The sequence below is a fragment of the Pseudomonas sp. 3296 genome (assembly GCF_031456615.1).
Lineage (GTDB): Bacteria > Pseudomonadota > Gammaproteobacteria > Pseudomonadales > Pseudomonadaceae > Aquipseudomonas > Aquipseudomonas mucoides.
Genome location: NZ_JAVDUY010000008.1, coordinates 57,672 through 170,134 on the forward strand (window position 1 = coordinate 57,672; position 112,463 = coordinate 170,134).

Sequence of the window (112,463 nt, forward strand, 5' to 3'; positions counted from 1 at the left end):
TCATGTCGTGGGTACGACGACGGTCATCACCGGTGTTCTTGCGCAGCTCGATGAACTCTTCGATGTCCATGTGCCAGGTTTCCAGGTAGGCACATACAGCGCCTTTGCGCTTGCCACCCTGGTTAACGGCAACGGCGGTGTCGTTCACTACTTTGAGGAACGGCACAACGCCCTGGGATTTGCCGTTGGTGCCCTTGATGTACGAACCGAGCGCGCGAACCGGCGTCCAGTCGTTGCCCAGGCCACCGGCGAATTTCGACAGCATGGCGTTGTCGTGGATCGCGTGGTAGATGCCCGACAGGTCATCAGGCACGGTGGTCAGGTAGCAGCTCGACAGCTGTGGACGCAGGGTGCCGGCGTTGAACAGCGTCGGAGTCGAGGACATGTAGTCGAAGGACGACAACAGGTTGTAGAACTCGATGGCGCGGTCTTCTTTCTGCTTCTCTTCGATCGCCAGGCCCATGGCCACGCGCATGAAGAAGATTTGCGGCAGTTCGAAGCGGATACCGTCCTTGTGGATGAAGTAACGGTCGTACAGGGTTTGCAGGCCCAGGTACGTGAACTGCTGATCGCGCTCGTGGTTGATCGCCTTGCCGAGTTTTTCCAGGTCAAAAGTGGCCAGGACCGGGTTCAGCAATTCGAATTCGATACCCTTGGCGATGTATGCAGGCAGCGCCTTGGCGTACAGGTCGACCATCTCGTGGTGGGTCGCGCTTTCGGCAACATTGAGGAAGCTCAGGCCTTCGGCACGCAGGGTGTCCATCAGCAGGCGAGCGGTCACGAACGAGTAGTTCGGCTCACGTTCAACCAGGGTACGGGCAGTCATCACCAAGGCAGTGTTGACGTCGGTCAGGGCCACGCCGTCGTACAGGTTTTTCAGGGTTTCGCGCTGGATCAGGTCGCCGTCGACTTCTTCCAGGCCTTCGCACGCTTCGGTGACGATGGTGTTCAGGCGACCCATGTCCAGAGGGGCGAAGCTGCCATCGGCGCGGGTGATGCGGATCGACGGGTGAGCGTTGACCGCTTCTTCGGCCGGGGCGTGGGCGGCGCGTTGTTTCGAGCGGCCGTCACGGTAGATCACGTAGTCGCGAGCGACTTTCTGCTCGCCGGCACGCATCAGGGCCAGTTCGACCTGGTCCTGGATTTCTTCGATGTGGATGGTGCCGCCCGAAGGCATGCGACGCTTGAAGGTCGCGGTGACTTGTTCGGTCAAGCGGGCCACGGTGTCATGGATTCGCGACGAGGCGGCAGCGGTGCCGCCCTCAACTGCGAGAAACGCTTTGGTGATGGCGACGGTAATTTTGTCATCGGTGTAAGGAACGACAGTGCCGTTACGCTTGATCACGCGAAGCTGACCAGGCGCGGTGGCGGACAGATCCGAAGTCGAATCAGCGGCCTGCGGCAAGGTGCCCTGCGGGTTCTCGCGAGTTGTGTCGGTTTGCATGGGGGGGTGTCTCCACATTCTCTATGTTTGTTTGGGCACCATAAAGGTGCCCACCGTTCTGTCCAAAAGCACTACAACCGACGGAGGTCGGGCATAACAACTTCGGGACAGTAGGAAAAAGGCTAATGATGCCGCTTCCTTGCCGAAGTCTTTGGCCGCGAGCCTGGGCTCGAAGCCGGATTCCTTTCAGGGGTGCCAGTTATGACTGCAACACCCGTACCGTTTCGGCTGTTCTGGCCTGAAAAAACGGTGCCATCCGCACGTGCGGTTTGGGCTTGTAAAATCGTGCTTGGTTCAACCATAAACAGGCAATAAAGCGCTTGAGTTTCTGGTCTGAAATGTGGTTGGGCTTTTAAGCTAAAACCCTACATGTAGGGTTTTTTTGGCGCCGAGGTACAAGATAATGCGTTTTGGAGGGTGTTGCAACGTACTACCTGTGGATAAACCTGTGCGTAAATTGTGCGTGAAAGGTGGAACGGGCGTGTAGGCCGCGACCTAGCTGGAGCGCACCGTTTTTCATCGAATTTCAACGACTGAAAACGGCCATTTGGATTTTTAAGGGCGCGAACCCTATCACAAAAATCCGGGTTGTCCGAACGCATTTACCGGCTTGTGTTCTCGACGGGCGGCGTTTATACAATCGCCCCATGGTTACGCATTCTTATCCTCCCCAATCATTACAAAAAGACGGGCGGATCTTCCTTATAAGTGTTGTTGGCAAGCAGAGGTCACCGTGGAGCAAGAAGCCTGGCAGGTATTGATTGTGGAGGACGACCAGCGTCTGGCCGAACTGACCCGCGACTACCTGGAAGCCAATGGCCTGCGCGTTTCGATCGAAGGCAACGGTGCGCTGGCGGCGGCACGCATCATTAAGGAGAAACCGGACCTGGTGATCCTCGACCTGATGCTGCCGGGCGAAGACGGCCTGAGCATCTGCCGCAAGGTCCGCGACAAGTATGACGGCCCGATCCTGATGCTCACCGCCCGCACCGACGACACCGACCAGATCCTCGGCCTCGACCTCGGAGCTGACGACTACGTGTGCAAACCCGTTCGCCCACGCCTGTTGCTGGCGCGCATCCAGGCCCTGTTGCGCCGTAGCGAAGCCCCCGAGGCCACCCCGGAAAAACAGCGGCGTCTGCAGTTCGGCCCATTGGTGGTGGACAACGCGTTGCGTGAAGCCTGGCTGCATGACAACGGCATCGAGCTGACCAGCGCCGAGTTCGACCTGCTCTGGCTGCTGGTGGCCAACGCCGGGCGCATCCTGTCCCGGGAAGAGATTTTCACTGCGTTGCGCGGCATCGGTTACGACGGCCAGGACCGTTCCATCGATGTCCGCATCTCGCGCATCCGTCCGAAAATCGGCGATGACCCGGAGCACCCGCGACTGATCAAGACCATCCGCAGCAAGGGCTATCTGTTTGTTCCCGAAGCTTGCGTAGACCCGTCACTGTGAATTCGATCTTCCTGCGTATTTATGGCGGCATGTGTGCGGCGTTGATTTTGGTCGCGGTGCTGGGCGTGCTGGCGTTGCATCTGCTCAACGAGGTGCGCAGCGAGCAATACCGGGAGCGTCTGGCCCACGGTACGTTTTCGTTGATGGCCGACAACCTCAAGCCGATGAACGAAACCGAGCGACATCGCGCGTTGCTGGTCTGGGAACGATTGCTGGGGATCCCATTGGCGCTGACCACGTTTGCCCAGACTGACCTCGACCTCACCCAGCGCACCCGTGTGCTGCGCGGGCAGGCGCTGGTGGAACAGACCGGCCCGCATGCGGCCAAGGTTTATCGACTGGTCAGCGACAAGGAACAGCTTGTGCTGACGGGGGAGGTGCAGCAGATCAGCGAGCAACTGGCACGCGCCACTATTTATCTGCTGGTCGATGAACTGGTGCGCTACCCGGTGGCGGAGCAGCCCGAGCGGCTGGCGTTGTTGAAAGAAGACAAGGGGTTTGGATTCGACTTGCGCCTGGTCAAGGTCGAGCAGGCGGACATGGACGAAGACCAGAGCCGCCGGGTGTCCGAGGGCGATACGGTGATGGCGCTGGGCAAGGGCGGTGACTCGATCCGGGTGTTCGCCGGCATGGTCGGGACGCCGTGGGTGCTGGAGATCGGCCCGCTGTACCAGATGAATCCTTATCCACCGCAATGGCTGGTGTTGATCGCAGCCCTCGGATTGAGCCTGATCGGTTTGATCGTCTACCTGCTGGTGCGGCAACTGGAGCGGCGTTTGCGCGGTCTGGAAGCGGCCGCCACGCGTATCGCCAAGGGCAGCCTGGAAACCCGAGTACCGGCGCGAGGTGCCGACTCGGTGGGGCGACTGGCCGCGGCGTTCAACGGCATGGCCGAGCACTTGCAACAGTTACTGGCGATCCAGCGTGAACTGGTGCGCGCGGTGTCCCACGAGCTGCGCACACCGGTGGCACGCCTGCGTTTTGGCCTGGAGATGATCGGCTCGGCCACCACGCCGCAACAGCTGGAAAAATACCGCGAAGGCATGGACCACGACATCGAAGACCTGGACAAACTGGTCGATGAGATGCTGACCTACGCGCGACTGGAACAGGGCTCGCCTGCGCTGAATTTCCAGCGGATCGACCTTGATGCATTGGTCAATCAAGTGATCGAAGAACTGGCGCCGTTACGCGCCGACGTTACGGTGCAGCGCGGGTTATGCCTGTCGGCGGCAGATTGCGATGACGCCTGGGTCGAGGCTGAACCACGTTACTTGCATCGGGCCATCCAGAACCTCGTCAGCAATGCCATGCGCCACGCCTCGTCGCGGGTGACCGTGAGTTATCAGGTGGGGCAGCAACGCTGCCGGGTGGACGTCGAGGATGACGGGCCGGGTGTGCCGGAGTTGGCCTGGGAGCGGATTTTCACGCCGTTCCTGCGCCTGGACGACAGCCGTACCCGGGCGTCGGGCGGGCATGGGTTGGGGTTGTCCATTGTGCGGCGGATCATCCATTGGCATGACGGGCGGGCGTTGATCAGCAAGAGCAAGAGTCTGGGCGGGGCCTGTTTCAGTCTGAGTTGGCCGCGCAATCAGGAAAAGCGCTGAGATTGTTTGCGCCTGTTCCAGCCCCATCGCGAGCAGGCCCGATTTGGCTCCTCACATCCTCAGGCCTTGATACTGACCAGGCTCAACACCTGCCCATCCATCACCCCAAACTGCGCCTCCAGCTCCGTGCCATTGCGCCACTCGCCAGACAAATCCGTCAGCAACCGCAACCGCACCTCACCGGCCTCGGTCCATTCCAGCACCTCGGCATGTTCAAAATAAAAGCGCTGCTGAACGATCGGGTACAGCGCCTTGAACAGACTTTCCTTCACCGAAAACGTCAGCGTCACCAGCAGCGCCAGATCATCGCGACGACCGGCCGTCATGCGTTGCAACTCCGGCGGCGTGAGGATTTCCCCGGCCAGGCGCTCGGCCCGTTCCGGGTTGAGCAGGTTTTCCAGGTCCATCCCCAACCCGCGCCAATCGGTTTTCCTCGCGACAATGGCCGCTGCCCGGCCGGTGCTGTGGGTGATTGAGCCGGCGATGTGCGCGGGCCACATTGGCGCCCGGTCTTCGCCGATGGCCGGGATAAAACTCAGGCCTTCCAATTGTTGCAGCGCGGCCCTGGCGCACACCCGTCCGGCGAGAAATTCGGCCTGGCGCTTGGCGACCGAGCGCTGAATGCTCGCCGGCGGCTCGATGGCGCTGCGCCGGAAATCATCGCTGGCCAGTTGCGAACTGTCGAAGTGGGTACTCAGCAACACCGTATCGGGCAGCACAAACGGCAGCGGCCAATGGACGTCGAGTGGGGTGCAGCAGACGGGAAGGGCGGGGGCGGGATTCATGGCGGGCATTTTGCCGGGTTGCTCGCGGGCTGGGTAGTGCAAAGGTCTGGATGGCCGCACCGCGGTCCTCCTGACTAACCAAATATCCTTTTGAAAAACGCCTGCATATCCGCCCACGAACGCTCATCCGCCGCCTTGTTGTACCCGATATCCGGCCCACCATGATCGCCATGGCTCAACCGGTCCGCATCCGGATTGCTGAACCCGTGCTTGGCGCCCTCCAGGCTGACGAATGTATAGTCGGCGCCGGCCTTGTCCATTTCAGCCTTGAACGCCGCCACGGCATCCGGCGTGACCATACTGTCCAGCGCTCCATGTTCCACCAGGATTTTCGCCTTCACACTGCCAGGGGGGGCTGGCGTATTGGTTGCCAGCGCGCCGTGGAAACTCACCACTCCCAGCAGCGGGGCACCCTGGCGCGCCGCGTTCAGCACCACACCGCCGCCGAAGCAGTAACCGATCGCAGCGACTTTATTCGCGTCGGTTTGTGGCTGTTGCTTCAACAGCTCAAGCCCGGCCTGAAAGCGCACGGCGGCCGCCGAACTGTCCTTGAGCACTGCCTGCATGAACGCCATCGCGTCCTTTGGATGCTCAGTGTTCTTGCCGCCGCCATACATGTCGATGGCCAGCGCGCTATAGCCCAGGCCGGCGAGGTCACGGGCGCGGCGCTTGGCGTAATCATTCAGGCCCCAGAATTCATGTACCACCACCACGCCGGGGCGCGGCCCCTTGATGGCGTCGTCGTAGGCGTAATAGCCGATCATTTTTGTGCTGTCGGCACTTTGATAGGGAATTTCCTGAGTCTTGATGGCGGCTTGAGTCAGCCCGCTCAACACCAGCAAACAGAGGGCGAGGAATACGCGCATGGTCGGATCTCCTGCAATTGAGTCATCAGAATAGCCGGGTCAATCTGGTTCAGCTCAGGTTCAGTCTGCGTTCAGGGCCAGTTCAGGGGCAGGTCAGTAAGGTAGCTTCGTACCCAAAGCACCTGCGCATGAGGACATTCCCTAATGACTGGCTTTAAAAACCTGATTCTGGCTTTCACCGTTCTGAGCGCCAGCACCGCCGCGCTTGCCTCCGATGACATCATTGCCAGCCTTGCTCTTGGGAAGACCAACGAGAGGGTCAAAAGATCCCTCACACTGAACAGCTTCAGCACGGTCAGCACCGTGGGTCAGGAAAGTGCCTGGAGCACGCATTTGGGCCAACCCGCAACCCCGGCCGATTACCGCGCCGGTTACGCCAATGTGTCGGTCTCGCACAATGGCATTAAACTCAATCAGCAAGACCTGATGGGCCGCTATGATCTGTCCTGACCGTTGTGCCATTGGAGATGTCGTTTTGCCCGGGAGAGCGTTATGAAACTGCTGGTCGTCGAAGATGAAGCGCTGTTGCGCCATCACCTGCAAACTCGCCTGACCGAAAGCGGCCATGTGGTCGAATCCGTGGCCAACGCCGAAGAAGCGCTGTACCAGACCGGACAGTTCAACTTTGACCTGGCGGTGATCGACCTCGGCCTGCCGGGCATGGGCGGGCTCGACCTGATCCGTCAACTGCGCGCGCAGGGCAAGACCTTTCCGATCCTGATCCTCACGGCGCGCGGCAACTGGCAGGACAAGGTCGAAGGCCTGGCCGCCGGCGCCGACGATTACGTGGTCAAGCCGTTCCAGTTCGAAGAACTCGATGCGCGCCTGAATGCCTTGCTGCGCCGTTCCAGCGGTTTCACCCAGTCGACTATCGTCGCCGGGCCGCTGCTGCTGGACCTCAATCGCAAGCAAGCTTCCCTTGATGACCAGCCACTCGCGCTGACCGCCTATGAGTACCGGATTCTCGAATACCTCATGCGTCATCATCAGCAAGTGGTGGCCAAGGACCGCTTGATGGAACAGCTCTATCCCGATGACGACGAGCGGGATCCGAACGTCATCGAAGTGCTGGTCGGTCGTCTGCGCCGCAAACTCGAAGGCCCGGCCGGGTTTAAACCGATCGACACCGTGCGCGGCCTCGGCTATCTGTTCAATGAGCGCTGCACTTGATTCGTTCCCTTCGCGTTCGCTTGATGCTCGCCGCCACGCTGTTGGCGGTGTTGTTCATGTTGGCGTTGCTGCCGGCGATGCAGGGCGCGTTCAGCCTGGCATTGCAGGACTCGATCGAGCAACGCCTGGCCTCGGACGTCACCACGCTGATTTCCGCCGCACGGGTTGAAAACAACTCCCTGCAAATGCCGGCTCAATTGCCCGATGAGCGCTTCAACCTGACCGACAGCCGTTTGCTCGGCTACATCTTCGACCGCGAAGGTCATCTGGTCTGGCGGTCGAAGGCCACCGGGCAAGAGCCGATCAACTACAAGCCGCGTTACGACGGCCGCGGCAATGAGTTCGCGCGGATTCGCGAGGCCAATGGGCAGGAATTTTTCGTCTATGACGTCGAAGTCAAACTGCTCGGGGGCAAAAGCGCGGCGTTCAGCATCGTCACGCTGCAACCGGTGCGCGAGTACGAAAACACCCTTGAAGGCCTGCGCGAAAACCTTTACCTCGGTTTCGGCGCGGCCTTACTGGTGCTGCTGTCGCTGCTGTGGATCGGCCTGACCTGGGGCTTGCAGGCGTTGCGCCGGCTTAGCCAGGAACTCGACGAAATCGAAAGCGGCACCCTCGAAAGCCTCAGCGAACAGCACCCGCGCGAACTGCTACGCCTGACCGGCTCTCTCAACCGCTTGCTGCACAGCGAACGTGAACAGCGCAGCCGTTATCGCGACTCCCTCGACGACCTCGCCCACAGCCTCAAAACCCCGCTGACCGTGTTGCAAGGCGTCAGCGAAGACATGGCCCAGCGCCCGGAGAACCGCGAGCAGGCCTGGGTGTTGCAAACCCAGATCGAACGCATGAGCCAACAAATCAGCTATCAACTGCAACGCGCCAGCCTGCGCAAAAGCGGTCTGGTACGCCACCAGGTGCGGCTGCAACCGGTGTTGCAAAGCCTGTGCGACACGCTGGACAAGGTCTACCGCGACAAACGCGTGCGTGTGGCCTTCGATCTGCCGCAGCCGTGTTATGTGCCGATCGAGCAGGGTGCGTTGCTGGAAATGATGGGTAACCTGCTGGAAAACGCCTATCGATTGTGCCTTGGCGAAGTACGTATCAGCGTGCGTGAAACGTTGAGCGGGATTGAATTGTGTGTCGAGGATGATGGGCCGGGTGTGCCGGCAGATCAGCGCGCGCGGATCCTGCAACGGGGCGAGCGGCTGGATCGCCAGCACCCGGGACAGGGGATCGGGTTGGCTGTGGTGAAGGACATTATCGAGAGCTACGGCGCCAAGCTGACGCTGGGGGATTCGCCGATGGGCGGGGCGGCGTTCCGGATTCATTTTCCGGTGGTTTAGGGGGTGGCCTTGCTCGCGATGAGGCCCGCACACAAAATATCTGACAGTCCCCCTTAGCAGTTATTGAGTCAGGTAGACCGTGTCATCGTTCCTCGCGAGCCTGCTCGCGAAGAGGCCAGTCAATTCAACGCAAAAAATCAGTTCTCTTGCGCGCGATAAGCCCCAGGCGTCAACCCGGTCCACTTCTTGAATGCCCGATGAAACGCCGAAGGCTCGGAAAACCCTAGTTGCTCGGCAATCTGCTGTAACGACAGATCCGCCCGGCTCAGGTGATAAATCGCAATGTCCCGCCGCAGCTGATCCTTCAACTCCTGAAAACTCGAGCCTTCCTCACGCAAATGCCGACGCAAGGTCTGCGGGCTGATGTGCATATGTGCGGCTACGGCTTCAAGGTCCGGCCAGCGTGCACTGTCGCGGCTGAGCAAACGGCGCAGCTGGCTGCTCAGGCTGTCGCCGTCATCCGGGCGCGACAGCAGGTCGGCGGGGGAGTGTTCGAGGAAGTGTTTGAGGGTGCGTTCGTCCTGCAACAGCGGCATGTTCAGGTAACGGCTGTGAAACAGCAGGCTGCTCTGCTCGGCGCAAAACACCATCGGGCAGGGGAACAGCAAGTCGTATTCGGCGCCGTGTTCGGGTCTTGGATAACTGAACGTTGCCTGCTCCAGGCGCATGCGCTGGCCGATCAGCCAGCTGCCGAGGCGGTGCCACACCATCAATTGGCTTTCAGTGAGGAAATGGTCCGGGTCCTGGAACTTCGAATCATCGAGGCTCAGGCGGATCATTTCGCCTTCGTGGGCCAGGGTCAGGCGCGGACCATCGGGGAATAAGCTATAAAACAATAAGCCGCGATGCAGTGCCTTTTCCAGATTGCGGCAGTGGATCACGGCGTGGCACATCATGGCGAAGCTCCCGGTTTTACTCGGGACCGGCCCGAAGCCGAGGTATTCGTCGTCCAGTGCCAGCCACAGACCCTGGATCAAACGGGTGAACTGCTCCGGCGCGATACGCGCCCGCGGCTCGTCCAGCAGCTCGGGGCTGATGCCCAGTTGCTGCAACAGGTCTGAATAGTCATAACCCAGCCGGCGCGCGCCACCAAGGGCGGCACGGGCGAAATGACTGGCGATGGTGCGTTCGCGCATAGAAGGCAGGTCCGTCCATTGAACGACGGATGGTAGCCGCGCGGACTGTTAACGAACAAGGCGGATATCCGCCAATTTGCAGGACGAGGTTGGGTGGATGGGCGGAAATCCGCCACATCCGTGTCGCCGGTCGGTGACGAAGAAAAACCTGCAGCCCTTTATGTCAAAAGGCTTGCCGGGATTTCGGCGAAGGTGGCACGCGCCTTGCGATACAACGAGCAGATGCCTGCCGTCGCGCAGCTCGAAAAACAAATCCCTCCAGAAGCAGGAGGGTTCGCAATTCAGGTGTCATGGAACAACAGGTGGATGTTGTCACCAGGCACTCTTGAGGAACTTTGCAATGACGACTCGTCAGCCACTGTATAAATCCCTGTATTTCCAGGTGATCGTTGCCATCATCATCGGCATTTTGATCGGTCACTTCTATCCGCAGGCCGGCGTGGCCCTCAAGCCGCTGGGTGACGGGTTCATCAAACTGATCAAAATGATCATCGCCCCGATCATCTTCTGCACCGTGGTCAGCGGTATCGCCGGCATGCAGGACATGAAATCGGTCGGCAAGACCGGCGGTTACGCGCTGCTGTACTTTGAAATCGTGTCGACCATCGCTTTGCTGGTCGGTCTGGTGGTGGTCAACATCGTCCAGCCGGGCAACGGCATGCACATCGACGTGACCACACTGGACGCTTCCAAAGTGGCTCAGTATGTGGCCGCTGGCGCTGATCAAAGCGTGGTTGGCTTCCTGCTGAACGTAATCCCGAACACCATCTTCGGTGCGTTCGCCACCGGCGATATCCTGCAAGTGCTGATGTTCTCGGTGATCTTCGGTTTCGCTCTGCATCGCCTGGGCTCCTACGGCCGCCCGCTGCTGGACTTCATCGATCGTTTCGCTCACGTGATGTTCAACATCATCAACATGATCATGAAGCTCGCGCCACTGGGTGCCTTCGGCGCCATGGCGTTCACCATCGGCGCCTACGGTGTCGGCTCGCTGGTGCAGCTGGGGCAGTTGATGGCGTGCTTCTACATCACGTGCCTCGTGTTCGTACTGGTCGTGCTGGGCGGTATTGCTCGCGCTCATGGCTTCAGCATTCTCAAAGTCATTCGCTACATCCGTGAAGAACTGCTGATCGTGCTGGGTACTTCTTCTTCGGAATCGGTACTGCCACGCATGCTGATCAAAATGGAACGCCTGGGCGCGCAGAAATCCGTTGTGGGTCTGGTGATCCCGACCGGTTACTCGTTCAACCTCGATGGCACCGCGATCTACCTGACCATGGCGGCTGTGTTCATCGCTCAGGCGACCGACACCCACATGGACATCACTCACCAGATCACTCTGTTGGTGGTGTTGCTGCTGTCCTCCAAAGGCGCTGCTGGCGTGACCGGTAGTGGTTTCATCGTGTTGGCCGCTACCTTGTCCGCCGTCGGGCACTTGCCGGTTGCCGGCCTGGCGCTGATCCTCGGTATCGACCGCTTCATGTCCGAAGCCCGCGCCCTGACCAACCTGGTGGGTAACGCCGTTGCCACCCTGGTCGTGGCCAAGTGGGTCAAGGAACTGGACGTTGACGTGATGCACGCTGAATTGGCTTCGGGCGGTCGCGGTATCTCCGACGAGCGCGTAGAAGACGACTTGGGCGTGGCTGAAGGCCCGACCCCAAGCAACGTCAAGTAACACGCGTTGCAATGAAAAACCCGCTTCGGCGGGTTTTTTCTTGCCCGGGATTTGAGCGTAACGGTCACCTTTGCTGACACTTCGGGTGATTGCTGCAATGCGATCGGCTGCCTAGGCTGGAGACATCGTTCACGGAGATCGCTCATGCTCGGGCCATTGGCATCACTCAAGGTTCTGGATTTTTCGACACTGTTGCCGGGGCCGTTTGCCTCGTTGTTGCTGGCGGACATGGGCGCCGAGGTGTTGCGCATCGAATCGCCGACCCGCATGGATCTGCTGCGGGTGCTACCGCCGCATGATCAGGGTGTTTCCGCGAGTCACGCCTACCTCAATCGGAACAAGCGCAGCCTCGCGTTGGACCTCAAACAACCCGAGGCGCTGGAGGTGATCAAGCAGTTGCTGGCCGACTACGACATCGTGCTGGAGCAGTTCCGTCCCGGCGTTATGGAGCGGTTGGGACTGGGTTATGAAGCCTTGAAGGCGATCAATCCAAAGCTGATCTATGTATCGATCACCGGTTATGGCCAGACCGGCCCTTACAAAGACCGCGCCGGTCACGACATCAACTATTTGGCGTTGGCGGGGCTGGCGAGCTACACCGGTCGCGCCGACAGCGGGCCGCTGCCCTTGGGCATGCAGGTGGCGGATGTCGCCGGAGGCTCGCTGCATGGGGTCATCGGACTGCTCGCGGCGGTCATCGCCCGCCAGCAGACCGGGCAGGGCCAGCACCTGGACGTGAGCATGACTGACTGCGCGTTCAGCCTGAACGCCATGGCCGGCGCCGGGTATCTGGCCTGCGGCGTTGAGCCGGGCAGGGAAGACCAGATGCTCAATGGCGGCAGCTTCTATGACTATTACCGTTCACGGGATGGGCGCTGGTTATCGGTGGGCAGCCTGGAGCCAGCGTTCATGAAGCAACTGTGTACGGCGCTGGGGCTGGAGGAGTTGTCGCCCTTGGGCTTGTCGCCAAAGCCTGCGGACCAGAAAAAGCTCAAGGACGCGTTGAAGACTGAGTTCGAGAAACATGACTTTGATGAGTTGTGTGGGCTGTTTGCTGGACTGGATGCGTGTGTCGAGCCGGTGTTGAGTCTGGGCGAGGCGATTGCGCATCCACAGCTGAAGGCGAGGGAAGTGGTGACTGAGGTTCCGCGAGGGGATGGTTCTACGCAGGCGCAGATGGCGTGTCCGTTGAAGTTTTCGGATGGCTTGCCTGAGCCACGGCATATCGGCGCGGCGCTGGGGCAGCATACGGATCAGGTGTTGGGGGAGTTGGGGTTTAGTGCGCAGCGGATCGAAGATTTGCGGCGTGCCAAGGTGGTTATCTAGCGGCTGACAGGGCCTCAAAGGTTACTCGACCCGCATCTCCCCGCTGAACACCAACGTGCTCCGGCAACGCCGGCACAAATATCGCCGTCCCTGTCTTACCAAACCATGGCGCTGCGCCGAAAACGGAAAATCGCTGTCCGCACATGGGCATTTGTAGATATAGCGCGTCACACTGCGGCGTTTGACGTCATAGGTATGGCAGCGATTAGGTGGCAGTTCGTACACGCCGCGCATGATCAGTTGCCACTCTTCGCCATGCGGCTGGATGCGGTCGCCAAACAGTTGATGAGCGATCAAGTGCGCGACCTCGTGGGCCACGGTCTGCTTGAGGAAGTCTTCGGTGTTTTCCCGGTACAGCTGCGGGTTGAAGCGCAGCAGGTTCTCGTGCAAATGCGCGACACCGGCTTTTTGACCGCGCAGCTTGAGGCTCACCACGGGGCGTTTGAAAGTTCGTTTGAAAAAGGATTCGGCCAGTTGGTAACAGTCTTCGACGCGGGTATTGAGTTGCTCGGGCATGCTTGATGGATCTCCAGAGACGTCGAGTATGCCGCAACCCTGGAGTCTTGCGAATCGCCGAGGCGCCGAATGGTCGTCGCCCCCGACATTAGAAGGCCGCCTTGCGGCGGCCTGTATTGGCAGATCTTGTTTTTGGGTGGAAAGAACCATTAATTCGTATAGACCGGCCCCACGCCGAGTCCCCAGACAATGACTGTGAACGCCATGATGGCCACCAGCACCACCAGGCCTACCGCAAGCACCGAACTTGAAAACAGGAACCCCTCGTCTGATGGAATGTTCATGAAAGTGGGTAGCCCCACGTACAGCAGGTACACCGTGTAGCAGATGGCCGCCGTCCCGACGATCATCCCCAGCCACATGTGTGGGTACAGCGCCGCCAGACCCCCGATGAACAGCGGGGTTGCGGTGTAGGTCGCAAACGCAACGCAACGGGCCAGGCTCGGGTTGGCGTCATAAGTGCGAGCCATCCAGTGGATGAACGCCCCCATGACTGCAACACCGCAGAGCATCGCCACGTAAGACATGATCGTCATCCATAGCGCACTTTCATGCGTCAGCATCACGGGGGCGCGGCTGCCGATTACCCAGCCGACCTGCGTGGTGCCGATAAACGCGGACACGGCGGGGATCGCCGCCAGAATCAGCGTGTGAGTCAGGTACATGTGGCTGATGCTTTCCTCTTGGTCGCCACGGATTTCTTTCCATTCCTGGTCGGGGTGGGTGAAAAGCCCCACTACGTGATGGATCATGCCAGTCACTCCTCTTGTTTTTACCGTCGCCCCCCGGTGGAGCGCCTACAGGCCAAAGTGGCCACGTAAGTAAAGGTCTGGATTTAAATGCGACCTTATGTCGCAGTATAGAAAGGACTTACCCGTACAGGTGATAGGGGCTTAGAGCAAATCGCGCTGTAAAGATCACTGTTAATCGCCGACGGGTCTGTCGACATAAGTCCCTGTGGGGCGCTCGCCACAAGAGCGAAGTTTTTGCGTAAAATGCCGGCCTTTCGTCACACCTCACGGATTCGCGTCATGGGCACTCTCACGGTTAACCAGAACAAACTGCAAAAGCGCCTTCGCCGTCAGGCTGGTGAGGCTGTTGCCGATTTCAACATGATTGAAGACGGCGACAAGGTCATGGTCTGCCTGTCCGGTGGCAAGGACAGCTACACCATGCTCGACGTGCTGATGCACTTGCAGAAGGTCGCCCCGATCAAGTTCGAGATCGTGGCCGTGAACATGGACCAGAAGCAGCCAGGCTTCCCGGAGCACGTGCTGCCGGCCTACCTCAAGGAACTGGGCATCGAGTACCACATCGTCGAGAAAGACACCTACTCGGTGGTCAAGGAACTGATCCCGGAGGGCAAGACCACCTGCTCGCTGTGCTCGCGGCTGCGTCGCGGCACGCTGTACACCTTTGCCGACGAAATCGGCGCGACCAAAATGGCCCTCGGTCATCACCGTGACGACATCGTCGAGACGTTCTTCCTCAACATGTTCTTCAACGGTTCGCTCAAGGCCATGCCGCCTAAGTTGCGCGCCGACGACGGGCGCAACGTGGTGATCCGTCCGCTGGCCTACTGCAACGAAAAAGACATCCAGGCCTATTCGGACTTCAAGCAATTCCCGATCATCCCGTGCAACCTCTGTGGTTCTCAGGAAAACCTGCAGCGTCAGGTGGTCAAGGACATGCTGCAAGACTGGGAACGCAAGACCCCGGGCCGTACCGAAAGCATTTTCCGCAGCCTGCAAAATGTGCAGCCGTCTCAACTGGCGGATCGCAACCTGTTTGATTTCACCAGCCTCAAGATCGACGAAACCGCCGCTTCGCGGTTCGTCAATGTGGTCAACCTCTAATCAGAAACTGTAGGAGCGAGCCTGCTCGCGATAGCGTCGTGTCAGTCGATATCAACGTTGAATGACACACCGCTATCGCGAGCAGGCTCACTCCTGCAATTGTCTTTTGCTTCAACCTCCAGGAGAGGGCATGCGCGATTACAAGTGGCTGCACGAATACTGTCTGAACCGCTTCGGTTCAGCAGCTGAACTGGAAGCCCATCTGCCCGTTCCGAAAACCCCGGCACAATTGCGCAAGATCAGCGACGACCGCTACCTCTCGATCATGGCGCTTCGGGTCTTCCGCGCCGGCCTCAAGCACAGCCTGGTGGACGCCAAGTGGCCGGCCTTCGAAGAAGTGTTCTTCAAGTTCGACCCGGAAAAAGTGGTGCTGATGAGTGCCGAGCACCTCGAACGCTTGATGCAGGATGCGCGAATCATCCGCCACTTGGGCAAGCTCAAGAGCGTGCCGCGCAATGCGCAGTTCATTCTTGACGTCGCGCACGAGAAGGGCAGCTTCGGTGCATTGATTGCCGATTGGCCGGTGACGGATATTGTCGGGCTGTGGACCTACCTGAAAAAGCGCGGCCATCAATTGGGCGGGTTGTCGGCGCCGCGTTTCTTGCGCATGGTCGGCAAGGACACGTTTGTGCCGAGCTACGACGTGGTCGCGGCGTTGAATGCGCAGAAGATCGTCGACAAGGTGCCGACCAGTTTGCGCGATCTGGCCTTGGTGCAGGATGTGTTCAACCAGTGGCATGAACAGAGTGGCGGGCGGGCGATGAGCCAGATTTCGATGATGCTGGCTTACACCGTCAATCATTAAGACCGAGTCGCGGCATTCGCGAGCAGGCTCGCTCCCACAGGGTTCCCGCGGTCCTGGTGGGAGCGAGCCTGCTCGCGACGGCGTCAGATCAGGCGACGGAAATTTCACCTTCACCGGCAAGCTTGCGATTGAGCTGAAACCGCCACCGCACATACAACAATGCCGAGCAAAAGACTGCAAGGCTCGCCCCCATCTCCAGCAACCCAAACAGCTGCCGGTTCGGGTCATACGCCGCCAACGCGCCCTTGATGAAATACAGGTTCACCACAAAACACATCCACGAATGCCCGCGGGCACTGCCGATGATCATCCCTGGCGCCAGCAACAGCAGCGGCACCAGCTCAATCAGCAGAATCACCCATGGCCGCGCGCCATGCAGGTCGGCGAACACCAGGTAGTAGGCGCACAACAGCCCCACCAGACCGAAAAAGCACAGCAGGCTGATGACGCGCATCGCTTGGACCCGCGGTTCGAGCCATTCAATGGACGGCAGAATCTTCGGCTTCTTGGCCACGTCAGTTCCCCAGCTTTTGCGCAGTCTTCGCCAACCGCAGGCCCAAGGCCCGGCACAGCGCCACTTCATGTTCATTCAAACCGCTTTTGCCATCGGCCCCGGCGTGATGACTGGCGCCGTATGGCGTGCCGCCGCCACGGGTTTCCAGCAGCGCCGACTCGCTGTAAGGCAAGCCGGTGATCAGCATGCCGTGGTGCAGCAGCGGCAACATCATCGACAGCAATGTGGTTTCCTGGCCGCCGTGCAGACTCGCCGTGGAGGTGAACACGCCAGCCGGCTTGCCCACCAGCGCGCCGGTCAGCCACAGGTTGCTGGTGCCATCGAGGAAATACTTGAGTGGCGCGGCCATGTTGCCGAAACGGGTCGGGCTGCCCAGGGCCAGGCCCGCGCAGTTCTTCAGGTCGTCGAGGCTGGCGTAAAGCGCGCCTTCGTCCGGAATGTCCGGCGACACCGCTTCGCATTCAGTGGAGATCGCCGGCACGGTGCGCAGGCGCGCTTCCATCCCGGACTGCTCGACGCCACGGGCAATTTGCCGGGCCATTTCATTGGTCGAGCCGCTGCGGCTGTAATACAGAACCAGAATGTACGGCGCGCTCACGGCAGCAACTCCAGGATTTGCTCTGGCGGGCGGCCGATGACGGCTTTGTCGCCGACTTCAAGAATCGGCCGTTCCATGAGTTTCGGGTGCGCCGCGATGGCGGCGATCAATTGCGCTTCGCTCAGGCTGCTGTCCGCCAGGTTGAGGGTTTTGTACTCGTCCTCACCGGTGCGCAGCAGTTGCCGGGCGCTGAGACCGAGCTTGGCCAGCAGGCCCTGGATTTGCGCGGCGTCCAGCGGGGTTTCCAGGTAGCGGACCACGGTCGGGGTCAGGCCACGGGCTTCGAGCAGTTCAAGCGCACCGCGGGATTTCGAGCAGCGCGGGTTGTGATAAAGCGTCAGATCGGTCATGTGCGGGTCGCTTCTTGCGTAAAGTGGCGGCTATTCTAACTGTGCAGCGCGCAATCCAGAACCTCGCGAGGCGATGGGTCGCAGGCGCATTCAATTTTGAACAAGGATCACGACATGACAAGGCGACTGGCAGCGGCATTGGCGATTATCGGGACGTTGATGCTGGGGGGCTGCGGCAATGACTATGGCGTCGATCAGAACGGCCAGAAAGTTGCCTCCGAACGTCTGGATAAACAATGGGTGGTGCTTAATTACTGGGCTGAATGGTGTGGCCCCTGCCGGACCGAGATTACGCAGTTGAACGCGTTGGCCGATCAATTGAAGGACAAGAAGATCGGCGTGTTCGGTGTCAACTTCGACAACGTGCAGGGTGAAGAGCTGAAGAGCGCCAGCGAGAAACTGGGGATCAAGTTCACGGTCCTGGCTTCGGATCCGGCCGATCTTTTTGAATTGCCACGCAGCGAGGCGTTGCCGGTGACGTACATCATCGATAACAAGGGCAAGGTTCGCGAACAACTGATGGGCGAGCAGACGGCGGCGGGGGTGATGGCAAAGCTTGAGGCGTTGCAGGCGGTCAAGTGAGATGACCGCTAAGCCGTAACACGGCTTGTAGCAGCCGGACGCAGGCTGCGCCAGCTGCTACATAGGTTGCTGTGCGTCGATCAACCCTCTTCAAGCCACCAACGCAACGGCTTGCCTTCGGCCGGCCAGAAGCGCATCTGCTCGAGCGGGGAAATGTCCCAGCGCTGCACGCCTTCCAGCGCCTGCAAGAAGCGTTTTTCCTGCTCCATGACCGCTGGCGCGCACAGCTTTCGGGTGCTGCCGATCTGGCCGAAGCTCAGCTTGTCGCCTTCCAGGGTGTATGGCGCGAACCAATGGTTGCAGCCGCCGTTGCCGTAGGCACGGCCGTCGTCACCGAGGGTGATGGTCAGGTGGCTGTAGTCCATCAACGGACGTTCACCGATCCATTCCAGAATGTAGCTACGGTTTTGTTGCAGTTGCACCGGCTCGGCGGCGCAGCCCAGCAGGCTGGCACCGACCAGGGAGGTCAGGGCGAGGCGTTTCATCACGCAGACTCCTGGCATGTCGGGCACAGGTGTTTTTCGCCCACGGTGGTCCAGCCCAATTCGGCAATCCGCGCGTTAGCAGCCGGTTTTTCGGCCTTGTTGCCCAGTTTGGCGTCGACCGCGAATTCAAAGCTCAAGGCTTTGGCGCAGCTGTTGCAATTGACTTCCCAGGTGTGGATCCTCAACTCGCCGAACACCGGGCCACTGCTCACCGCGACCCATTGGCCGGGCGGGTTGATCAAGTGGCGAACCGTTTCAACGGTCAGGCGCATGGACAAGTCCTTGCTGCCTTTGAGGGTCACTACCAGCACGTCGCCAATCCGGATCGAGCCGCCGTTGCCGGTGACTTGATAACGCCCCGGCACGAGGGCCCGGCATTCGGTAAGGGTGTGTTGCGGGCTCATCAGGGTGTAGCGGAAATCGTGTTCGACCATGGGTCCTCCAAATATGCGCGGTATGCTATCACGGGCCTGCACGCAGCATGGGGCGGGGAGATGACCTTCGATCAGGTTCAAAAAAACTGTCGACTCATGGCACACTGCCGCTTTTACACCTTTAGGGAACGGACATGGCGTTAATCGAATGTTATGAGTGCAAGCAAAGCATCAGTTCTACGGCGCCTGCTTGTATTCATTGCGGTGCACCGGCGGCAACGGTGCAAGCGGCCACTTCGACAGTAGCGCCCGTGCAGGCACCGATTTCTTTCGGGCGTTTGCCGGAGGATGAGAAAGTGGCCCGGGTGACTCCAGCCGCGTTCGGACGCAAACGAAAAACCCAGGTGGAAGCCGACGTTTCAGCACCGGCTCCGACACCCACGCTGAACGGGACGCGACCGGTAGAACTCTGGCTGAAGCTGATGATTTTCTTCCTCCCGCCGTTTTTTGTCTGGTTCCTGCTGCGTCGCGGGCATTCAATGGGGCAGCGCTTGCTCGGTTTCGGCTGGCTGGGCCTGATGATCCTCTTGTCCAAAGCCTGAGAAAAATCAGCCCTCGACCCGGTTCTGCGGCGTTCCGGCGCCCCAGGCGACGATGTTCTGCAAGGTCGTCGCGGCAATCGCGCCCAGGGCTTCGCGGGTCAGGAAGGCCTGGTGCGCGGTGATGATCACATTCGGAAAGGTCAGCAGCCGCGCCAGCACATCGTCCTGTAGCGGCAGGTCCGAGCGGTCCTCGAAAAACAGCTGAGCCTCTTCTTCATACACATCCAGCCCCAGATAACCCAATTGGCCGTCCTTCAAGGCGTCGATCAGCGCCGGTGTGTCCACCAGACCGCCACGCCCGGTGTTGATCAGCATCGCGCCCGGTTGCATGTGCGCCAGTGATTCGCGGTTGATCAGGTGTTTGCTCTGCTCGTTGAGCGGGCAATGCAGGCTGATGATCTGCGACTGCGCCAGCAGTTCCGGCAAACTCAGGTAGCGGGCGCCAAGGGCTTCGACTTGCGGATTGGGGAACGGATCGTAGGCGAGCAACTGGCAGCCGAAACCGTTCATGATCTTGGCGAACGTTGCGCCGATCTGCCCTGTGCCGACCACGCCGACGGTCTTGCCCACCAGGTCGAAGCCGGTCAGCCCGTGCAGGCTGAAATCGCCTTCGCGGGTGCGGTTGTAGGCCCGGTGCAAGCGGCGGTTGAGCGCCAGGATCAACGCAACCGCGTGTTCAGCCACAGCGTGCGGGGAATAAGCCGGGACGCGCACGATTGCAAGGCCCAGACGTTTCGCCGCCGCCAGGTCGACATGGTTGTAACCGGCCGAGCGCAGGGCAATCAAGCGTGTACCGCCCGCGGCAAGACGTTCCAGCACCGGGGCGCTGAGGTCGTCATTGATGAAGGCGCAGACCACATCGTGTTGTTCTGCCAGCGCCACGGTATCGAGGCTCAGCCGCGCCGATTGAAAGTGCAGTTCGATGCCGGCGGGCAGCTCGGCGCCCAGGAAACTGTCACGGTCGTAGGTCTGGCTGCTGAAAAGAATCGTGCGCATGAGTCCTCCTGGATAACTCGGTCAACGCTTTATGTAGCAACCTTCGGCAACTGCTACCTAAGGCAGCTTAGCGTTGATGGTGATCATCGCCGTTGCGCTGCATCAAGCGTTGATGCGGGCATGCGCGGCCAGGCGATTGATCGCTCGGTCGAGGTCTTCCAGCGCACCGGGGGCTTTCGGGTCCTGTTGCTTGAGCAGGGTTTCACTGCGTTGACAGGCCGCACGCAGTTGCGGGACACCGCAATAACGGGTCGCCCCGTGCAAGCGGTGGACGCGTTCGATCAACGCATTCTGGTCGTTGCTTTCCCGGGCGATGCGAATGGCTTCGCGGTCGGCTTCAAGCGAGGCCAGCAACATCGCCAGCATGTCTGCCGCCAGATCCGCCTTCCCCGCGGCCAGGCGTAAACCTTCTTCGGGGTCGAGCACCAGCAAATCATGCCCGCCACCGTGGCTTTCGTTGGCACGGTCCGGCCCATGGTTGCGCAACGCCAGACCTGTCCACTTCAGCACCACCTGCGCCAGTTGCCGCTCGCTGATGGGTTTGGTCAGGTAATCGTCCATGCCGCTTTGTAGCAGTGCGCGTTTTTCATTGGCCATGGCGTGAGCGGTGAGGGCGACGATCGGCAGCGGAGTGCAATGCCGCTCGCTTTCCCACTGGCGAATCGCTTCGGTGCTTTGACGCCCGTCCATGCCGGGCATTTGCACGTCCATCAATACCAGGTCGAAGGTTTCGTTCTGCACCGCTTTGACCGCCGCGTAACCGCTTTCAACTGCAAGCACCTTGGCACCCATGTCTTCGAGCAGGGTTTGCACCAGCAACAGGTTGGCAGGGTTGTCGTCGACGCACAGTACTTTCGGCGCACGACTCGAGACCGGTTCGCCGGGTTCGCTGCGCTGCTGGCGCGGGTTGACCAGGTCGGACAAGGCCCGACGCAGTTTTCGGGTGCAGGCCGGTTTGGCCTGAAGCTGACTGTGCGGGTTCGGCACCGAGAGATGGAACAGCGTCTGTTCGGTGGTCGGGCACAGCACCAGGACTTTGCAGCCCAGGTGTTCGAGGTCCCAGATGTGCTGGTTGAGCCGCTCCGGCGGCATGTCGTTGCTGGTGATGCCGAGCACCGCCAGGTCGATGGCCTGATCGGTCTGATGCGCGCCGGTCACGCCATTGGCCAGGCTTTCCAGGGTATTGAACGGCGTGACGCTCAGGCCGCAATCTTCCAGTTGATGCTGCAATGCCTGCCGCGCCAGTTCATGGTTTTCCAGCACCGCCACGCGGCGCCCGAGCAGGGGAGCGCCGGGCAGGTCTTCGGCGTCGTCGCGGGTCTTGGGCAGGCTCAGGCTGATCCAGAACTCCGAACCTTCGCCCGGCGTACTGTCGACGCCAATCTCGCCCCCCATCTGTTCAATCAGTCGCTTGGAAATCACCAGCCCCAGCCCCGTGCCGCCGGGTTGCCGAGACAACGAATTGTCGGCCTGGCTGAAAGCCTGGAACAGCGCGCGTACGTCCTGACTCGACAGGCCGATGCCGGTGTCCTGGATGCTGATGCGCAGTTGCACGCTGTCTTCGTGTTCTTCTTCGAGCATGGCGCGGGCGACGATGGTGCCTTCGCGGGTGAACTTGATCGCGTTGCTGACCAGATTGGTGAGGATCTGCTTGAGTCGCAGCGGATCGCCCACCAACGACAACGGCGTGTCGCGATAGACCAGACTCACCAGTTCCAGCTGTTTTGCGTGGGCGGCGGGGGCGAGGATGGTCAGGGTGTCCTGCAGCAAGTCGCGCAGGTTGAACGGAATGTTGTCGAGCACCAGTTTGCCGGCCTCTATCTTCGAGAAATCGAGGATCTCGTTGATGATCCCCAGCAAGCTGTCGGCAGACTTTTCGATGGTGCCCAGGTAGTCGAGCTGACGCGGCGTCAGTTCGCTTTTTTGCAGCAGGTGGGTGAAGCCGAGAATGCCGTTGAGCGGCGTGCGGATTTCATGGCTCATGTTGGCCAGGAACTCGGATTTGATCCGGCTCGCTTCCAGGGCTTCCTTGCGCGCCAGGTCCAGCTCGATGTTCTGGATCTCGATGGTTTCCAGATTCTGACGCACGTCTTCAGTGGCCTGATCGACACTGTGCTGCAATTCTTCCTGGGCGTTTTGCAGGGTGCCGGCCATGCGGTTGATGCCGGATGCCAGTTCATCCAGTTCCTGGCTGCCGAGCGGCGGCAGGCGGGTTTCCAGATGACCGTCCTTGAGTTGCGCCACCGCCAGTTTGATCTGGCTGATCGGCCGATTGATGGTCCGGCCCATGCGCAGGGCCAGTAGCGCCGCACCGGCCAGACCGGCAGCAATCATCATCAGGCTGGCAAACAGGCTGCGGTAACCGCGCAGCAACATGCCGCTGTGCGACAGCTCGAGTTCGACCCAGCCCAGCAGACGGTCGGCTTCATCGGGAATCAAGTCGCCGGCCAGGTTGCGGTGTTTGCCGAACACCGGCAGCAGGTAACGCGTCGCATCGTTGCCGCTGCGGCGCAACATCTTCGAACCGTCGCCCAGCGGCGGCGCCTGATTGAGCATGGTCGGGCCGGCGTGGGCTACCGGTGTGCGGTCGGGGGCGAGGAAGGTCACTGCGCGCACGTCGGCTGTTTCCAGCGACTGGGTGGCGATGCGCTCCAGCAGCTCATTGTCCTTGTGCGCCATGGCCGGGGCCACCAGCGGTGCCAGCTGCTCGGCGATCATCTCGCCGCGCTGCATCAGTTGGGATTGCAGGTCGGATTGCTGCATCCAGGTGAAATAGCCGCCCAGGACCAGGGCCATCAGAGTGGTCGGCAACAGGGTCAGCAACAGCACGCGGCCTTTAATTCCCAGTTTCTTGAGCACGCATCTCTCCTGCATCCAGCGATTGATTGACCTGCGGGTACATCCGGTACGCGCCATCAGGGCAGTGTAGCGATTTGCAGGCAGGCAATCTTCGTAAAATTAATGTCGTCATTCGTCGGTCTGCGAGCTGCTTTTGTGTCTTGGGCAAACCTTGGGTTGCCCATCGGCAGGCAATCTTGAATAATCGCTCAACTGAGAATTATTTGCAGATACTGATGACTCCCATCCCGATTGGCCATCCCCGAATCCTTTCCATCGAAGACGACCTTGTGCTCGGTGCCTATGTGCACGAGCATTTGGGTCGTTGCGGTTTTCAGGTGACCTGGTGCCAGAACGGTCAGGAAGGCCTGGCCATCGCGCGCCAGCAAGCGTTCGATGTGGTGTTGATGGATATCCTGCTGCCGGGCCTGGACGGGCTCAATGTGTTGACGCAGTTACGTCAGAGCCATGCCACGCCCGTGGTGCTGATGTCGGCATTGGGTGCCGAGGAGGATCGCATCAGCGGCTTTCGTCTGGGCGCCGATGACTACCTGCCAAAACCCTTCAGCATGGCCGAGTTGCGCGTGCGCATCGAAGCGATCCTGCGTCGGGTGGCGCTCGACCGTCGACCGGCGCCGCAGCCGTTGGCCTGCGAGGCGCACAGCCTGCGTTTTGACGATGAGTTGTGTGAGGTTTTCCATGGCGAGCACGCCGCCGGCCTGACTCGCAGCGAATATCGGTTGCTGGAAACGCTCAACCGCAATGGCGATGAAGTGTTGAGCAAAGCCTTCCTGTATCAGCATGTGCTGCAACGGGGTTACGCCGCCCATGACCGCAGCCTCGACATGCACATCAGTCAGATCCGCCGCAAGCTCAAGGGCATCGGCTACACCGAACGAGAAGTGCGTACGGTCTGGGGCAAGGGTTACGTCCTGAGTGCTGCCGATGAAATGGTCTGACCTGCCGGGACGTCACTCGCTGTTCTGGAAACTTGCCTGTTTGTTGGTAGCGTTTTGTCTGCTGATGATCTGGCTGAGCTGGTCGTGGGGGCGGTACATGGAACAGAAAAACCTGTTCTTGTCCGAAGAGGCCCGGATCACGCTGACCCGCTACGCCGCCGAAGCCGAGCAAGCCTGGAATCAGCACCAGAGTGCAGGCGTCGATGTCTGGCTGCAGGGTATCGGCAAGCGCGAGAGATCCTGGGTCGGTGTCATCGGCGCTGACTTGCAGTCGTTGAGCAGCTATCCGCTGACGGATAAAGAAATTCAGCGCCTGACTTTTTTGCGTGGGCTGGATTGGCCAACGAGTCGCCACACCAGGGGCTTGCCATGGTTGAGAATCCCTTTTCCCAACGACCCGGCGGCCGGCAGCCTGGTGATCGAGTTGCCCCAACGTTTTGTACCGGGGCAATACCGGTTGATCTGGCGCGTGATCACCAACGGCATCATTCCGGGAATGTTCACACTGTTGTTGTGTGTCGGTCTGTATCGACTGCTGGTCGTGCCCTTGAACAGTCTTCGTGAACAGGCCAACGCCTGGCGCGCGGACCAATTGAACGTGCGCCTGTCGAGCAGCACCACCAATCGTTCGGATGAACTCGGCGAGCTGGGCAGGGCCTTCGATCACATGTCCGAGCGCCTGCAAAGCACCGTGGCCTTGCAGCAACAATTGCTGCGCGACCTGTCCCACGAACTGCGCACACCGTTGAGCCGCTTGCGGGTGGCCAGCGAAAGCGAGCAGGGGTTGACGGCGTTGCGCGAGCGTATCGGGCGGGAGGTCGATGGCATGCAGCGTCTGGTTGAGGACACGCTGCAGTTGGCCTGGCTCGATACCGAGCGTGCGCCGTTGCCTGACGAAGCGATTCAGGTCCAGGCCTTGTGGGAAATGCTCACGGAAAATGCCTGCTATGAAAGCGGCTGGCCGGGCAGTCAATTGCGCTGCACGGTGGACTCGTCGTGCTGGGTGCGCGGCAACCTCAACACCCTGGCGCAGGCGCTGGAAAACATCCTGCGCAACGCCATTCGTCATTCGCCTGAGGGTGGTGTGGTGAGTCTGGGCGGGCAACGTGATGGCGATTTCTGGCATGTGTGGCTGGAAGATAAAGGTGGCGGGGTGGCAGAGGCTGATCTTGAGCGGATCTTCTGCCCCTTCATTCGGCTCGACGGTTCGCGACCGGGGGATGGCGGGTTCGGGTTGGGGTTGAGCATTGCGAGGAATGCGGTGCGGCGTCAGGGTGGACAGTTGTGGGCTGAGAACACTGGGGTTGGGTTGCGGCTGAATATGCGGTTGGTGGCTGAAGTTGAGGGTGTGAGTGATGACGCCATCGCGGGCAAGCCCGCTCCCACACTGGATGTGTGTCACCCGCATAAGGCGTGATCGTCCTCTAACCCTGTGGGAGCGGGCTTGCCCGCGATGAGGCCATCCCAGCCACCCGTCACAAATTAACCAGTCGGCATAAAGGAGTGACCAGAATTTCACTGCTTATTCCCATAAGCCATAAGCACCGCACTTTGCGTGATATGGCCTGCGAACGTTTGCCGGTATGATAGGCGCCCCCGCAGTCTGGATTGCGAATACGCCATGACCTTGCAGTACCCAACCATCGCCGATTGCGTCGGCAACACTCCGCTGGTCCGTTTGCAGCGCCTGCCCGGTGCCACCAGCAACACCCTTTTGCTCAAGCTCGAAGGGAATAACCCGGCGGGTTCGGTCAAGGACCGACCGGCGCTGTCGATGATCACTCGCGCCGAGTTGCGCGGGCAGATCCACGTCGGCGATACGTTGATCGAAGCGACCTCGGGTAACACCGGTATTGCGTTGGCGATGGCCGCCGCGATCAAGGGTTACAAGATGATCCTGATCATGCCGGACAACTCCAGCGCCGAACGTAAAGCCGCGATGACGGCTTATGGTGCCGAGCTGATCCTGGTCACCCAGGAAGAAGGTATGGAAGGCGCCCGCGACCTCGCTCAGCGGATGGAAGCCGAAGGCCGTGGCAAGGTGCTGGACCAGTTCGCCAACGGGGATAACCCGCAAGCGCACTACACCACCACCGGCCCGGAAATCTGGCGTCAGACCGAGGGCTCCATCACCCATTTCGTCAGTTCGATGGGCACCACCGGTACCATCATGGGGGTCTCTCGCTATTTGAAAGAACAGAACGAAGGCGTGCAGATCATCGGCCTGCAACCGATGGAAGGCTCGGCGATTCCGGGCATCCGTCGCTGGCCGCAGGAATACCTGCCGAAGATTTATCAGGCGGATCGTGTCGACCGTATTGTCGACATGGCGCAAAGTGAAGCCGAGGACGTGACCCGTCGTCTGGCCCGCGAAGAAGGCATCTTCTGTGGCGTGTCTTCGGGCGGCGCCGTGGCGGCGATGCTGCGCCTGTCCAAAGAAGTTGAAAACGCGGTGATCGTCGCGATCATTTGCGACCGTGGCGACCGTTATTTGTCGACCGGCATTTTCGACGCGCCTAACTGATGGCCAAGCACGAGAGAGGCCTGCGCTTCCAACCCACGGGCGGCAGCAAGGCCCCACAAATCCCGACCGGCAAAAAGCAGCGCTTGAGCATCGAGCGCCTGGCCAATGACGGTCGCGGTATCGCTTTTTTCGAAGGTCGCACCTGGTTCGTCATCGGCGCCTTGGCCGGTGAAGACGTCGAGGCACGAGTATTGGGCGCCCACGGCAAAGTGGTCGAGGCGCGCACCGAGCGCGTATTCCAGGCCAGCGAACTGCGTCGCCCGGCACCGTGCCCGCATGCCGGTCGCTGTGGCGGCTGCAGCGTGCAACATTTGCCTCATTCTGAACAACTCGCCCTGAAACAACGCATGCTTGCCGAGCAACTGTCCAAGGTCGCCGGTGTCGAACCGCAAGAGTGGGCAGCGCCGTTGAGCGGTCCGGAATTCGGTTACCGTCGTCGCGCCCGTGTGGCGGTGCGTTGGGACATGAAAGCGAAAAAACTCGAGGTCGGTTTCCGCGCAGCGGGCAGTCAGGACATCGTCGCGATCAACGAATGCACGGTGCTGGTACAGCCCTTGCAACCGATCATGACCGGCTTGCCGGAGATGCTCCGTCGCTTGAGCAAACCTCAAGCGCTGGGGCATGTGGAATTGTTCAGCGGTTCGTCATTGGCCGTGTTGCTGCGGCACATGGCGCCGTTGTCTGACGCCGACATGGCCATCCTCAAGGATTTCTGCGCCGTCCATGAAGCCCAATTGTGGCTGCATGGGGACGGTGAACCGCAACCGGTCGAGGCCGATGCGTCGCTGGGTTATCGCCTGGAGCAGTGGGACCTGGAATTGGCCTACCGGCCGGGGGATTTCATTCAGGTCAATGCCGGGGTCAACGAAGCGATGATTGCCCAGGCGCTGGACTGGCTGAAACCGCAAGCGGATGAGCGGGTTCTGGATTTGTTTTGTGGCTTGGGTAACTTTGCCTTGCCGCTGGCCAAGGCCGTTCGCGAAGTGGTCGCGGTGGAAGGTGTACAGGCCATGGTCGAGCGCGCCGCTGCGAACGCGGCTAGTAATAATCTGCATAACGCGAAGTTTTTTCAGGCCGATTTATCCCAGCCTTTGACCGACGCCGAATGGGCGCGCGAAGGCTTTTGTGCGGTACTCTTGGACCCACCGCGTGATGGTGCTTTCGAGGCCGTGCGCAAGCTGGCGTCCTTGGGCGCCAAGCGGTTGGTGTACGTGTCGTGCAACCCGGCAACGCTGGCGCGCGACACGGTTGAATTGATCAAGCAGGGCTACCGGTTAAAACGTGCCGGGATTCTCGATATGTTTCCTCAAACGGCACATGTCGAGGCCATGGCGTTATTTGAAGCGAGCTAGGACGGCTCGTCTGGTCCGACTGTCCCGCCCGTGCAGCGCTCGCATGAGCCCCGCGAGCGCAAGCGGGCAACGAAGGTCAGCGATTTGACGCATTGAATCTGCGTCGTAGGGAAGGTAAGCAAGATGGTACAGGTGAGAGCACACCAGCCGATCAATACAGACGGCAGTATCAATCTCGAGGCTTGGCTCGATCATGCGGTCAGTGTCGATCCGGCACTGGATCGCGAAGCCTTGAAGGAAGCGTGCGAGTTCGCTCGTACGTCTGAACAGCAGGCCAATGCGGCGAAGAATCTCTGGTCCGAAGGGACGTCGAGTTTCCGCACGGGCCTTGAGATCGCCGAGATTCTCGCCGACCTCAAACTCGATCAGGATTCACTGGTCGCCGCGATCTTGTACCGTGGCGTGCGCGAAGGGCAGATCCTGTTGCCTGCGATCAGCCAGCGCTTCGGCCCGGTGGTGGCCAAGCTTATCGACGGCGTGCAGCGCATGGCGGCGATCAGCGACAGCCTGAGCCCGCGTAAATCCCTGGTGCTGGGCACTCAGGGCCAGGTCGAAAACCTGCGCAAAATGCTGGTCGCCATGGTCGACGACGTTCGCGTCGCGCTGATCAAACTGGCTGAACGCACCTGCGCGATTCGAGCGGTGAAAACCGCTGACGACGAAAAACGCAATCGCGTCGCCCGTGAAGTCTTCGACATCTATGCGCCTCTCGCGCACCGTCTCGGTATCGGTCACATCAAGTGGGAACTGGAGGATTTGTCCTTCCGTTACCTTGAGCCTGACCAGTACAAACAGATCGCCAAGTTGCTGCATGAACGGCGTCTGGATCGCGAACGTTTCATCGCTGACGTGATGAGCCAGCTGAAGAATGAATTGCAGGCCACCGGCGTCGATGCCGACATCAGTGGCCGGGCCAAACACATCTATTCGATCTGGCGCAAAATGCAGCGCAAGGGTCTGGAATTCAGCCAGATCTACGACGTTCGCGCCGTTCGCGTGCTGGTGCCGGAAATGCGCGATTGCTACACCGCGCTCGGCATTGTCCACACCCTGTGGCGGCACATTCCCAAAGAATTCGACGACTACATCGCCAACCCGAAAGAGAACGGCTACCGCTCGCTGCACACCGCGGTGATCGGCCCCGAGGGCAAGGTGCTGGAAGTGCAGATCCGCACCCACGCCATGCACGAGGAAGCCGAGCTGGGCGTTTGCGCGCACTGGCGCTACAAGGGCACCGACGTCAAATCCGGCTCCAACCACTACGAAGAGAAAATTTCCTGGCTGCGTCAGGTCCTCGAGTGGCACGAAGAACTGGGTGATATCGGCGGCCTGGCGGAACAGTTGCGGGTCGATATCGAGCCGGACCGGGTCTACATCTTCACCCCGGACGGTCACGCCATCGACCTGCCCAAAGGCGCGACGCCGCTGGACTTTGCGTACCGCGTGCACACCGAAATCGGCCATAACTGCCGTGGCGCGAAGATCAACGGCCGGATCGTGCCGCTCAACTACAGCCTGCAAACCGGTGAACAGGTCGAGATCATCACCAGCAAGCACGGCACCCCGAGCCGCGACTGGCTGAACCCGAACCTGGGTTACATCACCACCTCGCGGGCACGGGCGAAGATTGTCCACTGGTTCAAGTTGCAGGCGCGTGACCAGAACGTCGCGGCCGGTAAAACCCTGCTTGAGCGCGAACTCAATCGTCTGGGCCTGCCGGCGGTGGACTTCGACAAGCTGGCCGACAAGGCCAACATGAAGACCGCCGAGGACATGTTCGCCGCCCTGGGCGCCGGAGATCTGCGCCTGGCGCAACTGGTGAACCTGGCGCAGCAACTGGTCGAGCCGGAGCGCGGCAACGAGCAGCTGGAGCTGATCCCGCGCAAAGCCACCGGCTACAAACCGGGCAAGCGTGGCGACATTCAGATCCAGGGCGTCGGCAACCTGATGACGCAAATGGCCGGCTGCTGCCAGCCGTTGCCGGGGGATGCCATCGTCGGTTACATCACCCAGGGCCGCGGCGTGAGCATTCACCGCCAGGACTGCGCCTCGGTGCTGCAACTGGGCGGGCGCGAGCCAGAGCGGATCATCCAGGTCAGCTGGGGGCCGGTGCCGGTGCTCACTTATCCGGTGGACATCGTCATCCGCGCCTACGACCGCTCCGGCTTGCTGCGTGACGTGTCGCAGGTGCTGCTCAACGAGCGGATCAACGTGCTGGCGGTCAACACCCGCTCGAACAAAGAGGACAACACCGCGTTGATGTCCCTGACCATCGAGATTCCGGGGCTGGATGCGTTGGGGCGGTTGTTGGGGCGGATTTCCCAGTTGCCGAACATCATCGAAACCCGCCGTAACCGGACGCCTTGAGATGATCAATGCAGGAGAGAACCTGATCGCGATAGCGGTGTATCTGTCACGATTAATGTCGACTGACACGCCCCCATCGCGAGCAGGCTCACTCCTGCAAGGGTTTGTGTAGAGACTGATTGATGTATTCACTCGAAGATTTATTGCACTTGATGAACCGACTGCGCGACCCGCAGTTCGGTTGCCCGTGGGACATCAAGCAAACCTACGCCACCATCGTCCCGCACACCCTTGAGGAAGCCTACGAAGTCGCTGACGCCATCGAACGCGGCGACTTCGATCACTTGCAGGGTGAGTTGGGGGATTTGCTGTTCCAGGTGGTTTATTACAGCCAGCTGGCCCGGGAAGAAGGGCGCTTCGAGTTTTCCGGTGTGATCGACAGCATCACCCGCAAGCTGATCCGTCGCCATCCTCACGTGTTCCCCACCGGTGATCTGTACGCGCCCATGGACATCCCGCGCCTGAGCGAAGAACAGGTCAAGCAGCGCTGGGAAGAGATCAAGGCCGAGGAGCGCGCCGAGAAATCTGCCGCGCCGCAACAACTGTCCTTGCTTGACGATGTGCCTGCTGCGCTGCCGGCGTTGTCTCGTTCGGCCAAGTTGCAGAAGCGCGCCGGGCAGGTCGGTTTCGACTGGCCGGACGCCTTGCCGGTGCTGGACAAGGTTCGTGAAGAGCTTGATGAAGTGCTCGAAGCGATGGCCGACAATGACTCGGCAGCGATTGCCGATGAAGTCGGTGACCTGCTGTTTTCCGTGGTCAATCTGGCGCGTCATCTCAAGGTTGATCCGGAAACCGCGCTGCGTGGCGCCAACAGCAAATTCGAAAGACGCTTCCGTTTTATCGAACAGGCATTGCGCGACACCCACCGTCCCATAGAAGATTGCACCCTCGAAGAGTTGGACGCCTTGTGGGGCGAAGCCAAACGTCAGGAAAAGAATTTGACCAGCTGCGGTTGAGCAGTTGCCTAAGTGAGAAACAAGCACCATGAGCATTTCCCTTCGCGACCAGTTGCTCAAAGCAGGGCTGGTCAACCAGAAGCAGGCCAAACAGGTCGGCAAAGAGAAGCAGAAACAACAGCGCCTGGCCCACAAAGGCCATATCGAGCTGGATGACTCGCAGCAGCGTGCGGCGCAGGAAGCGAAGGCCGAGAAGGTCAAGCGCGACCAGGAGCTGAACCGTCAGCAGCAGGAAAAAGTCGAGGCCAAGGCCCGCGCCGCGCAGATCAAGCAATTGATCGAAGTCTCGCGTCTGCCGAAGCTGACCACCGAGGACTACTACAACTTCGTTGATGACAAAAAGGTCAAGCGCCTCTGCGTCAACACGCTGATGCGTAATCAGCTCAGCAATGGCTTCCTGGCCATCGTGCACCACGCCGGCGGTTATGAAGTGATCCCGCGTGAAGCGGCGCTGAAGATCCAGGAGCGTGATCCACAACGCATCGTGCAGATGAACGTGAAGACTGAAGAAGTGGCCGCCGAGGACGATCCGTACGCCGCCTACCAGATTCCGGATGATCTGATGTGGTAAGCCGTTAGAGGTTGCAACAACGACAAACCCCGCTCATGGCGGGGTTTGTCGTTTTCAATGCTGTAGTTGTTCAAGCGGAGCGCAACGCCCTTTGTTGCTCCAGTGTTTCCAGTTCGGTTTTGTAGTTGTGCGCGTCAGTCTCGGAGTGAAACATCCCCACCAGCAGGTCCTGTTGGTGGACATCCCAAATGCGGATACCAGCGGCTACACCCTCATGGGATTTATGTGAATCGTCGCGTTCAGTTACTTTTACAGTCATCTGCTAGCTCCAATCTCAATTATCTGCACCAAGGCGTGTGCAGGTCTTTGTTATACGTTTTGTTAGCTTGCTAAGTAAACGCTCGGGATTGGTAACGGACAATTGCCGATTCTGCAAAAGTCCTGCAGCCCGCGTAACGCGCGACATTCGGTCGCAGGGCGTTGAGTTTTATGACAAAAGCTTCATGTTCATGAATAACCAAGCTGCTACAGGAACTGCGGTGCATTCACTTTATTAGGGCACAAAAAAAAACGCCCCGAACCAGTCGGGGCGTTTTTGTGTGCAGCGAAACGGCGAGGTATTACTTACCTGCCCAACGCTTCAGTACCAGCGTGGCGTTGGTGCCGCCGAAACCGAAGCTGTTGCTCATCACGGTGTTGATGGTGGCATTTTCGCGCGTCTTGGTCAGGATTGGCATGTCTGCCACTTCCGGGTCCAGTTCTTCGATGTTGGCGGAACCGGCCATGAAGTTGCCTTCCATCATCAGCATGCAGTAGATCGCTTCGTGAACGCCGGCGGCGCCCAGGGAGTGACCCGACAGGCTCTTGGTGGAGCTGATGGCCGGAGCCTTGTCGCCGAACACTTCACGCACACCTTTCATTTCCGCGACGTCGCCGACCGGAGTCGAGGTGCCGTGGGTGTTCAGGTAGTCGATCGGAGCGTCAACGGTGGACATGGCCATCTGCATGCAGCGGATGGCGCCTTCGCCGCTTGGGGCGACCATGTCGTAGCCGTCGGAAGTCGCGCCGTAGCCAACGATTTCCGCGTAGATCTTCGCGCCGCGGGCCAGAGCGTGTTCCAGCTCTTCGACCACGACCATGCCGCCACCGCCGGCGATGACGAAACCGTCACGCTTGGCGTCGTAGGCACGGGAAGCTTTTTCCGGGGTTTCGTTGTACTGGCTGGACAGTGCGCCCATGGCGTCGAACAGGAACGACTGGCTCCAATGCTCTTCTTCACCGCCGCCAGCGAACACGACGTCCTGCTTGCCCATCTGGATCTGTTCCATGGCGTTGCCGATGCAGTGAGCACTGGTGGCGCAGGCAGAAGCGATGGAGTAGTTCAAGCCCTTGATCTTGAACGGGGTGGCCAGGCAAGCGGAAACGGTGCTGCTCATGGTCCGCGTTACACGGTATGGGCCAACGCGCTTCACGCCTTTCTCGCGCAGGATGTCCAGCGCTTCCATCTGGTTCAGCGTGGAGGCGCCACCGGAGCCGGCGATCAGGCCAGTACGCGGGTTGGACACTTGCTCTTCGGTCAGGCCGGAGTCAGCAATGGCGTCTTTCATGGCCAGGTAGGCGTAAGCCGCCGCGTGGCCGACGAAGCGATAGATCTTGCGATCGATCAGTTCTTCGAGGGGAAGGTCGATGGAGCCGGAAACCTGGCTACGCAGACCCATTTCGGCATATTCCGGGTTGAACCGGATGCCAGGGCGACTTGCACGCAGGTTAGCGGAGACGGTCTCTTTGTCATTGCCCAGGCACGAAACGATGCCCAGACCAGTGATAACGACGCGGCGCATGCGGATAACCCTTAGAAGTTGTCAGTGGAGGTGAAAACGCCGACCCGAAGGCCTTCGGCGGTGTAGATCTCGCGGCCGTCGACGCTGACCGAACCGTCGGCAATGGCCAGGTTCAGTTTGCCTTTCAACACGCGCTTGATCTGAATGTTATAGGTGACTTTCTTGGCGGTCGGCAGGACCTGGCCGAAGAATTTCACTTCGCCCGAACCCAGCGCACGGCCACGGCCCGGCAGGCCTTGCCAGCCGAGGAAGAAGCCGACCAGTTGCCACATGGCGTCAAGGCCCAGGCAGCCCGGCATCACCGGATCACCTTCGAAGTGGCAGGCGAAAAACCACAGGTCCGGAGTGATATCCAGCTCGGCGACCAATTCACCTTTGCCGTACTTGCCACCCTCGGCACTGATATGGGTGATGCGATCCACCATCAGCATGTTCGGGGCGGGCAGTTGTGCGTTACCTGGGCCGAACAGCTCACCGCGACTGCAGCGCAGCAGGTCTTCCCGAGTAAAGGCGTTTTGTTGGGTCATGCGAGCTCCTCAATAGTCCCATGCGGCAGGGTGGGGCAAATCTCCCGGCCGATCGAGGCGTTCATGCCTCGAGTCAGCAGCCTACTCATAGACTATTGCGTTGTGGTGAAAGTCACAGCACCAAGGACATGAATGTACACTTGTGCACTGAAATTATTATTCAAGCCCCTTTTCGGGCCTGTTCGGGTGCCTAAGACTGCCGCACTTTCGCCTTTCACGCCAGTCGCAGATGGTCGAAAGGCCTGTACTACTGCACCCAGCGCTGCAGAATTTGCTGCAAATCCGTTCGTTTGAACGGCTTGGCCAAGTAATCGTTCATGCCCGCCGACAGACAGGCTTCCCGATCGCCCTGCAACGCATTGGCGGTCAAGGCGATGATCGGCAAGTGCGCACAGCCGGGCAATTGGCGAATCTGTCGGGTCGCTTCATAGCCGTCGATGATCGGCAGTCGGCAGTCCATCAGGATCGCTTCAAAAATCAGGCTTTCGGCGCTGCGCACGGCCTGCGCGCCGTCGGTGGCGACGCTGACAGTAAAGCCCAGGCTGCGCAACATTGCTTCAATCACGGTCTGATTGACCGGGTTGTCTTCGACCAGTAACACGTTATGCCCGGCGCCATCCTCATTGCCGGTCTGCGCCCTCGGGGTCAGTATCGGCAGCGTCTGTTTATAGAGTGCCAGCGGGATTTCCAGGGTAAACACCGAGCCCAGGCCTTCTTCGCTCTGCGCCCGCAAGGTGCCGCCCATGCGTTCAGCCAACGTGCGGGCAATCGGCAGCCCCAGGCCGGTGCCTCCGTAGCGTCGTGAAATGGAACTGTCGGCCTGCTGGAAGGCATTGAACATCAGTTCCAGGCTTTCAGAGGAAATGCCGATGCCGCTGTCGCGCACGGTGCAGGTGAACCACAGCAGTTCGTGGTCCAGCGATTGCCACTGCGGTTCGATGCTGACGCGGCCATGCTCGGTGAACTTCAAGGCATTGCCGACCAGGTTGACCAGAATCTGCCGGATGCGTGTCGGATCGCCTTGAACCTGGAGGGCGCGCATGTCTTCGGGAATCAGTAACTGCAGATCGAGGCCGCGTTGCGCCGCGCTGTGCTGGAACGATTGAGCGCAGCTGACGATCAGGTCCGCGAGATTGAACGGGATGTGCTCGAGCTCCAGTTCCGAACGCTCGATGCGCGAGAAGTCGAGAATGTCGTTGATGACCTTGAGCAGGTGTTCGGTGGACTCCGAGGCCAGTGCCGCGTATTCGACCTGCTCTTCAGTCATGTCGGTGGTTTCCAGCAATTGCAGCATGCCGAGTACGCCATTCATCGGCGTACGCAGTTCATGGCTCATCATCGCCAGGAAATCAGACTTGGCATTGTTGGCCTTTTCCGCTTCCTCACGTGTCTGGATCAACTGCGCCATCGCCTGATGCTGTTCGCGACTGGCTTGTTCGAGGCCGCTGGCGAGGTTGTTGATGTGTTGCGACAGCGCGCCCAGCTCGGTGTCGTCGACAATCGGCAAGGGGCGCGTGTAATCGCCTTCCTGGATGGCCTTCACCGCGTTGCCAATGTCGCGAATCGGTTGCGACAGGCTGCCCGCCAGGCGCCGTGCCACCAGAAAGGTAAACAGCAGGGCGAACAGGGCGAGGATCGCGGCTTTCAACAGGATTTCCTGCTGACGCTGGTTGAAGGCGTCATTCGACAGGCCGACGATCACCCGACCCAGGTAGTCCTCGGAGGGGCCGATGCTCGCGGCTTTGGAAACCTGGAAAAAATCATTGTTGAGCGCGATCCGCTGCAACCGCACCGGTGCCTGGAACACCTCAACCTGTTGCGAGCGTCGGTGGGTTTCCGAGGGTTGCTCGACGTACACCAGAATCCGGTTGGCGTTGTCCTGGACCTCCAGGAAGCGCACGTTCGGCGTGGCGAGTGTCGCCTTGAGCAAGCTTTCGAGCACCTCGTTGTTACCCGAAATCACCCCGTATTCGGTGGCGGGAGCCAATTGGTTGGCGATCAACTGCCCGGTGTGGTTGAGCTCCTGACGCAGGTCCTGAATCCGTACGAACGTAAAAAAACTGATCAGCACCAGTGTCAGCAACAGGGCCGGGCCAAGGCTGATCATTTGGGTGCGGGTATTGATGTCCCAAGGGCGTCGGAAGGTCATGGGCGGCTTTCTCCTTCAGCCAGCTGGAGGGCGGCAGATGCGTCATCAATCTGCTCAATACCTAATGAACGAGCCACTTGCGGGTTACTTGAGACTTTGAAGTGTTGCGGGTAAAGCGCGCGCGGCCAGCTCGCCGGTGGCAGGTCGAGCAATTCGTCGAGCACCTGCAGCCAGTCGCTCTGATCGCTGTAAGTGCTGGCAAGGCTGCCGGCCTTGACGAACGCGGCATTCGGGCCGACCAAGGCCAGTTGCCGGGAATAGCTGCTCAACAGCAGGTTTTTTGCGGTTTTCGGGTTGTACAAGTCGGGATCGTCGAGGCCCAGTAGCACGTCGCAGTTTTTCAGCAAATCCTGCAAGGGGCGACTGTCATTGGTGTTATCCCAGCGCTCGGCGACCACATCAAGCGTTTCCCCCAAGGCGGCCAGACGCATTTCTTTCAACAGGAATTCGCTGTGACTGTCGTACAGCACGCCGACGCGCCGCGCCTGGGGCAGGATCAGTCGGGTCAGGCGCAATTGCCGATCCAGTGGCGGATCACTCCAGAGCAGGCTGAGGTGCGGTGGAAAATTCACGCCGAAACGTTGTTGGGCTTGCAGGCGGCTGATGCGCAGTACGAGCGTCGCCGGGCCCTGGGCCTCTTGCTGGCGCCAGTCGAGGCTCGACAGATCCAGCAGGATCAGGCGCGTGGCGGCGGGCAGTTTGCCTGGCAAGGGGAGACTCGCCAGTGGTTGGAAACGCACGCTGTCGGCCGGACGCATTTCGCTCAGCGCGCGGACGAAGGATTGCACGCCAGGACTGTCTTCGGTGCCAGTCAACAGAATGTCCGCAGCCTGTATCGGCTGGGCGCCGAGCAGGCAGCCAATCGCCAGGCACAACCCGGCCAGCAAGCGGCCCAGTGGCGGCGATTTCCATGACAGGCAACGGCGCATTTAAAACGTCAGCTCCGCGCTGAAATAAACCACTCGGCGTTCGTCGTAGTTGTTGTCGACGAAGGTGGTGGGTTGGTTGTCCAGGCGTTGTTGAAGGATGCCCGCCAGTTCCAGATTGGCCTTGCCCAAACCGATGCGTTTGGCGATGCGTGTGTCGACCCGCTCGAAGCGATAGCCGTTGAGCGCATCGTCGCCATAGTAGAAGAGGGCGCTGTTCCAGCCCTGTCCCCAGTTGCGCAGCCAACCGGCGGAGCCGCTGTTGCGCGCGGTCTGTTGCTCATCCAGCGGATTACTGGCGTCGGTGTCCACGTAGGCATAGGTCAGGCGCAGACGGTCAGCGCTGCCGAGGCGCCAGTCCACTTGCGTTTCCGCCCCGGTGAAGCGTGAGCTGTTGGAGTTGCTGGCGATGTACTGATTGTTGCGCAGCGGTTCGCTGATCATGCCGCTGATTTCGTCGTAGAACAGCTTCACATCGACGCTCAGCCCCAGTTCGACGAAGTAGCCGTTGTAGCCCAGCTCTCGCGAGCGCATGCGTTCCTTGTCGAGATCGCCGGGACCACGGGTCTTGACGAAATAGCGGGCACTGGTCTGACCGTAAGCGGTGGGCCGCAGATTGGTCACCTGGTAACTCCAGTTGACGTTGTTCTCGAACATGTCCGGTGAGCGAATCGCTTCCGAATACACGGCACGCAAGCCATGACGCGGGTTGATCAGGTAATTGACCGCCACACGCGGGGTCAACGAGCTGCCGGTCAATTGCGTGTCTTCGAACATTGCCCCGCCCTGCAACAACCAATGCTCGGTGGCACGCCATTCCAGTTGGCCGAATGTGCGCCAGGTGGTGTCGTCGAGCGTGCCATTGAAGTAGGTCTCGGAATCGGCCCGGTCGTAACGATAGTTCATGCCGCTGACCAGTCGCAGGCTGTCGGACAGGCTGAGGGTGTCCTGCACTTCGAGGTCGTAGCGCGATTCCCGGGCGCTCTGGTCGATGTCGCCACAGAGCGTTTGCCGGGCGCCGCTTTTCCATTGCCCCAGCACCTGATTGGCCAGCGCTTGTTCCATTGGCGTGCCCGGAGGTGCGCCAGGACCGGTGAAGCGATCCATGTTGCGCGCCAGGCGTTCGGTGTAATTCGGGTTGAGCTGCCAGAGTTGGGTCAGCTGCGGGCTGAACGACGCTTCGGCATCACAGGCGCGCCAGGTTTGCTGGCGATCCCAGTGTTGGGCCGAGCCCTGGACATACAGGCTGTGATCGGGATTGAGGTCCAGGTTCCAGCGCAGCGAGCCGGCGTAATCTTTGGCGGCGACGTCGGAATTGTCCCCGGCGGCGGTAATCCCCGGGAACACCGGGCGGTAGGTATACGGTCGCTGGTTGGTGCCTTCCTTTGCATTCAATTGCCAGTCGATGCTTTGGTTTTCCGCGAGCGTCTGGCTGACCGCAAGGTTGAAGCGATTCAGGCGACGGCGGTCCCGATAATCGGCACCGTTGCGGTCCGAATCGAAGCCGTCGTCTTGCTGCCCCGACAGTGACAGACGCAAGTCGCCGCCGTCCCAGCCGGTGCCCTGGCTGGCGTAATAGTCGTTGATGCCGCGTTGACCACGGGTGATTTTCACGCGGGTGCCATGGCTGTTGGCCGGGTTGCGCGTGATGATGTTGACCACGGCCATCAGCGCGTTGGCGCCGTAGCTGACGGTGTTCGGGCCGCGAAAGACTTCGATGCGCTCGATGTCTTCCATGGCCACCGGAATGTCACTCCAGTCCACCGTGGCCAGGCCGGCGCGGTACACCGAGCGACCGTCGATCAACACTTGCATGCGTCGGGCCGCGGTGGCGTTGGTGCCGTGGTAGTTCACGGCGGCCTGGTTGCCGCTGATGTTACCGACCATCATGCCCGGCACCAGTCGCAGCAATTCGCTGATGTCCCGAGCGCCGCTGGCGTTGATCAATTCGCTGTCAATCACCGTCATGCTGCCCGGAACTGCGGCCGGCGATTGCTTCAGGCGTGTCGCCGTGAGCACTTGCGGGAGCGGTTCGTTGTCGAGGAACAAGTCGTCGGCCAGCAAGGACGGGCTGAACATCAGCGCCAGGACCAGCGGCGAGCGGGGTGATGGAGAACCAAGCGACACGTCATACCCTTGATCGTGAGGAGTTGGCGCGCATGTTAACCGAGCGCGTTGAGTTTTCCATTCACGATGCCGGCATTTTCCTAGTATTTATTGGTCTTCTTCCTACAAGTGTTGGTAATTCATGCTGGGGCTGGCCGCCACGGGGGCGCTCCGTATAATGCCGACATCGCCACTGGTATGGATTAACGGATTGCATATGACTGAACAGCGCCCAATTGCGGTCCTGGGAGGCGGAAGTTTTGGTACCGCCGTGGCTAATCTGCTGGCCGAAAACGGGCATCAGGTCCGGCAGTGGATGCGTGACCCCGAACAGGCCGAGGCCATCCGGGTCAATCGCGAGAACCCGCGTTACCTCAAAGGCATCAAGATTCTCCCGGCGGTAGAACCGGTGACTGACCTGCGAGCCACGCTGGACGCCTGCGACCTGTGTTTCGTCGCGTTGCCTTCCAGTGCGCTGCGCTCGGTATTGGTCCCGCACGCCGCACAGCTGAGCGGCAAGCTGCTGGTCAGCCTGACCAAAGGCATCGAAGCCCACACTTTCAAGCTGATGAGCGAAATCCTCGAGGAAATCGCCCCGCAAGCGCGCATCGGCGTGCTGTCCGGACCGAACCTGGCCCGTGAAATTGCCGAACACGCGCTGACCGCGACGGTGGTCGCCAGTGAAGACGAAGAGCTGTGCCAACGGGTTCAGGAAGCACTGCATGGCCGGACCTTTCGCGTGTACGCCAGCGCCGACCGCTTTGGCGTCGAGTTGGGAGGGGCGCTGAAAAACGTCTACGCGATCATTGCCGGCATGGCCGTGGCGCTGGGCATGGGCGAAAACACCAAGAGCATGCTGATCACTCGAGCACTGGCGGAAATGACCCGTTTTGCAGTGAATCAGGGCGCCAACCCGATGACCTTCCTCGGCCTTGCCGGGGTGGGCGATTTGATCGTCACTTGCTCGTCGCCGAAAAGCCGTAACTACCAGGTCGGGTTTGCCCTCGGCCAGGGCCTGAGCCTGGAGGACGCAGTGACGCGTCTGGGGGAAGTCGCCGAAGGCGTGAACACGCTCAAAGTGCTCAAGGCCAAGGCTCAGGAGGTGGGCGTCTATATGCCGCTGGTCGCCGGGCTGCACGCGATCCTGTTCGAAGGGCGCACGCTCAATCAAGTGATTGAACTGTTGATGCGCGGCGAACCGAAAACCGACGTCGACTTCATCTCAACCAGCGGTTTCAACTAAGCACGCTTTGTAAATAAGCAGGGGAGCACGACATGAACGATCCGAAAATGGAAACCAGGTACGAGTCCATCCTGCTGCGGGTGCTGTGGATGATCGTCTTCGTGCTGGTCTGGCAAGTGGCGCAGTTCATCCTGGGCGCGGTGGTGCTGGTGCAACTGATCTATCGTTTGTTCTATGGCGCCCCGAGCGCCAGCCTGATGAACTTCGGCGACAGCCTGAGCCAGTTCCTGGCGCAGATCGGTCGTTTCGGCAGCTTCCACAGCGACCAGAAACCCTGGCCGTTCGCTGACTGGCCGACGCCGCGTACACCGGAAGGTGAAGCGCCGCATGTTGTGGCGCCCGCGCCGCATCCGGCCCGAGATGAGGAACCCAAACTATGAAACTCTGGGTATTGCGTCATGGTGAAGCTGAACCGTATGGCTCGCGTCCTGATTCCGAGCGAGCGCTGACTCTTCATGGTCGCGAAGAAGTGCTGCGCAGTGCGGCGGAGTTGATCGGTCAGACGATTACCGCGATCTACGCCAGCCCTTACCTGCGTGCGCAGGAGACGGCGCAACTGGTGCGTGAAGCTCTGGGTTTCGAGCCGGAGATCCGCACTGTCGAGTGGCTGACGCCCGACACCGATCCGGACAAGGTGGCCGAACAACTTGTGTCAGTGAGTGATGTCCTGTTGGTCAGTCACAACCCGCTGGTGGGACACTTGCTGAGCTACCTGCAGCATGGCGCCGGGCATCCGCCGGAAAAAGTCTCCACCGCCGGGCTGGCTGAGCTCAAAGGTGATGAGTTGCGGATCGGGTCGATGAAACTCAAGAGCATCAAACACCCTTAGCAATGTCGTCACCGGGCTTTATGTGGGAGCGAGGCTTGCCCGCGATTGCATCGACGCTGTCTGATCCATAAGCCGCAGCGCCTGCATCGCGGGAAAGCCCGGCTCCTGCAGGGGCTGCGGTGTTGCTGATCTTTGTAATGAAATAGTCAACCAAGCAACCGCTTGGTTGACTACGCTTGCTCCAGACCAAAAATACAGGAGCGAGTCGCATGTCTGCTGCTTTTCGTTTGCCGCTGGATGTTTTCTACGAGCGTGAGGCCCGTCATCCACGCCAGCGTTTTCTGGTCCAGCCCACGGGGGGTGGGCAAGTTGAAACACTGACCTGGGCCGACGTCGGCCATCAGGCTCGCTGCGCCGCGCACTGGCTGCGCGCTCGCGAATTGCCGCAAGGCAGCCACATCGCACTGATCTCGAAAAACTGTGCCCACTGGATCATCGCCGACCTGGCGATCTGGATGGCCGGGCATGTCTCGGTGCCGTTGTACCCCAACCTGACCGCTGAATCGGTGGCTCAGGTACTCGATCATTCCGAAGCAGCGCTGGTGTTTATCGGCAAGCTCGATGACTGGCCGAGCATGTCACTCGGCGTCAGACCTGAGCTGCCGACGATCAGTCTGCCGTTGCACCCACCGGGCACCTTCGATTTCAGCTGGGCCGACCTGCAACGCAGCTCACCCATCCAGGATAACCCCACGCCGCCAGCCGATCAGTTGGCCACTATCATTTACACCTCTGGCACCACCGGCCTGCCCAAAGGCGTGATGCACAGTTTCGGCAATCTGGGGTTTGCCACCACCCGCGGCACGCAGCTGTTTGGCCTCAACGAGTCGGACCGATTGCTGTCCTACTTGCCGCTGTGCCACGTGGCCGAGCGGATGTTCGTCGAACTGGCCTCGATTTACACCGGGCAGACGGTGTTTTTTGCCGAGAGCCTCGACACCTTCCTGACGGATTTAAAGCGCGCCCGGCCTACTGCCTTGTTCGGTGTACCGCGGATCTGGACCAAATTCCAGATGGGCGTGTACAGCAAGATCCCGGCAAAACGCCTGGACTTTCTTCTCGGGCTGCCCTTCATCGGCAAGCGGGTCGGGCATAAAGTCCTCGCCGGGCTGGGGCTGGACGCGTTGCGCGTTGCCTTGTCCGGCGCTGCGCCCGTGCCACAAACCTTGCTGCTGTGGTACCGCAAACTGGGGCTGGACGTGCTGGAGGTCTACGGCATGACCGAGAGCTGCGGTTATTCGCACATTTGCCGGCCCGGCGAGAACAAGCCCGGCTGGATCGGCAAGCCGTGCCCTGAGGTAGAAGTGCGGATTGACGAATCGGGCGAGGTCATGGTGCGCAGCGGCGCGACCATGCTCGGCTATTTCAAGGAACCACAGAAAACCGCTGAAACCATCACCGGGGACGGCTTCCTGCGCACCGGCGACAAGGGGGAGGAAGACGCCGAAGGCAACCTGCGCCTGACCGGACGCCTGAAAGAAATCTTCAAGACCAGCAAGGGCAAGTACGTCGCGCCGGCACCGATTGAAAATCGCCTGGCGGTGCATTCGCGGATTGAACAAGTGTGCGTGGTCGGTGACGGTTTGAGTGCACCGCTGGGACTGTGCGTGCTATCGGCGGTCGGGCAGCAGGACGCCAGCGGCACGGCGAGGGCGGGGTTGCACTCAAGCCTGGAAAAGCTCCTGGATGAGGTCAATGGCGTCCTCGACAAACACGAGCGTTTGCGGCGTCTGGTGGTGGTCAAGGATAGCTGGGCCGTGGAAAACGGCTTCCTGACGCCAACGCTGAAGATCAAGCGCAACGTGATCGAAGCGGCTTATGGCGACCGTTTCGAAGAATGGAGCGAGCGCAGCGAGGCGGTGCTGTGGCAGGATTGAGCCACGAACAAAACCAACAAAGGAAAGCAGCGATGAGTCTGTGGCGTACCACTCCCAACATCGAGCAGTTGAACGCGATCCAGAAAAACACCATCGGCGAAGTGCTGGATATCCGCTTCGAAGCGTTTGACGAAGGCTCCCTGACCGCGAGCATGGTCATTGACCACCGCACTCACCAGCCTTACGGCCTGCTGCATGGCGGCGCGTCGGTGGTGCTGGCCGAAACGGTCGGCTCAATGGCCAGCTACCTGTGCATCGACGCCGGCAAGTTTTACTGCGTGGGCCTGGAAATCAACGCCAACCATCTGCGCGGCCTGCGCAGTGGGCGGGTGACGGCTGTGGCCACGCCCATCCACATTGGCCGCACGACACACGTCTGGGACATCCGCTTGACCAGCGATGAAGGCAAGTCCAGTTGCGTGTCGCGCCTGACCATGGCGGTCGTGCCGCTGGGGGAGAACCCGCCGGCCCGCTAAACGAAGCCTGCATCCGCCTCGTGTAGCAGCTGTCGAGCAGCGCGAAGCTGCGTCCGGCTGCGAAGCCGTCGTGGAATCTGCCCACGCGGTGTTTCAGGTTGACCGCGAACGCAGCCTCGCCAAGGCTCGACAGCTGCTACAGGTCTTTGCATCAGCGTTTCGGTATTGCCCTGACCGGACTGTCATCATTCCTGTCACTTACAGTCATTGCTGTCGGCCGTCGTCTTGCGGACAATCAACGCCTGTTCTCGCTCATGGATTTGCCGGTATGTCGCAACAGATATTTTTCGCCCACGCCAATGGTTTTCCTTCCGGAACCTACGGCAAGTTGTTCGCGGCGCTGGCGCCCGAGTATCAGGTGACGCATCTGGAGCAGCACGCTCATGACCCGCGTTTTCCGGCGGACGACAATTGGTACAACCTGGTGGACGAACTGATCCATCACCTCAAGCAGCAAGCGGAACCGGTGTGGGGCGTCGGCCATTCCTTTGGGGGCGTGCTGCACTTGCACGCGGCGCTGCGTTGCCCGGAGTTGTATCGCGGCGTGGTGATGCTCGATTCACCGGTGCTGACCCGCACCGATCAATGGGTCATCCGCGCCGCCAAGCGATTCGGCTTCATCGACCGCTTGACCCCGGCCGGCCGTACCCTGGGCCGTCGAGAAGAGTTCGCCGACCTCGAAAGTGCGCGTAGCTACTTCTCAGGCAAGACCTTGTTCCGCAGTTTTGACCCGGAGTGCTTTGACGCCTACCTGCAACACGGTTTGCACAAGGTTGGTGACACACTGCGCCTGCGCTTCGATCCTGCCACGGAAATCAGCATCTACCGTGGCGTGCCCCACACCAGCCCCGGTCGCACGCGTCAGCTGAAAGTGCCGCTGGCGGTGGTGCGCGGGCACAAGAGCCGCGTGGTGATGCGTCATCACGCCAGCGCTGTCGGACGCATGCCGCAGGGTGAATCCCTGACGCTGCCCGGCGGTCACATGTTTCCTCTCGAGCGTCCACATGACACGGCCACGCTGCTGAAAAGCCTGTTCAGCCGATGGGACGGTCGCCGCCAAAAGGATTGCGCATGAGCAATGCCGTCGAAGAAGTCCGTCTGAGCCTGCCGCACATCGAGTTGGCGGCGCACTTGTTCGGTCCTGAAGACGGCTTGCCGGTGATTGCGCTGCATGGCTGGCTGGACAATGCCAACAGCTTTGCCCGTCTGGCGCCCAAGCTCAAAGGCCTGCGCATCATCGCGCTGGACATGGCCGGTCACGGTCATTCCGGGCATCGCCCGCCTGGCGCCGGTTACGCGATGTGGGATTACGCCCATGACGTGTTGCAAGTCGCCGAACAACTGGGCCTCAAGCGGTTTGCGCTGATGGGGCACTCCATGGGGGCCATCGCCTCGCTGATCATTGCCGGGTCGATGCCGGAGCGGGTCACGCACCTGGCGTTGATCGACGGCCTCATTCCTCCTACAGACAAAGGCGAAAATGCCGCCGAGCGCATGGGCATGGCCCTGCAAGCGCAGCTGGATTTGCGGGAGAAGCAAAAACCGGTCTACAACACCCTCGATCGCGCCATCGAAGCGCGCATGAAGGGGTTGGTGGCGGTCAGTCGCGAAGCCGCTGAGCTGCTGGCCCAGCGCGGCTTGATGCCCGTGCCGGGCGGTTACACCTGGCGCACCGACAACCGCCTGACGCTGCCATCGCCGCTGCGTCTGACCACCGAACAGGCCATGGCTTTTGTCCTGCGGGTCAGTTGTCCGGCCAAACTGGTGGTCGCGGCCGACGGCATGCTCGCCAAACATTCCGAGTTGCTGGAGCGTCTACCCTTTAGCCGTGAACAGCTGCCAGGCGGTCATCATTTGCACCTGAATGACGAAACCGGCGCGGACCTTGTCGCAGACTGTTTCAATCGGTTCTTCGCCGTTCCTTGACTTGCGCCGGGCAACTGTCGAGGCTGGTCGGGTTGAAATGGGAGACAACCATGATAGATCGCTATACCGCTGCGACCCCGAACGGCCACAAGGTCTCTATCGTGATCGAGGAACCCGGCCTGCCCTGCACGGTGCATGCCCCGGGTTTCGATAAAAAGGAAAAGAAGTTAAAAGGGGCCCAGGCCATGCTGATCCGATGAGCCTGCCCATGCGTTCACTCAGTCTGCTGGCGCTGTGTTGTTTCAGTCCTTTATCGTTTGCCGCGGATATCCCCGGCAGTCAGGACTTGCCGATCCTGCCGCGCATGGAAGATGCGCAGATCGTTGATTATCGTCCGGCCGTCGAGCTCGAACGGATCTACCCTCTGGGTTCGATCCGCAAGATCAGTGGCCAGTTGCGCTTTGACGGTCAGGTCACGGCACGCGGGCAAACCACCTCGGTCACCTATGAGTTGCCGCCGGAGCATTCCTCCACCGAAGCCTTTACCGCCGCGCGGGAAGCCTTGCAAAAACAGGGCGCCGAGTTGCTGTTCTGGTGCCAGGCCCGCGATTGTGGCGAAAGCAGCCTGTGGGCCAACGAAGTCTTCGGAAATGCCAAGCTCTACGGTGCCGACGATCAACAGGCGTATTTGCTGCTGAGATTGGCGGCGCCACAGGACAATGCGCTCGTGGCGCTTTACAGCATCACTCGCGGTAATCGCAAAGCCTACCTGCATGTCGAGCAATTCGACGCGGCGGCGCCGTTGGGCGACTTGTTGCCGACGTCCGCCACCCTGTTGCGTCAGCTCAAAAGCACCGGTGAACTCGATTTCCCGAAACTGAACGCTGATCCCGACGACACGTGGCTGCGGCTGATTTCACGCGGACTGAACCTGGACACCACCCTGCGAGTCAGTGTTTCCGGTGCCAAGGCTGAGGCCTGGCGTCAGGCATTGATTGCTCAGGGCGTGCGTGCGGCGCGACTGGAAGGCGGCACCGTCGAAGGCTCTGGCCTGCACATCGAGCTGTTGCGATAAGCTGCACAGGCGAATGCGCACGGCGCATTCGTCTACCCTTTGTTGACTGATTTTTTCGAGACTTTACATGCCCAATAATGATCGGCTGTTGGTGCAGATTCTGCTCCTGGTGCTGTTTGGTGCGAGCTTCTGGGTGATGGCGCCGTTCTGGTCGGCGCTGTTCTGGGGCGCGGTGCTGGCGTTTGCCAGTTGGCCGCTGATGCGTTTGTTGACCCGTTGGCTCAATGGCCGCGAATCCCTGGCGGCAGCGCTGCTGACCCTCGGCTGGATGTTGCTGGTGGCCGTGCCGCTGGTATGGCTGGGGTTCAACCTGGCCGACCATGTGCGTGACGCCACGGTGTTTATCAAGGATGTACAGGTCGAGGGCCTGCCGCAGGCGCCTGACTGGCTAGGCAGTGTTCCCTTTGTGGGCGCACGGCTGGTGGTGGTCTGGAACAGTATCGATGAACAGGGCGCGGCGATGATGGTCGCGCTCAAGCCTTATCTGGGTCAGGTCGGTAACTGGTTGCTGGCGCGCAGTGCGCAGATCGGCGGCGGGATTCTCGAGCTGACGCTGAGCATCGTATTTGTGTTCTTTTTCTACCGCGACGGCCCGCGTCTGGCGATCTTTGTTCATGGTTTGCTGGAGCGCCTGATCGGTGAGCGCGCCGGGTATTACATTGATCTGGTGGCGGGCACGGTGCAGCGGGTGGTGAACGGCGTGATCGGTACGGCAGCGGCGCAGGCCGTGCTGGCACTGATCGGGTTCCTGATCGCCGGGGTGCCGGGAGCCTTGGTGCTGGGCATCGTGACCTTCCTGCTCAGTCTGATTCCGATGGGTCCACCGCTGGTGTGGATTCCGGCCACGGCGTGGCTGGCCTGGAAAGGTGAGTACGGGATGGCGGTGTTCCTGGGGGTCTGGGGCATGTTCATCATCAGTGGCGTCGACAACGTGCTCAAGCCCTACTTGATCAGCCGGGGCGGCAATCTGCCGTTGGTGATTGTGCTGCTGGGGGTGTTCGGCGGGTTGATTGCGTTTGGTTTTATCGGGCTGTTTATCGGGCCGACGTTGTTGGCGGTGGCGTACAGCTTGCTGACTGACTGGAGCAAGAGTCAGGCGCGGGTAGAAGATCGCCGGCCCTGAGTCTTGTGTCGAGGCTGATGGCCTCATCGTCGGATCGCCGCCCGGAGCAAGCTCGCTTCGGGCGGCGCTCCGACGATGCTTTTGATTTTCAGGTAGCGACGTTCAGGTACTTGCCCACCGTCGCCACGTTATCGAGCGAATACTGTTTACTCAGATTGGCGACCATCTTTTGCAGCGCATCATTGACGTTGAACTGATCGGTCGAGCTGTCACTGGTTTTCTCACGGCCTGCTTGCAAGGCTGCTTTCAATTCATCGCTGCTGACACCGCCGCTGCTGTCACTGTCCAATGCCTTGAGCAGTGCGGCGCTGGTGTCAGTGCTGGTCGATGACGGGCTGTTGTTCGCCTGCAGCGCGCTGCTCAGTTCGGTGGCGGTCACGCTGCCATCACCGTCGGTGTCCAGGGCGCTGATCATTGCATCGGCGAGTTCAGTGCTTGGTGGTTGATCGTGTTGCGGTGGCGGCGGCGGGACCATCGCGGCCATTTCTTCACTGCTCAGGTTGCCGCTGTTATCGCTATCGAGGTCGGCGAAGTTTTTGCTCAGGTTGACCAACAGGCCGTCGTCGGATTTTTGCGACAAGGCACTTTTGAGCTCGTCCTGATCAACCACGCCGTCGCTGTTCGTATCGAGCTTGGCCAGCAGTTCTTTCTGGAACTGCTGGCTGCGGGCGGTGTTGGTCGTGGTGCTGCTGGTGCTGGTATAGCTCGTATAGTTGCTGACGCTACCGATCATTGTGCTCACTCCCTGGAATGGAAAACCGGTGGGGACACCGGCTTATGCAGCCTCAAGGGGCAAGGTGTCGTGGGTATGTGAGGTTTGTACCGGTCAGTACACACAAGTTCAGGTGCGGGGTAGGTGAATGACGGCGGTCAATCCACCGCCAGGGGTTTCTTCCAGGCTCAATTGCCCGCCCAGTCGTTCCGAAGCCTCGCGGGCGATGGTCATGCCCAGGCCGACACCGCCGGAGTTGCGGTTGCGTGAGCCTTCCAGGCGAAAGAACGGCTCAAACACTGCCTCACGTTTATCTGCCGCAATACCCGGGCCATGGTCAATCACCCGGATTACCAGGGTTTCGCGACTGTCTTGGAGTGTGATCAGCGCTTGTCCCGCGTAGCGCAGCGCGTTATCCAGCAGATTATTGATACACGAACGCAACGCCATCGGCTGGACTTGCAGCGGGGCGCAGTGACCGCTGGCCTGCACATCGGCGCCCTGATCCTGGGCGTTTTCACACAACGATTCCACCAACGCCTGCACGTCCATCCATTGCCGGGCCTCGCTGGTGCGCTGTTCGTGCAGATACGTCAGGGTGGTGTCGAGCATGCTGATCATGTCGTCCAGATCCTGACGCATCTGACCTTGCAGCTTTTCGTCGTCGATCTGCTCCAGGCGCAATTTGAGTCGCGACAGCGGCGTGCGCAGGTCATGGGACACCGCGCCAAGCATCCGCGAGCGCTGCTGCACCTGTTCGATGATGCGTTTCTGCATCAAGTTGAAGGTGTAGGCCGCTTGCCGCGCTTCCCGTGGCCCCGACTCATCCAGCGGCGTGCTGTCGAGGTTTTCGCTCAAGCGCTCGGCGGCATTACTCAGGCGCTGGATCGGTCGGCTCAGCAGTTTGGCGCCATACCAGGCCGCAATGACCAGCGAGATCAATTGAAAGGTCAGCGGCACCAGCGGCCCGCCGAACCATGGTCGAGGCGGGCGGTTTTCAACGCGTGGGTCCATCGGTGGGCGCTGCCCGTTGACGCCTTGGGAAAGTTCCGGCGGCGGTGGAGGAGGGGGCGGGCCGTAATGGTGAAACCAGGCAAAGGCCAACAGGTGCGCAAGGAAGATCGCCAGCAACAGCACGCCGAACAGGCGGCCGAACAGCGTATCGAAGCGCGCACGCATCAACCGATGTCTCTGGCGTCGAACAGATAACCCTCACCGCGAACGGTCTTGATCAACTGCGGGGCTTTGGGGTCATCACCGAGTTTCTGGCGCAGGCGCGAGACCAGCAGGTCGATGCTGCGATCAAAGGCCTCGATCGAACGGCCACGGGCGGCGTCCAGCAATTGCTCGCGGCTGAGCACTCGGCGCGGACGTTCGATAAACACCCAGAGCAGGCGGAACTCGGCGTTGGACAGGGGCACCACCAGGCCGTCGGCGGCAATCAACTGGCGCAACACGCTGTTCAGGCGCCAATTGTCGAAACGAATGTTCGCCCGTTGTTCGGTGCGATCATCGCGCACCCGTCGCAGAATGGTCTGAATCCTCGCCACCAGTTCACGGGGTTCGAACGGTTTGGCCATGTAGTCATCGGCGCCCAGTTCCAGGCCGATGATCCGGTCGGTCGGTTCGCAGCGGGCCGTGAGCATCAGGATCGGAATGTCCGACTCGGCGCGCAGCCAGCGGCACAACGACAAACCGTCTTCGCCCGGCAGCATCAGGTCCAGCACCACCACGTCGAAATGTTCGGCTTGCAGCGCCAGGCGCATTGCCGCGCCGTCGGTGACACCGCTGGCGTGGATGTTGAACCGGGCGAGGTAATCGATCATCAATTCGCGAATCGGGACGTCATCGTCGACGATCAGGGCGCGAATGCTCCAGCGTTTGTCACCGCCGGGCGCTTTTTGATCGTCGTTCAAAGGGGCTTGGGTGTTGTGCATGCGTGCGTTCATCTGCCAGAGAGGCTGCCAACCACAAAGATGGGCTGCGAGGTTGTGGTTTCAGCATAGGCGTCCAGCCCGGAGGCAGGAAGTGCTGTAAGGACGTGTTGCGGCTGCCGACGGTAGCGATGAAGGATGTTGTGAGCGTGTCATGAGTGTATCGGCCTCGACACAATTGGCCAAAGGACTAGTCTTGCCTGAGCGCCGATGACGAATTACCGATCATCGGGTCCCGCAGCGCCGCTGGTTCCGCTACAATGCGCGCCGATTTCGTCCTGCCTGAGAGCCCTCACATGTCCGTCTGCCAGACTCCTATCATCGTCGCCCTGGATTTCCCCACCCGTGACGCCGCACTGAAGCTGGCCGACCAGTTGGACCCGAAGCTGTGCCGGGTAAAAGTCGGCAAGGAACTGTTCACCAGCTGCGCGTCGGAAATCGTCGGCACCCTGCGTGACAAGGGTTTTGAAGTGTTCCTGGACCTGAAATTCCACGACATCCCGAACACCACCGCCATGGCCGTCAAAGCTGCGGCGGAAATGGGCGTGTGGATGGTCAATGTTCACTGCTCCGGCGGCCTGCGCATGATGGCGGCCTGCCGTGAAGTGCTGGACCAGCGTACCGGGCCCAAGCCGCTGCTGATCGGCGTGACCGTGCTGACCAGCATGGAACGTGAAGACCTGGCCGGTATCGGTCTGGACATCGAGCCACAGGAGCAAGTGTTGCGCTTGGCCGCGCTGGCGGAAAAAGCCGGGATGGACGGTCTGGTGTGCTCGGCGCTGGAAGCCCAGGCACTGAAGTCGGCTCACCCGTCGTTGCAACTGGTGACCCCGGGTATTCGTCCGGCGGGCAGTGCACAAGACGATCAACGCCGCATCCTGACCCCGCGCCAGGCCCTGGACGCCGGTTCCGATTATCTGGTGATTGGCCGTCCGATCAGCCAGGCAGCTGATCCAGCAAAAGCGCTTGCCGCCGTAGTCGCCGAACTCGCCTAACCCACACTGAAGATTAAAATGCAGGAGTGAGCCTGCTCGCGATTGCGGTGTATCAGTCAATGATGATGTCGACTGATAGACCGCTATCGCGAGCAGACTCACTCCTATCGTTGTTTTGGGGTGTCTGAAATAATGGGTTAAACCTTCAACACCAACTTCCCGAAATTCTCGCCGCTGAACAATTTCATCAGCGTCTCCGGGAACGTTTCCAGTCCGTCAACAATGTCTTCCTTGCTCTTGAGTTGCCCCTTGGCCATCCAGCCGGCCATTTCCTGCCCGGCGGCCGCGAACCGGGCGGCATAGTCCATCACCACAAAACCTTCCATGCGCGCGCGATTGACCAACAGCGCCAGGTAGTTGGCCGGGCCCTTGACCGCTTCCTTGTTGTTGTACTGGCTGATCGCGCCGCAAATCACCACGCGTGCCTTCATGTTCAGTCGGCTCAGCACGGCGTCGAGAATGTCGCCGCCGACGTTATCGAAATACACGTCCACCCCTTTCGGGCATTCGCGTTTAAGACCGGCGACGACGTCCTCGTTCTTGTAGTCAATGGCACCGTCAAAACCCAATTCGTCGATCAGGAACTGACACTTGTCCGCGCCGCCAGCAATCCCGACCACGCGGCAGCCTTTGATCTTGGCGATCTGCCCGGCAATGCTGCCCACTGCGCCGGCTGCGCCCGACAACACCACCGTGTCACCGGCCTTCGGCGCGCCGACATCGAGCAGGGCGAAGTAGGCCGTCATCCCGGTCATGCCCAGGGCGGACAAGTAGCGCGGCAACGGCGCCAGTTTTGGATCAACCTTGTAGAAACCGCGCGGTTCGCCGAGGAAGTAATCCTGCACGCCCAGGGCGCCATTGACGTAGTCCCCGACCGCAAACCCCGGGTTGTTCGACGCAACGACTTTGCCTACGCCCAGGGCGCGCATCACTTCACCCAGACCGACCGGTGGAATGTAGGACTTGCCCTCGTTCATCCAGCCGCGCATGGCCGGGTCCAGTGACAGGTATTCGTTTTTCACCAGAATCTGACCTGCCGCCGGCTCTCCGACCGGTACTTCCTGATAGGTAAAAGTCTCGCGGGTTGCTGGACCCACTGGACGTTTGGCGAGCAGGAACTGGCGATTGGTCTGGGTAGTCATGACAGGCACTCAAGATGAATGAAGCCTTGTTGATAGCCCTTCAGGCCCAATGCCGCAAGTTTGGCTGATACGGCGAATGCACATCGATCCAGTGCAGTGATAGTTGGCACGGTCGTTCTATCACTGCCACGCATGGACACCCAACCGGCCACCTGATAGTGCTGCCGTGACATGACCCTCTGTGGCTAGACTGAAAGTACGTAATCCCCCGCACTTGAGGACATAACAATGAGCATGACGTTTTCCGGCCAGGTCGCCGTGGTGACCGGCGCTGCCAACGGTATTGGCCGTGCGACGGCCCAGGCCTTTGCGGCCGAAGGGTTGAAAGTGGTGGTGGCCGACATGGACACCGCTGGCGGCGAAGGCACCGTGGCGCTGATTCGTACGGCCGGCGGCGAAGCAACCTTCGTGCGTTGCAACGTCACGCTGGAAAGCGATGTAAAAAATCTGATGGACCAGGTGGTCAACACCTACGGCCGTCTCGACTATGCCTTCAACAACGCCGGCATCGAGATCGAGAAAGGCAAACTCGCCGACGGCACACTGGATGAGTTCGAGGCGATCATGGGCGTCAACGTCAAGGGTGTCTGGCTGTGCATGAAGTATCAGTTGCCTTTGTTGTTGGCCCAGGGCGGCGGTGCGATCGTCAACACCGCTTCGGTGGCAGGCCTGGGGGCTGCGCCGAAGATGAGCATTTACGCGGCGTCCAAACATGCGGTCATCGGCCTGACCAAGTCGGCGGCCATCGAATATGCGAAGAAAAAGATTCGCGTGAATGCGGTCTGCCCGGCGGTGATCGACACTGACATGTTCCGTCGTGCCTATGAAGCAGACCCGAAGAAAGGCGAGTTTGCCAACGCCATGCACCCGGTGGGTCGCATCGGCAAGGTGGAGGAGATCGCCAGCGCGGTGTTGTACTTGTGCAGCGACGGCGCGGCGTTCACCACCGGTCATTCGCTGGCGGTGGATGGTGGCGTTACCGCGTTTTGAGATCAGGCGCTGCAATGTAGGAAAAAGCCCGCACCTCTGCGGGCTTTTTTACAGTTCCGTGACGGGGCTGATCAATGTGTTTCAAAGGGTTAGAACCGAGGGTTTTGGCGGCGTTGTCGCACATCTCCTCCAGCGCTCCTGTGATTAACTGTTTCCCGCAAAACGGACAGGAGTTTGCTTGCTCATGGAATTGAGAATCGATCGACGGGCATTGGTGCCAGTCGTGCAGCAAATCGTCGACGGGTTGGCCGACTGGCTCCGTCAGGACGGGGTGCTGCCGGGGACGCGTCTGCCTTCAGCGCGGCAAATTGCACGGGTCAATCTGCTTAGTCAATCCAGCGTCGTCGAAGCCTGTGAGCGTCTGGTCGCACAAGGCATGCTGGCGCCGCGTCAGGGCTCCGGTTTCATAGTTGCCCATCCTGCGCAGGGACCGGGTTGTCCCTGGTTGGAAGGGGTGGACGTAGCGCAGGATTGCGTGACGGGCAAACTTCAACTGGGCTGTGGCAGCCTGCCCGAAAGCTGGCGTGAAACCGACGATTTGAGCTACGCCATTCGCCAGGTGAGCCGCACCGACATGGCTGCTTTGTTCAGCTACAGCACGCCACTGGGGTTGCCAGCCTTGCGAGAGCAGATCCTCAAGCGTCTGCAGCCACTCGACATCGAAGTGGATGAACGACGGATACTGACCACCACCGGGGCGACCCACGGGCTGGATCTGATCGTGCGTACGTTGCTTAAACCGGGGGATTGCGTGGTGGTGGAAAGCCCGGGGTATTCGCTGTTGTTCGATTTGCTCAGGCTGAACGACGTGACGATGATCGAGGTGCCACGTACCCCCCGCGGGCCTGATACGCAGGCGCTTGAAGCGTTGTTGCTGAAGTACCGGCCCCGTGCGCTGTTCATCAATAGCTTCTACCACAACCCGACCGGCAGCAGCCTGGCACCCGCCGTGGCGCAGCAGGTGCTGCAACTGACCCGAGACCATGGTGTGCTGGTCATCGAAGATGACGTCTTTGCCGATTTGCACCGCGGCCCCGGCACTCGGCTCGCGGCGCTGGGGATCGACGACAACGTCATCTACGTCGGTAGCTATTCTAAAACCCTCAGCAGTTCATTGCGCGTCGGCTTTGTCGTCGCCAGTGTCGCGGTTGTTTCGCGACTGGCCGAGGTCAAGATGACCAGCAGCATGGGCGCTTCAAGATTCTGCGAATCGGTGCTGGCTTGCCTCTTGGCCAGCGGCGCGTATCGCAAATTGGTCCAGCGTCAGCGCCAGCGATTGAACACCGACAGAGAGGCTGCCTTGCAGATACTCGAAGATGCCGATTGGGAGGTTTTCGGCAAGCCGGTGGGCGGACTGTTCATCTGGGCACGATCACGAATGTCCGACTACGCTCAGGTGCGCACGCAGGCCCGACGCTTCGGTGTGATGTTGTCTTCCGCCACTGCATTCAATCCCGGTGGTGAGGCCACGGACTGGCAGCGCATCAACGTGGCTTGCGCCTGTGATCCTCGTGCCCGGGCATTTTTTCAGGCCACCACTCTGAATCGACCTCAAGCGTTCTGAAAACGACGCGGGCGTAGCTTTTTGCCATTATTCCGACGCCAGAGACTTGTGCTGGCACAGGCCCGTTGCGAATCTGCGTCAACAGACTATGTCAGGGGACTAAGTGCAATGATTTCGGCCGTGCAAGGACGTTTTGCCAACCTCGGTATGGCAAAAAAAATGGGTGTCGGGTTTGTCCTGGTGCTGCTGCTGACCGCGCTGGTGGCAGCCATCGGCGTATGGTCCCTGCAAACCATCAGTCATCGCTTCGATGGGCTCAAGCAGATGTCGTCACTCAATAGCGGGTTGCTCAAGGTGCGTCTGCTTGAGCAGGAGTACGCCTTGCACGGCAACCCGAAAACCGCCGATGCCCTGCACGAGGGCGTTGATGGACTGATCGCTCTGGCGACCCAGCTCAAGGCAGCGTCCGCGGCTAACGTGCCGGTGATGAATGACGTCGAGCAGTCGCTGGGGGCTTATCGCAAGGCATTCGATGAGTTTGTCTCGCTGAGTCAGGCCAAGGACCTGGCGCTGGAAATGGCCAGTTGGTCGGTGTCCAGCGTGGCCAATAACCTTGATGTGCTGCAAGCCGGCCTGGCCGATGATGGCGCCTATACCTTGAAGCAATCCGAGGGTAAGGATGGTGGGCAATTCCTTGAGCAGGCCAGTCAGGTCAGCCAGGTCTCGCGGTTGATGTTGCAGGCCATGAACGAGGCGCGCGTGCGTCTGGACCAGAGCCGCAAGGGTGACGACAGCGCAGGCCAGGGCAAGATCGAGCAGGCGGACCAGGCGTTGACCCAGGCCGAACAGCTGAAAACCACGGTCAAGGATGAGGGCTATCAGACGGTCCTCAATGAAGTGAGCGGTCACATCGGCAGTTTCAGCGAAAAACTGACGGAATACACCGGCCTGCTGGCCCAGGAGAAAACCGTCTACGAACAGTTGCATCAGCGCGCCGCGCAAGTGGTGGAGCGGGTGGATCAAGCCTATGTCGCCGAAGACCAGTCGATGCAGGCCGAGCTGAAAAAGAACTCGTTGCTGATCATCGGCTCCTCAGGCCTGGCGTTGCTGGTCGGGCTGGTGGCGGCGTGGGTGATCACCCGGTTGATCGTGGCACCGCTGCGCAGTGTGATTCTGGTGGCCCAGCAAATTGCCGCGGGTGATTTGAGTGCGACGGTTGAGGTGACCCGTCGTGACGAGATCGGCCAGTTGATGCAGGCGATGCAGCAGATGGGCGCCGGACTCAGCAGCATCGTCAGTGGCTTGCAGGCCGGTATCGAGCAATTGGCCAGTTCAGCGCATTCACTGTCGGCGGTGACCGAGCAGACCAACCTGGAAGTCAGCAGTCAGAAAGAAGAAACCGAGCAGGTCGCCACGGCGATGAATCAGATGACCGCGACGGTGCACGACGTGGCGCGCAATGCCGAAGAGGCGGCCCAGGCCGCACAGACCGCGGATGGCAAAGTCGAAAGCGGTCAGCAAGTGGTGCGCCAGAGCATGGCACGCATCGAGCAACTGGCGGATTCGGCGACGTCGGCCAGTTCCAGCATCGAAAGCCTGAGCGCAGAGATCCAGAACATTGGCACAGTGCTCAGCGTGATCAAAAGTGTTGCCGAACAGACTAACCTGTTGGCGCTCAACGCAGCGATCGAAGCTGCGCGGGCAGGCGAGCAGGGCAGGGGGTTTGCCGTGGTGGCCGACGAGGTTCGGGCGCTCGCCAAGCGTACCCAGCAATCGACCGAGGAGATCGAGCGACTGGTCAGTGCCTTGCGCTCGGCCGCTCAATCGTCGGTGCAGCAGATTCAGAACAGCGGCGAACTGGTGAAACTCGCCGTCAGCGATGCGTTGCAGACCGAGAGTGCGCTGGGGAGTATTGCGGCAGCGGTGTCGTTGATCCAGCAGATGAACCAGCAGATTGCCGCGGCAGCCGAGGAGCAGAGTTCGGTGGCCGAGGAAATCAATCGCAGCGTCACGAGCATTCGCGCGAGCGCGGATCAGTCGTCACTGGCGATGCAGGGCAACGCGGCGTCCAGCATTGAGCTGGCTCAGCTCGGGCTTGAACTGAAAGGGATGGTGGGGCACTTCCGGCTCTGAAGAGCCCTGTGATCACTGTGGGAGCCTTGTGGGAACGAGCCTGCTCGCGATGACGGCCTGACAGCCAACCCATCTTTCCCGACTGTACTCCCCATCCAATCCAACCCAAAAAAAAGCCACCTTCGCAGGTGGCTTTTCTATTCTCGCAAATCAGTCGTAGATCACTTTCTTTTTCCAGTCGGCATCGGCGTCGACTTGTTTGAGGCCTACGTTCAACTGGTTGGCCTCACCCTCAACGGCAGCGATGTTGTCCATCACCATGGCGTTGGCGCGAGCCAGGAGTTTCTCCAGGTATTCCAATTGCTCGGCATAGACCTGCGGCTCTTGCTGTTTACGCAGGTACTGCACGCCACGTTCGAACGCCAGGCGCGCCTGACCCGGCTGGTTCTGTTGCAAGCAATGCTGGCCAAGGTTGTTGAAGAACTCGATGTGCAGCAGCACCAGAATATGGCGGACTTCGCGGATCCAGCGCTTGGCTTCGTTGGGCGGCAGGAAACCGTCCTGTGCGGCACGGGTGATCTGGCCATGCAGGGCCTCCAGCAGGAAGCGTACGTCCTTGGCCTTGGCTTCGGTCTGGATCGGTGCTGGCGGGTTGTTGACCGGGATCGACTCGCCCTGGGCGGCAAGGGCCTCCAGTTCGGTGATCCGCGCCCTGAGGTTGGCGCTGGTCTTTTCCAGGTTGAGCAGGCGCTGGCAGACGTTGAGCTCCAGGCGGGTCAACAGCAGCTTGAGCGCCGGTGTCATCAACTGGCCGGGAAAGGTTTCGGTGATCTCGCCGCAGCGACGCAGGCGGTCGTTGAGCTCAACCTTGGTACGGGCCTTTTCCAGCTTGTTGTTTTCCACCACATGGTTCATGTAGCCAATGGCGATCAATAGTGCGATCCCGGCTACAACTAGCAGGGTGATCATGAGTGGTGTCACCGGTAAGACCTCTTTATAGGGTTTGCGCTCGAGTGTAGTGGCTTGCCATTGGGGCGCATAGGCCGCTCGACGACTTGAATCAGCTATGGCTATCAATGTATCGGCCGTTGCTCTGCTTATATAAATGGTGGCGAAGATGCTCCATATCGCCATCATCTTGATGGCATGGACTATAGCGTCTTGAAGGGGGCCAGAATATAGGCGTTGGGGGTCAGTCTGCGGAAAAGCCCCAAACGGGTCTGAAAGCAGGGCGAAGTCATTGATTTAAATAAATTTATATCTGGGGGTTGACGACCCCTCAATCCATCCATAGAATGCGCGCCACTTACAGCGTAAAGCACACAGCGAAACGCGGTAGGGAGTGAATGTTGTACGTGTGTCCCCTTCGTCTAGTGGCCTAGGACACCGCCCTTTCACGGCGGTAACAGGGGTTCGAGTCCCCTAGGGGACGCCAATGCGGGAATAGCTCAGTTGGTAGAGCACGACCTTGCCAAGGTCGGGGTCGCGAGTTCGAGTCTCGTTTCCCGCTCCATTTTTAAGCAGCGTTGCTTTCGGGCGGCGTTGAGTGAAACCAGAACCGATATCTTCGGATACGGATTTGGGCACTGAAATACACACCATGTGTTTCAGTTAGCGTGTCCCCTTCGTCTAGTGGCCTAGGACACCGCCCTTTCACGGCGGTAACAGGGGTTCGAGTCCCCTAGGGGACGCCATTTGCGGGAATAGCTCAGTTGGTAGAGCACGACCTTGCCAAGGTCGGGGTCGCGAGTTCGAGTCTCGTTTCCCGCTCCATATTTAACAAAAACGCCGCTCAGCAATGAGCGGCGTTTTTGTTTGTGCGTTTTTTATGGCGCAACAGAAACAACCTTCTTCAGGAAATGCCGATTAGTTCAGTAATCGACCTGCCCTGAGAAAAATGTGGCGAGGTTTGGACCCGCCTGCAGGGCGGGTCCAAGAGGCGATCAGAGCTTCGGCAACTGCCCGATGCGCCCCATCATTTCGGTCACGATCTGCAGGTCCAGCAGGAACTGGTCGACCGTCTTGAACTCGTTATCCGTGTGACCGGTGTATTTCACTTCTGGCCGTGCCAGACCGAATTGCACACCATTGGGCAGTTCATGCACCGACGTGGCGCCGGCAGAAGTGCCGTACTTGTGTTCCATGCTCAGGTTTTCGCTGGCCACGGCCAGCAAGGCCTTGACCCACTCACCCTCAGGATTGCGGTACATCGGCTCGGCGACGGAATAGTCGAACGTTGCCGCTACATGGCTCTTCTTGCTCCAGGTGCCAATTTTTTCGGCGATTTCGGCCTTGAGGGCTTCCGGGGACTTGCCCTTCGGCACGCGCAGGTTGACCGCCAGCTTGAAGGTTGTGTCATCCATCCCGACAAAGGTCAGAGACGTCGTCAGCGGCCCCATGAAGTCATCGGCAAAACCGACACCCAATTTCCCGCCCAAGTAATCCAGCCCCCAGTTGTCGGCAGCGTAGCGGGCGGCGTCGGTGATGTGGTTGTGCTTGAGCGCGACTTTTCCGTCGAGGCTGTTGATGAAGTCCAGCATCCTGGCGACCGGGTTGACGCCAGACTCTGGCTCGGAGGAGTGGGCGGAAACGCCGGTCACCGTGAGCTTGACGTCCTTGTCGACGACGTTGGCGCTTACCTCGAAGTTTCCACCATTGCGCTTGGCGTACTCGCTACCAGCCTTTTGCAGGCTGGCGGCCAGTTCGGCAGGCCTGTCAGTCACTAATGTGGCGACCGAAGCCGACGGAATCTGATTGGTGGCCAGGCCGCCGGTCATCGAGGTGATTTCTGCGCCCTGGCCTTCGCCGTTGCGCCGGGCAAAGTTGGCCATCACGGTGCCGTAGCCTTTTTCGGCGATGACCACCGGGTAGCCGCCGTCCAGCGCCAGGTTGTAGTTGGGCGTCGGGTTGTGTTCGAAGTAATAGGGGATGGCGTCCCCGGTGGTTTCTTCGGTGGTGTCGATCAGCAGCTTGAAGTTCCTCGCCAGCGGCAGCTTCTCTTCCTTGATCACCTTCATGGCGTACAGGGCCACGACGATACCGTTCTTGTCGTCCTCGGTGCCCCGGCCATACATGCGGTCGCCAATCAGGGTGACCTTGAACGGATCCAGTCGGGTGCCGTCTTTCAGGACCCAATTCTCTGGCGTCACCGGCACCACGTCGGCATGCGCGTGAATACCCACTACTTCATCGCCGCTGCCCTCGAGGGAAATTTCATAGACGCGGTTATCGATGTTGCGAAAATTCAGATTGAAGGACTGGGCAAGGCTTTTGATTTTATCGGCGATCTTGATGAATTCAGGGTTGTCGTGCTGAGCAACGCCCTCTACCTGGAAGGTCGGGATTGCCACCAATTCACGCAAGGTCTCGGTGGCCGCGGCGCCGTATTTCACCCGTGCATAGAGTCCCAGCAGACGATGGATCTCATTCTGCTGTTCAGGGGTAAGCGTCTTGTTGTCCTGGAAAGCGCTGATGGCCGGGCCGAGGTCGGCGGTTTTGGCCAGGTCGCTTTTGGCCACGCCTGCCAGGAACTGCCTGAAATCCGTGGCGGAGGCGTCGCTGAAGTTCTTGAGAATGGTCGCGCTCTGTTGCGCGCTGATGTTGGTTTGCGCGGCTACGGTAAACGACGAAAGGCTGGCCAGAATCAAGGTCGACGCGGCCAGATGCTTAAGTGAGAAGTCCATTGTGAAAGGCATTCCTTTGCAGGCAGTTTGTGGGAAGTGTCTGATCGATTGGTCAGAAACATTTCCAACCTAACATCACGTAGGCGTGAAAGGGGAGACTCTAAGTGGGATCTGTCGCACAGAAATGCAAAAGCGACGCAGATATGAAAAAGGCCCGCGAGTCAGACTCGGCGGGCCTTTTGCGTGGGCGCAGGTTTTACATCGACAGAATCAGGCGCCCGGCGAACAGGATCAGAATCACCCCCATCGTCCGTTCAAACCAATGCCCCATGCGCATGAACAGCACGCGCACCCGGGTGCTGGAAAAGAACAGCGCGACGATCACAAACCACACCGCATTCACAAAACACATCCATACCCCATACAGCGCCTGGATGTTCAGCGGTGTTGTGGCGCTGATGATGGTGGTGAAAATCGCCAGGAAAAACAGCGTCGCCTTGGGGTTGGTCGCGTTGGTCAGAAACCCGGTGGTGAAGGCCTTCAGCAGCGTTTGTTCGACGACGGGCTCGTCTGGGGCTTTATCGCCCTCAAGCGTGGATTTTGGTTTGCTGCGTAGCAAGCTGATCCCGAGGTAAAAAATGTAGGCGCCGCCCACGACTTTGGCCACGGTCAACAGCCACGGCGTTGTATGCATCAGGGCGCCGACCCCGAGCAGGGTGTATAGCACGTGCACGGAAATTCCCGCGCCGATACCCAGTGCCGTGCAGATGCCTACCAACCGGCCGAAACGCACGCTCTGGCGGATGGTCACGGCAAAGTCCGGCCCGGGTGCGACCACGGCCAGGAAGTGAATGGTTGCCAGCGCCAGGAACTCGCCCAAGTAATTCGAAAGCATTTCAACTCCAGAAGGTGAGGGGGGAAGCATTGCCGCGGTAGCCGACAAAGAATGAAAGGCTCAATCGCGGATCCGCCACGCCCGGTGTCACCGAGTGCATGCACCGCGAATTGAACATGATGAAATCACCCGGCTCGGGGCGTATCTCCAAGGTCGGAGGGCCAAGCAAGGCCGGGTCGATGCCGTAGCTGTCGCCGCGCATTTCGTCGAACTGATCCGGCGAAATGTCGTCGTCCCACATTTGCAGCGCGCCGCCCTCGGTCGGCATGTTCAGGTACACGTTGCAGGCGAACTGTGCTTCCAGGCTTCTGGCCTGGTAACTGTCCGGGGCGTCCTTGGCGAAAATGTCGTGGTGGGCGAGGAAGCACACCCCCGGTTTCACCACCCGCGACAGGCCGACATACATCTTGCGACCGTAGAGGTTCTCCAGGTGCGCGCCTGCCGGCCAGGATTCGTCGAGCATGCAGCGCAGGGTGTCGACCGGGGACGAATAGGGCGCGCACCGGTTACGCAATTCCGCAATGTTGCGGGTGGCGCGTTCGAAGTAGTCCTCGATCAGCAGCGGCTGGTTTTCCGCTTCATAAAACGCCATGCCAATGCGGCCGATGCTTGGCGCATTGATATAGCCTTCAAAACCGGGGGCGAGGATCTTGTCGCCAATCTGAATCGCCAGCGGCCGGGGCAGCAAGCCTTTGACACGGATGGCGAGGACTTCTTCATTGGCCAGTTTTTTTATGCACGTCTCATCGAGACGCTCGACGTCAAGCATCATGTCTTAGGTCCATCTATCAGATAGTCAACAGAACCCGCGAGCGCAGGCTCCCCCCGGCGTCAGGTGATGACGGTGCCGTCATCGCCCAAATGCTCAGTCCACGGTGTAGTGGACTGACAGCGTTCCCTTCTTCAATGAAAGGGAGGCGATCGTGACCGTGCCCAATTCCTTCAGGCTACGTACATGGGTGCCGCCGCAGCCGTAGGCGGGCAGTGCACCGAAACCGATTTCCCGGGCGCCTTCGCGCAATGACGTCAGGCGCGGAAAATCCTCGGCAATCCACTGTTCAATACCGAGTTGAACGGTTTGGGTGTCGACGTCCTGTGCACTTTCCAGCGCTTTGAACTGCACCCGCCCTTCGCCCGGCCAGTGATGCGCCTTGATCGGCATCCAGCCCTTGGCCTGGACGAAGTGACCGATCAGGTGCCCGGCAGTGTGCATGCGTGTATTGAATTGGCGACGCTCACTGTCAACGCGGATTTGGGTCATGCCCGGTTTTACCGGTTTGTCGACGAAATGAATGATTCGGACAGGATCCTGGGCGACGCGCAGTACTTGGCTTTCGCCAATCCAGCCGGTATCAAACGGCTGTCCGCCGCCTTGGGGGTGGAAGAGCGTGGCGCGCAGCACCACGGCAAATTCGTGTTCGTGGGGCACGCAATCCAGGACTTCCACACTGGCCTTGAGGTCATCACTATGGAAAAAGAGGCGAAGCGTCATGTCCCATACTCGTCATCAAATTTCTATTTTTTATTATATTGAGCGTCGAATAGCGTGATAATCCGCTAAAACATCAAAGGACTGTTGCGTTGTGAGCATAAATCTTCCATTGCCATTACTTGGTGAAATGGCCATTTTCGTCAAGGTTGTCGAGACGGGCAGTTTCTCCGAAGCAGCTCGCCAATTGGGCTCATCGCCTTCGGCGGTCAGTCGCAGTATTTCACGTCTGGAAAAGGCTCTCGCGACCCGCCTGCTGGAGCGAACCACGCGCAAGTTGCGCTTGAGCGACGGCGGCGAAGAAGTGTTCAAGCGTTGCCAGGACATGGTCAGCGCTGCAAAGTCGGTGATGGAAATCAGCGGTCAGTTCACTGACGAAGCCGAAGGGTTGGTGCGTCTGAGCGTGCCAAAAGCGGTGGGAAGAATTGTGATTCACCCGCACATGCCGGAGTTTTTACGCCGCTATCCCAAAGTGGATGTCGAACTGATGCTTGAAGATCGACAGGTAGATTTGATCGATGATCACGTCGACCTGGCGATTCGCATCACCGATCGGCCACCTTCGGGGCTGGTGGGGCGGCAGTTGCTGACGATTGACCATTTGCTCTGTGCGACACCGCAATATTTGGCCGAACACGGAACGCCGACACACCCCCATGACTTGCTCAATCACAGTTGTATCTACCTGGGTGAAACCCCAAGCGATGCGCGCTGGAAATTCAAGAAAGGCAACAAATCGGTGACTGTCGGTGTGCGCGGGCGATATGCCGCCAATCATACTGGCGTGCGGTTTGGAGCGGTATTGCAGCACATCGGCATTGGCAGCCTGCCGTATTTCACGGCGCGGCGGGCCTTGGAGAAGGGGTTGATGGTGCAAGTGCTGCCCGACTGGACCTTTCTGGCCTCATACCACGGCGGGGCCTGGTTGCTGCATTCGCCCACTCGGTACCTGCCTCCCAAAATACGGGTATTGATTGATTACTTGGTGGAGTGTCTGGAGAAGGAGCCGACGTTGGGCAAGCCCGGTAAGTCGAGCAGTCTGGTGATGGGCGTATCGGAGTATGAGCTGCCCGAGAGTGACGGCTTGTTTTGATCGCACAAAAAAAGGCCCGCATGTTCAACCATGCGGGCCTTTTGCATTACCAATCGCAAATCAGTGCTTGCTGTCGTCCTTCGACAAAGCCAGCAGCTGCTTTTCCTGGTTCCAGTCAAACGGTTCGTCGTTCTGTTCCGCTTCGAAGCGACGTTCTTCCAGCGCCTGATACAGATCGATTTCATCATCGGGCATGTAATGCAGGCAGTCACCGGCGAAGTACCACAGCAGGTCGCGCGGAACCAGGTGAGCAATTTGCGGGTAGCGGGTGATTACCTGACAGAGAATGTCCTGGCCCAGGTATTGGCTTTCGATCGGGTCGACCGGCAGCAACGCACGCAATTCATCGAAGCGCTCCAGGAACAAGGCATGGCTTTCTTCGGGAACCTGTTCGGCCTCACCCACGGCGACCAGGATGCTGCGCAAGTGGTCAAGCAAGACGAGATGGTCGGCAACGACGTTGGACACGAGATAAGTCCTCAAGAGCAAAACGGGCGCGGGAGTATAAAGCCCCTGCGACCGTTTTGCATGGGGGCACTGGATCAGCGGACCTTTCCTTGGGCCAACGCCAGTTCCTCTTTGTCGAAATCATCGACGTCGATCACCTTGCGTCGTGCTGTTTCGGCGGCCCGCAGGGTTTGCGCTTCCGCTGCCTGCAAGACACCGGCCTCCAGTGCAGCATCGATGACGTGTTCCCCGGCGGTCGGTTTGACCTGGCCACTCTTGAGCGCAACGTGCAGTTTTTTCTGCAGCGGCTGCGCAGCGTTCAACAGATTGCAGGCGTGTTGCAAAGCACCGACAGCGTCCTCGGCCGATTGCGGACGGTAGCAACCGCCCAGCAACTCTTCGAGCGTCGGGTCGCCCTTGGCGCGACCAATCACGGCAGCCACTTCGGCGCCGAGTTTGTCCGATGGCCCTTTGTGCCGACGGCCGAACGGGAACACGATCACGCGTAACAGACAACCGAGCACCTTGTTCGGGAAGTTGGTCAGCAACTCATCCAGCGCACGTTCTGACTGGCCAAGACTTTCCTCCATGGCCCAGGTAAACAGCGGCGCCATGTGTTCCGGTGAATCGAGATCGTGGTAACGCTTGAGGGCGGCAGAGGCGAGGTACAGGTTGCTGAGCACATCCCCCAGGCGTGCCGACAGGCGTTCACGGCGTTTCAGTTCACCACCCAGCAACATCATGCTCAGGTCCGCCAGCATTGCGAACGCCGCGGCCTGACGGTTGAGCGCGCGGAAATAGCCCTGGCTGAGCGTGTTGCCCGGCGTGTGTTCGAAGTGCCCGAAGCCCAGGTTCAGCACCAGCGTGCTGGCGGCATTGCTTACGGCAAAACCAATGTGTTTGAGCAGCAGGCCATCGAACTCGGCGAGGGCCTGGTCCTTGTCTTCACGACCGGCGAGGGCCATTTCCTTGAGTACGAACGGATGGCAGCGAATGGCACCCTGGCCGAAGATCATCAGGTTGCGCGAGAGAATGTTCGCGCCTTCCACGGTGATGAAAATCGGCGCGCCATTCCAGCTGCGACCGAGGTAGTTGTTCGGTCCCATGATGATGGCTTTACCGCCGTGAACGTCCATCGCGTGGCTGATGCACTCGCGGCCACGTTCGGTAAGGTGATACTTGAGAATCGCCGAGAGCACCGACGGTTTCTCACCCAGGTCCACCGCGTTGGCGGTCAGCATGCGCGCCGCGTCCATCATCCAGGCGTTGCCGCCGATGCGCGCCATGGCTTCCTGAATCCCTTCGAACGCTGACAATGGAACGTTGAATTGCTCGCGGACCTGAGCGTACTGCCCCGTCACCAGACTGGTGAACTTGGCCGCACCTGTGCCGACTGCCGGCAACGAGATCGAACGCCCGACCGACAGGCAATTCATCAGCATCATCCAGCCTTTGCCGAGCATTTCCTGGCCACCGATGAGGAAGTCGAGGGGCACGAATACGTCCTTGCCGGAGTTCGGGCCGTTCATGAACGCGGCACCCAGGGGCAGGTGACGGCGGCCGATTTCAACTCCGGCCGTGTCGGTCGGAATCAGCGCCAGGCTGATGCCCAGGTCCTCCTTGTCACCCAGCAAGTGGTCCGGGTCATAGGCCTTGAAGGCGAGGCCGAGCAGGGTCGCCACCGGGCCGAGGGTGATGTAACGCTTTTCCCAGTTCAGGCGCAGGCCGAGGGTTTCCTTGCCTTCCCATTCACCTTTGCAGATTACCCCGGTGTCGGGCATTGCGCCGGCATCGGAACCGGCCAGAGGGCCAGTCAACGCGAAGCAAGGTATGTCGTCACCACGTGCCAGCCTTGGCAGGTAATGATTGCGTTGTTCATCGGTGCCGTAATGCAGCAGCAATTCGGCCGGACCGAGGGAGTTGGGGACCATCACGGTGGACGCAAGGTCGCCGCTGCGGGTCGCCAGTTTCATCGCGACCTGGGAGTGGGCGTAGGCGGAGAAGCCCTTGCCGCCAAATTCCTTGGGAATGATCAGCGCGAAGAAACCGTTTTCCTTGATGTGCGTCCAGGCTTCAGCGGGCAGGTCCATGTCCTGCCCGATCTGCCAGTCGGTGACCATGGCGCAGAGTTCGTCGGTCGGGCCGTCGATGAAGGCTTGTTCCTCTTCAGTCAGTTGGGCTTTTGGATAGGACAGTAATTTGTCCCAGTTCGGACGGCCGCTGAACAGTTCGCCGTCCCACCACACGGTGCCGGCGTCGATGGCGTCGCGTTCGGTTTGCGACATCGGCGGCAGGGTTTTCTGGAACCAGCTGAACAGCGGCGCACTGAAGAACTTGCGACGCAGGTCGGGCAGCAGCAAGGGTGCCGCAATGGCTGCAATCAACACCCAGAACACCAGCAGCAGCCAACCGGGCGCGCGGCTGAAAGCGCCCATCGCGACGATGTAGACGGCAACAATGCACAGGGCGGGCAGGGGGGCGGTGCGACGATGGGCTAACCAGGCTATCCCGACAATCAGAACCAGTATCCACAACAGCAGCATATTTAATCCTCCGTGAACCAGGGTAAAACCAACCTTCAGAGCTTAGACGGCATCCGCCAAACAGGGTGGTCAGAGCAAAGTGATTGAAATCATGGGAAACCTTGGATGAGATTTGTAGGCTCGGTTGGCAACACGCATGGGAATTCGTTCGTTTCCTACGCGACAATGCGCCCAAGTTTGGCCGAAACGTCGTTATCTCTGTGCTGAACCTGTCGCTAGACTCGGGGCTTCCCCAGGAGATTGATCTCATGCACGAGTACTTGAGTCCCGGCCGCTTCATCGATAGTGACCACCCCTCGGTGGTGGAGTTCGCCGAAATACATCGCGGCAGTAGTCGCGATCCGCTTGAGCAGGCGATCAACCTCTATTACGCAGTGCGCGAGGCCGTGCGTTACAACCCCTACACGTTCAGTCGCGACCCGCAGACCTTGCGCGGCAGTTATGCGCTGGCCACCGGGGAAAGCTATTGCGTGCCCAAAGCCACGTTGCTGGCCGGTGCTGCGCGACATTGCGGAATTCCCGCGCGCATTGGCCTGGCGGATGTGCGCAATCACCTGTCGACCCCACGCTTGCTCGAGCTGCTGAAAAGCGATGTATTTGCCATGCACGGCTACACCGAGCTGTATCTGAACGACCGCTGGGTCAAGGCCACGCCGGCCTTCAACCAGCAACTCTGTGAATTGTTCAATGTTGCGCCGCTGGAATTCGACGGGATCAACGACAGTGTCTTTCATCCGTTCAATCGCGATGGCGCGCAGTTGATGGAGTACCTGGTCGATCACGGCCAGTTCACCGACGTGCCGGAAGCGTTCTTTTTCGAGCACCTGGAAAAGTGCTATCCACACTTGTTCAGCGACACACTGCCGGCCCTGCTGGGGGATATGCAGAGCGATTTGAGTCGAGCCTGATCCGGCGTATGCTGCCTGCCCACTTGTCAAAAAAGAGGCGGTCATGCTGAAGATCTGGGGTCGTAAAAACTCATCGAATGTCAGAAAACCTTTGTGGGCCGCCGAAGAGCTGGGGCTGGCCTACGAGGCCATCGATGCGGGCGGCGCCTTTGGTGTCGTCGATACACCGGAGTACCGGGCGATGAACCCCAACGGTCGCATTCCGGTGATCGAGGACGACGGTTTTGTGTTGTGGGAATCCAACGCCATTGTGCGTTACCTGATGGCCCTGCATGCCGACGGCAGCGCTTGGTATCCGGCGGATGTAAAAGCTCGCGCCACGGCCGACAAGTGGATGGACTGGACGACTTCAAGTCTCGCCGGCCCGTTCCGCACCGTATTCTGGGGCGTGATGCGCACTTCGGCAGACAAGCAGGACTGGTCGGCCATCAACGCCGCGATCAAAGAATGCACTGAGCTGCTGTCGATGGCCGATCAAGCGTTGTCGACCAAGCCTTACCTGTCCGGTGATGAAATCGGCATGGGCGACATTCCGCTCGGCAGTTTTATTTATGCCTGGTTCGAGATGCCGATCGAGCGCGCGCCGCAGCCGCACCTCGAAGCCTGGTACGCCCGGTTGAAACAGCGTCCGGCGTATCAAAAAGCCGTTATGACCGCGTTGACTTAATACTCACTATCGACACGCTTGACTGTACTTGTGTGGCGGCGACAAGCACCATTGCGCTCATGTGCCGTGGTTGCTCCAGTCGCCGCAGGCCGTCTTTTATCCCTTTCTTCCTTCTTGGTGCGTAATCCGATATGAGTTCCGCTCTGTCCATCCGGCAGCTAACCAAAACCTACGGCAACGGTTTCCAGGCCCTGAGTGGTATCGATCTGGACGTTGCCGAAGGTGACTTCTTCGCCTTGCTCGGCCCTAATGGCGCGGGCAAATCCACGACCATCGGCATTCTCTCGACCCTGGTGAACAAGACCAGCGGAACGGTGAATATCTTCGGTCACGACCTGGACAAGAATCCTGCGCAGCTCAAGCGCTCCATCGGCGTGGTGCCCCAGGAATTCAACTTCAACCAATTTGAAAAGACCTTCGACATCGTCGTCACCCAGGCTGGTTACTACGGCATCCCGCCGAAAATCGCCAAGGAACGCGCCGAGCAATACCTGACCCAACTGGGGCTGTGGGACAAACGCGATGTGCCGTCGCGTTCACTGTCAGGCGGTATGAAGCGTCGATTGATGATCGCCCGTGCGCTGGTTCACGAACCGCGACTGCTGATCCTCGATGAACCGACGGCGGGCGTGGACATTGAACTGCGTCGCTCGATGTGGACCTTTCTCACCGAGCTGAACCAGAAAGGCATCACCATCATCCTCACCACGCATTATCTGGAAGAGGCTGAGCAGTTGTGCCGCAACATCGGCATCATCGACCACGGCACCATTGTCGAAAACACCAGCATGAAACAGTTGCTCAGCCAACTGCATGTGGAAACCTTCCTGCTCGACACCAAGAACACCCTGACCAGCGCGCCGCAGTTGCTCGGCTATCCGACCCGTCTGATCGATGGTCACACGCTGGAAGTCCAGGTCGACAAGGCCATGGGCATCACCGCGCTGTTTACTCAACTGGCGCAGCAAAACATCGAAGTGCTGAGCCTGCGCAACAAAACCAATCGCCTCGAGGAGTTGTTCGTGTCCCTGGTGGAGAAAAATCTGTCGAAGGTGGCGGTATGAGTTCCGAGCTGCAGCCCAACCTCGTTGCCCTCAATACCATCGTTTACCGTGAGGTCCGGCGCTTTACCCGGATCTGGCCGCAGACGCTGCTGCCGCCAGCCATCACCATGGTTTTGTACTTCGTGATCTTCGGCAATCTGATCGGCAAGCAGATTGGTGGCATGGGTGGCTTCACCTACATGGAGTACATCGTGCCGGGGCTGATCATGATGTCGGTGATCACCAACTCCTACGGCAACGTGGTCTCAAGTTTCTTCGGCAGCAAGTTCCAGCGTTCCATCGAGGAACTGATGGTGTCGCCAGTGTCGCCACATACGATTCTGATCGGCTATACCCTGGGCGGCGTGTTGCGCGGGCTGATGGTCGGGATCATCGTGACGATACTGTCGCTGTTCTTCACCGATTTGCAGGTGCATCACCTGGGCGTGACCATTCTGGTGGTGGTACTGACGGCGACGATCTTTTCGCTGCTGGGCTTCATCAACGCCGTATTTGCACGCAACTTCGATGACATCTCGATCATCCCGACCTTCGTGCTGACACCGCTGACTTACCTGGGCGGGGTGTTTTACTCGATCTCCCTGTTGCCACCGTTCTGGCAGACCGTGTCTCTGGCGAACCCGGTGTTGCACATGGTCAACGCGTTCCGATATGGCATTCTTGGGGTTTCGGACATCAAGATCAGCATCGCAATCACCTTTATGCTGGTGGCGACGATTGTGTTGTACGTCGGTTGTGCACGGTTGCTGGTCAGTGGGCGCGGGATGCGTACCTGATTCAAGACCGCCAGCACAAACAGCGCATAAAAAAACGGCCTCCACTCTGGAGGCCGTTTTGCATTGTTACATCCGGCTTTTCTTGCGCCGCTTCCACTGCCGCGCCACCCACCACCGCCAGTACGTCATGGTCAGGAAATAGGCGAGAGCCCCCAACACCAACCCTGTCACCACCGAACCCAGCAAAAACGGTTGCCATAACGTCGACAATTCGCCGCTGACCCATTCCCAGGACAATGAGTCGGGCAACTGACGAGTGGGCACATCCAACAGCCACGCCCCGGTCTGGTACGTGCAAAAGAACACCGCCGGCATGGTAATCGGGTTGGTCAGCCAGACAAGGCTGACCGCAATCGGCATGTTGCCCCGAACCATGATCGCCAGCACCGCGGCCAGGAGCATCTGCAACGGGATCGGCAGAAACGCCGCGAACAGGCCGACTGCCATCGCCCGCGCGACGGAGTGACGGTTGAGGTGCCAGAGGTTGGGGTCATGCAGCAGGGAGCCGAGAAAGCGTAAGGATTTGTGTTCCCTGATGCTGGTCGGGTCTGGCATGTAGCGTTTGAACAAGCGCCGGGGCATAAGGCTTCTCGGTCGGTTAAGGCGGCAAGTATGTCTGGATTCTACGAACCGCCCATTCAGACTTTGTGACAATTGATAACGGCGCCGGTGCGGTTGGCCGGCTATGCCTAGGTGGGGACTCTCAAGGATGAGTGTATGCGCACAGGGATGTTGGCGCTCGCGCTGGGGTTGTTGGCCCTGCGTTTTTTGCCGGTTTTACCGCCGGTCTGGTTTTGGATATTGCTGCCACTGTCGGGTTTGATGCTGCTGCCGTTTCGGACGTATCCGTTGGCGTTTTTCCTGTTCGGCTTCAGTTGGGCGTGCGCGAATGCGCAGTGGGCGCTGGATGATCGGCTGACACAAAAACTCGATGGCGAAACCCGTTGGGTTGACGGGCGAGTGACGGGGCTGCCGCAAAGTGCCGACGGCGTGGTGCGATTCGAGCTGACGGACAGTCAATCAAGGCGAACGAAGCTGCCCAGGCGTTTGCGCCTGGCCTGGTATGGCGGGCCGCCGGTCAGCAGCGGCGAACGCTGGCGACTGGCGGTCAAATTGAAGCGTCCTGCCGGGCTGCTCAATCCGCATGCCTTCGATTACGACGCCTGGCTGCTGGCTCAACGCATCGGTGCGACCGGCACGGTCAAAGACGGTGAGCGACTCGCCGAAGCCCGATGGGCCTGGCGTGACGGTATCCGTCAGCGTTTACTCGCAGTCGATGCCCAAGGCCGAACCGGCGCGTTGACCGCGCTGGTACTGGGCGATGGCGCCGGGCTGAGCCGTGAGGAGTGGCAGGTGCTGCAAGACACCGGCACGGTGCATCTGCTGGTGATTTCCGGGCAGCACATCGGCATGTTGGCGGGGCTGGTCTACCTGCTGATCGCCGGGTTGGCGCGGTTTGGCCTCTGGCCAGGACGTTTACCTTGGCTGCCATGGGCCTGCGGACTGGCGTTCTCGGCGGCGCTGGCTTACGGGCTGCTGGCCGGCTTCGACGTTCCGGTGCAACGCGCCTGCGTGATGATCGGTCTGGTGCTGCTATGGCGGCTGCGCTTTCGTCACCTCGGCGCCTGGTGGCCGCTGTTGCTGGCGCTCAATGGTGTTTTGCTGCTGGATCCGTTGGCCAGCCTGCAGCCGGGTTTCTGGTTGTCCTTCGCCGCCGTGGCGGTGTTGATCTTCACCTTTGGCGGGCGGTTGGGCCCCTGGCGATGGTGGCAAACCTGGACGCGGGCTCAATGGTTGATCGCAATCGGCCTGTGCCCGTTGCTGTTGGTGCTCGGCTTGCCGATCAGCCTCAGCGGGCCGGTGGTCAATCTACTGGCAGTGCCCTGGATCAGCCTGGTGGTGTTGCCGCCCGCCTTGCTCGGGACATTGTTGTTGCTCGTCCCTTATGTGGGCGAAGGCTTGCTATGGCTGGCAGGCGGTTTGATCGGCGGGATGTTCTGGGCGCTGACAATGATGGCCGGGCATTTGCCTGCGTGGGTGCCGGTGGCTATTCCATGGTGGTGTTGGGTACTGGGTACATTGGGCGCCGTCCTGCTGTTGTTGCCACGAGGCGTGCCTCTACGCCCATTAGGATGGCCGCTGCTGTTGTTGCTGGTGTTCCCGCTTCGGCCGCTGTTGCCGGAAGGCAGGGCCAATGTCTGGCAACTGGACGTCGGTCAAGGCTTGGCCATCCTGGTGCGGACCCGACATCACACGCTGTTGTATGACGCAGGGCCGCGTTTCGGCGATATGGACATGGGGGAGCGGGTGGTGCTGCCGTCGTTGCGCAAACTCGGGGTATCGGGCCTCGACATGATGCTGATCAGTCACGCCGATGCCGATCACGCAGGCGGAGCGCGAGCCGTGAGCAATGGCCTGCCGGTCAAGCAGATACTCAGTGGCGATCCCGAGGGTTTAGCGGCCGCACTGCAAGCCCAAGGCTGTGAAAGTGGCCGGCAATGGACCTGGGACGGTGTGAATTTCCAATTGTGGCAATGGACGTCAGCCCAGGACAGCAATCAAAAATCCTGCGTCTTGCAAATAGAAGCCAGTGGCGAGCGACTGTTGCTGACCGGTGATATCGACACCGCTGCCGAACGGGCCTTGTTGGAGAGTCCGCTGGCGGTGGCCACCGATTGGTTGCAGTCACCGCATCACGGCAGCCGCAGTTCCTCGTCAATGGTTCTTTTGAGCGTGTTGCAACCCAAGGCCGTATTGATCTCCCGTGGCCAGGGCAATTCCTTTGGCCATCCGCACCCCACGGTCGTGGCGCGTTATCAAAAACGCGGCATGGCGATTTACGACAGCGCCGAGCACGGTGCCATTCATCTGCAACTGGGGCGTTTCCAGCCTCCGTGGACGATGCGTCTGGACCGGCGATTCTGGCGCGATCCACCGCCGGTCAATAAATAGCCGAGAGTTATTAAAGCCCGACCGGATGCGACATCACGGTCTTCGGTGCGCCGACCCCCTATGTTAGAGTGGCACACTTTTTCGAGGGGACTGTCACTGTGTGGGAATTGGTCAAATCCGGCGGCTGGATGATGCTGCCGATCATTTTGAGTTCCATCGCGGCCATGGCAATCGTCGCCGAGCGTCTGTGGACCCTGCGCGCCAGCCGCGTGACCCCGGAGCATCTGCTCGGGCAGGTCTGGGTCTGGATCAAAGACAAACAACTCAATAAAGAAAAACTCAAGGAACTGCGCGCCAACTCGCCGTTGGGCGAGATCCTCGCGGCGGGCCTGGCCAACTCCAAGCATGGTCGCGAGATCATGAAAGAGTGCATTGAAGAAGCCGCCGCCCGGGTCATCCATGAACTGGAGCGTTACATCAACGCCCTGGGCACCATCGCCGCCATGGCCCCGTTGCTGGGGTTGTTGGGGACGGTGCTGGGCATGATCGATATTTTCAGCGCGTTCATGGGCACAGGCATGGGCACCAACGCTGCGGTGCTCGCCGGCGGTATTTCCAAAGCCTTGATCACCACGGCTGCGGGCTTGATGGTTGGTATCCCGTCGGTGTTCTTCCATCGTTTCCTGCAACGCCGGATCGATGAACTGGTAGTGGGCATGGAGCAGGAAGCGATCAAACTGGTCGAGGTGGTGCAGGGTGACCGTGATGTGGACCTGACCGAGGGCCGAGCGTGAAATTCCGCCGCAAGCCGCGGGAAACGGTAGACATCAACCTCGCGTCGCTGATCGACGTGGTGTTCATCCTGCTGCTGTTTTTCGTTGTCACGACCACGTTTACCCGTGAAACCCAGTTGCGCGTCGACTTGCCGGAAGCGGTCAGTGGTTCGCCAGCTGAAGATCAGCAGGTCAAGCAACTGGACATCGGTATCAATGCCGAAGGCGTGTTCTCGGTGAACAATCGAGTCCTGCCCAAGAGCGACCTGGCGACTGTGATGGAAGCGCTGCAAAAAGAGTCCAACGGCGACACCAATCTGCCGCTGTCCATCAGCGCTGACGGCAAGACGCAGCATCAGTCTGTGATTATCGCCATGGACGCCGCCGGCAAGCTCGGTTTCAGCCACTTGCGCATGACCACTGTCGAGGCGGCGCCGCCCGCGCATTGATGGCCATGTCTGATCGCTTGCTCGCCGCGTGGTACGAAGGTCATCCGGCCCTGAAGCTGCTGCAGCCACTGGAGTGGCTGTATCGGCGGGTGATCATGAACAAGCGCAAGCGTTTCCTCGCGGGTGAGGGCGAGATCTATCAACCGCCCGTGCCGCTGATCGTGGTCGGCAATATCACCGTGGGCGGTACCGGGAAGACGCCGCTGATCCTGTGGATGATCGAGCATTGCCAGCGCAGTGGCTTGCGGGTGGGCGTGGTCAGTCGTGGTTACGGCGCGAAGCCGCCGCAGCTACCCTGGCGGGTCGAAGCCGACCAACGTGCCGAAGTGGCGGGCGATGAACCGTTGTTGATCGTCCAGCGTACCGGCGTGCCGTTGATGATCGACCCGGACCGCGGCCGCGCGGTAAAAGCACTGCTGGCGAGCGAGCCGCTGGACCTGATCCTCTCCGATGACGGCATGCAGCATTATCGCCTGGCCCGCGACCTCGAGTTGGTGTTGATCGACGCCGCCCGAGGCCTGGGCAATCAGCGTTGCCTGCCTGCCGGGCCATTGCGCGAACCGGTGGAACGCCTGCAAAGCGTCGACGCGGTGCTCTATAACGGCGCCGCGGAGGATCGCGACGGCGGGTTTGCCTTCCAGCTGCAACCGACCGCCCTTATCAATTTGCGCAGCGGTGAACGACGTCCCCTCGATCACTTCCCCGCAGGTCAGGCGGTGCACGCCGTGGCCGGTATCGGCAATCCGCAGCGTTTCTTCAACACCCTCGAAACGCTACACTGCAAACCTGTGCCGCATGCGTTTGCCGACCACGCCGAATACAGCGTGCAGGCCTTGAATTTCACACCGTCATTGCCGTTGGTGATGACTGAAAAAGACGCGGTGAAGTGCCGTGCCTTCGCCGCCGCCGATTGGTGGTACCTGGCGGTCGATGCTGCGCCATCGCCGGCCTTCGTGGCCTGGTTCGATACGCAGCTGATGCGCCTGTTGCCGGATCGTCTTTTGCCTTAACTCCGTTTTAATCCAGGGAATGCTCATGGACACCAAATTGCTCGACATCCTCGCTTGCCCGGTCTGCAAAGGCCCACTCAAGCTCAGCGCCGACAAGACCGAGCTGATCAGCAAGGGCGCCGGCCTCGCGTACCCGATCCGCGACGGCATCCCGGTAATGCTCGAAACCGAAGCCCGTACCCTGACCACCGACGAGCGTCTGGATAAATGACCACAGCCTTTACCGTTGTCATTCCATCGCGTTATGCCTCGACCCGCTTGCCGGGCAAACCGCTGCTGCTGATCGCCGGCAAGCCGATGATCCAGCACGTCTGGGAACAGGCGAGCAAAAGCAGCGCCCAGCGCGTGGTGGTTGCAACCGACGATGCGCGCATCGTCGAGGCGTGCAACGGTTTCGGCGCTGAAGTGGTGCTGACCCGCGAAGACCACAATTCCGGCACCGACCGTCTGGCCGAAGTCGCCGCGAAGCTGGGCCTGGCGCCTGACGCCATTGTGGTCAACGTCCAGGGTGACGAGCCGCTGATTCCGCCGAGCGTGATCGATCAGGTCGCGGCTAACCTCGCTGCCCACACCGAAGCGCGCATGGCCACCCTCGCCGAGCCGATCGAAGACGTGGAAACCCTGTTCAACCCCAACGTGGTCAAGGTCGTCAGTGACCTTAATGGTCTGGCGCTGACTTTCAGTCGCGCGACCTTGCCGTGGGCGCGGGACGCGTTTTCCAACAGCCGCGAGCAATTGCCGGAAGGCGTGCCGTATCGTCGCCACATCGGCATTTATGCCTACCGCGCCGGTTTCCTGCATGACTTCGTCAGCTGGGGCCCGTGCTGGCTGGAAAACACCGAATCCCTGGAACAGCTGCGTGCCCTGTGGCACGGCGTGCGGATTCACGTCGCCGACGCGTCGATCGCACCGCCCACCGGGGTCGACACCGTTGAAGACCTTGAGCGCGTTCGTCGCCTGCTGGAGGCCTGATGCGCGTTCTGTTCGTGTGCCTGGGAAACATCTGCCGTTCTCCGACGGCCGAAGGCGTGCTGCGACACAAACTGCGTGAAGCAGGGCTGGCCGATCAGATTGAGGTCGCCTCCGCCGGCACCGGTGACTGGCATGTCGGCAAGGCACCGGACAAACGCAGCCAGGCCGCGGCCAAACTGCGCGGTTATGACCTGTCCGCCCAGCGCGCCCAGCAAGTCACCCGCGCCGATTTCGCCACTTACGACCTGATCCTGGCAATGGACAACAGCAACCTGCGGCACCTCAAGGCCTTGCAACCGGCCAAGGGCAAGGCCGAGTTGGACCTGTTCCTGCGTCGCTACCAGTCGGAGCTCGATGAAGTGCCGGATCCGTATTACGACGGCGACCAGGGCTTCGAACAGGTGCTGGACCTGATCGAGCGCGCCAGTGACTTGCTGGTGATCGAATTGAAGGGACGGTTATGAGTTTGCAGGTTCAATCACAGGTTTCGCTCAAGCCGTTCAACAGCTTTGGCGTCGACGTTCAGGCTCGCCTGTTCGCCGAGGCCCATAGTGATTCTGACGTGCGTGAGGCCCTGGCTTACGCCGCGCAGCATGACGTTCCATTGTTGGTGATTGGCGGCGGCAGCAATCTGCTGCTGACCGCCGATATCCAGTCGCTGGTGCTACGCATGGCCACGCGCGGAATTCGCATCCTCAGTGATGACGGCAGCAAAGTCGTGATCGAAGCCGAGGCCGGCGAGCCGTGGCATCCGTTCGTGCAACACACCCTGGCGCAGGGGTTGTCGGGCCTGGAAAACCTCAGCCTGATCCCCGGCACCGTCGGTGCGGCGCCGATGCAGAACATCGGTGCGTACGGGGTCGAGATCAAGGACGTGTTCGCCGGCCTGACCGCGCTGGATCGCCAGACCGGCGAGCTGCGGGATTTCACCCTGGCTGAATGCAACTTTGCTTACCGTGACAGCCTGTTCAAGCAGGAACCGGGACGCTGGTTGATCCTGCGCGTTCGTTTCACCCTCGACCGAGCCGCGCACCTGCACCTGGAATACGGTCCGGTGCGTCAACGCCTGATCGAGCAAGGCATCGAGCAACCTACTGCCACGGATGTCAGCCAGGCAATTTGCGCCATCCGCAACGAAAAGCTGCCGGACCCGGCGGTGCTGGGCAATGCCGGCAGCTTCTTCAAAAACCCGCTGGTGCCGGCGGCACTGGTCGCGCAGCTCAAGGGTGAATACCCGGATCTGGTGGCCTATGCGCAACCCGACGGGCAAATGAAACTGGCGGCAGGCTGGTTGATCGAGCGGGCAGGGTGGAAAGGTTTCCGTGACGCGGATGCTGGCGTGCATAAGTTACAGGCGCTGGTGCTGGTCAATTATGGCGGTGCCACGGGCCTGCAATTGCTCAACCTGGCGCGGCGGATCCAGAAAGACATTTCGGACCGTTTCCATGTCGACCTGGAAATGGAGCCCAATCAGTATTGAAGCTAAGCTTTCAGGACTGATCTCAAAGCCCTGCACACTTCCACTGTGCAGGGCTTTTTTGTTAATGCTGGGTTAACTTAGCCACCTAACGATGCAAGTATTTGCTCCATCAAAGGCCCGGTGCAGACATTTCCGTCGCATAAGAGAGCCTCTTTAGCCTGAGTTGATCTGCGTGTCACGAACCAAGATCCCACGGCAGATTGCTCGACCCCATAACCCAAGATCTATGCGGGCGTGCCCATGATTACCCTGAAACTCAACGGTCAAGACCATCCACTCGACGTCACCGAGGACATGCCGCTGCTCTGGGCGATCCGCGACGTGGCCGGTTACAACGGCACCAAATTCGGCTGCGGCATGGGCCTGTGCGGTGCCTGCACGATTCACATCGACGGATCACCGGCGCGCAGTTGCATCACGCCGATTGGTTCGGTGGTCGGGCAAAACGTCACCACCATCGACAACCTGCACGCCGACCCGGTCGGGCAAGTGGTCCAGCAAGCCTGGCTCGACACCGCCGTGGCCCAGTGCGGTTTTTGCCAGGGCGGGCAGATCATGTCGGCGACGGCGCTGCTCAAGACCAACCCCAATCCGACGGATGCGCAGATCGAAGAGGCGATGGTCGGCAACATTTGCCGCTGCGGGACCTATAACCGCATCAAGACGGCTATCCGCCAGGCTTCCACTCACTTGAAGGAGGCCAAGGCATGAGCCCGTTACTGAATGATTTTGCCCTGAGTAACTTCAGCCGCCGCGGTTTCCTCAAAGGGGTCGGTGCCACCAGTGCCTTGGTGCTGGCGGCCAGCTGGGGCTGGCAGGACGTTTTCGCTGAAGAGGCCTCGAAGAAGTTCGGCGCCGACGGCATGCCCCACGGCGCGATTGATGATCCCAAGGTCTACGTCAGCATCGCCGCCGATGGCACGGTGACCGTGGTCTGCAACCGTTCGGAAATGGGCCAGGGCGTACGCACCAGCCTGACGATGGTGGTGGCCGATGAACTGGACGCTGACTGGGCGATGGTGAAGGTGCAACAGGCGCCGGGCGATGAAGTGCGTTTTGGCAACCAGGACACCGACGGTTCACGCAGTATGCGTCACTGGTACGAGCCTATGCGTCGCTGCGGTGCCGCAGCGCGCACTATGCTCGAACAGGCCGCTGCCGAGCAGTGGAAGGTGCCGGTCGCCGAGTGCCATGCGCAATTGCACAAAGTCATCCATAAACCGACCGGTCGTGAATTGGGCTACGGCGCATTGGCCGTGACGGCCGGTGCGCTGGCGGTGCCCGCGCGCGACAGCGTGCGGCTCAAGGATCCGTCGCAGTTTCGCTACATCGGCAAGGAAGGCACCAAAGCCATCGACGGTGCCGACATCGTCAACGGCCGCGCCATTTACGGCGCCGACGTGCATTTCGACGGCATGCTCTACGCCACCATTGCGCGCCCGGCGGTGTACGGCGGCAAGGTCAAATCCGTCGACTCCAGCGCCGCGCTGAAAGTCCCCGGCGTAATGAAGGTCCTGCAGATCGAAGGCAGCCCACTGCCGTCCGAATTCCAACCGTTGGGTGGCGTGGCCGTGGTGGCCAGCAACACCTGGGCTGCGATCAAAGGCCGCGAGGCGCTGAAGATCGAGTGGGATGACGGCCCGAACGCCAGTTATGACTCGATTGCCTATCGCAAGGAACTCGAAGCTGCGTCCCTCAAGCCCGGGAAAGTGGTGCGCAATACCGGCAGCATCGACGACGCGATGAAGAGCGCCGACAGCACTCTCGAAGCGTCTTATTACCTGCCGCACCTGGCGCAGGCACCGATGGAACCGATGGTCGCCATTGCCCGCTTCAAGGACGGTGTCTGCGAAGCCTGGGGGCCGAGTCAGGCACCGCAGGTCACCCGTACACGGATTGGCGAACGCCTTGGCGTTCCGTTCGATAACGTTACGTTTAATGTCACCTTGCTCGGCGGCGGTTTTGGTCGAAAGTCCAAGCCTGACTTCATCATTGAAGCGGCAATCCTCGCCAAAGAGTTCCCCGGCAAGGCCGTGCGGGTGCAATGGACCCGTGAAGACGACATCCACTGTTCCTATTTCCACACCGTGTCGGCCGAGTACCTCAAAGCCAGCCTGAACAAGGACGGCCTGCCCTCCGGCTGGCTGCACCGTACCGTGGCCCCGAGTATCACCGCGCTGTTTGCACCGGGCATGAACCACGAGGCAGCGTTTGAACTGGGCATGGGGTTCACCAACATGGCCTACGCGATTCCCAACGTGCGCCTGGAAAACCCGGAGGCGACGGTGCATACCCGCGTCGGCTGGTACCGCTCGGTGTCGAACATCCCCCATGGTTTTGCGATTCAGAGCTTCGTCGATGAACTGGCACACAAGGCCGGTCAGGATCCGCTCAAGTACCAGATCAAGTTGCTTGGCCCAGACCGTCAGATCGATCCACGCACGCTGAGTGAAGAGTGGAACTACGGCGAATCTCCCGAGCGCTATCCGATCGATACAGGCCGCCTGCGCACGGTGCTGGAAACCGCCGCGAAAGCCGCGGGTTGGGGACGTGAATTGCCCAAGGGCCGAGGCTTGGGGCTGGCGGTGCATTACAGCTTCGTCACCTATGTGGCGGCGGTGATCGAGGTCGAAGTCAAAGATGACGGCACGTTGATCGTGCACAAGGCAGATATTGCCGTGGATTGCGGGCCGCAGATCAACCCCGAACGCATCCGCTCTCAGTTCGAGGGCGCCTGCGTCATGGGCCTGGGCAATGCGGTGCTGGGGGAAATCAGCTTCAAGGACGGCAAGGTCCAGCAGGACAACTTCCACATGTACGAAGTGGCGCGCATGTCCCTGGCGCCCAAGGAAGTCGCGGTGCATCTGGTCACCCCGCCAGGTGTTGTTCCCTTGGGCGGTGTCGGTGAGCCGGGCGTGCCGCCGATTGCGCCGGCGTTGTGCAACGCGATCTTCGCCGCCACCGGCAAGCGCATCCGTAACCTGCCGGTTCGCTATCAGCTGCAAGGTTGGCAGAAGGCGCAAGCCTGATGGACAGCGTCGATCTGAATGTCCTGCGCAGCGTGCTCGAATGGCGCCTGGCGGGTCAGCGGGTGGTGCTGTACAGCGTGGTTCAGACCTGGGGCACCGCGCCCCGGGCACCTGGCGCCATGCTGGCCTTGCGTGAAGATGGCGTGGTGATTGGTTCGGTCTCGGGCGGTTGTGTCGAGGATGACCTGATTGCCCGGCTGCACGACGGGCGTATCCCGCCCGACGGGCCGTCGGTGCAGTTGGTCACCTACGGCGTCACTCGCGAGGAGGCCGCACGGTTTGGTTTGCCGTGCGGCGGCACGTTGCGTCTGACTGAGGAGCGGGTCGGCGATCCGGCTTGGGTCGCTGAGTTGCTGGTGCGCTGCGAGGCCCATGAAATTGTTGCTCGCTCGCTTGATGTCGCGACCGGTGAAGTGGTGTTGCAGTCAGCGAACAAGGCGGATGTGCTGAGTTTTGATGGCAATACTCTGCGCGCGATTTATGGTCCTCGTTGGCGCCTGTTGTTGATCGGCGCGGGGCAATTGTCCCGTTACGTCGCCGAGATGGCGCGGTTACTTGATTTCGAAGTGTTGATCTGCGATCCGCGCACCGAGTTTGTTTATGGGTGGGAAGAGCAGCACGGTCGTTTTGTCTCGGGCATGCCGGATGAGGCAGTGCTGAATATTCAGACCGACGAACGCACAGCCATTGTCGCCCTGACTCATGATCCTCGCCTGGATGACATGGCGCTGCTCACGGCGCTGGATTCCAAGGCTTTTTATGTCGGCGCGCTGGGTTCGCGGGTCAACAGCCTGAAACGCCGGGAAAACCTCGCCGAACTGGGCTTGTCGCCAGACGCTATCGCGCGTCTGCATGGCCCGGTCGGGTTGCACATTGGCAGCCACAGTCCGGCGGAAATCGCCTTGTCACTGATGGCCGAAATCGTGGCGATCAAGAACGGTGTTGAACTCAAGCAAAAGAAGCCGTTGCAGGAGGCTGTATGAGTGAATCCATCGGCGTCATCGTGCTGGCGGCGGGGCAGGGCAGTCGTTTTCGCCAGGTGGCGGGGGCTGAGAAAGACAAGTTGTTGGCCGACTGCTCGGGGCGCGACGGTGCGGTTCGTTCGGTGATCGAGCAGGTGTTAGTGAGTCTGCCCGCGACGATAGAAAGGCGCGTGCTGGTGACGACAGCGGATCGTCCGCAGGTGACTCGCATGGCTAAAGCGTATGGCTGCGAGATTGTGTTGATCGATTCGACGGGCATGGGCGACAGCATTGCGGCGGGGGTGTCGGCGTGTCCGCAGCTGGATGGCTGGTTGATTGTGCTGGGGGATATGCCGTTTGTCCTGTCTTCGACGGTAGAGAACGTGCTGGCGGGTGTGGCTGATGATGCGATCAGCGTGCCGGTGCTGGAGGGAGAGTTTGGGCATCCGGTGGGGTTTGGTCGCAGCTTTGGACCGGGGTTGATGGGGTTGTCGGGTGATCGAGGGGCTAAGCCGCTGTTTGCGCAGGGCAGGGTGGTTGAGGTGGTGGTGGATGATCCCGGAATACTGTGGGACGTCGATGTGCCTGAATCACTGACCTTCAGACCTGCATAAATCCCTGTAGGAGTGCGGTGATGTTCGGCGGCATAAAAAAGCCCCGCCTGGGTGACCAGGCGGGGCTTTTTATGGCCTAGGCGTTAGACGAGAGGTTTAGGCTCGTGCTCTTTTTCCTGGGCTTGTTCGTGTTGCTCTACGGCTTCCTGAACGGAGCGCGGTGCTTCTTCGATGACCGACTCGGCAACAGGTGCCGCTTCGACCACTTCAGCAACAACCGGAGCCGGTTCGGCAGCGACAGGCGCTTCAACCGGTGCAGCAGCGGCGGCCAGTTCGGCTTCCTTTTGCAGACGCTCGGCTTCACGCTTGCGACGACGCACTTCACGCGGGTCGTTCGGCGCACGGCCGCTTGGCGTCAGGGCACTGACCGGGGCTGCTTCTACGGCTGGTTCAGCCACTTCGGCAACAACCGGAGCCGGTGCTTCAACGACTGGAGCCGGTTCGGCAGCCACAACCACTGGCTCGGAAACCTTCGCTTCAACCACTTCAGCTTCAACCACTGGTGCAGGTGCTTCAACAGCAACCGGCTCGGCAACCCAGTTGAACGCGGTTTGTTCTTCACGAACTTCGCGGACAGCTTCGGTCACGGTTTCAGTGACAGTTTCGGCAGCAGGCTCGGCAGCCACCACTGGCTCGGCGACAACAGTCGCTTCAACCACCGGTTGGGCTTCTTCACGAACAAACGCTTCACGAACCGGAGCCACTTCGATTTCCGGCGCGGCGGTTGCTTCGACCGGAGTCGTTGCTTCAACCACTGGCGCTTCAACCTGAGCCGTTTCCTGAACGGATGCCGTGGCGCGTTCAGCTTGCTCGTGAGCCTGTGCTTCAGCCGGTGCGCTGATCACGGTGCTGGCAACGGCTGCGGTAACAGCCAGGCCGGCGGCCAGATCAGCAGTGCTTGGCGCTTCGTTGCTTTCGCCAGCTTCGTTACCTTCGGATTCCTCCGAACCTTCGATCACGTTGCCGTTGGCATCGCGTTGACGCTCGCGACGGTTGCTGCGACGACGCTGGCCACGGGAGCGGCGGCGTGGACGATCGCCTTCGGCGCCTTCCTGGCCGTCTTCCTGCAGTTGCTCTTCGTTGCCGGTCAACTCTTCTTCAGCAACGGCGGCAACCGCTTGTTCAGCACGAGGTTGACGCTCTTCACGCGGTGGGCGTGGAGCACGTTCTTCACGTGGCTGGCGAGCCGGACGCTCTTCAGCGGTAGCCGTTGCAGCAGCGGCCGGAGCAGCATCCAGAGGCTCGCGCAGTTCACGAACCGGACGCTCTTCACGATCGCCACGTGGCTTGCGGTCTTCGCGTGGGGCGCGCGGTGCACGTTCTTCACGAGGGGCACGTGGTGCGCGCTCTTCACGTGGAGCACGTTCTTCGCGGGCTACGGCCGGGGTTTCTTCGCGGGCTTCGCGTGGCTCACGGGGGGCGCGCTCTTCACGCGGTGCACGTTCCTCACGAGGCTTGCGTTCTTCATCGCGGCGACCATTACGGTTACGGCTCTGTTGACGACCGTTGCGACGCTCTTCGTTACGCGGCGGACGCTCGGTGGTCGCTGGTTTTTCAACCACAACCGGAGCAGCAGGCTCTTCCTTGGTCGCGAACAGGCTGACCAGCGACTTCACCAGGCCTTTGAACAGGCTTGGCTCAGGCGCGGCAACCGGGGCGGCCATTGGCGCAGCAGTGACGACTTCGGTCGGAACCGGAGCGTTGGCACGAGCCGGAGCAGTCTTGACCGCGGCTTCCTGGCGAACCAGGGTGCGGGTCGCAGCGGCTGGCTGGACTTCTTCGACTTCGGCAGCGGCAGCAGCGATTTCATAGCTGGACTGGCCGACAGCGGCTTCCGGGCTGTCATCGCGCAGACGCTGAACTTCGAAGTGCGGCGTTTCGAGGTGATCGTTTGGCAGAATGACGATGCGGGCTCGGGTGCGCAGTTCGATCTTGGTGATCGAGTTGCGTTTTTCGTTGAGCAGGAACGCGGCCACCGGGATCGGCACTTGAGCGCGAACTTCGGCGGTGCGGTCTTTCAGGGCTTCTTCTTCGATCAGACGCAGGATCGCCAGCGACAGCGATTCAACATCACGGATGATGCCGGTGCCGTTGCAACGCGGGCAAACGATGCCGCTGCTTTCGCCCAGGGATGGACGCAGGCGCTGACGGGACATTTCCAGCAGGCCGAAGCGCGAGATGCGACCGACTTGCACGCGAGCGCGGTCGGCTTCCAGGCATTCGCGGACTTTCTCTTCCACGGCGCGCTGGTTCTTGGCAGGGGTCATGTCGATGAAGTCAATGACGATCAGGCCGCCGATGTCGCGCAAGCGCAACTGACGGGCGATTTCTTCGGCGGCTTCAAGGTTGGTCTGCAGGGCGGTTTCTTCGATGTCGCTGCCTTTGGTGGCGCGTGCCGAGTTGATGTCGATGGACACCAGGGCTTCGGTCGGATCGATAACGATGGAGCCGCCGGAAGGCAGTTCAACGACGCGCTGGAAAGCGGTCTCGATCTGGCTTTCGATCTGGAAACGGTTGAACAGCGGAACGCTGTCTTCGTAGAGCTTGATCTTGCTGGCGTACTGCGGCATCACCTGGCGGATGAAGGTCAGGGCTTCGTCCTGGGCTTCAACGCTGTCGATCAGCACTTCGCCGATGTCCTGGCGCAGGTAATCGCGGATGGCGCGGATGATCACGTTGCTTTCCTGGTAGATCAGGAATGGCGCGGAACGATCCAGCGAAGCTTCTTTGATGGCGGTCCAGAGTTGCAGCAGGTAATCGAGGTCCCACTGCATTTCTTCGCTGCTGCGGCCAAGGCCGGCAGTGCGCACGATCAGACCCATGTCGGCCGGGGCAACCAGACCGTTCAGGGCTTCACGCAGTTCGTTGCGCTCTTCACCTTCGATGCGACGGGAGATACCGCCGGCACGCGGGTTGTTCGGCATCAGAACGAGGTAACGACCGGCCAGGCTGATGAAGGTGGTCAGGGCTGCGCCCTTGTTGCCACGTTCTTCTTTTTCGACCTGAACGATGACTTCCTGGCCTTCGCTCAGGACGTCCTTGATGTTGACGCGGCCTTCGGGGGCTTTCTTGAAGTATTCGCGGGAGATTTCTTTGAGGGGCAGGAAGCCGTGGCGCTCGGAGCCGAAATCGACAAAGGCAGCCTCAAGGCTTGGTTCGATGCGAGTAATCCGGCCTTTATAGATGTTGGCCTTCTTCTGCTCGCGTGCACCGGATTCGATGTCCAGGTCGTAGAGGCGTTGGCCATCTACCAGTGCAACACGCAACTCTTCGGGTTGAGTTGCGTTAATCAGCATTCTTTTCATGTAGTACCGTCGGTTTCCGGGCTGCCGGAAACGGCGTTCGGCACACACGACTTCTCACGGTCGGTGTCAGGTGCGTCAGGAGTGGTTGGCCACTCCAGTGTCTAGCGAACCCCGACCAATTGGGCCGGTGTCGCGACGTACGCGTCCTGCTTGCTGTGGCTACTTAAGCACTCAGTCAGGAGGAGGAATCAACCAGCGGCTGTGGACGAGATGAAGCGTCTTGATAAAGCCTATTGCTACACAGTCCAGCGGTTGTGCATCTCCACCCTACACGTATCCCTGATAATTCGGGTGCTGCCGCGCGCAGAATCCGCAGCGGGTTGGCATTTACCGTGAGCTCCGAAGGGGGAGGTCACGCATCATGGCTAATTTAGGCGTTGTTTCCGAAGCGTTCGCTCAGGGTCGTTCGTGGCTGACTGCACTTTGTGAACTGGCCGTGAATATTTGCTCGCAAGGCGAGTTAAAACTCTGCTTTGCGGCTTGATTCAGGCCTCATGTCACCTGCGCTCGTTACAGCTGCAAACTCCACCGTTACGTAGCGAAAGCCCCGTAGGACGGCCTCGCGTCCTGGTGAATTGCGTTGGTCAGGGCCGGTTTTTGACCGTTGGTCCGCTGTCCAGGCCGCTTTTGGCGGCGTTCGCGACTATAGCAGCAATGATTAAGTGCTTCAATTCCATAAAAAATTGTTATCATCCGCGCCATGACGACTACAACCCCTTCGACCCCAGCCGTACAACTGCTGGAGGTCTCGCCGGAATATGCCGGCCAACGTATTGATAACTTCCTTCTCGCTCGGCTCAAAGGCGTGCCCAAGACCTTGATTTACCGCATTTTGCGCAAAGGCGAAGTGCGTGTGAACAAAGGTCGGATCAAGCCCGAATACAAGCTGCAGGCGGGCGATATCGTGCGCGTGCCGCCGGTTCGCGTGCCTGAGCGCGACGAGCCGGTGCCGCTGGCCCAAGGCCTGCTGCAACGCCTCGAAGCCTCGATTGTCTTCGAAGACAAAGCGCTGATCGTGATCAACAAGCCTTGCGGCATTGCGGTTCATGGCGGCAGCGGCCTGACTTACGGGGTGATCGAAGCCTTTCGTCAGTTGCGTCCTGATTGCAAGGAGCTGGAACTGGTTCACCGTCTCGACCGTGATACCTCCGGCCTGCTGATGATCGCCAAGAAGCGCAGCATGTTGCGCCATTTGCACACGGCATTGCGCGGCGATGGCGTCGACAAGCGCTACATGGCGCTGGTCCGTGGTAACTGGGCTGCTTCGATCAAGCAGGTTCGTGCGTCGCTGGGCAAGAGCAATCTGCGCTCCGGCGAGCGCATGGTCGAAGTCGACGAGGAGGAGGGGAAGGAATCGGTGACCGTGTTCAAGGTCCTGCGCCGCTTCGGCGACTTTGCCACCCTGATCGAAGCCAAGCCGATCACCGGCCGGACTCACCAGATCCGCGTCCATACCCTGCACGCCGGACATAGCATTGCCGGCGATACCAAGTATGGCGACGAAGGTTTCAGCAAGGAAATCCGCGATCTGGGCGGCAAGCGCCTGTTCTTGCACGCCTATATGCTGACCGTGCCGCTGCCGGATGGTAGCGAGCTGAAATTGCAGGCGCCTGTGGATGAGATGTGGTCCAAGACCGTGGAGCGACTGAGTGCGCCACTCTGATTACAAGCTGCTGATTTTCGATTGGGATGGCACGTTGGCCGACTCCATTGGTCGGATTGTGGAGGCGATGCATGTCGCCTCCGAGCGCTCCGGATTTCAGTTGCGTGATGATTTTGCCGTCAAGGGCATCATCGGCCTGGGTTTGCCTGAGGCGATTCGCACCTTGTATCCGGAGATTGGCGATACCGAGCTTGTAGCGTTCCGTCAGCACTATGCCGATCACTACATCGCCGCCGAGGCTGTGCCTTCGCCGTTGTTCGAAGGTGTCGTCGAGTCGATGGAGGCGTTTCGTGCCGAGGGTTATCATCTGGCTGTGGCGACCGGCAAGGCCCGTCGCGGACTGGATCGGGTGCTGAAATCCCACGGCTGGGAGGATTATTTCGATATCACTCGTGCCGCTGACGAAACCGCCAGCAAGCCGCATCCGCTGATGCTTGAGCAGATTCTCGCGCATTGCGAGGTCCGCCCCGAGCAGGCGCTGATGGTCGGCGATTCGTCCTTCGACTTGCAGATGGCGCGCAACGCCGGCATGGACTCGGTGGCGGTCAGCTACGGCGCGCAATCGATCGAGGCGTTGAAGTTGTTCGGGCCTGCGCTGGCTATTGATCGTTTTTCAGAATTGCATGCCTGGCTGAATCAGCGGGCTTAACCGGTTTTTGCTGGGGTAGATGTTATGACCGACGAATGGAAAGCGCCCGCCAAGGCGAGCGTAGAGAGCGGTGACGAAAAAAGCTGGAAGCTGCTGGAAAAGACCTTGCTGGCCGGCGTGCAGGAACAGCGCCGCTCCCGTCGCTGGGGGATTTTCTTCAAGTTGCTGACGTTCGTGTACCTGTTTGTGGCGCTGATCCTGTTCACGCCGCTGATGGACATGGAAAAGAGTGCGACCCGCAGCTCCAGCTACACCGCATTGATCGACGTGGTTGGCATGATTGCCGACAAAGAGTCGGCCAGTGCTGACAACATCGTCGGCAGCCTGCGTGCGGCCTTCGAGGACGACAAGGTCAAGGGCATCATTCTGCGCATCAACAGCCCGGGCGGCAGTCCGGTTCAGTCGGGTTATGTGTATGACGAAATCGTTCGTCTGCGTGCCCTGCATCCGCAGATCAAGGTGTACGCGGTGATCTCGGATCTGGGCGCGTCCGGTGCCTACTACATCGCCAGTGCGGCGGATCAGATCTACGCCGACAAGGCGAGCCTGGTGGGGTCCATTGGTGTAACGGCGGCCGGCTATGGCTTTGTCGGCACCATGGAGAAGCTGGGTGTGGAGCGCCGGACGTATACGTCTGGCGAGCACAAGTCGTTCCTTGATCCGTTCCAGCCGCAGAAGCCTGAGGAAACCCAGTTCTGGCAGGGTGTGCTGGACACCACGCACCAGCAGTTCATCAACAGCGTGAAGAAGGGGCGTGGCGATCGCCTCAAGGATAAAGAGCATCCGGAGCTGTTCTCCGGATTGATCTGGAGCGGTGAGCAGGCGCTGCCGCTCGGTCTGATCGATGGCCTGGGCAATGCCAGTTCGGTGGCCCGTGACGTGATTGGCGAGAAGGAGCTGGTGGACTTCACCGTTCAGGAATCGCCGTTCGATCGTTTCTCGAAAAAGCTTGGTGCCAGCGTTGCCGAGCAATTGGCGATGTGGATGGGCTTTCACGGTCCATCGATGCGCTGATACTGAGGCAGCATAAAAACCGGCCCAAGTGGCCGGTTTTTTATGCCTGCGCGGTCCTTGTAGCAGTTAGGGGATTTGCACGCCTTCGGCCAGCAGCATGTCGATCAGGCGAATCAGCGGCAGGCCGATCAGGCTGGTGGCATCAGGGCCTTCGGTGCTTTGAAACAGGCTCACCCCCAAACCTTCGGCCTTGAAGCTGCCAGCGCAGTCGTAGGGCTGCTCGGCGCGCAGGTAGCGTTCGATGCATGCCTGATCCAGCGTTCGCATGTGGACGGTGAACGGTACGCAATCGACCTGGCATTCACCGGTCTGGCTGTTGAGCAGCGCCAGGCCGGTGAGGAAGGTCACGCTGGCGCCGCTCGCGGCCAGCAGTTGTTCGCGGGCGTTTTCGAAAGTGTGAGGTTTGCCGATAATGCGGTCGCCGAGTACCGCGACCTGATCGGAGCCGATGATCAGATGAGCGGTATGGCTGCCCGAAAGCGCCTGGGCTTTTTCTTTGGCCAGGCGTTTGACCAACTCGATGGCCGGCTCGCCCGGTCGGTGGCTTTCGTCGATATCCGGCGAGCTGCAGGTGAATGGCAGCTGCAAGCGAGCCAGCAATTCCCGGCGATACATCGAGCTTGAAGCGAGTAATAAAGGCAGCATGCGCAACTCCAAAAGTCAGGTGCGAATTCTAGCGGAGGCTTGCAAGTGACGGACAGGGCTGAATTTCCTTTGACATGGCTGGGTGCATCCCTATAATGCTGCGCCTATGTTGAATGACCCGATTCCACCTCACGTTGACCCGCGCAAATTGGCTGACCGTGGCACCACCCTTCAAGGTGAACTGCTGCTGGCCGATTTGGAGAGACTCTGCGACCCGCTTTCCGACACTGTCGGTACGGTGCAGGCTAAATTCGTTTTTGAACGAGATGAACGTAAATCTGTGGTCATCCACAGCTTTATCGACACCGAGGTCAAAATGGTTTGCCAGCGTTGTCTTGAGCTGGTCACCCTGCCGATCCATAGCGAATGCAGTTATGCTGTGGTGAAGGAGGGTGCGAATACCCAGTCGTTGCCGAAAGGTTATGACGTGCTGGAACTGGGCGAAGATCCATTGGATCTGCAGTCACTGATCGAGGAGGAGCTTCTGCTCGCCTTGCCCATTGTGCCTGCTCATCATCCGGAAGAATGCCAGCAGCCGGCGGGTCTCGATGAGCCCGAACCGAGCGAGGACGAGGTAACGCGGTCCAACCCGTTCAGTGTATTGGCGCAGTTAAAGCGTGACCCAAACGTTTAGGAGTTAATCAATTATGGCTGTTCAGCAGAACAAAAAATCCCGCTCCGCCCGTGACATGCGTCGTTCGCACGACGCTCTCGAGGCTAGCACCCTGTCTGTAGAAAAAACCACCGGTGAAGTTCACCTGCGTCACCACGTATCGCCAGAAGGCGTATACCGTGGCCGTAAAGTGATCGACAAGGGCGCTGACGAGTAATCACTTGTCCGCTCAAGTCATCGCGATTGACGCAATGGGCGGGGACTTCGGTCCCCGCAGCATTGTTCAGGCCAGCCTTGCTTGCCTGTCTGCTACACCCTCGCTGCACCTGACCCTCGTCGGTCAACCTTCCCTACTTGAAGAATTGCTCTCTGGCCAATCGGTTGTGGATCGTTCGCGCCTGTCGATCGTGCCGGCGTCCGAAGTCATTACCATGGACGAAAAGCCTGCGCAGGCCCTGCGTGGCAAGCCTGATTCGTCGATGCGCGTGGCGCTGGAGTTGCTGCGTGATGGCAAGGTCCAGGCCTGTGTCAGTGCCGGCAATACCGGTGCGCTGATGGCGTTGTCGCGGTTTGTGCTCAAGACCTTGCCGGGCATTGATCGTCCGGCGATGGTGGCGGCGATTCCGACACAGAAGGGCTATTGCCAGTTACTCGACCTGGGCGCCAACGTCGATTGCAGTGCCGAGCACTTGTTGCAGTTCGCCGTTATGGGTTCGGTGGCGGCGGAGACGCTTGGCATTGTTCGTCCGCGTGTTGCGCTGCTGAACATTGGCACCGAAGACATCAAGGGCAATCAGCAGGTCAAGCTGGCGGCCACGTTGTTGCAGGCAGCCCGGGGCATCAATTACATCGGTTTTGTCGAAGGTGACGGTTTGTACCGTGGCGAGGCGGATGTGGTGGTGTGTGACGGTTTTGTCGGCAATATCCTGCTCAAGTCCAGCGAGGGTCTGGCGACCATGATTGCCGGGCGCATCGAAGCCCTGTTCAGGAAAAACCTCGCCTCGAAAATGGTCGGCGCCCTGGCGCTGCCGTTGATGAAGCGTCTGCAAGCCGATCTCGCGCCTGCGCGGCACAACGGTGCCAGCTTCCTCGGTTTGCAGGGGATTGTGGTGAAGAGCCATGGTTCGGCGGGTGTGCAGGGCTTTCAGAGCGCCATTTCCCGTGCGCTGATCGAGATTCAGGAAAACTTGCCGGAGCGGATACACGGTCGTCTGGAGGATTTGTTGCTTTAGGCGTTTTCGTCGGACAATGCTTAAATGTGACCGCTCAGTTTAATTGGCCATCCAACTGTCAGTTTCTTGCGTCCCCCAAGCGGGACGTCATTTCTCCGACGACAAGATCATTAGGGGCTCGTTACATGTCTGCTTCCCTCGCATTCGTCTTTCCAGGACAGGGTTCGCAGTCCCTCGGCATGCTGGCCGAGTTGGGCGCGCAACATCCGGTTGTCCTCGAAACATTCAAAGAAGCTTCCGATGCTCTGGGTTACGACCTGTGGGCGCTGACCCAGCAAGGGCCGGAAGAACAACTCAATCAAACCGATAAAACCCAGCCGGCCATTCTGACTGCCTCGATCGCCTTGTGGCGTCTGTGGCTGGCTGAAGGTGGCGCGCGCCCGGCTTATGTTGCCGGTCACAGCCTGGGCGAATACAGCGCCCTGGTCGCTGCAGGCAGCTTGAGTCTGGGTGATGCCGTGAAGCTGGTTGAGCGTCGCGGTCAGTTGATGCAGGAAGCCGTTCCGGCCGGGCAGGGCGGTATGGCTGCGATCCTCGGCCTGGAAGATGCCGATGTGCTGGCAGCCTGCGCTGAAGCGGCGCAGGGCGAAGTGGTCAGCGCGGTAAACTTCAACTCCCCGGGCCAAGTGGTCATCGCCGGTGCCAGGGCGGCGGTCGAGCGCGCCATCGAAGGTTGCAAGACCCGTGGTGCCAAGCGCGCCATGCCATTGCCGGTCAGTGTACCGTCGCACTGTGAGCTGATGCGTCCGGCGGCCGAGCGTTTCGCCGAGTCCATTGCCGCCATCGATTGGCAGGCGCCGCAGATCCCTGTGGTACAGAACGTCAGCGCCAATGTGCCGGCCGATCTGGAAACCCTCAAGCGTGATCTGCTTGAGCAGCTCTACAAGCCCGTGCGCTGGGTTGAATCGGTCCAGGCCCTGGCTGCCAAGGGCGCGACCCAATTGGTCGAATGCGGTCCTGGCAAAGTGCTGGCCGGTCTGAACAAGCGTTGCGCCGAAGGCGTGTCGACATCCAACCTCAATACCCCAGACGCTTTCGCTGCCGCTCGTGCAGCGCTGGCCTGAATCAGGAGAAGCTTGCATGAGCCTGCAAGGTAAAGTTGCACTGGTCACCGGCGCGAGCCGTGGCATTGGCCAGGCCATCGCCCTGGAACTGGGTCGTCAGGGCGCCATCGTGATTGGCACCGCGACCTCCGCTTCCGGTGCCGAGCGAATCGCCGCGACCCTGAAAGAAAATGGTATTCAAGGCACGGGTCTTGAGCTGAACGTCACCAGCGATGAATCCGTTGCTGCGGTACTGGCGAGCATCACTGCACAGTTCGGTGCGCCGGCGATCCTGGTCAACAATGCCGGTATCACCCGCGATAACCTGATGATGCGCATGAAAGACGACGAGTGGCATGACGTTGTCGATACCAACCTGAACAGTCTGTTCCGCCTCTCCAAGGGCGTTTTGCGTGGCATGACCAAAGCCCGTTGGGGACGAATTATCAGTATTGGCTCTGTTGTGGGTGCCATGGGCAACGCAGGCCAAGTAAACTACGCAGCCGCCAAGGCCGGTCTGGAAGGTTTCAGCCGTGCACTGGCGCGTGAAGTCGGTTCGCGTTCGATTACGGTAAACTCGGTGGCCCCTGGGTTCATCGATACCGATATGACTCGCGAACTGCCCGAGGCACAGCGTGAAGCCTTGCAGACGCAGATTCCGCTGGGCCGTCTGGGACAAGCACAAGAGATCGCGTCTGTGGTCGCTTTTCTTGCGTCGGACGGTGCGGCTTACGTTACTGGGGCTACAATCCCGGTGAACGGCGGGATGTACATGAGTTAAATGTGACGGATCGCTTCAAAAAAATGTCATACGAGCTGTCTAAAATCCGTTATAAAGCTGCAATCTATTTATAGGCAGAGGGCTGTCGGGTTTGAGGAGTGAAGCTTTCAGTTGAAAAGCTGAAAAGTCTTTCTATACACTTACCCACTGGCCAGCTGCCTGAATTTGTCCATTAGGAGTGAAAACAAGGTATGAGCACCATCGAAGAGCGCGTCAAGAAAATCGTTGCTGAGCAACTGGGCGTTAAAGAAGAAGAAGTGGTCAACACTGCTTCCTTCGTTGAAGACCTGGGTGCCGACTCCCTTGACACCGTTGAGCTGGTGATGGCTCTGGAAGAGGAATTCGAGACCGAAATCCCTGACGAAGAAGCTGAGAAGATCACTACTGTACAAGCCGCAATCGATTACGTTACTAACCACCAGGCTTAATAGCTTGTAATCGTTGCTTGCTGTCATGGAAAAACCGCACTGCCATCACGGCGTGCGGTTTTTTCTTTAGGCCTGATGCAAAGTCGTCATTTGAAAAAAGGAGAGTGCTGTGTCGCGTAGACGCGTCGTAGTCACCGGTATGGGTATGTTGTCGCCACTGGGCACGGATGTGCCGAGCAGTTGGCAGGGCATTCTGGCTGGCCGCAGTGGCATTGGTCTGATCGAACACACCGACCTTTCTGCCTATTCCACCCGTTTTGGCGGCTCGGTAAAGGGCTTCAATGTCGAGGAATATCTGTCGGTCAAGGAAGCGCGCAAGCTCGACCTGTTCATTCAATACGGTCTGGCCGCAGGTTTTCAGGCGGTGCGTAACTCGGGGCTTGAAGTCACTGACGCCAACCGCGAGCGTATCGGCGTGGCCATGGGTTCGGGTATTGGCGGTCTGACCAATATCGAAGAAACCAGCCGCACCCTGCATGATTCCGGCCCACGGCGGATCTCTCCGTTTTTCGTGCCAGGCTCGATCATCAATATGATTTCCGGTTTCCTGTCCATCCACCTGGGTGCACAGGGACCTAACTACGCCATCGCCACGGCGTGTACCACCGGTACGCACTGCATCGGCATGGCAGCCCGCAACATCATGTACGACGAAGCCGACGTGATGATTGCCGGTGGCGCCGAAATGGCCGCGTGCGGACTGGGCATGGGGGGCTTCGGTGCTTCCCGAGCGCTGTCGACCCGCAACGATGAGCCGACCCGTGCCAGCCGCCCGTGGGACAAGGGCCGTGATGGCTTCGTCCTTTCCGACGGTGCCGGTGCCCTGGTGCTTGAAGAGCTGGAGCACGCCAAGGCGCGCGGCGCGACCATCTATGCCGAGCTGATCGGTTTCGGCACCAGTGGCGATGCTTACCACATGACTTCGCCACCGGCGGACGGTGCAGGTGCCGCACGTTGCATCACCAATGCCCTGCGCGATGCCAAGGTCAACGTTGATCAGGTTCAATACATCAACGCCCACGGCACCTCGACCTCGGCCGGTGACCTTGCCGAAGCCTGTGCGATCAAGTCGGTGTTCGGCGATCATGCCTACAAGCTGGCCGTCAGTTCGACCAAGTCCATGACCGGTCACCTGTTGGGGGCGGCGGGCGCCGTTGAAGCCATCTTCAGCGTACTGGCGATCAACAGCCAGGTTGCGCCGCCGACCATCAACCTTGATGAGCCGGACGAAGGCTGCGACCTCGACTTCGTACCGCACACGGCGCGCAACATGGACATCGATGTAGTGCTGTCGAACTCCTTCGGGTTTGGCGGGACCAACGGCTCGCTGGTTTTCCGCCGGTTCGCTGACTGATGGACAGCTGGGTCGACGGTCAGCCGGCTGACGCTTTGTCGCTGAAGGATCGCGGCCTGGCCTACGGTGATGGTCTGTTTGAGACCATTGCCGTGCGCGGCGGGCAGCCGCTGTTGCTGGAGCGGCATCTGTCGCGTCTGGCGCAAGGCTGTTCGCGCCTGGCGATCACGACGGATCACGACCTGGTTCGCGACGAATTGCTGGCCTATGCCGCAGCGCTCGGTGAGGGCGTGCTCAAGCTCATCCTTACGCGCGGCGACAGTCTGCGCGGTTATGCGCCTGATCCTTCGGCGCAAGCCCGACGCATTCTGCAAGGCAATCCTGCGGCGGTATATCCCGCTGCGCATGCCGAGCAGGGCGTTCGATTGTTTCCCTGTGCCACACGACTTTCAGAACAACCCTTGTTAGCCGGGCTCAAACACCTGAACCGTCTAGAGCAAGTGATTGCCCGCTCCGAATGGCAAGACACCGAACATGCCGAAGGCTTGATGCTGGATCAGGCCGGTCGCGTGATCGAGGGCGTGTTCAGTAATCTGTTCCTGGTGCGTGATGGCGTGCTGATCACCGCCGATTTGAAACGCTGCGGCGTGGCCGGTGTGATGCGTGACGAATTATTGTTTCAAGCCGAGTCATCGGGAATTCCCGCGCAAGTGAGCGATATCACGCTCGAACAGCTGCAATGGGCCGATGAAGTCTTTGTCTGCAACAGCGTGTATGGCGTTTGGCCGGTGCGCGCCTATGCTGCGCTGAGCTGGCCGGTTGGGCCGCTCACCCGTAAACTGCAAATCATTGCCCGCGCGCTACTGGATGCTTGATACGTGAGACGTAAATTCTTGCTGCTGCTGGAAACCGGATTGGTACTGGCGGGGCTGTGTCTGGGCGCTTCTGCCTGGAAAATCCATTCGGCGCTGGAACAACCGCTGAACATCACCCAGGAAGAGCTGCTGGATGTGCCCAAAGGCACGACACCCACCCGCACCTTCTATCGACTCGAAGCCGACGGCGTCATCAAGGACGCATTCTGGCTGCGCGTTTACTGGCGCTTCAATCTGCCCAAGCAACCGTTGCACAGTGGCGAATACCGCATGCTTCCGGGCATGACGGTTGAAGGGCTGATAGACCTGTGGAAACGCGGCGAAATGGTTCAGTACAGTGTGACGCTGGTCGAAGGCTGGAATTTCCGCCAGGTCCGCGCCGCCCTGGCCAAAGATGAAAAACTCGAGCAGACAATCGCAGGTTTGAGCGACAGCCAGGTCATGGAAAAACTCGGTCACCGCGGGATTTTCCCGGAAGGTCGTTTCTTCCCCGACACCTATCGGTTTGTGCGTGGCATGAGCGACGTCGACCTGCTGAAAAAAGCCTATGACCGCCTCGACGAAGTCCTCGCCAAAGAGTGGGATCAACGTTCTGCGGATGCGCCGTACACCGAACCCTATCAGGCGCTGATCATGGCCTCGCTGGTGGAGAAGGAAACCGGCGTGCCGCAAGAGCGCGGGCAGATTGCCGGGGTCTTTGTTCGACGCATGGCGATCGGCATGTTGCTGCAGACCGACCCGACGGTGATCTACGGTCTGGGTGATCGCTACAGCGGCAAACTGACCCGCGCCCACCTCAAGGAAGCGACCCCGTACAACACCTATATGATCTCGGGGCTGCCACCGACGCCGATTGCCATGGTCGGCCGCGAAGCCATCCATGCCGCGTTGAACCCGGTGGCCGGCAACAGCCTGTACTTCGTTGCGCGTGGCGATGGCAGCCATGTGTTCTCCGATGATCTGGATGCCCATAACAACGCAGTGCGCGAGTTCCAGCTCAAGCGTCGTGCCGATTATCGTTCCAGCCCGGCGCCGATCCCTGGGCCAGAGGCGGCGAATGGCGAAGCACCGGAGGCCGAGGCGCCTATTCCGGCGGCTTCGCCTGATCCCGATCCCGAAGCGTTGCCCTCCGTCGTGCCGCAAGAACCGGCTCCGGCTCCGGCTCCGGTTCCGACGCCGACGCCTGCACCAGCAGCTGAGCCCGCGCCGGAAGCTGTCGCTCCGCAAAGCGCGCAATAATTTCTGATAAGGACTGCCCGTGACTGGCTTGTTTATTACCCTGGAAGGCCCGGAAGGCGCCGGCAAAAGCACTAATCGCGAATACCTGGCCGAGCGCCTGCGCGCTGCCGGTATCGAAGTGGTGCTGACCCGCGAGCCGGGTGGTACGCCGTTGGCCGAGCGGATTCGCGAAGTGCTGCTGGCCCCGGTTGATGAAGTCATGAACCCCGACACGGAACTGCTGCTGGTGTTTGCCGCGCGCGCCCAGCATCTGGCCGAAGTGATTCGCCCGGCGCTGGCTCGTGGTGCGGTGGTGTTGTGTGATCGTTTCACGGATTCCACTTACGCCTATCAGGGCGGCGGTCGCGGTTTGTCGCTGGAGCGTATCGCTACGCTCGAAACCTTTGTCCAGGGCGATCTGCGCCCGGACCTGACGCTGATCTTCGATCTGCCGGTGGAAGTGGGCCTGGCCCGTGCCAGCGCTCGTGGTCGTCTAGACCGCTTCGAACTCGAAGGCCGAACCTTTTTTGATGCCGTGCGCAGTGCGTTCCTCCAGCGCGCCGAGGCGGATCCGGCGCGCTATGTGCTGGTTGATGCCGCCCAGCCGCTGGTGCAGGTTCAGCAATCGCTGGACGCCTTGATGCCGCGTCTGCTGGAGTTGACCCGTGGCTGAAGCCTATCCGTGGCAGGACAGCCTCTGGCAACAGTTGGCCGGTCGTAAGCAACACGCTCACGCCTATCTGCTGCATGGCCCGGCCGGAATCGGCAAACGAGCGCTGGCGGAACGCTTGATGGCCAGTCTGCTGTGTCAACGGCCAACCGCGCAGGACGCGTGCGGTGAATGCAAATCCTGCCTGCTGCTGAAGGCTGGCAGTCATCCCGACAATTACATCCTCGAGCCGGAAGAAGCCGACAAGGCAATCAAGGTCGATCAGGTCCGTGATCTGGTCAGCTTCGTGGTGCAGACCTCGCAAATGGGCGGGCGCAAAGTGGTGTTGATCGAGCCGGTCGAGTCGATGAACATCAACGCCGCCAACGCCTTGCTCAAAAGCCTGGAAGAGCCATCGGGCGATACCGTTTTGCTGTTGGTCAGTCACCAGACCAGTCGCCTGTTGCCGACCATCAAGAGCCGTTGCGTACAGCAGGCCTGCCCACTGCCGAGCGAAGCGATGAGCCTTGCTTGGTTGGCGAAGGCGTTGCCGGACAGCTCGGAAGAAGAGCGCGTCGAACTGCTGACGCTGGCCGCCGGTTCTCCGCTGGGTGCGGTCAAGTTGCAGGCCCAGGGTGTGCGCGAACAGCGCGCGCTGGTAGTGGAGGGCGTGAAGAAGTTGCTCAAGCAACAGCAATCGCCGACGCAATTGGCCGAAGAATGGAAAACCATTCCGCAGTTGCTGCTGTTCGACTGGTTCTGCGACTGGTCGAGCCTGATCCTGCGCTATCAGCTGACCCAGGATGAAGACGGTCTGGGATTGACGGACATGCGTAAGGTGATTCAGTACCTGGCGCAGAAAGCCGCTCAGGATAAAGTCCTGAATATCCAGGACTGGATCCTCGCCCAGCGTCAGAAGGTGATGAGCAAAGCCAACCTCAATCCTGCGCTGCTGCTGGAAGCGCTGCTGGTGCAATGGGCCTCGCTGCCTGCCCAGAAGTGATCGTCTGCGCCTAGACTCTATGCATCAGCAGCGGAGGTCAGCATGAATGAACTCGTCAACCCGGGGCCGCGTAACGGCATTTTGTCCCTGACCATCAAGGACAAATCCGTGCTGTACGCGGCCTACATGCCCTTCATCAAAAACGGCGGCCTGTTTATCCCGACCAACAAAAGCTACAAGTTGGGCGATGAGGTCTTCATGTTGCTGAGCCTGATGGATGAAGCCGAAAAGATTCCGGTCGCGGGCAAAGTCACCTGGGTCACGCCCAAAGGCGCTCAAGGTAACCGCGCCGCTGGCGTCGGCGTGCAGTTCAACGACGGCGACAACACGGCGCGCAGTCGAATCGAAAACCACCTGGCCGGAGCCCTCAAGTCCGACCGTCCCACTCATACGATGTAAGTTGCAGCCCTTTTATGCTTGTAGATTCCCATTGTCACCTTGATCGTCTCGACCTCGCCGCCCATGGCGGCTCTCTGGATGCGGCGCTCGACGCGGCCCGTCAGCGAGGGGTAGGGCACTTCCTGTGCATCGGCGTGAGTGTCGACAACGCGGCCGACGTCAAAGCCCTGGCCGAACGTTATGACGACGTCGATTGTTCGGTCGGCGTGCATCCGCTGGATGTGCAGCCGGGCGCTGCGCCCGCACTGGACTGGTTGTTGCGTGAACTCAATCACCCGCGCGTCATCGCGATTGGCGAAACCGGTCTGGATTATCACTACGAACCGGAAGCGGCCGAGTTGCAGCAGGAGTCATTCCGCCTGCACCTGCAAGCGGCCCGGCAGACGGGCAAGCCGGTGATCATCCACACCCGCGGCGCCCGTGCCGATACTTTAAGCTTGCTGCGTGAGGCGGCACTGTCACAGGCCGGCGTACTGCATTGCTTCACCGAAGACTGGGACATGGCCAAGGCCGCGCTGGACATGGGTTATTACATTTCCCTGTCCGGTATTGTCACTTTCCGCAATGCCGATGCGCTGCGCGATGTGGCCAGCAAAGTGCCTGCCGACCGCTTGCTGGTGGAAACCGACTCGCCATACCTCGCGCCGATCCCGTATCGCGGTAAGCCGAACCTGCCGCAGTATGTAAGGGAAGTCGCGGAATTTATGGCCATGTTGCGGGGTGAGCCTTACGAGCGATTTGCCGAGCAGACCACCGAGAATTTCAAGCGGCTGTTCCCTTTGGCGCATGTGAAGCCGGTTTAGGGCTATCGCGAGCAGGCTCGCTGCGCAGGGTCAAATCGCAGGCAAAAAAAACCCGGGTTCTGGGGGGTGAATCCGGGTTAAGACCATTAGGAGTAAAACAATGGTACGCGGTCCGTTGGTACCAATATCGGCGCAACACTTGGGGGAGATGTCTCGCCGACAGTTCAAGTATTGATCACTATTGCGCCTAGTCCAGTTTACGGGCCCCGGTTTTTAAACAATTTTGGAATACGCCCGCTTCGGAAGAGTTCTCATCAATGAGCGAGCCTGCGGGAAATCATCAAGAAACACAGATATGGTCGGATGATCCGTGCATTTTTGCGTAAGTTAGGCATAATACGCGGCTTCGAATTTTGACCCCCAACAGACCTTTTCTTATGCATAAAGAACCTCGTAAGGTCCGTGAGTTTCGTCGCCGCGAGCAAGAAATTCTCGATACCGCGCTCAAGCTGTTCCTCGACCAAGGTGAAGACAGTGTCACCGTCGAGATGATTGCTGATGCCGTCGGTATCGGCAAAGGCACGATCTACAAGCACTTCAAATCCAAGGCGGAGATCTATCTGCGCCTGATGCTTGATTACGAGCGTGATTTGAACGAGCTGTTGCATTCGGCCGATGTCGACAAGGACAAGGAAGCGCTGTCCCGGGCCTACTTCGAATTTCGCATGCGTGATCCGCAACGCTATCGGTTGTTCGACCGCCTGGAAGAGAAGGTGGTCAAGGGCAATCAAGTGCCGGAGATGGTCGAGGAACTGCACAAGATCCGCGCCTCGAACTTCGAACGCCTGACCCTGCTGATCAAAGGCCGGATCAGCGAAGGCAAGCTCGAAGACGTGCCGCCGTACTTCCATTACTGCGCATCGTGGGCGCTGGTGCATGGCGCTGTGGCGCTCTATCACTCGCCGTTCTGGAGCAACGTGCTGGAAGATCAGGAAGGCTTCTTCCAGTTTCTGATGGACATCGGCGTGCGCATGGGCAACAAGCGCAAGCGCGATACCGACACTCCTAGCAGCTGAACCATTCAGCTGCCTGATTGCGTCATGATTTCGCTATATGGCGCAGTACCGCAGGAATATACTCAGGCTTGGGACTTGCCAAAACTTGAATTCTGAGTCAAGTTTTGTGCGTTCCACTTGTCCATCGCCGGAGTGATCCATGATCGTTGACCGTCAAGGCAGGCGTTTTCGCAATTTGCGGATCAGCCTGACCTCAGCCTGCAATTACGCGTGCACCTACTGTGTGCCCAACGGCAAGCGGCTGGTGGCTGCGCAGGATGAGTTGTCGGCCGAGGCCATGGCGCGCGGCGTGGCGTATTTGATCGAGGCGGCGGGCATCGAGCGTTTGCGTATCACTGGCGGCGAGCCGCTGGTCAGCCCCAAACTCGAAGCCTTCATGACCGCCGTCGGCCAGATGGGCCTGGAAGACATCAGCCTGACCACCAATGGTCAGCTGCTGGCGAAAAAGCTGCCGTTGCTGGTGGACGCCGGCATTCGTCGTATCAACGTTTCCCTCGACACCCTGGACGCCAGCGCCTTTCGCAGCATTGCCCGCGGCGGCGATCTGGCGACCGTGCTCGACGGCATGGATCAGGCCAGCGCAGCAGGCATGAAGATCAAGGTCAACATGGTGCCGCTGCGCGGACAGAACCTTGATCAGGTAATGCCGCTGCTCGATTACTGCCTGGAGCGCGGTTACGAATTGCGCTTCATCGAGCTGATGCGCATGGGCCACCTGGCCACCGACTCCAATGCGTTCCTGCAACAGTTCGTCAGCCTCCAGCAGTTGCTGAGCCTGATTGGCGAGCGTTATGAGTATCTGCAGGCCGATGCACCGGTCGATGCCACTGCGGTGCGCTACGAGATTCCGGGGCAGGGGCATTTTGGTGTGATCGCCAATGAAAGCGTTCCATTCTGCCGTACGTGCTCGCGCTTGCGTCTTTCGTCCACGGGTTGGCTGCATGGCTGCCTGTCGTCGAGTAATCGCCATTATGTCGGCGACTTGCTCGACAAACCTCGCCATCAAGCGCTGCCGGCGTTGCAGCGGTTACTGGTGAAGGCCTTGGGTGACAAGCAGGAAGTGGCGTTCTCCGGCGGCGCGACAGTCATGAAGATTATTGGCGGCTGAGTACGCTCCCCTGTAGCCGCTGCCGAAGGCTGCGTCCGGCTGCGTAGCGGCCGTAAATCCTGTAATCAAAAATATATCTGGAACACCGCATCGCCTGATCTCGCGACCGCTGCGCAGTCGGACGCAGGCTTCGCCAGCTGCTACAAAGGCGTACTTCTCCCGAGCTGGCGCGGAAGCTGCATCCCATGGCCATTCGCCGGTTTTCCGTCACCGGCCTCTGGAGGGTAGGATGCGTAGCCTGGTTTTGCTGCTGGCCGTTTTGGCGCTTGGTGGCTGCATGAATGTCAGCGACATGGCTGAAGGGACTCGCTACCAGATGAGCGACGCAGGGCTGCTGGATCACAGCGACAGTCGTCGGGTGAACAACCTGCGGATTCAGCCGGACTCATTCATCTACATCGCCCAAGGTGCCTTTTCGCCACCGGGCAGTCCTTATCCGCGTCCAAATGTGGTGGCCGAAGAAGCCTTTAACGGCTTTATCGAATACTTCCCGATGGTCCGCCGCGCCCGTGCACCCGAAGGCCTCGACCAGGCCATGGCTGAAGCCCGTGCCGCCGGTGCCCATTACCTGCTTTACACACGGTTCGCCAAGGCTGACGACCGCATCGGCAACTCCGATGAGTGGCTCGATCAGGAATACGTGGACCGCCTCGGCATCGACAGCGGCGTGATTCAGATCATGTTGATCGAGACCAGCACCCAGTATTTGATTGATACTGCACGCATCAAGAGTCGTGGCGGTTTACTGACGTTCCACGACAACAAGCCAGAAGACCTGATCGGCCCACCCCTGCAGCAATACGCGCGCAGCCTGATCGGGATCAGCGACCAGTAACTTAAAGGAGAACGCCATGAGTGGCCCGCAAAAAGCCAACGACTTGTTGGGGCAAATCCCCAAGACCAAAGGCTTGCCGCCGGTCCACCTGTGGAACCCCGACTTCTGTGGCGACATCGACATGCGCATCGCCCGCGACGGCACCTGGTATTACCTGGGCACACCAATCGGGCGCAAGCCGATGGTCAAATTGTTCTCGACCATCATTCGTCGCGATGGCGATGATTACTTCCTGATCACTCCGGTCGAGAAGGTCGGGATCAAGGTCGATGATGCGCCGTTCGTGGCGATTGCCGTCGATGTGGAAGGCGAGGGTGAGGCGCAGCTCCTGAGGTTCACCACCAATGTGGATGAAATGGCCGAGGCAGGCGCGGAGCACCCGATTCGGGTGGTCATCGATCCGGTCACTCAAGAGCCCGCGCCCTATGTGCATGTGCGAACCAATCTTGAAGCGCTGATCCACCGCAATGTGTTCTATCAACTGGTGGAACTGGCCGTGACCCGTGAAATCGACGGGCAACGCTGGCTTGGCGTGTGGAGTGGCGGCGAGTTTTTCCCCATCGGTCTCGAGCCTTGATACATCCCCCTGTGTGAGCAAGCTCGTGTCCACAGGGTTCTCGGTGTTCTTTCAATAATCCAATTGACACCCAATCGTATGATGATTAGCGTGTTGCTCCTTCGTGCGCGGTCTTGAGGTTTCCATGTCCAGCAGTTTTCACGCCTCAACGGTCGATTGGCTGGGTTGCTGGATTGCCGCTGGCGGGGTCAAACCCGGCGAAACCCTCAAGGTCGAAGCCGACCTGGGCGAGCAGCTCGGTGTCAGCCGCACGGTCATCCGTGAAGCCATCAAGACCCTGGTCGCCAAAGGCATGCTTGAGGTCGGGCCGAAAGTCGGTACGCGGGTGCTGCCGGTGCGGCGCTGGAACCTCTTCGATCCGCAAGTCGTCGGTTGGCTGTCACGCAGTGGTTTGCCGGAAAACTTCGTCGACGATTTGCTCGACCTGCGCCGCACCATCGAGCCGATGGCCGTGCGCTGGGCCTGTGAACGGGCGACGGTCGAGCAAGTGCAGGCCATCCTCCTGGCCTACAACGCGCTGGAGCGGGCCGTGGACAGTGGCGTCGACTACAACCGCGCCGACCGGGTATTCCACGAGTGCATCCTCGCCGCCAGCCACAATCAATTCATCGAACAAATGGTCCCGGCGCTCGGCGCGCTGCTGGCGGTGTCGTTCGAAGTTTCCGCTGCCGACCCCGACGAACTGCGGCGTACGCTGCCCATCCACAAAGACATGGCCGACGCCATCGCCGCCCGCGACGCCGCGCGCGGGGTGTGGGCATGCATGACCCTGATCGATAACGCAGACCTGGCGATCAAACGCTTCTACCCCCAAGTCGTGGCCGACAAAAGAACCGGCTGACCACACACATTCCCCTAAAAACAAGAACAAGGCAGGAGGCTTCATGACGTTGAATGCGCTGACCCAGCACCGGGCCCGGCTTGGCGAAGGCCCGTTCTGGGATGCCCCGACACAGGCGCTGTACTGGGTCGACATCGCTGGCAAACAAGCGCTGAGGCTCATCGGCGCCAACGTCCAGATCTGGGAAATGCCGGAACACATCTCCGCCTTCATCCCGTGTGAAAGCGGCGGTGCGCTGGTCGCGTTGAGCAGCGGCGTCTATCGTCTGGACCTCGACTCCCCGGGCCTTGAACCACGCCTGACCTTGTTCTGCATGGCCGACCCACAACCCGGCAACCGCCCCAACGAAGCCCGTTGCGATGCGCAGGGGCGGCTCTGGCTCGGCACCATGCAGAACAACATCGGCGAAAACGGCGAAGACTTGCCGGTCACTCGTCGTTCCGGTGGCTTGTTTCGCATCGACCGCGATGCCCGGGTCACGCCGTTGCTTCGCGGTCTGGGAATTCCCAACACGCTGCTGTGGAGCGAAGACGCCACCACGCTGTTTTTCGCCGACAGCCTCGACGCCACGCTGTACCGCTACTTCATCCATGCCGATGGCAATCTGGACACTGCTTATGTCTGGTTCGGTCCCGATAAGCGTGGGGTCCCCGACGGCTCGGCCATGGACGCCGAAGGTTACATCTGGAACGCCCGCTGGGATGGCAGTTGCCTGATAAGACTGACCCCGGACGGACACGTCGATCGAATCATCGAACTGCCTGTCAGCCGTCCCACCAGTTGCGTATTCGGTGGCGAAGACCTGAAAACCCTGTACATCACCAGCGCGGCGAGCCCGCTCAACCATCCGCTGGACGGCGCGGTGTTGTCGCTTCGGGTAGACGTGGCCGGAAAACCATGCACTCGCTTCGCTGGATAAATCCCAAAATATGGGATGTAAAATTATATATTGAGATTATTTGCCGGGCAGGTTTATAGTCGACCATCAGTTACACGCACTCACACTTAAAAAAACAAAACAGGTGAAGCGATGCAGCGATTTTCCAGACAGTCTTTTGACCGGACATCGACAGATGCCCGGTTTTTGTCGTGCCTGCAAAAGGAGTCTTGATTCATGGCTGAACCTCTTTCCTTGCCAGCGGTGCCGGAGCCGCCCAAAGGCGAGCGCCTGAAGAACAAGGTGGTGTTGCTCACCGGCGCTGCCCAAGGCATCGGCGAGGCCATCGTCGCGACGTTCGCGGCCCAGCAGGCCAAGTTGATCATCAGCGATATCCAGGCTGAGAAAGTCGAGAAAGTCGCGGCGCATTGGCGTGAACAGGGGGCGGACGTGGTCGCGATCAAGGCTGACGTTTCGCATCAGCAAGACCTGCACACCATGGCCAGGCTGGCGCTCGATCTGCACGACCGCATCGACGTCCTGGTCAACTGCGCCGGGGTCAACGTGTTTCGCGACCCGCTGGAAATGACCGAGGAAGATTGGCGTCGCTGCTTCGCCATCGACCTCGACGGCGCCTGGTACGGCTGCAAGGCTGTGCTGCCGCAAATGATCGAGCAGGGCATCGGCAGCATCATCAACATTGCGTCGACCCACTCCAGCCACATCATTCCGGGCTGCTTCCCGTACCCGGTGGCCAAGCACGGTTTGCTCGGCCTGACCCGTGCACTGGGCATCGAATACGCGGCCAACGGCATTCGCGTCAACGCCATCGCGCCGGGCTACATCGAAACCCAATTGAACGTGGATTACTGGAACGGGTTTGCCGACCCGCATGCCGAGCGTCAACGCGCCCTGGACTTGCATCCGCCGCGTCGCATCGGTCAACCGATGGAAGTGGCCATGACTGCCGTGTTCCTGGCCAGCGATGAAGCGCCGTTCATCAATGCCTCGTGCATCACCATCGATGGTGGGCGCTCGGTGATGTACCACGACTGAATAGAACCGCTTTCAGGCGCGGAACTCCGTCTGAAAGCCAATCATCATACGATATGACTATTAGCTTCAAAGTGTTTACCGGCTTTCAAATAACGCTCAAAAAAAATAACAAGGAGTCAGCTTATGAATCGTCGTCGCGGGATCCGTTCCCTGTGCTGTGCCGCTCTGGCGGTCACCGCGGTTAGCCTGAGCAGTACGCTGCTGGCAGCCGAAGAAGTAAAGATTGGTTTTCTGGTCAAGCAAGCGGAGGAGCCCTGGTTCCAGACCGAGTGGGCCTTCGCTGAAAAGGCCGGTAAAGACAAAGGCTTCACCGTTATCAAGATCGCTGTGCCGGACGGCGAGAAAACCCTGTCTGCCATCGACAGTCTTGCGGCCAACGGCGCCAAGGGTTTTGTGATCTGCCCGCCGGACGTCGGCCTCGGCCCGGCCATCGTGGCCAAGGCCAAGGCCAATGGTTTGAAAGTGATGGCGGTCGATGACCGTTTTGTCGATGCCAGCGGCAAGTTCATGGAAGACGTGCCTTACCTCGGCATGGCCGCCTTTGAAGTCGGCCAGAAACAGGGCGCGGCGATGGCCACCGAAGCGAAGAAACGCGGTTGGGACTGGAAAGACACCTACGCGGTGATCAACACGTTCAACGAACTCGACACTGGCAAGAAGCGCACCGACGGTTCGGTCAAGGCGCTGGAAGACGCGGGCTTCCCGAAAGACCACATTCTCTTCACGGCGCAGAAAACCCTCGACGTCCCGGGCAGCATGGACGCCACCAACTCTGCATTGGTGAAACTGCCGAGTGGCGCGAAAAACCTGATCATCGGCGGCATGAACGACAACACGGTGCTGGGCGGCGTGCGCGCTACCGAAACCGCCGGTTTTGCAGCGGCCAACGTCATCGGCATCGGCATTAACGGTACGGATGCTATCGGCGAACTGAAAAAGCCCAATAGCGGCTTCTTTGGTTCGATGCTGCCAAGCCCGCACATCGAAGGCTACAACACCGCCAGCATGATGTTTGAGTGGGTCACCACCGGCAAAGAACCACCGAAATACACCGCCATGGACGACGTGACGCTGATCACGCGCGAGAACTTCAAGCAGGAACTGGAAAAGATCGGCCTCTGGAACTGAGGCACGGTTGCTTTCAACGGTGGCCCTGGCGAAGGGGCTGCCTGATCTGTGAAGAGGTGGTTTATGCACGCGCAAGTACAGACACATGAGCACAGCGTCGGCGGCAGCCTGCGCTTCAACGGGATCGGCAAGACCTTTCCCGGCGTGAAGGCGCTGGATGGCATCAGCTTCGTCGCGCACCCGGGGCAGGTTCACGCCTTGATGGGCGAGAACGGCGCCGGCAAATCGACCCTGCTGAAGATCCTCGGCGGCGCCTACACGCCGAGCAGCGGCGACCTGCGGATCGGCGAACAGACGATGGCGTTCAAATCCACCGCCGACAGCATCGCCAGCCGCGTCGCGGTGATCCATCAGGAATTGCACCTGGTGCCGGAAATGACCGTGGCGGAGAACCTGTTCCTCGGGCACCTGCCGGCCAGTTTCGGCCTGATCAATCGTGGCGCCTTGCGTCAACAGGCACTGGCTTGCCTCAAAGGCCTCGCGGATGAAATCGACCCGCAAGAGAAAGTCGGGCGCCTTTCCCTCGGGCAGCGGCAACTGGTGGAAATCGCCAAGGCGTTGTCCCGTGGCGCGCACGTCATTGCGTTCGACGAACCGACCAGCAGCCTGTCGGCACGCGAGATCGATCGCTTGATGGCGATCATCGGGCGCCTGCGCGACGAAGGCAAAGTGGTGCTCTACGTCTCCCATCGCATGGAAGAAGTGTTCCGCATCTGCAACGCGGTAACGGTGTTCAAGGACGGTCGCTACGTGCGCACCTTCGAGGACATGAGCGAGCTGACTCACGATCAATTGGTGACGTGCATGGTCGGTCGCGACATTCAGGACATCTACGATTACCGCGCTCGGCAACGTGGCGCAGTGGCGCTCAAGGTCGATGGCCTGCTCGGCCCCGGCTTGCGCGAGCCGGTGAGTTTCGAGGCGCACAAAGGCGAGATTCTCGGATTGTTCGGGCTGGTCGGTGCCGGGCGCACCGAGCTGTTCCGCTTGCTCAGCGGGTTGGAGCGCAACACGGCTGGACGGCTCGAATTACGCGGCCATGAACTGAAACTGCGCTCACCGCGCGATGCGATTGCGGCCGGGATTCTGCTGTGCCCCGAGGACCGCAAGAAGGAGGGCATCATCCCGCTCGCGAGTGTCGCCGAGAACATCAACATCAGCGCTCGCGGCGCGCATTCCACCTTCGGTTGCCTGTTGCGTGGCCTGTGGGAAAAGGGCAATGCCGACAAACATATCAAGGCGCTGAAGGTGAAGACGCCCAGCGCCGAACAAAAAATCATGTACCTGTCCGGCGGCAATCAGCAGAAGGCCATTCTCGGTCGCTGGCTGTCGATGCCGATGAAAGTCCTGTTGCTCGATGAGCCGACTCGGGGCATCGACATCGGCGCCAAAGCCGAGATTTACCAGATCATCCATAACCTGGCCGAAAGCGGCATCGCGGTGATCGTGGTGTCCAGCGACCTGATGGAGGTGATGGGTATTTCCGACCGCATTCTGGTGCTCTGCGAAGGCGCGATGCGCGGCGAGTTGTCTCGCGCCGAGGCCAATGAATCCAACCTGCTGCAACTGGCTTTGCCGCGCCAACGCGCTGACGGCGTGGCGAACTGAGAGGTGACTATGATGACAACCCAAAACAACGCCCTGCCTACCGAGCGCAAACCTCTGGACCTGCGGCGCTTTCTCGATGACTGGGTGATGCTGCTGGCAGCCGTCGGGATCTTCGTGCTCTGCACGTTGCTGATCGACAACTTCCTCTCGCCACTGAACATGCGCGGCCTGGGCCTGGCGATTTCCACCACCGGCATCGCCGCGTGCACCATGTTGTATTGCCTGGCGTCCGGGCATTTTGACTTGTCCGTGGGCTCGGTGATTGCCTGTGCCGGTGTGGTTGCGGCGGTGGTGATGCGCGACACCGACAGCGTCTTTCTCGGGGTGACGGCAGCACTGTTCATGGGCCTGATTGTCGGGCTGATCAACGGGATCGTGATTGCCAAGCTGCGGGTCAACGCGTTGATCACCACGCTGGCGACCATGCAGATCGTTCGCGGTCTGGCTTACATCTTCGCCAATGGCAAAGCGGTTGGCGTCTCGCAAGAGCAATTCTTCGTCTTCGGCAACGGCCAGTTGTTTGGCGTGCCGGTGCCGATCCTGATCACCATCGTCTGCTTCCTGTTTTTCGGCTGGCTGCTGAACTACACCACCTACGGGCGCAACACCATGGCCATCGGCGGCAACCAGGAAGCGGCGTTGCTGGCCGGGGTCAACGTTGACCGGACCAAGATCCTCATCTTCGCCGTGCATGGCGTGATCGGCGCGTTGGCCGGGGTGATCCTGGCGTCGCGCATGACCTCCGGGCAGCCGATGATTGGCCAGGGTTTTGAGCTGACGGTGATCTCGGCTTGCGTGCTGGGCGGGGTGTCGTTGAGCGGCGGGATCGGCATGATCCGGCACGTGATTGCCGGGGTGTTGATTCTGGCGATTATTGAAAATGCGATGAACCTGAAGAACATCGATACGTTTTACCAGTATGTGATTCGTGGTTCGATCCTGTTGTTGGCGGTCGTCATCGACCGCTTGAAACAGCGCTGAGAGTTGATCGTTCCCACGCGGCGCGTGGGAACGATCATTGGCCGCGAAGCAGTCCTCCTTCCGTCACTTCCCCTAAATATTCCTTGCTCGTCACGACCCGTTTCGGTTATCAGTTTGTACATGATTAGACAGGTACGATTCGACAAGAAACAACGGGTGGTCGACGAGCTCATCCGGCGCATTGAAAGCGGCCTCATGGAGGACGGTCTTCTGCTGCCGGGCGAGCATCAGTTGGCTCAAGAATTCAAAGTCAGCCGAGGGACGCTGCGTGAAGCACTCGCCGAGTTGAAACGGCGCAACTACATTGCGACGCAAAGTGGTGTCGGTTCCATCGTCACCTTCGACGGTGTGGTGCTCGATCAGCGCAGCGGCTGGGCCCAGGCGTTGGCCGACAGCGGAGCACTGGTCAACACCGAAGTGCTGCGGCTGGAAGCAGTGACGCGAGCGGACCTGATGCCGCGTTTCGGCACTGACCAATTCATCACCCTCGACCGGCGTCGCCGCTCCAACGACGGCACGCTGGTCTCCCTCGAACGCTCGTTGATGCCCGCGACCGGCGGCCTGGAAAGCCTGCCGCGCGTTGGCCTGATCGACAATTCCCTGACCATCACCCTGGCCGCCTACGGCTACATCGGTGAGCGCGGCGATCAATGGATCGGCGCCGAACCCCTGAATGCCGAAGACGCCGAGTTGCTGGGGCGTCCGGTGGGCACCGTATTCCTCAAGGCGCTGCGGACTACCTACGACCGGCAAAACCGCTTCATGGAGCAAGTCGAAAGCCTGCTCGATCCCGTACATTTTCGCCTGCACCTGCAATTTGGAACCCCGAAATGACTGCGCTCAACCGTGCCCTGGGCGCGTTTTACGGACTGGCCCTGGGCGATGCGCTGGGCATGCCGACCCAATCCCTGAGCCGCGCCGAGATCAAGGCGCGCTTCGGCGAAATCACCGATCTGGAAGACGCCGGCCCCGATCAACCGATCGCCGCCAACATGCCCAAGGGCTCGATCACCGACGACACCGAACAGGCGATTCTGGTCGCTCGGTTGCTGATTGAAGGTGAGGGACGGATCGAGCCGGCGGTACTCGCGCAGCGGCTGATCGAATGGGAAGTCGAGATGCAGGCCAAAGGCTCGCAGGACTTGCTCGGGCCTTCGACCAAGCGGGCGATCGAGATGATCCTCGCCGGTCATTCGCCGGAAGAAGCGGGGCGTTACGGCACCACCAATGGCGCGGCAATGCGCATCACGCCGGTCGGCATTGCGGCGGATGTCGTCGACCCGGAGCGTTTCATCACAGCGGTGGTGCAGGCGTGTCAGGTCACCCACAACACCACGCTGGGCATCTCCAGCGCGGCGGCGGTGGCGGCGGTGATTTCCGCCGGGATCAATGGCATGGATTTGGGCGAAGCGCTGAACCTCGGCCAGCAGATCGCGCAGCAAGCCGAAGGTCATGGTCACTGGGTGGCGGGCGGACGGATTGCCTCGCGCATCAGTTGGGCACGCAGCATTAGTGTCGACAGCGACAAGGCGCTGCTGGCCGACGTGATGTACGACGTGATTGGCACCTCGGTGGCCTCGCAGGAATCGGTGGTGGTTTCGTTTGCCCTGGCGCAGCAAGTGGCCATTGGTGAGATGAGTGCCTTTGAAGCGTTGTGCATGGCTGCGGGACTGGGCGGTGACACCGATACGATGGCGGCGATTCTCGGCGCGATGCTGGGGGCTTGCCTGGGTCTTGAGAGTTGGCCGGTGGCGA

At 60.1% G+C, this 112,463-nt stretch carries 109 protein-coding genes, 4 tRNA genes and 2 pseudogenes (2 of these 115 cut by a window edge); 82 read left to right on the forward strand and 33 right to left on the reverse strand.

The features are described from left to right. Nucleotides 1-1,444 carry the 5' end (the start) of a ribonucleoside-diphosphate reductase subunit alpha gene (locus tag J2X66_RS22110; RefSeq protein WP_310268499.1) on the reverse strand. Its footprint begins 1,451 nt before the window's first position, so only the first 1,444 of its 2,895 coding nucleotides appear in the window; it begins with the start codon at nt 1,442-1,444; its stop codon lies beyond the left edge, outside the window. 733 nt (nt 1,445-2,177) lie between these two features. Here J2X66_RS22110 and J2X66_RS22115 point away from each other — a divergent pair. Continuing rightward, complete coding sequence (locus J2X66_RS22115) at nt 2,178-2,900, forward strand: response regulator (protein WP_027923958.1); 723 nt, start codon at nt 2,178-2,180, stop codon at nt 2,898-2,900. Next, a complete protein-coding gene (locus J2X66_RS22120; RefSeq protein WP_310268503.1) occupies nt 2,897-4,507 on the forward strand; it encodes an ATP-binding protein in 1,611 nt (536 codons plus the stop codon). Before J2X66_RS22115 ends, J2X66_RS22120 begins: the two co-directional genes overlap by 4 nt. A gap of 59 nt (nt 4,508-4,566) precedes the next feature. Here J2X66_RS22120 and J2X66_RS22125 read toward each other — a convergent pair whose 3' ends face one another. Together J2X66_RS22125 and J2X66_RS22130 are read right to left on the reverse strand one after the other, a co-directional pair. Continuing rightward, on the reverse strand, nt 4,567-5,292 hold the full coding sequence (locus J2X66_RS22125) for a 4'-phosphopantetheinyl transferase superfamily protein (RefSeq protein WP_310268506.1): 726 nt from the start codon (nt 5,290-5,292) through the stop codon (nt 4,567-4,569). Nucleotides 5,293-5,366: 74 nt separating this feature from the next. Beyond that, entirely contained in the window at nt 5,367-6,158 is a 792-nt protein-coding gene (locus J2X66_RS22130; protein WP_310268509.1) for a dienelactone hydrolase family protein, read from the reverse strand. Nucleotides 6,159-6,302: 144 nt separating this feature from the next. On the opposite strand from J2X66_RS22130, the gene J2X66_RS22135 reads away from it, so the two are divergent. From J2X66_RS22135 to J2X66_RS22145, 3 genes are read left to right on the forward strand one after another with little or no spacing between them, the layout of a single operon-like run. Next, on the forward strand, nt 6,303-6,608 hold the full coding sequence (locus J2X66_RS22135; protein WP_310268513.1) for a hypothetical protein: 306 nt from the start codon (nt 6,303-6,305) through the stop codon (nt 6,606-6,608). Between the two features lie 42 nt (nt 6,609-6,650). After that, nucleotides 6,651-7,328: a response regulator gene (locus J2X66_RS22140; RefSeq protein WP_310268515.1), complete on the forward strand. Its 678-nt coding sequence runs from the start codon at nt 6,651-6,653 to the stop codon at nt 7,326-7,328. Further along, nucleotides 7,325-8,671: an ATP-binding protein gene (locus tag J2X66_RS22145; protein WP_310268518.1), complete on the forward strand. Its 1,347-nt coding sequence runs from the start codon at nt 7,325-7,327 to the stop codon at nt 8,669-8,671. Before J2X66_RS22140 ends, J2X66_RS22145 begins: the two co-directional genes overlap by 4 nt. A gap of 137 nt (nt 8,672-8,808) precedes the next feature. On the opposite strand, the gene J2X66_RS22150 is transcribed toward J2X66_RS22145, so the two are convergent. After that, nucleotides 8,809-9,807, reverse strand: a complete 999-nt coding sequence (locus tag J2X66_RS22150; RefSeq protein ID WP_310268521.1) for an AraC family transcriptional regulator — start codon at nt 9,805-9,807, stop codon at nt 8,809-8,811. A gap of 340 nt (nt 9,808-10,147) precedes the next feature. Between J2X66_RS22150 and J2X66_RS22155 the strand changes: the two genes are divergently transcribed. Continuing rightward, a complete protein-coding gene (locus J2X66_RS22155) occupies nt 10,148-11,482 on the forward strand; it encodes a dicarboxylate/amino acid:cation symporter (RefSeq protein WP_027923967.1) in 1,335 nt (444 codons plus the stop codon). Between the two features lie 144 nt (nt 11,483-11,626). Continuing rightward, on the forward strand, nt 11,627-12,808 hold the full coding sequence (locus J2X66_RS22160; protein ID WP_310268524.1) for a CaiB/BaiF CoA-transferase family protein: 1,182 nt from the start codon (nt 11,627-11,629) through the stop codon (nt 12,806-12,808). A 21-nt stretch (nt 12,809-12,829) separates the two neighbouring features. Here J2X66_RS22160 and J2X66_RS22165 read toward each other — a convergent pair whose 3' ends face one another. Both J2X66_RS22165 and J2X66_RS22170 read right to left on the reverse strand, forming a co-directional pair. Next, nucleotides 12,830-13,324: a SprT family zinc-dependent metalloprotease gene (locus J2X66_RS22165; protein ID WP_027923969.1), complete on the reverse strand. Its 495-nt coding sequence runs from the start codon at nt 13,322-13,324 to the stop codon at nt 12,830-12,832. Nucleotides 13,325-13,473: 149 nt separating this feature from the next. Further along, nucleotides 13,474-14,076, reverse strand: coding sequence for a Yip1 family protein (locus tag J2X66_RS22170; RefSeq protein WP_310268528.1), 603 nt, complete (start codon nt 14,074-14,076; stop codon nt 13,474-13,476). 279 nt (nt 14,077-14,355) lie between these two features. On the opposite strand from J2X66_RS22170, the gene ttcA reads away from it, so the two are divergent. Together ttcA and J2X66_RS22180 are read left to right on the forward strand one after the other, a co-directional pair. Next, nucleotides 14,356-15,180: a tRNA 2-thiocytidine(32) synthetase TtcA gene (gene ttcA / locus J2X66_RS22175; protein ID WP_027923970.1), complete on the forward strand. Its 825-nt coding sequence runs from the start codon at nt 14,356-14,358 to the stop codon at nt 15,178-15,180. Nucleotides 15,181-15,310: 130 nt separating this feature from the next. Next, a complete protein-coding gene (locus J2X66_RS22180) occupies nt 15,311-15,985 on the forward strand; it encodes a DNA-3-methyladenine glycosylase I (protein ID WP_310268531.1) in 675 nt (224 codons plus the stop codon). An 88-nt stretch (nt 15,986-16,073) separates the two neighbouring features. Here the strand turns inward: J2X66_RS22180 and J2X66_RS22185 are convergent, their stop codons facing one another. The 3 genes from J2X66_RS22185 to arsC are packed head-to-tail and all read right to left on the reverse strand — an operon-like array spanning nt 16,074 to nt 17,447. Continuing rightward, entirely contained in the window at nt 16,074-16,499 is a 426-nt protein-coding gene (locus J2X66_RS22185; protein ID WP_310268534.1) for a DUF2069 domain-containing protein, read from the reverse strand. A gap of 1 nt (nt 16,500) precedes the next feature. Beyond that, nucleotides 16,501-17,097 (reverse strand): NAD(P)H:quinone oxidoreductase, encoded by a 597-nt coding sequence (wrbA, locus tag J2X66_RS22190; protein WP_027923973.1) that lies wholly within the window; start codon nt 17,095-17,097, stop codon nt 16,501-16,503. Beyond that, the gene (arsC, locus tag J2X66_RS22195; RefSeq protein WP_310268538.1) at nt 17,094-17,447 is read right to left on the reverse strand and encodes an arsenate reductase (glutaredoxin); all 354 of its coding nucleotides are present in this window, start codon (nt 17,445-17,447) and stop codon (nt 17,094-17,096) included. Before arsC ends, wrbA begins: the two co-directional genes overlap by 4 nt. 114 nt (nt 17,448-17,561) lie before the next feature. Here arsC and J2X66_RS22200 point away from each other — a divergent pair, with 114 nt between their 5' ends. Continuing rightward, entirely contained in the window at nt 17,562-18,029 is a 468-nt protein-coding gene (locus J2X66_RS22200; RefSeq protein ID WP_310268541.1) for a TlpA disulfide reductase family protein, read from the forward strand. Nucleotides 18,030-18,109: 80 nt separating this feature from the next. Here the strand turns inward: J2X66_RS22200 and J2X66_RS22205 are convergent, their stop codons facing one another. Next, nucleotides 18,110-18,514 (reverse strand): META domain-containing protein, encoded by a 405-nt coding sequence (locus J2X66_RS22205; RefSeq protein ID WP_310268545.1) that lies wholly within the window; start codon nt 18,512-18,514, stop codon nt 18,110-18,112. After that, a complete protein-coding gene (locus tag J2X66_RS22210; protein ID WP_310268548.1) occupies nt 18,514-18,948 on the reverse strand; it encodes a hypothetical protein in 435 nt (144 codons plus the stop codon). Before J2X66_RS22210 ends, J2X66_RS22205 begins: the two co-directional genes overlap by 1 nt. 134 nt (nt 18,949-19,082) lie before the next feature. Here J2X66_RS22210 and J2X66_RS22215 point away from each other — a divergent pair, with 134 nt between their 5' ends. Further along, complete coding sequence (locus tag J2X66_RS22215; protein ID WP_310268551.1) at nt 19,083-19,490, forward strand: hypothetical protein; 408 nt, start codon at nt 19,083-19,085, stop codon at nt 19,488-19,490. Nucleotides 19,491-19,496: 6 nt separating this feature from the next. Here the strand turns inward: J2X66_RS22215 and J2X66_RS22220 are convergent, their stop codons facing one another. Together J2X66_RS22220 and J2X66_RS22225 are read right to left on the reverse strand one after the other, a co-directional pair. Then, the gene (locus tag J2X66_RS22220) at nt 19,497-20,486 is read right to left on the reverse strand and encodes a 2-hydroxyacid dehydrogenase (protein WP_310268553.1); all 990 of its coding nucleotides are present in this window, start codon (nt 20,484-20,486) and stop codon (nt 19,497-19,499) included. Between the two features lie 102 nt (nt 20,487-20,588). After that, a complete protein-coding gene (locus J2X66_RS22225; RefSeq protein ID WP_310268557.1) occupies nt 20,589-23,345 on the reverse strand; it encodes a response regulator in 2,757 nt (918 codons plus the stop codon). A gap of 215 nt (nt 23,346-23,560) precedes the next feature. Between J2X66_RS22225 and J2X66_RS22230 the strand changes: the two genes are divergently transcribed. The 7 genes from J2X66_RS22230 to J2X66_RS22260 all read left to right on the forward strand — a co-directional run bounded on the left by J2X66_RS22230 (nt 23,561) and on the right by J2X66_RS22260 (nt 32,053). Next, nucleotides 23,561-24,283, forward strand: coding sequence for a response regulator transcription factor (locus tag J2X66_RS22230; RefSeq protein WP_310268560.1), 723 nt, complete (start codon nt 23,561-23,563; stop codon nt 24,281-24,283). Further along, nucleotides 24,270-25,700 carry a sensor histidine kinase gene (locus J2X66_RS22235; protein WP_310268563.1) on the forward strand — a complete coding sequence of 477 codons (1,431 nt, stop codon included), beginning with the start codon at nt 24,270-24,272 and terminating at the stop codon, nt 25,698-25,700. The genes J2X66_RS22230 and J2X66_RS22235 overlap by 14 nt, the downstream gene beginning before the upstream one ends. A 204-nt stretch (nt 25,701-25,904) precedes the next feature. Next, nucleotides 25,905-26,807 (forward strand): cysteine synthase CysM, encoded by a 903-nt coding sequence (cysM, locus tag J2X66_RS22240; protein ID WP_027923983.1) that lies wholly within the window; start codon nt 25,905-25,907, stop codon nt 26,805-26,807. Then, on the forward strand, nt 26,807-28,159 hold the full coding sequence (gene rlmD, locus J2X66_RS22245; protein ID WP_310268566.1) for a 23S rRNA (uracil(1939)-C(5))-methyltransferase RlmD: 1,353 nt from the start codon (nt 26,807-26,809) through the stop codon (nt 28,157-28,159). The genes cysM and rlmD overlap by 1 nt, the downstream gene beginning before the upstream one ends. A gap of 123 nt (nt 28,160-28,282) precedes the next feature. After that, entirely contained in the window at nt 28,283-30,526 is a 2,244-nt protein-coding gene (relA, locus tag J2X66_RS22250; protein WP_027923985.1) for a GTP diphosphokinase, read from the forward strand. A 122-nt stretch (nt 30,527-30,648) separates the two neighbouring features. Next, a complete protein-coding gene (gene mazG, locus J2X66_RS22255) occupies nt 30,649-31,482 on the forward strand; it encodes a nucleoside triphosphate pyrophosphohydrolase (RefSeq protein WP_310268572.1) in 834 nt (277 codons plus the stop codon). Nucleotides 31,483-31,510: 28 nt separating this feature from the next. Then, the gene (locus tag J2X66_RS22260; protein ID WP_059182324.1) at nt 31,511-32,053 is read left to right on the forward strand and encodes a DUF2058 domain-containing protein; all 543 of its coding nucleotides are present in this window, start codon (nt 31,511-31,513) and stop codon (nt 32,051-32,053) included. A gap of 70 nt (nt 32,054-32,123) precedes the next feature. Here the strand turns inward: J2X66_RS22260 and J2X66_RS22265 are convergent, their stop codons facing one another. The 6 genes from J2X66_RS22265 to J2X66_RS22290 all read right to left on the reverse strand — a co-directional run bounded on the left by J2X66_RS22265 (nt 32,124) and on the right by J2X66_RS22290 (nt 39,563). Further along, nucleotides 32,124-32,312: a hypothetical protein gene (locus J2X66_RS22265; protein ID WP_027923988.1), complete on the reverse strand. Its 189-nt coding sequence runs from the start codon at nt 32,310-32,312 to the stop codon at nt 32,124-32,126. A gap of 301 nt (nt 32,313-32,613) precedes the next feature. Next, the gene (gene fabB, locus J2X66_RS22270; protein WP_310268578.1) at nt 32,614-33,834 is read right to left on the reverse strand and encodes a beta-ketoacyl-ACP synthase I; all 1,221 of its coding nucleotides are present in this window, start codon (nt 33,832-33,834) and stop codon (nt 32,614-32,616) included. A gap of 11 nt (nt 33,835-33,845) precedes the next feature. Then, on the reverse strand, nt 33,846-34,361 hold the full coding sequence (fabA, locus tag J2X66_RS22275; protein WP_008148022.1) for a 3-hydroxyacyl-[acyl-carrier-protein] dehydratase FabA: 516 nt from the start codon (nt 34,359-34,361) through the stop codon (nt 33,846-33,848). Nucleotides 34,362-34,608: 247 nt separating this feature from the next. Then, entirely contained in the window at nt 34,609-36,510 is a 1,902-nt protein-coding gene (locus J2X66_RS22280; protein WP_310268581.1) for an ATP-binding protein, read from the reverse strand. Next, a complete protein-coding gene (locus tag J2X66_RS22285) occupies nt 36,507-37,439 on the reverse strand; it encodes an ABC transporter substrate-binding protein (protein WP_310268584.1) in 933 nt (310 codons plus the stop codon). Before J2X66_RS22285 ends, J2X66_RS22280 begins: the two co-directional genes overlap by 4 nt. Continuing rightward, nucleotides 37,440-39,563, reverse strand: coding sequence for a TonB-dependent receptor plug domain-containing protein (locus J2X66_RS22290; RefSeq protein WP_405046800.1), 2,124 nt, complete (start codon nt 39,561-39,563; stop codon nt 37,440-37,442). Between the two features lie 196 nt (nt 39,564-39,759). Here J2X66_RS22290 and J2X66_RS22295 point away from each other — a divergent pair, with 196 nt between their 5' ends. From J2X66_RS22295 to J2X66_RS22340, 10 genes and pseudogenes are all read left to right on the forward strand, one after another. Beyond that, the gene (locus J2X66_RS22295) at nt 39,760-40,785 is read left to right on the forward strand and encodes an NAD(P)H-dependent glycerol-3-phosphate dehydrogenase (protein WP_310268587.1); all 1,026 of its coding nucleotides are present in this window, start codon (nt 39,760-39,762) and stop codon (nt 40,783-40,785) included. 32 nt (nt 40,786-40,817) lie between these two features. Continuing rightward, nucleotides 40,818-41,165, forward strand: a complete 348-nt coding sequence (locus J2X66_RS22300; RefSeq protein WP_310268590.1) for a DUF4389 domain-containing protein — start codon at nt 40,818-40,820, stop codon at nt 41,163-41,165. Next, nucleotides 41,162-41,614, forward strand: coding sequence for a phosphohistidine phosphatase SixA (sixA, locus tag J2X66_RS22305; RefSeq protein ID WP_310268593.1), 453 nt, complete (start codon nt 41,162-41,164; stop codon nt 41,612-41,614). Before J2X66_RS22300 ends, sixA begins: the two co-directional genes overlap by 4 nt. Nucleotides 41,615-41,823: 209 nt before the next feature. Further along, complete coding sequence (locus J2X66_RS22310) at nt 41,824-43,491, forward strand: AMP-binding protein (RefSeq protein WP_310268596.1); 1,668 nt, start codon at nt 41,824-41,826, stop codon at nt 43,489-43,491. Nucleotides 43,492-43,523: 32 nt separating this feature from the next. Then, the gene (locus J2X66_RS22315) at nt 43,524-43,967 is read left to right on the forward strand and encodes a hotdog fold thioesterase (protein ID WP_310268599.1); all 444 of its coding nucleotides are present in this window, start codon (nt 43,524-43,526) and stop codon (nt 43,965-43,967) included. A 268-nt stretch (nt 43,968-44,235) separates the two neighbouring features. Next, nucleotides 44,236-45,042, forward strand: a complete 807-nt coding sequence (locus J2X66_RS22320) for an alpha/beta hydrolase (RefSeq protein ID WP_310268602.1) — start codon at nt 44,236-44,238, stop codon at nt 45,040-45,042. After that, entirely contained in the window at nt 45,039-45,893 is an 855-nt protein-coding gene (locus J2X66_RS22325; RefSeq protein ID WP_310268605.1) for an alpha/beta hydrolase, read from the forward strand. The genes J2X66_RS22320 and J2X66_RS22325 overlap by 4 nt, the downstream gene beginning before the upstream one ends. Before the next feature lie 50 nt (nt 45,894-45,943). Further along, a pseudogene (locus J2X66_RS22330) lies at nt 45,944-46,060 on the forward strand (glutathione S-transferase); the annotation flags it as partial. Nucleotides 46,061-46,101: 41 nt separating this feature from the next. After that, nucleotides 46,102-46,908, forward strand: a complete 807-nt coding sequence (locus J2X66_RS22335) for a DUF4892 domain-containing protein (protein ID WP_310268609.1) — start codon at nt 46,102-46,104, stop codon at nt 46,906-46,908. 67 nt (nt 46,909-46,975) lie between these two features. Further along, complete coding sequence (locus tag J2X66_RS22340) at nt 46,976-48,031, forward strand: AI-2E family transporter (RefSeq protein WP_310268612.1); 1,056 nt, start codon at nt 46,976-46,978, stop codon at nt 48,029-48,031. A gap of 88 nt (nt 48,032-48,119) precedes the next feature. Here the strand turns inward: J2X66_RS22340 and xopAW are convergent, their stop codons facing one another. The 3 genes from xopAW to J2X66_RS22355 all read right to left on the reverse strand — a co-directional run bounded on the left by xopAW (nt 48,120) and on the right by J2X66_RS22355 (nt 50,680). After that, entirely contained in the window at nt 48,120-48,764 is a 645-nt protein-coding gene (xopAW, locus tag J2X66_RS22345) for an EF-hand domain-containing protein (protein ID WP_310268615.1), read from the reverse strand. Nucleotides 48,765-48,872: 108 nt separating this feature from the next. After that, the gene (locus tag J2X66_RS22350; RefSeq protein ID WP_310268618.1) at nt 48,873-49,922 is read right to left on the reverse strand and encodes a HAMP domain-containing sensor histidine kinase; all 1,050 of its coding nucleotides are present in this window, start codon (nt 49,920-49,922) and stop codon (nt 48,873-48,875) included. Beyond that, nucleotides 49,922-50,680 (reverse strand): response regulator, encoded by a 759-nt coding sequence (locus tag J2X66_RS22355; RefSeq protein ID WP_310268621.1) that lies wholly within the window; start codon nt 50,678-50,680, stop codon nt 49,922-49,924. The genes J2X66_RS22350 and J2X66_RS22355 overlap by 1 nt, the downstream gene beginning before the upstream one ends. A 293-nt stretch (nt 50,681-50,973) precedes the next feature. On the opposite strand from J2X66_RS22355, the gene pyrF reads away from it, so the two are divergent. Further along, entirely contained in the window at nt 50,974-51,672 is a 699-nt protein-coding gene (pyrF, locus tag J2X66_RS22360; protein WP_027924005.1) for an orotidine-5'-phosphate decarboxylase, read from the forward strand. Nucleotides 51,673-51,809: 137 nt separating this feature from the next. Here pyrF and J2X66_RS22365 read toward each other — a convergent pair whose 3' ends face one another. Beyond that, nucleotides 51,810-52,814 carry an NADP-dependent oxidoreductase gene (locus J2X66_RS22365; protein ID WP_310268626.1) on the reverse strand — a complete coding sequence of 335 codons (1,005 nt, stop codon included), beginning with the start codon at nt 52,812-52,814 and terminating at the stop codon, nt 51,810-51,812. Nucleotides 52,815-53,042: 228 nt separating this feature from the next. On the opposite strand from J2X66_RS22365, the gene J2X66_RS22370 reads away from it, so the two are divergent. The 4 genes and pseudogenes from J2X66_RS22370 (at nt 53,043) to J2X66_RS30320 (ending at nt 57,441) form a co-directional block, all read left to right on the forward strand. Continuing rightward, entirely contained in the window at nt 53,043-53,804 is a 762-nt protein-coding gene (locus J2X66_RS22370; RefSeq protein ID WP_310268628.1) for an SDR family oxidoreductase, read from the forward strand. Nucleotides 53,805-53,988: 184 nt separating this feature from the next. Then, nucleotides 53,989-55,368: a PLP-dependent aminotransferase family protein gene (locus tag J2X66_RS22375; RefSeq protein ID WP_310268631.1), complete on the forward strand. Its 1,380-nt coding sequence runs from the start codon at nt 53,989-53,991 to the stop codon at nt 55,366-55,368. A 987-nt stretch (nt 55,369-56,355) separates the two neighbouring features. After that, nucleotides 56,356-56,532: pseudogene (locus J2X66_RS30315) on the forward strand (HAMP domain-containing protein); the annotation flags it as partial. Nucleotides 56,533-56,736: 204 nt separating this feature from the next. Continuing rightward, entirely contained in the window at nt 56,737-57,441 is a 705-nt protein-coding gene (locus tag J2X66_RS30320) for a methyl-accepting chemotaxis protein (RefSeq protein WP_371258949.1), read from the forward strand. Between the two features lie 150 nt (nt 57,442-57,591). Here J2X66_RS30320 and J2X66_RS22385 read toward each other — a convergent pair whose 3' ends face one another. Then, nucleotides 57,592-58,350 carry a hypothetical protein gene (locus J2X66_RS22385; RefSeq protein WP_405046801.1) on the reverse strand — a complete coding sequence of 253 codons (759 nt, stop codon included), beginning with the start codon at nt 58,348-58,350 and terminating at the stop codon, nt 57,592-57,594. A gap of 390 nt (nt 58,351-58,740) precedes the next feature. Between J2X66_RS22385 and J2X66_RS22390 the strand changes: the two genes are divergently transcribed. The 4 genes from J2X66_RS22390 (at nt 58,741) to J2X66_RS22405 (ending at nt 59,154) form a co-directional block, all read left to right on the forward strand. Beyond that, nucleotides 58,741-58,816 (forward strand) — tRNA-Glu (locus tag J2X66_RS22390). 2 nt (nt 58,817-58,818) lie between these two features. Continuing rightward, nucleotides 58,819-58,894, forward strand: a tRNA-Gly gene (locus J2X66_RS22395). 105 nt (nt 58,895-58,999) lie between these two features. After that, nucleotides 59,000-59,075 (forward strand) — tRNA-Glu (locus J2X66_RS22400). A gap of 3 nt (nt 59,076-59,078) precedes the next feature. Further along, nucleotides 59,079-59,154 (forward strand) — tRNA-Gly (locus J2X66_RS22405). A 170-nt stretch (nt 59,155-59,324) separates the two neighbouring features. On the opposite strand, the gene J2X66_RS22410 is transcribed toward J2X66_RS22405, so the two are convergent. The 4 genes from J2X66_RS22410 to J2X66_RS22425 form a co-directional block, all read right to left on the reverse strand. Next, a complete protein-coding gene (locus J2X66_RS22410; RefSeq protein ID WP_310268640.1) occupies nt 59,325-61,064 on the reverse strand; it encodes a dipeptidase in 1,740 nt (579 codons plus the stop codon). A gap of 196 nt (nt 61,065-61,260) precedes the next feature. Further along, nucleotides 61,261-61,899, reverse strand: coding sequence for a LysE family translocator (locus J2X66_RS22415; protein ID WP_310268643.1), 639 nt, complete (start codon nt 61,897-61,899; stop codon nt 61,261-61,263). A 1-nt stretch (nt 61,900) separates the two neighbouring features. Beyond that, entirely contained in the window at nt 61,901-62,671 is a 771-nt protein-coding gene (locus J2X66_RS22420) for a 2OG-Fe(II) oxygenase (protein WP_310268646.1), read from the reverse strand. Between the two features lie 93 nt (nt 62,672-62,764). Further along, complete coding sequence (locus J2X66_RS22425; RefSeq protein WP_310268649.1) at nt 62,765-63,391, reverse strand: alanyl-tRNA editing protein; 627 nt, start codon at nt 63,389-63,391, stop codon at nt 62,765-62,767. Nucleotides 63,392-63,482: 91 nt separating this feature from the next. On the opposite strand from J2X66_RS22425, the gene J2X66_RS22430 reads away from it, so the two are divergent. Then, nucleotides 63,483-64,481: a LysR family transcriptional regulator gene (locus tag J2X66_RS22430; RefSeq protein ID WP_310268652.1), complete on the forward strand. Its 999-nt coding sequence runs from the start codon at nt 63,483-63,485 to the stop codon at nt 64,479-64,481. 60 nt (nt 64,482-64,541) lie between these two features. Here the strand turns inward: J2X66_RS22430 and J2X66_RS22435 are convergent, their stop codons facing one another. After that, nucleotides 64,542-64,949 (reverse strand): PA2817 family protein, encoded by a 408-nt coding sequence (locus J2X66_RS22435; RefSeq protein WP_310268656.1) that lies wholly within the window; start codon nt 64,947-64,949, stop codon nt 64,542-64,544. A 74-nt stretch (nt 64,950-65,023) separates the two neighbouring features. Continuing rightward, complete coding sequence (locus tag J2X66_RS22440; protein ID WP_310268659.1) at nt 65,024-67,471, reverse strand: acyl-CoA dehydrogenase; 2,448 nt, start codon at nt 67,469-67,471, stop codon at nt 65,024-65,026. Nucleotides 67,472-67,719: 248 nt separating this feature from the next. On the opposite strand from J2X66_RS22440, the gene J2X66_RS22445 reads away from it, so the two are divergent. The 4 genes from J2X66_RS22445 to J2X66_RS22460 all read left to right on the forward strand — a co-directional run bounded on the left by J2X66_RS22445 (nt 67,720) and on the right by J2X66_RS22460 (nt 70,886). Beyond that, a complete protein-coding gene (locus J2X66_RS22445) occupies nt 67,720-68,379 on the forward strand; it encodes a transglutaminase family protein (RefSeq protein ID WP_310268662.1) in 660 nt (219 codons plus the stop codon). Nucleotides 68,380-68,422: 43 nt separating this feature from the next. After that, nucleotides 68,423-69,046 (forward strand): glutathione S-transferase, encoded by a 624-nt coding sequence (locus tag J2X66_RS22450; RefSeq protein ID WP_310268665.1) that lies wholly within the window; start codon nt 68,423-68,425, stop codon nt 69,044-69,046. A 131-nt stretch (nt 69,047-69,177) separates the two neighbouring features. Continuing rightward, nucleotides 69,178-70,110: an ABC transporter ATP-binding protein gene (locus J2X66_RS22455; protein WP_310268668.1), complete on the forward strand. Its 933-nt coding sequence runs from the start codon at nt 69,178-69,180 to the stop codon at nt 70,108-70,110. Beyond that, nucleotides 70,107-70,886: an ABC transporter permease gene (locus tag J2X66_RS22460; RefSeq protein ID WP_027924021.1), complete on the forward strand. Its 780-nt coding sequence runs from the start codon at nt 70,107-70,109 to the stop codon at nt 70,884-70,886. The genes J2X66_RS22455 and J2X66_RS22460 overlap by 4 nt, the downstream gene beginning before the upstream one ends. A 66-nt stretch (nt 70,887-70,952) precedes the next feature. Here J2X66_RS22460 and J2X66_RS22465 read toward each other — a convergent pair whose 3' ends face one another. Further along, the gene (locus J2X66_RS22465; protein ID WP_310268671.1) at nt 70,953-71,468 is read right to left on the reverse strand and encodes a DUF2062 domain-containing protein; all 516 of its coding nucleotides are present in this window, start codon (nt 71,466-71,468) and stop codon (nt 70,953-70,955) included. A gap of 135 nt (nt 71,469-71,603) precedes the next feature. On the opposite strand from J2X66_RS22465, the gene J2X66_RS22470 reads away from it, so the two are divergent. The 12 genes from J2X66_RS22470 (at nt 71,604) to J2X66_RS22525 (ending at nt 83,067) form a co-directional block, all read left to right on the forward strand. Next, on the forward strand, nt 71,604-73,838 hold the full coding sequence (locus tag J2X66_RS22470) for a DNA internalization-related competence protein ComEC/Rec2 (protein WP_310268674.1): 2,235 nt from the start codon (nt 71,604-71,606) through the stop codon (nt 73,836-73,838). Between the two features lie 98 nt (nt 73,839-73,936). Beyond that, nucleotides 73,937-74,572 carry a MotA/TolQ/ExbB proton channel family protein gene (locus J2X66_RS22475; protein WP_027924024.1) on the forward strand — a complete coding sequence of 212 codons (636 nt, stop codon included), beginning with the start codon at nt 73,937-73,939 and terminating at the stop codon, nt 74,570-74,572. Continuing rightward, complete coding sequence (locus tag J2X66_RS22480) at nt 74,569-75,000, forward strand: biopolymer transporter ExbD (RefSeq protein ID WP_310268678.1); 432 nt, start codon at nt 74,569-74,571, stop codon at nt 74,998-75,000. Before J2X66_RS22475 ends, J2X66_RS22480 begins: the two co-directional genes overlap by 4 nt. Beyond that, entirely contained in the window at nt 75,000-76,010 is a 1,011-nt protein-coding gene (lpxK, locus tag J2X66_RS22485; protein WP_310268681.1) for a tetraacyldisaccharide 4'-kinase, read from the forward strand. Before J2X66_RS22480 ends, lpxK begins: the two co-directional genes overlap by 1 nt. A 25-nt stretch (nt 76,011-76,035) precedes the next feature. After that, complete coding sequence (locus tag J2X66_RS22490) at nt 76,036-76,221, forward strand: Trm112 family protein (protein WP_007945752.1); 186 nt, start codon at nt 76,036-76,038, stop codon at nt 76,219-76,221. Continuing rightward, a complete protein-coding gene (kdsB, locus tag J2X66_RS22495; RefSeq protein WP_310268686.1) occupies nt 76,218-76,982 on the forward strand; it encodes a 3-deoxy-manno-octulosonate cytidylyltransferase in 765 nt (254 codons plus the stop codon). The genes J2X66_RS22490 and kdsB overlap by 4 nt, the downstream gene beginning before the upstream one ends. After that, entirely contained in the window at nt 76,982-77,446 is a 465-nt protein-coding gene (locus J2X66_RS22500) for a low molecular weight protein-tyrosine-phosphatase (RefSeq protein ID WP_027924028.1), read from the forward strand. The genes kdsB and J2X66_RS22500 overlap by 1 nt, the downstream gene beginning before the upstream one ends. After that, nucleotides 77,443-78,462, forward strand: a complete 1,020-nt coding sequence (gene murB, locus J2X66_RS22505) for a UDP-N-acetylmuramate dehydrogenase (protein WP_310268690.1) — start codon at nt 77,443-77,445, stop codon at nt 78,460-78,462. The genes J2X66_RS22500 and murB overlap by 4 nt, the downstream gene beginning before the upstream one ends. Nucleotides 78,463-78,702: 240 nt before the next feature. Beyond that, nucleotides 78,703-79,173, forward strand: a complete 471-nt coding sequence (locus J2X66_RS22510) for a (2Fe-2S)-binding protein (RefSeq protein ID WP_027924030.1) — start codon at nt 78,703-78,705, stop codon at nt 79,171-79,173. Further along, nucleotides 79,170-81,491, forward strand: a complete 2,322-nt coding sequence (locus J2X66_RS22515) for a xanthine dehydrogenase family protein molybdopterin-binding subunit (RefSeq protein ID WP_310268694.1) — start codon at nt 79,170-79,172, stop codon at nt 81,489-81,491. Before J2X66_RS22510 ends, J2X66_RS22515 begins: the two co-directional genes overlap by 4 nt. Next, nucleotides 81,491-82,474, forward strand: a complete 984-nt coding sequence (locus J2X66_RS22520) for an XdhC family protein (protein WP_310268697.1) — start codon at nt 81,491-81,493, stop codon at nt 82,472-82,474. Before J2X66_RS22515 ends, J2X66_RS22520 begins: the two co-directional genes overlap by 1 nt. Next, nucleotides 82,471-83,067, forward strand: a complete 597-nt coding sequence (locus tag J2X66_RS22525; protein WP_310268700.1) for a nucleotidyltransferase family protein — start codon at nt 82,471-82,473, stop codon at nt 83,065-83,067. The genes J2X66_RS22520 and J2X66_RS22525 overlap by 4 nt, the downstream gene beginning before the upstream one ends. Before the next feature lie 83 nt (nt 83,068-83,150). Here J2X66_RS22525 and rne read toward each other — a convergent pair whose 3' ends face one another. Continuing rightward, a complete protein-coding gene (gene rne, locus J2X66_RS22530; protein WP_310268703.1) occupies nt 83,151-86,372 on the reverse strand; it encodes a ribonuclease E in 3,222 nt (1,073 codons plus the stop codon). 700 nt (nt 86,373-87,072) lie between these two features. On the opposite strand from rne, the gene rluC reads away from it, so the two are divergent. From rluC to sppA, 3 genes are read left to right on the forward strand one after another with little or no spacing between them, the layout of a single operon-like run. Continuing rightward, nucleotides 87,073-88,035: a 23S rRNA pseudouridine(955/2504/2580) synthase RluC gene (gene rluC / locus J2X66_RS22535; RefSeq protein WP_027924035.1), complete on the forward strand. Its 963-nt coding sequence runs from the start codon at nt 87,073-87,075 to the stop codon at nt 88,033-88,035. Further along, a complete protein-coding gene (locus tag J2X66_RS22540) occupies nt 88,022-88,684 on the forward strand; it encodes an HAD-IA family hydrolase (protein ID WP_310268706.1) in 663 nt (220 codons plus the stop codon). The genes rluC and J2X66_RS22540 overlap by 14 nt, the downstream gene beginning before the upstream one ends. 24 nt (nt 88,685-88,708) lie before the next feature. Next, entirely contained in the window at nt 88,709-89,698 is a 990-nt protein-coding gene (gene sppA, locus J2X66_RS22545) for a signal peptide peptidase SppA (RefSeq protein WP_310268708.1), read from the forward strand. A 66-nt stretch (nt 89,699-89,764) separates the two neighbouring features. On the opposite strand, the gene J2X66_RS22550 is transcribed toward sppA, so the two are convergent. Beyond that, a complete protein-coding gene (locus tag J2X66_RS22550; protein ID WP_310268710.1) occupies nt 89,765-90,343 on the reverse strand; it encodes a nucleoside triphosphate pyrophosphatase in 579 nt (192 codons plus the stop codon). Nucleotides 90,344-90,449: 106 nt separating this feature from the next. Here J2X66_RS22550 and J2X66_RS22555 point away from each other — a divergent pair, with 106 nt between their 5' ends. The 25 genes from J2X66_RS22555 to J2X66_RS22675 all read left to right on the forward strand — a co-directional run. Continuing rightward, nucleotides 90,450-90,977 (forward strand): YceD family protein, encoded by a 528-nt coding sequence (locus J2X66_RS22555; protein ID WP_004371317.1) that lies wholly within the window; start codon nt 90,450-90,452, stop codon nt 90,975-90,977. Nucleotides 90,978-90,990: 13 nt separating this feature from the next. Continuing rightward, a complete protein-coding gene (rpmF, locus tag J2X66_RS22560) occupies nt 90,991-91,173 on the forward strand; it encodes a 50S ribosomal protein L32 (RefSeq protein WP_003179396.1) in 183 nt (60 codons plus the stop codon). 4 nt (nt 91,174-91,177) lie between these two features. Beyond that, a complete protein-coding gene (gene plsX, locus J2X66_RS22565; protein WP_310268713.1) occupies nt 91,178-92,188 on the forward strand; it encodes a phosphate acyltransferase PlsX in 1,011 nt (336 codons plus the stop codon). Between the two features lie 125 nt (nt 92,189-92,313). Continuing rightward, nucleotides 92,314-93,252 carry an ACP S-malonyltransferase gene (gene fabD, locus J2X66_RS22570; RefSeq protein WP_310268715.1) on the forward strand — a complete coding sequence of 313 codons (939 nt, stop codon included), beginning with the start codon at nt 92,314-92,316 and terminating at the stop codon, nt 93,250-93,252. Nucleotides 93,253-93,268: 16 nt separating this feature from the next. Then, on the forward strand, nt 93,269-94,012 hold the full coding sequence (gene fabG, locus J2X66_RS22575) for a 3-oxoacyl-ACP reductase FabG (RefSeq protein ID WP_027924041.1): 744 nt from the start codon (nt 93,269-93,271) through the stop codon (nt 94,010-94,012). Nucleotides 94,013-94,203: 191 nt separating this feature from the next. Further along, nucleotides 94,204-94,440: an acyl carrier protein gene (gene acpP / locus J2X66_RS22580; RefSeq protein WP_003442511.1), complete on the forward strand. Its 237-nt coding sequence runs from the start codon at nt 94,204-94,206 to the stop codon at nt 94,438-94,440. Nucleotides 94,441-94,549: 109 nt separating this feature from the next. Continuing rightward, nucleotides 94,550-95,794, forward strand: coding sequence for a beta-ketoacyl-ACP synthase II (fabF, locus tag J2X66_RS22585; protein ID WP_027924042.1), 1,245 nt, complete (start codon nt 94,550-94,552; stop codon nt 95,792-95,794). Next, the gene (gene pabC, locus J2X66_RS22590; RefSeq protein ID WP_310268721.1) at nt 95,794-96,609 is read left to right on the forward strand and encodes an aminodeoxychorismate lyase; all 816 of its coding nucleotides are present in this window, start codon (nt 95,794-95,796) and stop codon (nt 96,607-96,609) included. Before fabF ends, pabC begins: the two co-directional genes overlap by 1 nt. Before the next feature lie 3 nt (nt 96,610-96,612). Then, a complete protein-coding gene (gene mltG, locus J2X66_RS22595; RefSeq protein WP_310268722.1) occupies nt 96,613-97,848 on the forward strand; it encodes an endolytic transglycosylase MltG in 1,236 nt (411 codons plus the stop codon). A gap of 19 nt (nt 97,849-97,867) precedes the next feature. After that, nucleotides 97,868-98,500, forward strand: coding sequence for a dTMP kinase (gene tmk, locus J2X66_RS22600; RefSeq protein ID WP_310268724.1), 633 nt, complete (start codon nt 97,868-97,870; stop codon nt 98,498-98,500). Beyond that, nucleotides 98,493-99,479 carry a DNA polymerase III subunit delta' gene (locus tag J2X66_RS22605; protein ID WP_310268726.1) on the forward strand — a complete coding sequence of 329 codons (987 nt, stop codon included), beginning with the start codon at nt 98,493-98,495 and terminating at the stop codon, nt 99,477-99,479. The genes tmk and J2X66_RS22605 overlap by 8 nt, the downstream gene beginning before the upstream one ends. A 42-nt stretch (nt 99,480-99,521) precedes the next feature. After that, the gene (locus tag J2X66_RS22610) at nt 99,522-99,878 is read left to right on the forward strand and encodes a PilZ domain-containing protein (RefSeq protein WP_310268727.1); all 357 of its coding nucleotides are present in this window, start codon (nt 99,522-99,524) and stop codon (nt 99,876-99,878) included. A 14-nt stretch (nt 99,879-99,892) separates the two neighbouring features. Next, on the forward strand, nt 99,893-100,681 hold the full coding sequence (locus J2X66_RS22615) for a TatD family hydrolase (RefSeq protein ID WP_310268730.1): 789 nt from the start codon (nt 99,893-99,895) through the stop codon (nt 100,679-100,681). 377 nt (nt 100,682-101,058) lie between these two features. Further along, the gene (locus J2X66_RS22620) at nt 101,059-101,697 is read left to right on the forward strand and encodes a TetR/AcrR family transcriptional regulator (RefSeq protein ID WP_008152317.1); all 639 of its coding nucleotides are present in this window, start codon (nt 101,059-101,061) and stop codon (nt 101,695-101,697) included. A 139-nt stretch (nt 101,698-101,836) separates the two neighbouring features. Further along, nucleotides 101,837-102,805, forward strand: coding sequence for a GTP 3',8-cyclase MoaA (locus tag J2X66_RS22625; RefSeq protein WP_123432751.1), 969 nt, complete (start codon nt 101,837-101,839; stop codon nt 102,803-102,805). Between the two features lie 229 nt (nt 102,806-103,034). After that, nucleotides 103,035-103,640 carry a DUF4823 domain-containing protein gene (locus tag J2X66_RS22630; protein WP_310268737.1) on the forward strand — a complete coding sequence of 202 codons (606 nt, stop codon included), beginning with the start codon at nt 103,035-103,037 and terminating at the stop codon, nt 103,638-103,640. Nucleotides 103,641-103,656: 16 nt separating this feature from the next. After that, nucleotides 103,657-104,217 (forward strand): DUF1285 domain-containing protein, encoded by a 561-nt coding sequence (locus tag J2X66_RS22635; protein ID WP_310268739.1) that lies wholly within the window; start codon nt 103,657-103,659, stop codon nt 104,215-104,217. Nucleotides 104,218-104,341: 124 nt separating this feature from the next. Continuing rightward, entirely contained in the window at nt 104,342-105,058 is a 717-nt protein-coding gene (locus J2X66_RS22640) for a FadR/GntR family transcriptional regulator (protein ID WP_310268742.1), read from the forward strand. Between the two features lie 43 nt (nt 105,059-105,101). Then, a complete protein-coding gene (locus J2X66_RS22645; RefSeq protein ID WP_310268745.1) occupies nt 105,102-105,977 on the forward strand; it encodes an SMP-30/gluconolactonase/LRE family protein in 876 nt (291 codons plus the stop codon). Between the two features lie 195 nt (nt 105,978-106,172). Beyond that, the gene (locus tag J2X66_RS22650; RefSeq protein WP_310268749.1) at nt 106,173-106,991 is read left to right on the forward strand and encodes an SDR family oxidoreductase; all 819 of its coding nucleotides are present in this window, start codon (nt 106,173-106,175) and stop codon (nt 106,989-106,991) included. Nucleotides 106,992-107,114: 123 nt separating this feature from the next. Next, entirely contained in the window at nt 107,115-108,119 is a 1,005-nt protein-coding gene (locus J2X66_RS22655; protein ID WP_310268752.1) for a substrate-binding domain-containing protein, read from the forward strand. Nucleotides 108,120-108,182: 63 nt separating this feature from the next. Continuing rightward, nucleotides 108,183-109,727 carry an L-arabinose ABC transporter ATP-binding protein AraG gene (gene araG / locus J2X66_RS22660; RefSeq protein ID WP_310268755.1) on the forward strand — a complete coding sequence of 515 codons (1,545 nt, stop codon included), beginning with the start codon at nt 108,183-108,185 and terminating at the stop codon, nt 109,725-109,727. A 12-nt stretch (nt 109,728-109,739) separates the two neighbouring features. Beyond that, nucleotides 109,740-110,708, forward strand: coding sequence for an L-arabinose ABC transporter permease AraH (gene araH / locus J2X66_RS22665; protein ID WP_027924057.1), 969 nt, complete (start codon nt 109,740-109,742; stop codon nt 110,706-110,708). Between the two features lie 120 nt (nt 110,709-110,828). Beyond that, complete coding sequence (locus J2X66_RS22670; protein ID WP_310268758.1) at nt 110,829-111,542, forward strand: GntR family transcriptional regulator; 714 nt, start codon at nt 110,829-110,831, stop codon at nt 111,540-111,542. Next, on the forward strand, nt 111,539-112,463 hold the 5' portion of the coding sequence (locus tag J2X66_RS22675; RefSeq protein ID WP_310268761.1) for an ADP-ribosylglycohydrolase family protein. 74 nt of this gene lie beyond the right edge of the window; only the first 925 of its 999 coding nucleotides appear in the window; its start codon is at nt 111,539-111,541; the stop codon falls past the right edge of the window. The genes J2X66_RS22670 and J2X66_RS22675 overlap by 4 nt, the downstream gene beginning before the upstream one ends.

What these genes read in the sequence shown, in the direction of transcription:
- J2X66_RS22125 (WP_310268506.1), bottom strand. Translation starts at nt 5,292, where the DNA reads ATGAATCCCGCCCCCGCCCTTCCCGTCTGCTGCACCCCACTCGACGTC.
- J2X66_RS22130 (WP_310268509.1), bottom strand. Translation starts at nt 6,158, where the DNA reads ATGCGCGTATTCCTCGCCCTCTGTTTGCTGGTGTTGAGCGGGCTGACT.
- J2X66_RS22135 (WP_310268513.1), top strand. Translation starts at nt 6,303, where the DNA reads ATGACTGGCTTTAAAAACCTGATTCTGGCTTTCACCGTTCTGAGCGCC.
- J2X66_RS22140 (WP_310268515.1), top strand. Translation starts at nt 6,651, where the DNA reads ATGAAACTGCTGGTCGTCGAAGATGAAGCGCTGTTGCGCCATCACCTG.
- J2X66_RS22150 (WP_310268521.1), bottom strand. Translation starts at nt 9,807, where the DNA reads ATGCGCGAACGCACCATCGCCAGTCATTTCGCCCGTGCCGCCCTTGGT.
- J2X66_RS22155 (WP_027923967.1), top strand. Translation starts at nt 10,148, where the DNA reads ATGACGACTCGTCAGCCACTGTATAAATCCCTGTATTTCCAGGTGATC.
- J2X66_RS22160 (WP_310268524.1), top strand. Translation starts at nt 11,627, where the DNA reads ATGCTCGGGCCATTGGCATCACTCAAGGTTCTGGATTTTTCGACACTG.
- J2X66_RS22165 (WP_027923969.1), bottom strand. Translation starts at nt 13,324, where the DNA reads ATGCCCGAGCAACTCAATACCCGCGTCGAAGACTGTTACCAACTGGCC.
- J2X66_RS22170 (WP_310268528.1), bottom strand. Translation starts at nt 14,076, where the DNA reads ATGATCCATCACGTAGTGGGGCTTTTCACCCACCCCGACCAGGAATGG.
- ttcA (WP_027923970.1), top strand. Translation starts at nt 14,356, where the DNA reads ATGGGCACTCTCACGGTTAACCAGAACAAACTGCAAAAGCGCCTTCGC.
- J2X66_RS22180 (WP_310268531.1), top strand. Translation starts at nt 15,311, where the DNA reads ATGCGCGATTACAAGTGGCTGCACGAATACTGTCTGAACCGCTTCGGT.
- arsC (WP_310268538.1), bottom strand. Translation starts at nt 17,447, where the DNA reads ATGACCGATCTGACGCTTTATCACAACCCGCGCTGCTCGAAATCCCGC.
- J2X66_RS22200 (WP_310268541.1), top strand. Translation starts at nt 17,562, where the DNA reads ATGACAAGGCGACTGGCAGCGGCATTGGCGATTATCGGGACGTTGATG.
- J2X66_RS22205 (WP_310268545.1), bottom strand. Translation starts at nt 18,514, where the DNA reads ATGAAACGCCTCGCCCTGACCTCCCTGGTCGGTGCCAGCCTGCTGGGC.
- J2X66_RS22210 (WP_310268548.1), bottom strand. Translation starts at nt 18,948, where the DNA reads ATGGTCGAACACGATTTCCGCTACACCCTGATGAGCCCGCAACACACC.
- J2X66_RS22215 (WP_310268551.1), top strand. Translation starts at nt 19,083, where the DNA reads ATGGCGTTAATCGAATGTTATGAGTGCAAGCAAAGCATCAGTTCTACG.
- J2X66_RS22220 (WP_310268553.1), bottom strand. Translation starts at nt 20,486, where the DNA reads ATGCGCACGATTCTTTTCAGCAGCCAGACCTACGACCGTGACAGTTTC.
- J2X66_RS22230 (WP_310268560.1), top strand. Translation starts at nt 23,561, where the DNA reads ATGACTCCCATCCCGATTGGCCATCCCCGAATCCTTTCCATCGAAGAC.
- J2X66_RS22235 (WP_310268563.1), top strand. Translation starts at nt 24,270, where the DNA reads ATGAAATGGTCTGACCTGCCGGGACGTCACTCGCTGTTCTGGAAACTT.
- cysM (WP_027923983.1), top strand. Translation starts at nt 25,905, where the DNA reads ATGACCTTGCAGTACCCAACCATCGCCGATTGCGTCGGCAACACTCCG.
- rlmD (WP_310268566.1), top strand. Translation starts at nt 26,807, where the DNA reads ATGGCCAAGCACGAGAGAGGCCTGCGCTTCCAACCCACGGGCGGCAGC.
- relA (WP_027923985.1), top strand. Translation starts at nt 28,283, where the DNA reads ATGGTACAGGTGAGAGCACACCAGCCGATCAATACAGACGGCAGTATC.
- mazG (WP_310268572.1), top strand. Translation starts at nt 30,649, where the DNA reads ATGTATTCACTCGAAGATTTATTGCACTTGATGAACCGACTGCGCGAC.
- J2X66_RS22260 (WP_059182324.1), top strand. Translation starts at nt 31,511, where the DNA reads ATGAGCATTTCCCTTCGCGACCAGTTGCTCAAAGCAGGGCTGGTCAAC.
- J2X66_RS22265 (WP_027923988.1), bottom strand. Translation starts at nt 32,312, where the DNA reads ATGACTGTAAAAGTAACTGAACGCGACGATTCACATAAATCCCATGAG.
- fabB (WP_310268578.1), bottom strand. Translation starts at nt 33,834, where the DNA reads ATGCGCCGCGTCGTTATCACTGGTCTGGGCATCGTTTCGTGCCTGGGC.
- fabA (WP_008148022.1), bottom strand. Translation starts at nt 34,361, where the DNA reads ATGACCCAACAAAACGCCTTTACTCGGGAAGACCTGCTGCGCTGCAGT.
- J2X66_RS22280 (WP_310268581.1), bottom strand. Translation starts at nt 36,510, where the DNA reads ATGACCTTCCGACGCCCTTGGGACATCAATACCCGCACCCAAATGATC.
- J2X66_RS22285 (WP_310268584.1), bottom strand. Translation starts at nt 37,439, where the DNA reads ATGCGCCGTTGCCTGTCATGGAAATCGCCGCCACTGGGCCGCTTGCTG.
- J2X66_RS22295 (WP_310268587.1), top strand. Translation starts at nt 39,760, where the DNA reads ATGACTGAACAGCGCCCAATTGCGGTCCTGGGAGGCGGAAGTTTTGGT.
- J2X66_RS22300 (WP_310268590.1), top strand. Translation starts at nt 40,818, where the DNA reads ATGAACGATCCGAAAATGGAAACCAGGTACGAGTCCATCCTGCTGCGG.
- sixA (WP_310268593.1), top strand. Translation starts at nt 41,162, where the DNA reads ATGAAACTCTGGGTATTGCGTCATGGTGAAGCTGAACCGTATGGCTCG.
- J2X66_RS22310 (WP_310268596.1), top strand. Translation starts at nt 41,824, where the DNA reads ATGTCTGCTGCTTTTCGTTTGCCGCTGGATGTTTTCTACGAGCGTGAG.
- J2X66_RS22315 (WP_310268599.1), top strand. Translation starts at nt 43,524, where the DNA reads ATGAGTCTGTGGCGTACCACTCCCAACATCGAGCAGTTGAACGCGATC.
- J2X66_RS22320 (WP_310268602.1), top strand. Translation starts at nt 44,236, where the DNA reads ATGTCGCAACAGATATTTTTCGCCCACGCCAATGGTTTTCCTTCCGGA.
- J2X66_RS22325 (WP_310268605.1), top strand. Translation starts at nt 45,039, where the DNA reads ATGAGCAATGCCGTCGAAGAAGTCCGTCTGAGCCTGCCGCACATCGAG.
- J2X66_RS22335 (WP_310268609.1), top strand. Translation starts at nt 46,102, where the DNA reads ATGCGTTCACTCAGTCTGCTGGCGCTGTGTTGTTTCAGTCCTTTATCG.
- J2X66_RS22340 (WP_310268612.1), top strand. Translation starts at nt 46,976, where the DNA reads ATGCCCAATAATGATCGGCTGTTGGTGCAGATTCTGCTCCTGGTGCTG.
- xopAW (WP_310268615.1), bottom strand. Translation starts at nt 48,764, where the DNA reads ATGATCGGTAGCGTCAGCAACTATACGAGCTATACCAGCACCAGCAGC.
- J2X66_RS22350 (WP_310268618.1), bottom strand. Translation starts at nt 49,922, where the DNA reads ATGCGTGCGCGCTTCGATACGCTGTTCGGCCGCCTGTTCGGCGTGCTG.
- J2X66_RS22355 (WP_310268621.1), bottom strand. Translation starts at nt 50,680, where the DNA reads ATGCACAACACCCAAGCCCCTTTGAACGACGATCAAAAAGCGCCCGGC.
- pyrF (WP_027924005.1), top strand. Translation starts at nt 50,974, where the DNA reads ATGTCCGTCTGCCAGACTCCTATCATCGTCGCCCTGGATTTCCCCACC.
- J2X66_RS22365 (WP_310268626.1), bottom strand. Translation starts at nt 52,814, where the DNA reads ATGACTACCCAGACCAATCGCCAGTTCCTGCTCGCCAAACGTCCAGTG.
- J2X66_RS22370 (WP_310268628.1), top strand. Translation starts at nt 53,043, where the DNA reads ATGAGCATGACGTTTTCCGGCCAGGTCGCCGTGGTGACCGGCGCTGCC.
- J2X66_RS22375 (WP_310268631.1), top strand. Translation starts at nt 53,989, where the DNA reads ATGGAATTGAGAATCGATCGACGGGCATTGGTGCCAGTCGTGCAGCAA.
- J2X66_RS30320 (WP_371258949.1), top strand. Translation starts at nt 56,737, where the DNA reads ATGACCGCGACGGTGCACGACGTGGCGCGCAATGCCGAAGAGGCGGCC.
- J2X66_RS22385 (WP_405046801.1), bottom strand. Translation starts at nt 58,350, where the DNA reads ATGATCACCCTGCTAGTTGTAGCCGGGATCGCACTATTGATCGCCATT.
- J2X66_RS22410 (WP_310268640.1), bottom strand. Translation starts at nt 61,064, where the DNA reads ATGGACTTCTCACTTAAGCATCTGGCCGCGTCGACCTTGATTCTGGCC.
- J2X66_RS22415 (WP_310268643.1), bottom strand. Translation starts at nt 61,899, where the DNA reads ATGCTTTCGAATTACTTGGGCGAGTTCCTGGCGCTGGCAACCATTCAC.
- J2X66_RS22420 (WP_310268646.1), bottom strand. Translation starts at nt 62,671, where the DNA reads ATGATGCTTGACGTCGAGCGTCTCGATGAGACGTGCATAAAAAAACTG.
- J2X66_RS22425 (WP_310268649.1), bottom strand. Translation starts at nt 63,391, where the DNA reads ATGACGCTTCGCCTCTTTTTCCATAGTGATGACCTCAAGGCCAGTGTG.
- J2X66_RS22440 (WP_310268659.1), bottom strand. Translation starts at nt 67,471, where the DNA reads ATGCTGCTGTTGTGGATACTGGTTCTGATTGTCGGGATAGCCTGGTTA.
- J2X66_RS22445 (WP_310268662.1), top strand. Translation starts at nt 67,720, where the DNA reads ATGCACGAGTACTTGAGTCCCGGCCGCTTCATCGATAGTGACCACCCC.
- J2X66_RS22450 (WP_310268665.1), top strand. Translation starts at nt 68,423, where the DNA reads ATGCTGAAGATCTGGGGTCGTAAAAACTCATCGAATGTCAGAAAACCT.
- J2X66_RS22455 (WP_310268668.1), top strand. Translation starts at nt 69,178, where the DNA reads ATGAGTTCCGCTCTGTCCATCCGGCAGCTAACCAAAACCTACGGCAAC.
- J2X66_RS22460 (WP_027924021.1), top strand. Translation starts at nt 70,107, where the DNA reads ATGAGTTCCGAGCTGCAGCCCAACCTCGTTGCCCTCAATACCATCGTT.
- J2X66_RS22465 (WP_310268671.1), bottom strand. Translation starts at nt 71,468, where the DNA reads ATGCCCCGGCGCTTGTTCAAACGCTACATGCCAGACCCGACCAGCATC.
- J2X66_RS22470 (WP_310268674.1), top strand. Translation starts at nt 71,604, where the DNA reads ATGCGCACAGGGATGTTGGCGCTCGCGCTGGGGTTGTTGGCCCTGCGT.
- lpxK (WP_310268681.1), top strand. Translation starts at nt 75,000, where the DNA reads ATGGCCATGTCTGATCGCTTGCTCGCCGCGTGGTACGAAGGTCATCCG.
- J2X66_RS22490 (WP_007945752.1), top strand. Translation starts at nt 76,036, where the DNA reads ATGGACACCAAATTGCTCGACATCCTCGCTTGCCCGGTCTGCAAAGGC.
- kdsB (WP_310268686.1), top strand. Translation starts at nt 76,218, where the DNA reads ATGACCACAGCCTTTACCGTTGTCATTCCATCGCGTTATGCCTCGACC.
- J2X66_RS22500 (WP_027924028.1), top strand. Translation starts at nt 76,982, where the DNA reads ATGCGCGTTCTGTTCGTGTGCCTGGGAAACATCTGCCGTTCTCCGACG.
- murB (WP_310268690.1), top strand. Translation starts at nt 77,443, where the DNA reads ATGAGTTTGCAGGTTCAATCACAGGTTTCGCTCAAGCCGTTCAACAGC.
- J2X66_RS22510 (WP_027924030.1), top strand. Translation starts at nt 78,703, where the DNA reads ATGATTACCCTGAAACTCAACGGTCAAGACCATCCACTCGACGTCACC.
- J2X66_RS22515 (WP_310268694.1), top strand. Translation starts at nt 79,170, where the DNA reads ATGAGCCCGTTACTGAATGATTTTGCCCTGAGTAACTTCAGCCGCCGC.
- J2X66_RS22520 (WP_310268697.1), top strand. Translation starts at nt 81,491, where the DNA reads ATGGACAGCGTCGATCTGAATGTCCTGCGCAGCGTGCTCGAATGGCGC.
- J2X66_RS22525 (WP_310268700.1), top strand. Translation starts at nt 82,471, where the DNA reads ATGAGTGAATCCATCGGCGTCATCGTGCTGGCGGCGGGGCAGGGCAGT.
- rne (WP_310268703.1), bottom strand. Translation starts at nt 86,372, where the DNA reads ATGAAAAGAATGCTGATTAACGCAACTCAACCCGAAGAGTTGCGTGTT.
- rluC (WP_027924035.1), top strand. Translation starts at nt 87,073, where the DNA reads ATGACGACTACAACCCCTTCGACCCCAGCCGTACAACTGCTGGAGGTC.
- sppA (WP_310268708.1), top strand. Translation starts at nt 88,709, where the DNA reads ATGACCGACGAATGGAAAGCGCCCGCCAAGGCGAGCGTAGAGAGCGGT.
- J2X66_RS22550 (WP_310268710.1), bottom strand. Translation starts at nt 90,343, where the DNA reads ATGCTGCCTTTATTACTCGCTTCAAGCTCGATGTATCGCCGGGAATTG.
- J2X66_RS22555 (WP_004371317.1), top strand. Translation starts at nt 90,450, where the DNA reads ATGTTGAATGACCCGATTCCACCTCACGTTGACCCGCGCAAATTGGCT.
- rpmF (WP_003179396.1), top strand. Translation starts at nt 90,991, where the DNA reads ATGGCTGTTCAGCAGAACAAAAAATCCCGCTCCGCCCGTGACATGCGT.
- fabD (WP_310268715.1), top strand. Translation starts at nt 92,314, where the DNA reads ATGTCTGCTTCCCTCGCATTCGTCTTTCCAGGACAGGGTTCGCAGTCC.
- fabG (WP_027924041.1), top strand. Translation starts at nt 93,269, where the DNA reads ATGAGCCTGCAAGGTAAAGTTGCACTGGTCACCGGCGCGAGCCGTGGC.
- acpP (WP_003442511.1), top strand. Translation starts at nt 94,204, where the DNA reads ATGAGCACCATCGAAGAGCGCGTCAAGAAAATCGTTGCTGAGCAACTG.
- pabC (WP_310268721.1), top strand. Translation starts at nt 95,794, where the DNA reads ATGGACAGCTGGGTCGACGGTCAGCCGGCTGACGCTTTGTCGCTGAAG.
- J2X66_RS22610 (WP_310268727.1), top strand. Translation starts at nt 99,522, where the DNA reads ATGAATGAACTCGTCAACCCGGGGCCGCGTAACGGCATTTTGTCCCTG.
- J2X66_RS22615 (WP_310268730.1), top strand. Translation starts at nt 99,893, where the DNA reads ATGCTTGTAGATTCCCATTGTCACCTTGATCGTCTCGACCTCGCCGCC.
- J2X66_RS22620 (WP_008152317.1), top strand. Translation starts at nt 101,059, where the DNA reads ATGCATAAAGAACCTCGTAAGGTCCGTGAGTTTCGTCGCCGCGAGCAA.
- J2X66_RS22625 (WP_123432751.1), top strand. Translation starts at nt 101,837, where the DNA reads ATGATCGTTGACCGTCAAGGCAGGCGTTTTCGCAATTTGCGGATCAGC.
- J2X66_RS22630 (WP_310268737.1), top strand. Translation starts at nt 103,035, where the DNA reads ATGCGTAGCCTGGTTTTGCTGCTGGCCGTTTTGGCGCTTGGTGGCTGC.
- J2X66_RS22635 (WP_310268739.1), top strand. Translation starts at nt 103,657, where the DNA reads ATGAGTGGCCCGCAAAAAGCCAACGACTTGTTGGGGCAAATCCCCAAG.
- J2X66_RS22640 (WP_310268742.1), top strand. Translation starts at nt 104,342, where the DNA reads ATGTCCAGCAGTTTTCACGCCTCAACGGTCGATTGGCTGGGTTGCTGG.
- J2X66_RS22645 (WP_310268745.1), top strand. Translation starts at nt 105,102, where the DNA reads ATGACGTTGAATGCGCTGACCCAGCACCGGGCCCGGCTTGGCGAAGGC.
- J2X66_RS22650 (WP_310268749.1), top strand. Translation starts at nt 106,173, where the DNA reads ATGGCTGAACCTCTTTCCTTGCCAGCGGTGCCGGAGCCGCCCAAAGGC.
- J2X66_RS22655 (WP_310268752.1), top strand. Translation starts at nt 107,115, where the DNA reads ATGAATCGTCGTCGCGGGATCCGTTCCCTGTGCTGTGCCGCTCTGGCG.
- araG (WP_310268755.1), top strand. Translation starts at nt 108,183, where the DNA reads ATGCACGCGCAAGTACAGACACATGAGCACAGCGTCGGCGGCAGCCTG.
- araH (WP_027924057.1), top strand. Translation starts at nt 109,740, where the DNA reads ATGACAACCCAAAACAACGCCCTGCCTACCGAGCGCAAACCTCTGGAC.
- J2X66_RS22670 (WP_310268758.1), top strand. Translation starts at nt 110,829, where the DNA reads ATGATTAGACAGGTACGATTCGACAAGAAACAACGGGTGGTCGACGAG.